72 protein-coding genes and 1 pseudogene are annotated in these 95,458 nt (G+C 69.1%); 37 read left to right on the top strand and 36 right to left on the bottom strand.

The genetic code is table 11. The annotated features are described in order from the left end of the window. Window positions 1-925 (top strand): annotated as a pseudogene (locus tag QMG61_RS01405) (NAD-glutamate dehydrogenase domain-containing protein); the annotation flags it as partial. 58 nt (window positions 926-983) lie between these two features. On the opposite strand, the gene QMG61_RS01410 reads toward QMG61_RS01405, so the two are convergent. From QMG61_RS01410 to QMG61_RS01420, 3 genes are all read right to left on the bottom strand, one after another. Then, window positions 984-1,613: an MBL fold metallo-hydrolase gene (locus QMG61_RS01410; RefSeq protein WP_283492538.1), complete on the bottom strand. Its 630-nt coding sequence runs from the start codon at window positions 1,611-1,613 to the stop codon at window positions 984-986. Then, window positions 1,613-2,707, bottom strand: a complete 1,095-nt coding sequence (locus QMG61_RS01415; protein WP_283492539.1) for an S-(hydroxymethyl)mycothiol dehydrogenase — start codon at window positions 2,705-2,707, stop codon at window positions 1,613-1,615. Before QMG61_RS01415 ends, QMG61_RS01410 begins: the two co-directional genes overlap by 1 nt. Window positions 2,708-3,017: 310 nt before the next feature. Further along, window positions 3,018-3,800, bottom strand: coding sequence for a potassium channel family protein (locus QMG61_RS01420; protein WP_283492540.1), 783 nt, complete (start codon window positions 3,798-3,800; stop codon window positions 3,018-3,020). A gap of 191 nt (window positions 3,801-3,991) precedes the next feature. On the opposite strand from QMG61_RS01420, the gene QMG61_RS01425 reads away from it, so the two are divergent. Beyond that, entirely contained in the window at window positions 3,992-4,891 is a 900-nt protein-coding gene (locus QMG61_RS01425) for a DarT ssDNA thymidine ADP-ribosyltransferase family protein (RefSeq protein ID WP_283492541.1), read from the top strand. Between the two features lie 4 nt (window positions 4,892-4,895). On the opposite strand, the gene QMG61_RS01430 is transcribed toward QMG61_RS01425, so the two are convergent. The 6 genes from QMG61_RS01430 to QMG61_RS01455 all read right to left on the bottom strand — a co-directional run bounded on the left by QMG61_RS01430 (window position 4,896) and on the right by QMG61_RS01455 (window position 16,418). Next, a complete protein-coding gene (locus tag QMG61_RS01430) occupies window positions 4,896-7,166 on the bottom strand; it encodes a putative bifunctional diguanylate cyclase/phosphodiesterase (protein ID WP_283492542.1) in 2,271 nt (756 codons plus the stop codon). Window positions 7,167-7,306: 140 nt separating this feature from the next. Further along, window positions 7,307-7,861, bottom strand: a complete 555-nt coding sequence (locus QMG61_RS01435; protein ID WP_283492543.1) for an MOSC domain-containing protein — start codon at window positions 7,859-7,861, stop codon at window positions 7,307-7,309. Window positions 7,862-8,053: 192 nt separating this feature from the next. Beyond that, window positions 8,054-10,888 carry a cation-translocating P-type ATPase gene (locus QMG61_RS01440; RefSeq protein ID WP_283492544.1) on the bottom strand — a complete coding sequence of 945 codons (2,835 nt, stop codon included), beginning with the start codon at window positions 10,886-10,888 and terminating at the stop codon, window positions 8,054-8,056. A 36-nt stretch (window positions 10,889-10,924) separates the two neighbouring features. Further along, window positions 10,925-11,716, bottom strand: a complete 792-nt coding sequence (locus tag QMG61_RS01445) for an AMIN-like domain-containing (lipo)protein (protein WP_283492545.1) — start codon at window positions 11,714-11,716, stop codon at window positions 10,925-10,927. Window positions 11,717-11,862: 146 nt separating this feature from the next. Continuing rightward, window positions 11,863-14,163 (bottom strand): putative bifunctional diguanylate cyclase/phosphodiesterase, encoded by a 2,301-nt coding sequence (locus QMG61_RS01450; RefSeq protein ID WP_283492546.1) that lies wholly within the window; start codon window positions 14,161-14,163, stop codon window positions 11,863-11,865. Beyond that, window positions 14,160-16,418, bottom strand: coding sequence for a putative bifunctional diguanylate cyclase/phosphodiesterase (locus QMG61_RS01455; protein ID WP_283492547.1), 2,259 nt, complete (start codon window positions 16,416-16,418; stop codon window positions 14,160-14,162). Before QMG61_RS01455 ends, QMG61_RS01450 begins: the two co-directional genes overlap by 4 nt. A 211-nt stretch (window positions 16,419-16,629) precedes the next feature. Between QMG61_RS01455 and QMG61_RS01460 the strand changes: the two genes are divergently transcribed. Then, on the top strand, window positions 16,630-17,154 hold the full coding sequence (locus QMG61_RS01460) for a flavodoxin domain-containing protein (RefSeq protein ID WP_283492548.1): 525 nt from the start codon (window positions 16,630-16,632) through the stop codon (window positions 17,152-17,154). An 8-nt stretch (window positions 17,155-17,162) separates the two neighbouring features. On the opposite strand, the gene QMG61_RS01465 is transcribed toward QMG61_RS01460, so the two are convergent. Both QMG61_RS01465 and QMG61_RS01470 read right to left on the bottom strand, forming a co-directional pair. Then, window positions 17,163-20,204 (bottom strand): DEAD/DEAH box helicase, encoded by a 3,042-nt coding sequence (locus tag QMG61_RS01465; RefSeq protein ID WP_283492549.1) that lies wholly within the window; start codon window positions 20,202-20,204, stop codon window positions 17,163-17,165. 12 nt (window positions 20,205-20,216) lie between these two features. Beyond that, window positions 20,217-22,346 (bottom strand): S9 family peptidase, encoded by a 2,130-nt coding sequence (locus QMG61_RS01470; RefSeq protein ID WP_283492550.1) that lies wholly within the window; start codon window positions 22,344-22,346, stop codon window positions 20,217-20,219. A 104-nt stretch (window positions 22,347-22,450) separates the two neighbouring features. On the opposite strand from QMG61_RS01470, the gene QMG61_RS01475 reads away from it, so the two are divergent. Continuing rightward, window positions 22,451-23,158 carry an HAD family hydrolase gene (locus tag QMG61_RS01475; protein WP_283492551.1) on the top strand — a complete coding sequence of 236 codons (708 nt, stop codon included), beginning with the start codon at window positions 22,451-22,453 and terminating at the stop codon, window positions 23,156-23,158. Window positions 23,159-23,183: 25 nt separating this feature from the next. Here QMG61_RS01475 and QMG61_RS01480 read toward each other — a convergent pair whose 3' ends face one another. Then, the gene (locus QMG61_RS01480; RefSeq protein WP_283492552.1) at window positions 23,184-23,570 is read right to left on the bottom strand and encodes a VOC family protein; all 387 of its coding nucleotides are present in this window, start codon (window positions 23,568-23,570) and stop codon (window positions 23,184-23,186) included. A gap of 127 nt (window positions 23,571-23,697) precedes the next feature. Here QMG61_RS01480 and QMG61_RS01485 point away from each other — a divergent pair, with 127 nt between their 5' ends. The 3 genes from QMG61_RS01485 to QMG61_RS01495 all read left to right on the top strand — a co-directional run bounded on the left by QMG61_RS01485 (window position 23,698) and on the right by QMG61_RS01495 (window position 27,610). Beyond that, window positions 23,698-24,990: an LCP family protein gene (locus QMG61_RS01485; RefSeq protein ID WP_283492553.1), complete on the top strand. Its 1,293-nt coding sequence runs from the start codon at window positions 23,698-23,700 to the stop codon at window positions 24,988-24,990. Between the two features lie 107 nt (window positions 24,991-25,097). Continuing rightward, window positions 25,098-25,904 carry a TspO-related membrane protein gene (locus tag QMG61_RS01490; RefSeq protein WP_283492554.1) on the top strand — a complete coding sequence of 269 codons (807 nt, stop codon included), beginning with the start codon at window positions 25,098-25,100 and terminating at the stop codon, window positions 25,902-25,904. Next, window positions 25,901-27,610 carry a DHA2 family efflux MFS transporter permease subunit gene (locus QMG61_RS01495; protein ID WP_283492555.1) on the top strand — a complete coding sequence of 570 codons (1,710 nt, stop codon included), beginning with the start codon at window positions 25,901-25,903 and terminating at the stop codon, window positions 27,608-27,610. The genes QMG61_RS01490 and QMG61_RS01495 overlap by 4 nt, the downstream gene beginning before the upstream one ends. A 4-nt stretch (window positions 27,611-27,614) precedes the next feature. Here the strand turns inward: QMG61_RS01495 and QMG61_RS01500 are convergent, their stop codons facing one another. After that, window positions 27,615-28,592, bottom strand: a complete 978-nt coding sequence (locus QMG61_RS01500) for an FHA domain-containing protein (protein WP_283492556.1) — start codon at window positions 28,590-28,592, stop codon at window positions 27,615-27,617. A 2-nt stretch (window positions 28,593-28,594) separates the two neighbouring features. Next, the gene (locus QMG61_RS01505; protein WP_283492557.1) at window positions 28,595-28,858 is read right to left on the bottom strand and encodes a hypothetical protein; all 264 of its coding nucleotides are present in this window, start codon (window positions 28,856-28,858) and stop codon (window positions 28,595-28,597) included. Between the two features lie 198 nt (window positions 28,859-29,056). Here QMG61_RS01505 and QMG61_RS01510 point away from each other — a divergent pair, with 198 nt between their 5' ends. After that, on the top strand, window positions 29,057-32,536 hold the full coding sequence (locus QMG61_RS01510) for a TM0106 family RecB-like putative nuclease (RefSeq protein WP_283492558.1): 3,480 nt from the start codon (window positions 29,057-29,059) through the stop codon (window positions 32,534-32,536). A 76-nt stretch (window positions 32,537-32,612) separates the two neighbouring features. Here the strand turns inward: QMG61_RS01510 and QMG61_RS01515 are convergent, their stop codons facing one another. From QMG61_RS01515 to QMG61_RS01535, 5 genes are all read right to left on the bottom strand, one after another. Next, window positions 32,613-32,891: an HPr family phosphocarrier protein gene (locus tag QMG61_RS01515; protein WP_283492559.1), complete on the bottom strand. Its 279-nt coding sequence runs from the start codon at window positions 32,889-32,891 to the stop codon at window positions 32,613-32,615. An 80-nt stretch (window positions 32,892-32,971) separates the two neighbouring features. After that, a complete protein-coding gene (ptsP, locus tag QMG61_RS01520; protein ID WP_283492560.1) occupies window positions 32,972-34,657 on the bottom strand; it encodes a phosphoenolpyruvate--protein phosphotransferase in 1,686 nt (561 codons plus the stop codon). 93 nt (window positions 34,658-34,750) lie between these two features. After that, window positions 34,751-36,754, bottom strand: a complete 2,004-nt coding sequence (locus tag QMG61_RS01525; RefSeq protein WP_283492561.1) for a PTS fructose transporter subunit IIABC — start codon at window positions 36,752-36,754, stop codon at window positions 34,751-34,753. Continuing rightward, window positions 36,751-37,722, bottom strand: a complete 972-nt coding sequence (locus QMG61_RS01530; protein ID WP_283492562.1) for a 1-phosphofructokinase family hexose kinase — start codon at window positions 37,720-37,722, stop codon at window positions 36,751-36,753. Before QMG61_RS01530 ends, QMG61_RS01525 begins: the two co-directional genes overlap by 4 nt. Beyond that, the gene (locus QMG61_RS01535; RefSeq protein ID WP_283492563.1) at window positions 37,719-38,507 is read right to left on the bottom strand and encodes a DeoR/GlpR family DNA-binding transcription regulator; all 789 of its coding nucleotides are present in this window, start codon (window positions 38,505-38,507) and stop codon (window positions 37,719-37,721) included. Before QMG61_RS01535 ends, QMG61_RS01530 begins: the two co-directional genes overlap by 4 nt. A 171-nt stretch (window positions 38,508-38,678) precedes the next feature. Between QMG61_RS01535 and QMG61_RS01540 the strand changes: the two genes are divergently transcribed. The 5 genes from QMG61_RS01540 (at window position 38,679) to QMG61_RS01560 (ending at window position 44,877) form a co-directional block, all read left to right on the top strand. Continuing rightward, window positions 38,679-39,896, top strand: coding sequence for an exonuclease SbcCD subunit D (locus QMG61_RS01540; protein ID WP_283492564.1), 1,218 nt, complete (start codon window positions 38,679-38,681; stop codon window positions 39,894-39,896). Beyond that, window positions 39,893-42,967: an AAA family ATPase gene (locus tag QMG61_RS01545; protein WP_283492565.1), complete on the top strand. Its 3,075-nt coding sequence runs from the start codon at window positions 39,893-39,895 to the stop codon at window positions 42,965-42,967. Before QMG61_RS01540 ends, QMG61_RS01545 begins: the two co-directional genes overlap by 4 nt. Then, the gene (locus QMG61_RS01550; protein ID WP_283492566.1) at window positions 42,964-43,320 is read left to right on the top strand and encodes a DUF2834 domain-containing protein; all 357 of its coding nucleotides are present in this window, start codon (window positions 42,964-42,966) and stop codon (window positions 43,318-43,320) included. The genes QMG61_RS01545 and QMG61_RS01550 overlap by 4 nt, the downstream gene beginning before the upstream one ends. A 142-nt stretch (window positions 43,321-43,462) precedes the next feature. Further along, window positions 43,463-44,533 (top strand): TerC family protein, encoded by a 1,071-nt coding sequence (locus QMG61_RS01555; protein WP_283492567.1) that lies wholly within the window; start codon window positions 43,463-43,465, stop codon window positions 44,531-44,533. Further along, a complete protein-coding gene (locus QMG61_RS01560; RefSeq protein WP_283492568.1) occupies window positions 44,530-44,877 on the top strand; it encodes a winged helix-turn-helix domain-containing protein in 348 nt (115 codons plus the stop codon). Before QMG61_RS01555 ends, QMG61_RS01560 begins: the two co-directional genes overlap by 4 nt. Before the next feature lie 12 nt (window positions 44,878-44,889). Here the strand turns inward: QMG61_RS01560 and QMG61_RS01565 are convergent, their stop codons facing one another. Next, the gene (locus QMG61_RS01565; RefSeq protein ID WP_283492569.1) at window positions 44,890-45,582 is read right to left on the bottom strand and encodes a Pr6Pr family membrane protein; all 693 of its coding nucleotides are present in this window, start codon (window positions 45,580-45,582) and stop codon (window positions 44,890-44,892) included. 152 nt (window positions 45,583-45,734) lie between these two features. Between QMG61_RS01565 and QMG61_RS01570 the strand changes: the two genes are divergently transcribed. Beyond that, window positions 45,735-46,757, top strand: a complete 1,023-nt coding sequence (locus QMG61_RS01570) for a TerC/Alx family metal homeostasis membrane protein (RefSeq protein WP_283492570.1) — start codon at window positions 45,735-45,737, stop codon at window positions 46,755-46,757. On the opposite strand, the gene QMG61_RS01575 is transcribed toward QMG61_RS01570, so the two are convergent. From QMG61_RS01575 to QMG61_RS01595, 5 genes are all read right to left on the bottom strand, one after another. Further along, on the bottom strand, window positions 46,754-47,569 hold the full coding sequence (locus QMG61_RS01575) for an amino acid ABC transporter ATP-binding protein (protein WP_283492571.1): 816 nt from the start codon (window positions 47,567-47,569) through the stop codon (window positions 46,754-46,756). The two genes, QMG61_RS01570 and QMG61_RS01575, sit on opposite strands and share 4 nt — an antisense overlap. Further along, window positions 47,556-48,224, bottom strand: coding sequence for an amino acid ABC transporter permease (locus QMG61_RS01580; RefSeq protein ID WP_283492572.1), 669 nt, complete (start codon window positions 48,222-48,224; stop codon window positions 47,556-47,558). The genes QMG61_RS01575 and QMG61_RS01580 overlap by 14 nt, the downstream gene beginning before the upstream one ends. A 54-nt stretch (window positions 48,225-48,278) precedes the next feature. Further along, the gene (locus QMG61_RS01585) at window positions 48,279-49,094 is read right to left on the bottom strand and encodes an amino acid ABC transporter substrate-binding protein (RefSeq protein ID WP_283492573.1); all 816 of its coding nucleotides are present in this window, start codon (window positions 49,092-49,094) and stop codon (window positions 48,279-48,281) included. A gap of 251 nt (window positions 49,095-49,345) precedes the next feature. Next, complete coding sequence (speB, locus tag QMG61_RS01590) at window positions 49,346-50,314, bottom strand: agmatinase (protein ID WP_283492574.1); 969 nt, start codon at window positions 50,312-50,314, stop codon at window positions 49,346-49,348. A 129-nt stretch (window positions 50,315-50,443) separates the two neighbouring features. After that, window positions 50,444-52,642, bottom strand: a complete 2,199-nt coding sequence (locus tag QMG61_RS01595) for a RecQ family ATP-dependent DNA helicase (RefSeq protein WP_283492575.1) — start codon at window positions 52,640-52,642, stop codon at window positions 50,444-50,446. 408 nt (window positions 52,643-53,050) lie between these two features. On the opposite strand from QMG61_RS01595, the gene QMG61_RS01600 reads away from it, so the two are divergent. Then, window positions 53,051-53,293, top strand: coding sequence for a hypothetical protein (locus tag QMG61_RS01600; RefSeq protein WP_283492576.1), 243 nt, complete (start codon window positions 53,051-53,053; stop codon window positions 53,291-53,293). Between the two features lie 15 nt (window positions 53,294-53,308). Here the strand turns inward: QMG61_RS01600 and QMG61_RS01605 are convergent, their stop codons facing one another. After that, window positions 53,309-53,788, bottom strand: a complete 480-nt coding sequence (locus QMG61_RS01605) for a PPOX class F420-dependent oxidoreductase (protein ID WP_283492577.1) — start codon at window positions 53,786-53,788, stop codon at window positions 53,309-53,311. A gap of 79 nt (window positions 53,789-53,867) precedes the next feature. On the opposite strand from QMG61_RS01605, the gene QMG61_RS01610 reads away from it, so the two are divergent. Next, window positions 53,868-54,608, top strand: coding sequence for a hypothetical protein (locus tag QMG61_RS01610; RefSeq protein ID WP_283492578.1), 741 nt, complete (start codon window positions 53,868-53,870; stop codon window positions 54,606-54,608). Window positions 54,609-54,611: 3 nt separating this feature from the next. Here QMG61_RS01610 and QMG61_RS01615 read toward each other — a convergent pair whose 3' ends face one another. After that, window positions 54,612-57,059, bottom strand: a complete 2,448-nt coding sequence (locus QMG61_RS01615; RefSeq protein ID WP_283492579.1) for a glycoside hydrolase family 65 protein — start codon at window positions 57,057-57,059, stop codon at window positions 54,612-54,614. 60 nt (window positions 57,060-57,119) lie between these two features. Between QMG61_RS01615 and QMG61_RS01620 the strand changes: the two genes are divergently transcribed. The 3 genes from QMG61_RS01620 to QMG61_RS01630 all read left to right on the top strand — a co-directional run bounded on the left by QMG61_RS01620 (window position 57,120) and on the right by QMG61_RS01630 (window position 60,142). After that, window positions 57,120-58,403 (top strand): M18 family aminopeptidase, encoded by a 1,284-nt coding sequence (locus QMG61_RS01620; protein WP_283492580.1) that lies wholly within the window; start codon window positions 57,120-57,122, stop codon window positions 58,401-58,403. 72 nt (window positions 58,404-58,475) lie between these two features. Continuing rightward, a complete protein-coding gene (locus tag QMG61_RS01625) occupies window positions 58,476-59,129 on the top strand; it encodes a MerR family transcriptional regulator (protein ID WP_283492581.1) in 654 nt (217 codons plus the stop codon). Window positions 59,130-59,131: 2 nt separating this feature from the next. Next, window positions 59,132-60,142 carry a hypothetical protein gene (locus QMG61_RS01630; protein WP_283492582.1) on the top strand — a complete coding sequence of 337 codons (1,011 nt, stop codon included), beginning with the start codon at window positions 59,132-59,134 and terminating at the stop codon, window positions 60,140-60,142. On the opposite strand, the gene QMG61_RS01635 is transcribed toward QMG61_RS01630, so the two are convergent. Both QMG61_RS01635 and QMG61_RS01640 read right to left on the bottom strand, forming a co-directional pair. Continuing rightward, window positions 60,139-61,038 carry an oxygenase MpaB family protein gene (locus QMG61_RS01635; protein WP_283492583.1) on the bottom strand — a complete coding sequence of 300 codons (900 nt, stop codon included), beginning with the start codon at window positions 61,036-61,038 and terminating at the stop codon, window positions 60,139-60,141. The genes QMG61_RS01630 and QMG61_RS01635 overlap by 4 nt on opposite strands. Window positions 61,039-61,091: 53 nt before the next feature. Continuing rightward, a complete protein-coding gene (locus tag QMG61_RS01640; RefSeq protein WP_283492584.1) occupies window positions 61,092-61,496 on the bottom strand; it encodes a type II toxin-antitoxin system Phd/YefM family antitoxin in 405 nt (134 codons plus the stop codon). Window positions 61,497-61,653: 157 nt separating this feature from the next. On the opposite strand from QMG61_RS01640, the gene QMG61_RS01645 reads away from it, so the two are divergent. Together QMG61_RS01645 and QMG61_RS01650 are read left to right on the top strand one after the other, a co-directional pair. Beyond that, window positions 61,654-62,607, top strand: a complete 954-nt coding sequence (locus QMG61_RS01645; protein ID WP_283492585.1) for an AAA family ATPase — start codon at window positions 61,654-61,656, stop codon at window positions 62,605-62,607. Between the two features lie 15 nt (window positions 62,608-62,622). Next, window positions 62,623-62,913, top strand: coding sequence for a hypothetical protein (locus QMG61_RS01650; RefSeq protein ID WP_283492586.1), 291 nt, complete (start codon window positions 62,623-62,625; stop codon window positions 62,911-62,913). A 20-nt stretch (window positions 62,914-62,933) separates the two neighbouring features. Here QMG61_RS01650 and QMG61_RS01655 read toward each other — a convergent pair whose 3' ends face one another. Continuing rightward, complete coding sequence (locus tag QMG61_RS01655) at window positions 62,934-63,761, bottom strand: DUF429 domain-containing protein (RefSeq protein WP_283492587.1); 828 nt, start codon at window positions 63,759-63,761, stop codon at window positions 62,934-62,936. Window positions 63,762-63,866: 105 nt separating this feature from the next. Next, on the bottom strand, window positions 63,867-64,616 hold the full coding sequence (locus tag QMG61_RS01660) for an RNase H family protein (RefSeq protein ID WP_283492588.1): 750 nt from the start codon (window positions 64,614-64,616) through the stop codon (window positions 63,867-63,869). 85 nt (window positions 64,617-64,701) lie between these two features. Here QMG61_RS01660 and QMG61_RS01665 point away from each other — a divergent pair, with 85 nt between their 5' ends. Then, window positions 64,702-65,190: an NUDIX hydrolase gene (locus tag QMG61_RS01665; protein ID WP_283492589.1), complete on the top strand. Its 489-nt coding sequence runs from the start codon at window positions 64,702-64,704 to the stop codon at window positions 65,188-65,190. A 239-nt stretch (window positions 65,191-65,429) separates the two neighbouring features. Here the strand turns inward: QMG61_RS01665 and QMG61_RS01670 are convergent, their stop codons facing one another. After that, on the bottom strand, window positions 65,430-66,611 hold the full coding sequence (locus QMG61_RS01670; protein ID WP_283492590.1) for a MarP family serine protease: 1,182 nt from the start codon (window positions 66,609-66,611) through the stop codon (window positions 65,430-65,432). 187 nt (window positions 66,612-66,798) lie between these two features. Between QMG61_RS01670 and QMG61_RS01675 the strand changes: the two genes are divergently transcribed. After that, complete coding sequence (locus QMG61_RS01675; RefSeq protein ID WP_283492591.1) at window positions 66,799-68,028, top strand: DUF4192 domain-containing protein; 1,230 nt, start codon at window positions 66,799-66,801, stop codon at window positions 68,026-68,028. An 18-nt stretch (window positions 68,029-68,046) separates the two neighbouring features. Here the strand turns inward: QMG61_RS01675 and QMG61_RS01680 are convergent, their stop codons facing one another. Together QMG61_RS01680 and QMG61_RS01685 are read right to left on the bottom strand one after the other, a co-directional pair. Beyond that, on the bottom strand, window positions 68,047-69,510 hold the full coding sequence (locus tag QMG61_RS01680; RefSeq protein ID WP_283492592.1) for an aspartate aminotransferase family protein: 1,464 nt from the start codon (window positions 69,508-69,510) through the stop codon (window positions 68,047-68,049). A 3-nt stretch (window positions 69,511-69,513) separates the two neighbouring features. Further along, the gene (locus tag QMG61_RS01685) at window positions 69,514-69,996 is read right to left on the bottom strand and encodes an Lrp/AsnC family transcriptional regulator (protein WP_283492593.1); all 483 of its coding nucleotides are present in this window, start codon (window positions 69,994-69,996) and stop codon (window positions 69,514-69,516) included. Window positions 69,997-70,207: 211 nt separating this feature from the next. On the opposite strand from QMG61_RS01685, the gene QMG61_RS01690 reads away from it, so the two are divergent. The 13 genes from QMG61_RS01690 to QMG61_RS01750 all read left to right on the top strand — a co-directional run bounded on the left by QMG61_RS01690 (window position 70,208) and on the right by QMG61_RS01750 (window position 92,423). Continuing rightward, on the top strand, window positions 70,208-71,251 hold the full coding sequence (locus QMG61_RS01690) for an FHA domain-containing protein (RefSeq protein WP_283492594.1): 1,044 nt from the start codon (window positions 70,208-70,210) through the stop codon (window positions 71,249-71,251). 40 nt (window positions 71,252-71,291) lie between these two features. Next, window positions 71,292-72,086: a PP2C family protein-serine/threonine phosphatase gene (locus QMG61_RS01695; RefSeq protein ID WP_283492595.1), complete on the top strand. Its 795-nt coding sequence runs from the start codon at window positions 71,292-71,294 to the stop codon at window positions 72,084-72,086. Window positions 72,087-72,227: 141 nt separating this feature from the next. Beyond that, on the top strand, window positions 72,228-73,649 hold the full coding sequence (locus QMG61_RS01700) for a serine/threonine-protein kinase (protein ID WP_283492596.1): 1,422 nt from the start codon (window positions 72,228-72,230) through the stop codon (window positions 73,647-73,649). Next, the gene (locus QMG61_RS01705; protein WP_283492597.1) at window positions 73,646-79,555 is read left to right on the top strand and encodes an Ig-like domain-containing protein; all 5,910 of its coding nucleotides are present in this window, start codon (window positions 73,646-73,648) and stop codon (window positions 79,553-79,555) included. The genes QMG61_RS01700 and QMG61_RS01705 overlap by 4 nt, the downstream gene beginning before the upstream one ends. A 37-nt stretch (window positions 79,556-79,592) precedes the next feature. After that, the gene (locus tag QMG61_RS01710; protein ID WP_283492598.1) at window positions 79,593-80,564 is read left to right on the top strand and encodes an AAA family ATPase; all 972 of its coding nucleotides are present in this window, start codon (window positions 79,593-79,595) and stop codon (window positions 80,562-80,564) included. Beyond that, complete coding sequence (locus tag QMG61_RS01715; RefSeq protein ID WP_283492599.1) at window positions 80,561-82,021, top strand: DUF58 domain-containing protein; 1,461 nt, start codon at window positions 80,561-80,563, stop codon at window positions 82,019-82,021. Before QMG61_RS01710 ends, QMG61_RS01715 begins: the two co-directional genes overlap by 4 nt. Beyond that, window positions 82,018-84,372: a transglutaminaseTgpA domain-containing protein gene (locus QMG61_RS01720; protein ID WP_283492600.1), complete on the top strand. Its 2,355-nt coding sequence runs from the start codon at window positions 82,018-82,020 to the stop codon at window positions 84,370-84,372. Before QMG61_RS01715 ends, QMG61_RS01720 begins: the two co-directional genes overlap by 4 nt. Then, window positions 84,369-85,043 (top strand): FHA domain-containing protein, encoded by a 675-nt coding sequence (locus tag QMG61_RS01725; protein ID WP_283492601.1) that lies wholly within the window; start codon window positions 84,369-84,371, stop codon window positions 85,041-85,043. Before QMG61_RS01720 ends, QMG61_RS01725 begins: the two co-directional genes overlap by 4 nt. 91 nt (window positions 85,044-85,134) lie before the next feature. After that, on the top strand, window positions 85,135-88,140 hold the full coding sequence (locus tag QMG61_RS01730) for an FtsK/SpoIIIE domain-containing protein (RefSeq protein ID WP_283492602.1): 3,006 nt from the start codon (window positions 85,135-85,137) through the stop codon (window positions 88,138-88,140). Between the two features lie 151 nt (window positions 88,141-88,291). Next, window positions 88,292-89,503 carry an ABC transporter substrate-binding protein gene (locus QMG61_RS01735; protein ID WP_283492603.1) on the top strand — a complete coding sequence of 404 codons (1,212 nt, stop codon included), beginning with the start codon at window positions 88,292-88,294 and terminating at the stop codon, window positions 89,501-89,503. Between the two features lie 3 nt (window positions 89,504-89,506). Further along, complete coding sequence (locus QMG61_RS01740; protein WP_283492604.1) at window positions 89,507-90,706, top strand: ABC transporter ATP-binding protein; 1,200 nt, start codon at window positions 89,507-89,509, stop codon at window positions 90,704-90,706. A gap of 2 nt (window positions 90,707-90,708) precedes the next feature. Beyond that, the gene (locus tag QMG61_RS01745) at window positions 90,709-91,623 is read left to right on the top strand and encodes an ABC transporter permease (protein ID WP_283492605.1); all 915 of its coding nucleotides are present in this window, start codon (window positions 90,709-90,711) and stop codon (window positions 91,621-91,623) included. Beyond that, on the top strand, window positions 91,620-92,423 hold the full coding sequence (locus QMG61_RS01750) for an ABC transporter permease (protein WP_283492606.1): 804 nt from the start codon (window positions 91,620-91,622) through the stop codon (window positions 92,421-92,423). The genes QMG61_RS01745 and QMG61_RS01750 overlap by 4 nt, the downstream gene beginning before the upstream one ends. A gap of 7 nt (window positions 92,424-92,430) precedes the next feature. Here the strand turns inward: QMG61_RS01750 and QMG61_RS01755 are convergent, their stop codons facing one another. Continuing rightward, the gene (locus QMG61_RS01755) at window positions 92,431-93,453 is read right to left on the bottom strand and encodes an asparaginase (RefSeq protein WP_283492607.1); all 1,023 of its coding nucleotides are present in this window, start codon (window positions 93,451-93,453) and stop codon (window positions 92,431-92,433) included. 14 nt (window positions 93,454-93,467) lie between these two features. Beyond that, window positions 93,468-94,850: a 4-aminobutyrate--2-oxoglutarate transaminase gene (gabT, locus tag QMG61_RS01760; protein WP_283492608.1), complete on the bottom strand. Its 1,383-nt coding sequence runs from the start codon at window positions 94,848-94,850 to the stop codon at window positions 93,468-93,470. A 92-nt stretch (window positions 94,851-94,942) separates the two neighbouring features. Here gabT and QMG61_RS01765 point away from each other — a divergent pair, with 92 nt between their 5' ends. Beyond that, a complete protein-coding gene (locus tag QMG61_RS01765) occupies window positions 94,943-95,410 on the top strand; it encodes an OsmC family protein (RefSeq protein WP_283492609.1) in 468 nt (155 codons plus the stop codon). Window positions 95,411-95,458 lie beyond the last annotated feature (48 nt).

Genomic DNA, 95,458 nt, shown 5'->3' on the forward strand with positions numbered 1-95,458 from the left:
GTTCGGCGGCACCCTGCGCCGGTACTTCCCGAAGCAGCTGGCCGAGAGATTCGACGCCGAGCTCGACACGCATCCGCTGCGCCGGGAGATCATCGCGACCGTGGTGGCGAACGACATGATCAACCTCGGCGGGGTGACGTTCGCGTTCCGCGCGATGGAGGAGACCTCGGCCAACCCGGCCGCGATCGCCCGGGCGTTTGTCGCCCTGCGGGAGATCTTCGAGCTCGACGTGATGGTCGACGAGCTCAACGCCCTGCCGTCCTCGTTCCCGACCGAGCGGTGGACCGCGATCCACCTGGACATTCGCCGGCTGCTCGACCGGGCCGTGCGCTGGCACGTCAACCACGGCAGCACCCAAACGGTGGCCGAGGTCGTCGCACAGTACAAGCCGCAAATCGACCTGATCCGCGCCAACCTGGGTGACTACGTGCAGGGCGGCGACCTGAAACGCCTGCACTCGATGCTGGTGAAGTCGCACGAGTGGGGCCTCCCCGAGGACCTCGGTCACCGCTGGACCGAACTGTTCGAAGCCTTCGCGCTGCTCGACGTGGCGAAGATCGCCGCTCAGGAGGACGCCCCGATGACGGATGTCGCGGGGGTGTACTACGCGGCGTACGACCGGTTCGGCGTCGACAACCTGCTCGAGCGCATCACCGCCCTGCCGCGCAAGGACCGGTGGCAGGCCCTGGCCCGCGCCGCCCTCCGCGACGACCTCTATTCAACGGTGGCCGACATGACCGTGGCCGTGCTGGCCGCCACGGATGCCGGCGGCGCGGAGGAGCGCGTGCTCGCCTGGGAGGCCCTCAACGCGGAAAAGCTCGCCAGGGCCCGGAGCGTGTTCGAGGAAGTCAATGCGCTCGGGCAGGACGACATGGCGTCACTGTCGGTGGCGCTGCGGCTCCTGCGCTCGATCGTGCGGCAGTAGGCCGGGCGCCGCGGTCGAGCGTCCGCGGCCAAGCGTCCGCGGCCCTGCCCGCACCGGGTTAGTGGCCGCGGGCGATCCACTCGGCGAGGTGCTCGGCCTCGGCGCCGATCGTCGTCGATTCGCCGTGCCCGGTGAGCACGACGGTCTCCGGCGGCAGCGTCAGCAGGCGGTCCCTTATCGACTCGATGATCGTGGGGAAGTCGCTGAATGAGCGGCCGGTGGCCCCCGGACCGCCGTGGAAGAGCGTGTCCCCGGTGAACACCGTGCCCAGCTCCTGGGCGTAGAAGCAGACCGCTCCGGGGGAGTGGCCCGGGGTGTGCAGCACTTCCAGGTCGATCCCGGCCACCGTGATGCGCTGCCCGTGCTCGAGCGGGCGGGTCGGCGGGGCATCCGGGTAGACCCGGTCCCAGAGCATCATGTCGCCCGGCTGGAGGTAGGTGGGCGCGTCGCGCGCCGCCAACACCGCGCCGAGCGCGCCGATGTGGTCATCGTGGGCGTGGGTGGAGAGCACCCCCATCAGCATCCGGTCGCCGACCGCGGTCAGGATGGCGTCGGCGTCGTGGGCCGCGTCGATGATCACGCACTCGGCGTCGTCGCCGACGATCCACACGTTGTTGTCCACATTCCAGATGCCGCCGTCGAGGCTGAAGGTGCCCGAGGTGACGAGGTGATCGATCCGGGCGACCATCAGAGCACCACGACCGAGCGCAACACATCGCCGCGGGCCATCTTCTCGAAGGCCTCCTCGATGTGGCCGATGCCGATGCGCTCGCTGACGAACTGGTCGAGCGGCAGCCGGCCCTGCAGGTAGAGGTCGGTGAGCATCGGGAAGTCACGTTCGGGCAGGCAGTCGCCGTACCAGGAAGACTTGAGCGACCCGCCGCGGCCGAACACATCGAGCAGCGGGATCTCGAGCATCATCTCGGGTGTCGGCACCCCGACCAGCACCACGGTTCCGGCCAGGTCGCGGGCGTAGAAGGCCTGGCGCCAGGTCTCGGGGCGACCGACCGCGTCAATGGCGACGTCGGCGCCGAAGCCGCCGGTCAGCGCCTGCACGGCCGCGACCACGCCGTCCTCGTCGAGGTCCGACGAGTCGATGGTGTGGGTGGCGCCGAGCTGCTGCGCCTTGGCGAGCTTCTTCGCGTCCCGGTCGACCGCGATGATGACGGATGCCCCGGCCAGCCGGGACCCGACGATCGCCGCGTTGCCGACGCCGCCGCATCCGATCACGGCGACCGAGTCGCCGTGGCTCACGTTGCCCGTGTTCATGGCGGCACCGATTCCGGCCATGATGCCGCAGCCGAGGAGGCCGACCGCGGCGGGGTCGGCCGCCGGGTTCACCTTGGTGCACTGCTTGGCGTGCACGAGGGTCTTCTCGGCGAACGCGCCGATGCCGAGCGCGGGGCTGAGTTCGGTGCCATCGGTGAGGGTCATCTTCTGGGTGGCATTGAACGTGTTGAAGCAGTACCAGGGCTCGGCCCGCTTGCAGGCCCGGCACTCGCCGCACACGGCGCGCCAGTTGAGCACGACGAAGTCGCCGACCTCCAGATTGGTCACCCCGGTGCCGATCACGCTGACCCGGCCGGCGGCCTCGTGGCCGAGCAGGAAGGGGAAGTCGTCGTTGATGCCGCCCTCCTTGTAGTGGAAGTCGGTGTGGCAGACGCCGCAGGTTTCGATGTCGACGATGACCTCACCGGGGCCGGGGTCGGGAATCACGATGTCGACGAGCTCAACGGGGGCGCCCTTCGACCGAGCGATGACGCCGTGAACGGTTGTCGACATGGAACTCCAAATCTCGCCTGGGCAGACGATCGGGGAATCCTCCAGACTACCCAACAAGCTCTCGCTCACGCCCAGGCGGATCTCCGAGTCAGGCGGCGAACTCCTCGCAGCGGTCGCACCACCAATGACCGGCAAGGGGCTCCATGATGTTGAAACAGGAGATGCAGGTCGGTCTCGGCAGGAACTCATCGGGGTGCATCGTGGATCTCAATTCCGATGTCGAAGCGACTCCCCAGACCAGATCGGACTTTCGCTCACCTTTTATCCTAAGCTGGTTAGCGACCTGGTGTCCAGAGCGGATTCTGCCAACTCACTCCGGATCGTCGCCGCCCGCGTCGCCGCCCCTCCGCGCGGCGAGCCGGGCGACCATGGCCTTGAGCTCGGCGATCTCGTTCGCGAGCAGATCGAGTTTGTCCTCGCTGACGTCGAGTTCGGCCTTGATCTCCTCCTCCGCCTCCCGGTTGGCCGAGGCGAACCACGCGGCGATGAACGCGGTCAGCGTTCCGATCAGGGCGATCCCGGTGGCGACGAGACCCACCGTGACGAGCCGTCCCTCGGCCGTCACCGGGTAGAGGTCGCCGAAGCCCACGGTCGCCATCGTGACGAACGACCACCACCAGCCTTCCCAGACCGAGTGGATGTTCGCCCCGACCGCGCCGCGCTCAGCATCCGTGACCGCGAGCCCGGCGATGAACCAGACCGAAACCGCAGTCACGGCCGCGTAGGTCATCACCCGGTTCTTGAGCTTCTTGCTCACCCGTCGGGCGGAGAGGATGACGATCGAGAGCACGCGCAGCGCCCGCAGCGGACGGAACAGCGGCAGAACGACCACGACCAGATCGAGCAGGTGAGTGCGCACGAACCGCAGCCGGTCGTGCGCGAGCGACAGACGCACGATGAAGTCGACGGCGAAGGCCGCCCAGGTGCCGATCTCGATCCACTCGAGCAGTATCCGCCAGCCCGGGCCGATCCCGGGAGTGATGATCGGCGCGGCATAGGCCACCAGAAAGGCGAAGCCCAGCACCAGGAGTGGCTTGTCGGTCAACTGTTCCCAGCGCGCACTCCGGGTCAGCGCCACCTCGTCTGCGGCCACCCGATGCCTCCCGACCTGTTGATCCCATCGTATTCCGCGCCGAGCCGCCCATCCGCGAGTAAACCCCAAGCGCCGCCAATTGCCCCGATCGGTCACCATTCGGGCCCAAACCCCCGTACCGTTGATATGTGGTCTTCGAGCATGGGTCTTGAAGCGGTGGGGGCCACAAAACACGAAAGGTTTTTCTCAGCTTGAGCGACGAATGTATCCACGGACTTGAAGGCGGGCTCTGCGCCCTGTGTTTCCCGAAGGCCGCTCCTGAAATCGCGGCGACCGTGCCGGCGCCCCGAGCCAGCCGTGCCAAGGCTGCGCGTGCCCCGTCGCTGCGCAGCTCGCCGTCACCGCGAACGGTGACGCTCGGCGGGCCCGCTCCAGTCCGCACCGCGCCGGTGGTCAGCCGCACCAAGACCCCAACCGACAACGTCGGTGAGCAGCGGATTTACCACGTCACTCACATTCGCAACCTCGCCGGCATCCTCGAGAGCGGTGCCCTGCTGGCCGACACGAACGAGGCCTGGACGACGCGCCCGACCGTGGACATTTCCTCGGCCCCGAACCGGGACGCTCGTCGCACCGCGCTGGTCGCGGGCGATGGCAGCGCCAGCGTCGCCGGCTATGTCCCGTTCTTCCTGTCGCCGAACGCCAGGCTCTGGGACGGGCTCCTCACCGGAACGGCGGATCCCCGCCTCTCCTCCGACGCGCACAGCGCCGAGGTCTTCGATTTCGTCATCCTGGTCAGCACGGTCAAGAAGCTGCGTGACGCCCGGGCTGCGGCCGACGACGCGGCCGCCGCCGCGGTTGCGGTGACCGACGGCGATGCCGCGGGTGCCCTGACCCGCATCGGTGCCACGCCGGATGCCTCGGACTCCCTGCTTCGCCGCCTTCGGGCGGATGCGGATTCCGACGCGATCCTGCGCGCCGAACTGCTCGTCGCCGAAACATTCCCGTTCGAGCTGATCACCCTCGTCGGCGTAGCCAACGACAAGGTGCGCGATGAGGTGCGGGGCATCCTCGCCGGCTCGACCCACAAGCCGAAGGTCGCCGTGTACCCGCCGTGGTTCCATGCCGCGGAGACCACGACCGCGCCGTAGGGCGTCAGTTGGTGGCGTGTGCGCCTTCCTCGGCGAGGAAGGACGCACCGCGGGTCGTGAGCCACGTCACCAGCTCGGCCGCGGGCACCGGGCGGGAGATGAAGTAGCCCTGCGCCTGGTCGCAGCCGTAGAGGGACAACTCGGCCAGTGCATCGGCGGTCTCGACTCCCTCGGCCACCATCCGCAGATCGAGGCTGTGGGCGAGGTCGATCGTGGACGCCACCAGGGCGGCCGCCCGCGGGTCGTCCTGCATCGGGGTCAGGAACGAGCGGTCGAGCTTGAGCTCGTCGATGGGCAGGTCGCGCAGGTAGGCCAGGGAACTGTACCCGGTTCCGAAGTCGTCGATCGAGATGCGCACGCCGATATCGCGCAACCGGGTCAGGCTGGCCCGGGCGAGGGCGTAATCCTGCATCAGGTACTCCTCGGTGATTTCGAGGATGAGCGCGGAGGCCGGCAGACCGCGAGCGTCGAGCATCGCGGCGATCCGCTCGGGCAGTGCCGCGTCGAGCAGGGAGCTGGGGGACAGGTTGACGGAAATCGTGAGTCGGATCTCGCGCAGCATCCACACCGCCGCCTGGTCGAGGGCCTGGGCGAGCAGAATCCGGGTCATCTCCTGCATCAGCCCGGCCTCCTCGACCAGTGGCAGGAATTCCCCTGGCTGGAGCAGCCCGCGGCAGGGATGGTTCCAGCGCACGAGGGCCTCCACGTTGTGCACCTCACCGGTGGTCAGATCCAGTTTCGGCTGGTAGTGGAGCACCAGCTGGTCGGACACCAGGGCCACGCGCAGTTCGTGCAGGGTGCGAAGCCGGGTGCCGAAGTCGCTGTCGTCGGCGTTTGTGTACACGTGGTAGCCGACGCGGGACGTCTTGGCCTTGTACATCGCCATGTCCGCTTTGCGGAGCAGCCCGTTGAAATCGGTGCCCTGCTCCGGATAGCAGGCGATTCCGATACTCACATTGGTGTGCAGGGCAATGCCCTCCAGGGTGAACGTTTCGGCGATGGCCGCGCGCAGGACGATCGCCTTGACGATCGCGTCGTGCGGGTCGGCCTTCGCGAGGAGAACGGCGAATTCGTCGCCGCCGAGCCGGGCGAGCAGGTCGCCGGGTCCGAGTTGGCGGGTCAGCCGGAGCCCGACCTGGATGAGCAGGCGGTCGCCGACGTCATGGCCGAGGCTGTCGTTGACCTCCTTGAACCGGTCGAGGTCCATCAAGAGCAGGGCGGTTCCGGTCTGCTCGGCGCAGGCCAGCCGTGGGGAGGCCTCGGCGTAGAGCGCCCGCCGGTTGGGAAGTCCGGTGAGCTGGTCGGTGCGGGCCTGGTGGCTCAGCACCCGCTGCCGGAAAGCGAGCGGCGCGGTGGCCAGGGTCATCGTCAGTGCGGCCATCACGACGGCGAGCGTCGACACGTGCGTGCGGGTGCCGGCGATCAGCACGGCCAGCCCGGCGATCGTGGCGATCCCCGGCACCAGCAGGGCGGAGCCGGGGACGCGTTTGCGGCCTCGCGAACTTTCGGGCCCTGAGGAGGCGAACACCCAGAGCGCGATCAGCGCCAGCCCGCCGGCCCAGCCGACTTCGAGGGGGGCGCGGGAGAGGGAGATGGCGCCAGAATCGCTGAGGAAGAACGCGAGGTCGGCGCTGGTGAAGAAGGCCAGACCCGCGACCAGAAGTATCCATCGACGCCCGATGAAGAGGCCGCGGGAGGTGGCCAGGCCGGCGAGGGTGGCCGCGAGCAGGATGTCCAGCACGGAGTAGGCGGTGATCACCGTGCTGGCGAGGGTCTCGGGGCCCGCGGTCGCGGAACTCGTGATGCGGGTGAGGATCACGACCAGGATCGTGGCCGTGCCGGAAGCGCCGACGGCCGAATCGAGCAGAACCGAACGCGAGAGCCCTTGGAGCTGCCGGTGCACCAACACTCCGAGCGCGCAGAGCATCAGCGTGTAGAAGACGAGGTAGCCCGCGTCGGCGGCTGTCGGGAACGGTCGGACGGCGGTGTTGTGTACGACGAAGTAGAAGTAGCTGTCGGCGATGGCGTTCACCGTGATGCCGATGGTGACCAGGACGGCCTCCGCGCGAGGCCGATCAACCTTCAGGAGCGCCAGCAGGCAGATGATGGCCGGCAGCCAACGGGTCAGGGTCGCGAACACATTGTCGAACACCGCGCTGTCTGCTTCGCCCTTCAGCACCAGGCCCACCGCGTACACCGAGATCAGGGACCCGAGCAGCCAGGCAGGCCAGCTGGCGTGCCAGCGGAAGGCGGCGGCCAGGGCGGATCTCGTCATCTCTTGCACTTTCGCTCGCACGTGGTTCCCCCTGATCACCTTAGCGGCGCGGGGGCGCTGAGGTGGGTGTTTGCGTCGGTGTCGGGCGGGCGCCGGGTCAGGCACGCGCGTCGGTGAGGCGGGTGGGTCGGACTGGGCGGTCAGACGACGCCGAGCGGCAGCTGTTCCCCGGCCGGCAGCTCGACCCGGATCGCGTCGCCGGGGGTCACGGTGCCGCCGCGAACGACGATGCCCATTACGCCGGCCTTGCGCACGACCTGGCCGGCGGCATCCGTGCCGATCAGCGTCTTCATCAGGCCCTTTTGATAGCCGTTGATCTCGGAACACGGGCTGCGGAGCCCGGTGATCTGCACCACGGCGTCGTCGCCGAGGTGGAGGCGGGTGCCCAGAGCCAGATGGATCAGGTCGATTCCACGGGTCGTGACGTTCTCGCCGAGCTCGCCCGGATCGACCTGGTAGCCGAGCGTGGCCAGCTCGGCGAAAAGTTCGGCCGGGATGAAGTGCACCTGGGTGAGGTTGGCGGCGGTCGGGTCCTTGGCGACGAGATAGCGGTGCTGCACCGTTGCGCCGGCGTGGGCGTCACCCTCCACACCGAAACCCTCGATCAGGCGGATGCCGGCGGTGACGGGCTTGCTGAACCGATGCCGCTCGTCTCGGCTCACCGACACCACCGCGCTCTGCCCACTCGGATTCATGCGCTCGAGTCTGCCATACCGGCGGCGAGGTCGGCGCGTGCCGCGGGCCGCCCGTCGCGGCCCACCTTAGGGAAGCGGGCGCGCCGAGGAACGCGCGCCCGCTTCCCTAATACGTGCCGCGAGTGAGCACAGGGGCGAGCGGGCACAGGGGCGACGGGCACAGGCGACGGGGGCGGACGGGGTCGGGTGGGGTCAGCGGCGGGCGAGTGCGCGCAGGAGCAGCTTGCGCAGTTCCTCCGCCCACAGCACGACGGATGCCATCCCCACGCAGATCGCCCATTGTCCGGCATCGAGCGAGGCCGTTCCGAACGCGGTCTGGAGCAGGGGCAGCTCGACCACGACCAACTGCAACAGCACCGCGAGGCCGAGTGACGCCCAGAGCCACGGGTTCACGAACAGGTGGTGGAACGCGCTGGTCGATGCCGAACGGGCGTTCAGGGTGTTGAACAGCTGGGCGAAGACGAGCGTGGTGAAGCCGGCGGTGCGAGCGACGGCCAGGCTGTCCTGGCCGCCGGGGAGCAGTCCACCGGGCAGGAACAGGTCGATGGTGGCGAGGGTGACCACGGCCATGACGAGGCCGGTGTAGAGGATGCCCACCCACATCCTCAGATCGATCGCCCGAGCGTTCGGGTCGCGCGGCGCCCGGGCCATCACGTCGTCGATTTCGGGGTCGACCCCCATGGCCAGGGCCGGTCCCGAATCGGTGACCAGGTTGATCCAGAGGATCTGGGTGACCAGCAGCGGCAGCACCACGGCCTCGGTGCTCGCCCCGGCCAGGCCGAGGGCGCCGGCGAAGAGCACTCCGAGGAACACGGTGAGCACCTCGCCCATGTTCGAGGAGAGCAGGTAGCGAAGGAACTTCTTGATGTTGTCGAGGATGACCCGGCCCGCTCGAACCGCGGCGACGATGGTGGCGAAGTTGTCGTCGAGGAGGATCATCTTCGCCGCCTCCCGGGTCACCTCCGTGCCCGTGATGCCCATCGCCACGCCGATGTCCGCGGACTTCAGGGCGGGTGCGTCGTTGACGCCGTCGCCGGTCATCGCGACGATGTCCCCGTTGGCCTGCAGCGCGTCGACGATGCGCAGCTTGTGGTGGGGGGAGACCCGGGCGAAGACCGACGTGGTGCGCACGGCGGCCCGCATCCCGGCTTCGTCGAGCCGGTCGAGTTCGAGGCCGGAGAGGGCCGTCGCGTCCGGCCCGACCAGGCCGAGGTCGCCGGCGATCCTGGCGGCGGTGACCGGGTGGTCGCCGGTGATCATGACCACCCGCACTCCGGCCCGGTGCGCCTCTGCGATCGCCGTCCTGACCTCGGCCCGCGGCGGGTCGATGATCCCGGCCACGCCGGCGTAGACGAGGTCGTGTTCGTCGTCTTCGCCGAGCGGCGTGGTGGTCCCGTCGGCGCGGCTGTAGGCGACGCCCAGCGTGCGGTAGGCCTGCTCGGTCAGCTCCTGCACGTCGGCGAGGGCCTGACTGCGCAGCTGGTCGGTCATCGGAACCACGACGTCGCCGACCTGCATCTCCGAGCAGAGCCGCAGCAGCACATCGGGCGCACCCTTGCTGAAGATGCGCAGGGTTCCGTCGTTTCGTTCCTGATGCAGGGTGGACATCATCTTGCGGTCGGAGGTGAAGGGCATCTCATCGATCCGCTTGAAGCGGGCCATGTTGCCGTGGGTGCCGTCGAGTTTGCCGGCGGCGACGAGGAAGGCCGCCTCGGTGGGGTCGCCCTGAATCTGCCAGTCGCCGTCCTGCTCGGTCAGTTGAGCGTTGTTGGCCAGGGCCCCGGCACCGAGCACGAGTTGCACCTCGGCCAGGACTGCCGGGTCGGTGAGCGGTTCGCCGCCCAGCAGCACGTCGCCGTGCGGCCGGTAGCCGACCCCCGTGAGGTCCACTCGTCCCGACGCGGTCAGCACCCGCTGGATGGTCATTTCGTTCCGGGTCAGGGTGCCGGTCTTGTCGCAGCAGATGACGGATGCCGACCCCAGCGTCTCCACGGACTTCAGGTTCTTGACGACCGCGTTCCGGGTGGCCATCCGCTGCACCCCGATCGAGAGGATCACCGACAGGATCGCCGGCAGCCCTTCGGGCACCGCGGCGACGGCGAGCGACACACCGAGCAGGAACACGGTGACGAAACCGGCCGGGGTGGAGACCCCCTGCACGAGCACGATGGTGAGCATCACGACGATCGCGATCGCGATCACGACCCTGCTCAGCATCCGGCCGATGGCGCTGATCTCGATTTGCAGGGGAGTCGGGTTGGCCACGGTGGACTCGAGCATGGTCGCAATGGCGCCGACCTCCGTGTGCATGCCGGTGCTCGTGACGACGGCCCGGCCCACGCCCTGGCTGACGGCGGTGCCCTTGAAGACCATATCTCGGCGCTCGCCGAGGGCTGCGGGCTCGGTCAGGGTGTGCGCGTCCTTGCTGACGGTGCCGCTCTCCCCGGTGAGCGAGGCCTCTTCGACGCGGAGGGACTTCGCCGAGACCAGCCGGGCATCCGCGCCGATGCGCTCGCCCTCGCCGAGCACCAGCAGATCGCCGCGCACGAGGCTGCGGCTCGGAACGCTGAGTAACTCGCCTCCGCGCAGCACGGTGGAGGATGCCGCGGTCAGGCCGGCCAGGGCGGCAACGGCATTGTCTGCCCTGGCCTCCTGCACGAACCCGAGCACCGCGTTGAGCACCACGATCGCGGCGATGACGATGGCGTCGACGGGCAGGCCGGGCGCGCCTTCGATCAGCCAGGCCCCGACCGACACCGCGGTCGCGGCCAGCAGCAGATAGATCAGCGGGTCCTGGAACTGCGCGAGCACCTTGCGCCACGTCCGCGTCGTCGGGGCGGCGTCGAGTTCGTTCGGGCCATCGGCGGCCAGACGCTCGGCGGCATCCTCCGGCGTCAGGCCGAGTGTGACATCCGTGCCGAGCAGGCGCACGATCTCCTCCACGTCGACGACGGAGGGATCGGGTATCGACGAATTCAGCGGTGCATCAGCGAGCGCTGCCGGGTCGAGCGGTGCCTGATCGTCCATGGAGTGGAGGGCCTCATCTCTGGCGACAACGGTTGCCTACTTCCAGTGTCTCGCATCGATCTGGATGGCCACGACGTACAGGTGACGGCCCTGCTCGATCTTCTCCACCTCGTAGACCCGAACCGGGGTAAGCGCCCTCGCTTCCATCGGGCGGCCGATGCCGATGCCGTAGCTGACGTAGCCCTCGAAATCGCCGGCGGGCGTGTACCGCTTGATTGCCGTGAAGCCGACGAAGGGCGGCGGGGAGGCGACGATGCTCGACCGGCCGTCCTCGGTGTGGGCCTGCGCGGAGTGGAAGACGACCCGAAGCACCGTGTTCGTGCCGGGCATCGGGATCGGCAGGCCGCTGGCGTCGCCGACGAGCCGGGGCACGAATTCCAGCTCGTAGCCGGGGAAACCCCCCGCGAAGCGGAAGCTCATCTGGTCGAAGGCGGGGGTGTCCGACGGATGCGCGCCCACCCCGATCGAGTAGAGGTAGGGCAAGGGAGGCTCGGGCGGCGGCGCGATCGGGATGGCGTTGTCGTGCAGCACCGTGATCGGCCGGCCGGGGCCGGGCCAGATCCAGTCCTGGGACAGTCGCGACGAGATCACCCTGTCGCCGGTCAGCGGCGGCTCGGTCTCATCCGGCGGCGGGGTGCCGGGCGGGGTGCCGGGCGTCGTGTCGGTCGGCGACGGGACAGCGGTCCCCGGCGCCGTGCTCGACGGCGGTTCGGTTCCGCTGACAAGCGGCTGCCATGGCGCGCAGCCGGTCAGCGCGACGACCACGGACAGACCCAGCAGGAGGCCGACCCTGCGGCGGATCCGACCCGGAGGGCACCGAGAGTCCATCATCATCCCCAATCGGCCGTCACCGAATCGCGGCGAACGCCACCAGCGGAAACCGGTCTAATCGTTGTCTACTCCCCGGCGGGACGGCAGGCAAGGTCGAGCGCCCCGGCTCTGGGATTGACGGGCCGGGGCGGCGGGATCGACGCTCAGCTGCCGCCGATGATCGCCGTGAGCTTGCGGTCTGCGAGCCAGCCGGTCAGCTCCTCGGCGGGAACCGGCCGGGAAACCAGATAACCCTGCGCGTAGTCGCAGCCGAAGCTCACCAGGTCGGCGTAGGCGACGCTGTTCTCGACTCCCTCGGCCACCATCTGCAACCCCAGGCTGTGTGCCAGGGCGATCGCGGAGGAAACAAGCGTGGCGGCCCGCTCGTTGTCGATCATCGGAAAGACGAAGGACTGGTCGAGCTTGAGCTCGTCGATGGGAAGGTCGCGCAGGTAGGCCAGGGAACTGTAGCCGGTGCCGAAGTCGTCCACGGAGATGCGCACGCCGAGGGCTCGCAGCCGGGTGAGGATGTCCCTGGCTCGCTCCCGGTCGTTCAGCAGGAACTCCTCGGTGACCTCGAGGGTCAGCACGGATGCCGCGAGGCCGCGTGAGGCGATCATGGCGCCGACCCGATCGGGCAGGTCGCGGTCGACCAGGGAGCTGGCCGAGAGATTCACGGCCATCGTCAGCGATTCGCCAGAAGCCCGCCAGAGTGCCGCCTGGTCGAGTGCCTTCTCCAACACGATCCGGGTGAGGGTCGGCATGAGGCCGGCTTCCTCGACGAGGTCGAGGAAGTGCTCCGGCAGAAGCAGACCACGGGTTGGGTGATTCCAGCGAACGAGAGCTTCGACGCCCCGCACATCGCCCGTGGCCAGGTCGACCTTGGGCTGGTAGTGCAGCTCCAGCTGGTCGGCCTGGACGGCAAATCGCAGCTCTTCCAGGGTGCGCAGGCGAACGTCGCCGTGGCTGTCGTCGTCGCTCTGGTAGACGTGGTGACCGGTGCGCGCGGACTTGGCCTTGTACATGGCCATATCGGCCTTGCGCATCAGGGAGGTCAGATCAGCGCCGTTGTCGGGGTGCACCGCGATGCCCATGCTGGAGCTGGAATGCAGCGTGATGCCTTCGAGAAGGAAGGGTTCGGCCAGTGCCACCCGAAGCTTCCGTGCGACGACGACGGCTTCGTCGCTGCCCGAGTTTGCGAGCAGGATGGCGAATTCATCGCCGCCGAGCCGGGCCAGTAGATCGGCGGCCCGGAGTTGGCTCGCCAGGCGTGCGCCCACCTGCACCAGCAGCCGGTCGCCCACGTGGTGGCCGAGGCTGTCGTTGATCTCCTTGAACCGGTCGAGGTCGAGCAGCAACAGGGCGCTCTGCCGGCCGCTTTCGACGGAGCCGAGTCGGCCCGGCGCGTCGGCGTAGAAGGATCGCCGGTTCGGTAAGCCGGTGAGCTCGTCCGTGCGGGAGAGCATTCGGAGCGCCCGTTGCCTGCCGATGAGCGGGATCGTCGCCACGCCCATCGTGAGTGCGGCCAGCACCACGGCGAGGTTGGACACCGGAACCTGGCTGGCCAGAATGAGCACGCCCAGGCCGGCCAGGATGGAGACGGTCGGAACGGCGACGGCCGAGACGCTCCCCGCCGGGCGGGGGGAGGTCGACTGGGGCGTGCCGGATCGAACGATCCACAGGGTGATCATGGCGATCGCGATGGTCCAGAGGGCGTCAAGGGGAGTGCCGATGACATAGGCCTGCGGGGCGAGCGCGAACACCACATCGGCGCCCGTGAACAGCAGCAGTCCGGAAACGAGCAAAATCCAGCGGCGGCCGGTCTCCGCCCCGTGGGACGCGATGATCCCGGCGATGGCCGCGAGCAACAGCAAATCGAGCAGGGGGTAGGCGAGGGCGACCGCGGTGCCGAGGGACGGCGGCGCGGCGGCGGCCTCGTCGAGCACGGGGGTAAGGACGACCGCGAGTAGCGAGGCGGCGCCGAGTGACCCCACGACGCTGTCCAGGACCATCGATCTGGTGGAGCCGCGCAGCTGGCGCCGAACGAGCACGCCGAGGGATGCCAGGAACAGGACGTAGAAGAGCAGGTACCCGGCGTCCGACGGCGCGGGGTAGGTGGCCACACCCGTCCCCTGCTGGATCAGTTCCTGGGTATCGGCGAGCGTGTTCGCGGTCACCGCGGCGGCGGCGAGGAGCAACTCCGGGCGTCCGTAACCTTCCCGGCCTCCGCGGCCCACGCTTCGGCCGACCCGACGGCCACGACCTGCCCCGTAGGCGGCGAACCAGCTCACTGCGACGCAGGTCCACACCGAGGCCATCGCCAGGAACCCGTCGACGAATGGGTTGAACCCCGAGTCCGGGATCATCAGGCCCACCGTGTAGGCAAGGACCAGGCCGCCCATGACCCAGAGCGACCAGTGGATCCGCGCCGAGGTCACGCCGGCGGCAATGTTTCGCAGGCTCACGCGGTGCCCGCCGAAATCTCACGCTGGGCGAGCCACAGGTCCAGGTCTGCCGCCGCAACGGGTCGGCAGATGAAATAGCCCTGCGCGTAGTCGCAGCCGTAACGCACCAGCTCGTCGTAGGCGACTTCGTTCTCGACGCCTTCGGCCACCATCCGCAATCCCAGGCCGTGGGCCAGGTCGATGGTGGACGCGACGAGGGCCGCGGCCCTGGCGTCCTCCGCCATCGGGAAGACGAAGGACTGATCGAGTTTGAGCTCGTCGATGGGAAGGTCTCGCAGGTAGGCGAGCGAGCTGTAACCGGTGCCGAAGTCGTCGACGGAGATCCGGATGCCGCCGCCGCGCAGCCGGGCCAGGACGTCCTTGGCGCGTTCCCGGTCTGCCATCAGGAACTCCTCGGTGATTTCCAAGGTGAGGGCGGATGCGGGCAGTTCGCGGCTCTCGATCATCTCGGCGACCCGCTCGGGCAGTTGGGCGTCGACCAGGGAGCTGGCCGAGAGATTGACCGCGACGGTGAATGAGCGCCCGGCGGCCAGCCAGACGACCGCCTGGTCCAGGGCCTGGCACAGCACCACCTGGGTCAGGGAATGCATCAGGCCGGATTCCTCGGCCAGGGCGAGGAACTGGTCGGGGAAGAGCAGCCCCCTGGTGGGGTGGTTCCAGCGCACGAGGGCCTCGACCCCGTTCACCGTGCCGGTCTTGAGCTCGATCTTGGGCTGATAGTGAAGCACGAGCTGGTCGCCGGCCAGCCCCGTTCGCAGTTCCTGCAGGGTGCGGAGCCGGGTCGAGCCGTGCTTATTGTCCGCGCTGCGGTAGAGGTGGTGCCCGCTGTGGCTCGATTTGGCCTTGTACATGGCCATGTCGGCCCGTCGCAGCAGCCCGGTCAGGTCGTCGCCGTGCTCGGGGTAGAGCGCGATGCCGATGCTCGCGCTGGTCTGCAGGGCGATGCCCTCGAGGGTGAATGGCGCGGCGAGTGCGGCGCGGAGGCGCAGCGCGGCGGACTCGGCCTCGAGCTGCCCGGAATCGTTGAGCAGGATGGCGAATTCGTCACCGCCCAGTCGGGCGAGAAAGTCGCCCGGAGCCAACTCTGATGCCAGGCGGGAGCCGACCTGGATGAGCAGCCGGTCACCGGCATCGTGGCCGAGGCTGTCGTTGACCTCTTTGAACCGGTCGAGGTCGAGCAGGAGCAGCGAACGCGGTCGCTCGCGGTCGGCCGCAAGCTGCCCGTCCACGGCGGCGTACAGGGCCCGGCGGTTGGGCAGGCCGGTGAGGTCATCGGTGCGCAGCTGGCGGCGGAGGGCCCGCTGCCGGGAGATGAGCGGGAGCGTGGCGAGGGCCAGCGTCGTCGCCGCCAGCGCGATCGCGAACGGACTGACCGTCACCTGGCTCGAGAGCACGAGCACGCAGAGCGCCGCAATGGTCGACACCGCGGGAAGCACGAGCGCGGCCGCGTTTCGGGCTGCGTGGCCCGGAGCGGCATCCGGCCGCGTCGACGCGTCGAGCCAGACGACGACGAGGGCAAGGCCGATCATCCAGCCCGCATCCAGGGGAGTGCCGACGACGTAGCGGCCGCCCATGATCCCGAAGACGATGTCCGTGGACGCGAAGATCATCAGTCCGAGGACCAGCAGGATCCAGCGGCGGTCGGGTGCGGAACTCTGCGACGCGGCGACTCCGCCGACGGCCAGGGCGAGCACCAGACTGAACAACGGGTAGGCAACCGCGATGCTGCCGGAGGCGTCAGGCGAGGCCCCGCCGACGGAGTCGAGGAACGGGGTGAGGAACGCCGCCAGCACGGACGCCGCACCCAGCGCGCCGACGGCCCCGTCCAGGAGTACGGACCAGTCCAGCCCCCGGGCCCTGCGGCGCACCCGGAACCCGATCACGATGGTCATCAGCACGTAGAACAGAAGGTAGCCGACGTTGGTCGGAGAGGGAAAGGTCAGCACTTCGCCGCGACCGAGAGCGGACAGCTCGTAGACGTTGGCGGCGACGACGCCAGACACGGCGACCGCGGTCAGCACCAGCTCCGGATGGCCGCGCCCGGCGCGGCCGATCGCCATCCAGCACACCGTGAGCAGCACCAGCTGGGTGAGCATCGACAGCACACCGTCGATGAGCAGGTCGAAGCCGTTTCCGTCCAGGAGCAGGGTACCCGTGTAGGCGAAAACGAGGAGGCCCATGACCCACGACAGCCACATGGCTGACCGGCGGAAGTACCCGAGTACCGGACCCCGATAAAGTGCGAATTTATTCACGTGCAATGGAGCTCCCGGACTGGCGTGTGTTCAGAGTAGCAGCGTGATGCCGGATCGATGGGGCAGAAAGTCGCGAGTCGGGCGCCGTGTCGGGCCGCGTGCCGAGAAAAACCCAGGGAAACGAACGACGGCGACTCCGACCGGCAGAGCCGCCGGTCGGTCATTACGATTGAAGCAAAGTCGAGGCAGGACAAGCAGGAGGCAGACAATCATGACGGTACTCGTGGGGTTCTCGAGTAAGTACGGGGCAACGGAGGGGATTGCCGAGCGAATCGCCCGGAAGCTGCGTGAGGCCGGCCGGGATGCGCTCGCCCGGCCGCTGGCATCCGTCGACAGCCCGGCGGACTTCGAGGCTTGTGTGCTCGGCAGTGCCGTCTACATGGGGGCCTGGCGCAAGGACGCGACGCGGTTCGTGCGGGCGCACCTGGCCGTACTGGCCGACAAGCCGGTCTGGCTGTTCAGCAGCGGACCGCTCGGCTTCGACAAGTTGGACGCCCAGGGGCGCGACAAGCTGAAGGAGTCCGAACCGAAGCAGTTCGATGAGTTCGACGAGGCGCTGAGTCCGCGCGGGCGGCAGGTGTTCTTCGGGGCGCTGGACCCGAGCGTCCTCGGACGTCGGGACAGGCTGGTGCGACGCATCCCGTCTGGCCACGAACTGTTGCCCGAGGGGGATTTCCGCAATTGGGCGGCGATCGACGCCTGGGCGGCGGGAATCGCCGAGGAACTCGCGGACTGAGCAGGAACTCAGGGTTCGAGCAGGCCGCGGATGTCGTCGGCCGTGAGTGCGTCGCTGAACCCGGCGTCGCCGGCCAACCCGCCCCCGTCGAGCACCGAACCGGTGAGCGCCGCCTTGTGCTCCTTCAGCGCCATCACCTTCTCCTCGATCGTGTCCGTGGCGACCATCCGGTAGACCATCACGCTCTTCGTCTGCCCGATTCGGTGGCTGCGGTCGACGGCCTGTGTCTCGGTGGCGGGATTCCACCACGGGTCGAGCAGGAAGACGTAGTCGGCCTCGGTGAGGTTGAGGCCAAACCCGCCCGCCTTCAGGCTGATCAGGAAGACGGGGGCGGTGCCCTGCTTGAACCGGTCGATCACCGCCGAACGCTGCAGGGTCGACCCATCGAGGTAGCAGTAGGCGATGCCCGCGGCATCGAGCCTGGCCGCCGCCTTGCGAAGGAATGAGGTGAACTGGCTGAAGACCAGCGCCCGGTGCCCCTCGGCGACGACGTCCACCAGCTGCTCGAACAGGGCATCGAGTTTGCTCGACGGCACCCCGGCGTACTTTTCGTCGACCAGGGAGGGATCCAGGCTGAGCATGCGCAGCAGGGTCAGCGACCGGAAGACGATGAACCGGTTCTGGTCCAGGTCTTCGATCAGGCCGAACAGCTTCTGCCGTTCCCGCTGCAGGAAGGTGTCGTAGAGCCGGCGGTGCCGCGGGTTCAGCTCGATCTGGAGGGTCTGCTCCTGTTTGGGCGGCAGCTCGGTCGCGACGACGTCCTTGGTGCGGCGCAACATGAGTGGCCGGATCCGGCGGCGCAGCCGGGCGACCAGAGCGGGGTTGGTGCCGGCCTCGACCGGGCGAAGGTAGTCCTCGGCGAACCGGCGGGCGGAGGGGAAGAGCCCGGGGGCGACGATTGCGAACAGGGCCCAGAGTTCGAGCAGGTTGTTCTCCATCGGCGTGCCGGTGACGGCCAGCTTGAATGGGGTGTCCAGATTCCTGGCGCAGAGGTGCACCTTCGAGGCCCGGTTCTTGACGAACTGGGCCTCGTCGAGGATCAGCCCGGCCCAGCCCGCGGCCTGGTAGGCCGCGAAATCGAGTCGGAAGAGTGTGTACGAGGTCACGACGGCGTCGACGCCGGCCGCGGCATCCGCGATCGGCGTCCCACCCCCCGCCTCGGTCGCGGTGATACCGCGCACGGTCAGTCCCGGCGTGAACCGGGCGGCCTCGGCGAGCCAGTTCGAGACCACGGAGGTGGGCGCGACAACCAGGAACGGTCGGCGGCCCGGCTCACGCGGCTGCGCGCTGGCGTGGGCGATCAGCGCGAGGGTCTGCAGGGTCTTGCCGAGCCCCATATCGTCGGCGAGGATGCCGCCGAGCCGGTGCTCCCAGAGGAAGGCCAGCCAGGCGAAACCGTGCAACTGGTAGGGGCGCAAGGTGGCCTGGAGCCCGGCGGGCAGCGCAACGGACCCCGGTTCGGCGAGGGCGCCAGGGGTGGTGAGGGCGAGCAGCCCCGATACCGCGGATCGCCAGGCCACGGCCTGCACCGTCTCGTCGGCGAGGTCTTCGAACTCGGACCACAGGGCCGCCTGGTGACGGCTGATCCGCAGCCCGGTGTCCCACTCCTGCAGGGCGCGGGCCTCGTCGATGAGCTCGTGCAACCGCTCGAACACCGGCTGGCGCAATGAGAGGTAGCTGTTGTCGACGAGCAGCAGCATGGTCTTGCCCTTGGCCAGAGCTGTGAAGAGGGGACCGAACGGAACGCTCCGACCGTCTACCGTGACCAGGACGCCGAGGTCGAACCAGTCACGCTGGGTCGACTCGACCGTGGTGACGGTGAGGCCTGGCACCGCGGTCAGTTCGTGGTAGTCGGGCTGGTCGCCGACGATGTCGACGCGCACGCCCGGCACCTGGCGAAGCCTCGGCAGGGTCTGCCCGGCGAACTCGGCCGTGTCGATACCGTGCAGCACGCGGGGCGCCGGCCCCGGGTGCGGCTGGCCATTCTGGCCGAGCGCCTGTTCGGCGGCGGCGAGGATCGTCGACTCGGGGTCGGGACCGGGGGCGGGGCCGGGGGAGGGGGACGCGTTCCGAAGCGGACTCCGGATAACCGAGGAACCCTCCCGGTGGTCCCAGTGCCACTCGAGCTCGAGGACCTGTTTCGGTCGAAAGCGTGCGGTGAGCACGAGCACGGGCGGATCGGCCTCGGGAAAATGCACGGAGGCATCCGTGCTCGTCACGGGAACGGAGTGCCGCAGCACTGGATAGAACTCGTTCAGGAACTCGGCCAGGTCGGACTCCGGCACATCGACCGTGCCGGGCTGGCCGAGAAGCCGGAGCTGTTCGGCGCTGAGTGCACCGTCCGTCGGGGCGAGCGTGACCCCCGGCCGGTCGCCGAGCGCCCAGGCGTAGACGCCGTGGCTGCCGATATTCCCCGCATGCTCGGCGGGGAAGGCCTCACCGTCGATCCGGAGCCGGGTGGCCAGGCGCAGGCCCGTGTCGACGCCGTCGGTGCTCGCGTCCAGGCCGAGGGTGGCGGCGCGGCCCAGAGCGACGCCGGCATCCTTCTTGTTGCCGACCAGGCGCAGGCCGATCCGTGCGGCCTCGTCGAATAGGTTCCAGAGCAGGGGGCTGGTGAAGTCGTCGAGGTAGAGCCAGTCGGCCTCCTGGCTGGTGTAGACGCCGCGCACGGCCCGGTGCAGGGCGAGCAGCTGGCTGAGCCAACGGTGGTGCTCCGGGTTGAGGTTCAGCCGGTTGAGGTGGAATCCGAGCTGGTTCCAGGCCACGTTGGTGCGCACCCAGCTGCCGTGTGCGCTGAGGATGACCGGGCGAACCCCGAGCCGGAACTGGCCGTGGCCGGGGTGCACCGTCGTGACCGTGCGGGCCGTCGGCCCACGCCAGCGCTCATTCGTGCGCGGGGTTTGCTCGCGCAATTCGAACTGCAGGCCCATCGACACGGGCACTGTGGTGCCGGCTGCGGGATGCCCGGCCGCCTCGGCAGCCGGGCCGGCCGGCGGTCCGGCGAGGCGTTTCCAGTCGGGGGATGCCGCTGGAGGCCCGGAGCGCGACATGGCTCCATGTTCTCACGCGGGGTGCTGCTCGCGCGCGCCGGCCGCGTCGATCAGCCAGGCGAAGTCGAACGCTCGCTCGTGCCAGGCCGCGTAACGTCCGGACACCCCGCCGTGGCCGGCCGACATCTCGGTCTTGAGCAGGGCATCCGCCCCGACCTCGCGCAGCCGGGCCACCCATTTGGCCGGTTCGACGTAGAGCACCCGGGTGTCGTTCAGGCTGGTCACGGCGAGGATGCGCGGGTAGTGCGTTTCACGCACGTTCTCCAGCGGGGAGTACCCCTTCAGGTACGCGTAAACCTCCGGGTCGTGCAGCGGGTCGCCCCACTCATCCCACTCGATCACCGTGAGCGGGAGCGACGGGTCGAGGATCGAGGTGAGCGGATCGACGAAGGGCACGGCGGCGTGGATGCCGGCGAACAGCTCGGGCGCGAGGTTCGCGACCGCGCCCATCAACAGCCCGCCGGCGCTGCCGCCGTCGGCGACGAGCCGGTCCGGTGACGAGTAGCCCTGGTCGATCAGGTGCCTGGCGCAGTCGATGAAATCCGTGAAGCTATTGCGCTTGTGCAGCTTCTTTCCCGCGTCATACCAGGTGCGGCCCAGCTCACCGCCGCCTCGCACATGGGCGATCGCGAAGACCATGCCTCGGTCGAGCAGGCTCAGCCGCGGGATGCTGAAGCCCGGGTCGATGCTGTGTTCGTAGGCTCCGTAGCCGTAGAGCACGGTCGGTGCCGGCACCCCGGGGGTGACCAGATCGCGCCGGTAGACCAGGGAGATCGGAACCCGGGTGCCGTCACCGGCCACCGCCCACTCGCGGCGCTGTTCGAACAGGCTCGCGTCGAAGGTGCCCAGCACCGGCTGCTGCTTGAGCAGGCGGCGCTCGCCGGTGGCGACGACGTGGTCGAACACGGTCGACGGGGTGACCAGGCTCGTGTAACCGAGCCGCACGGTGGGCTGGTCCCACTCCGGGTTGGCGCCGGTGCCCACGGTGAAGAGCGGCTCGTCGAAGGAAAGCTCCGTGAAATCGAGTTCGTTCGTGCCCGCTCCGGTGCGGGCGACGGCGACGCGGGTGAGCCCGTCCCTGCGGTACTCGGCGGTGACGAAGTCGCGGAAGGCGTCGACGCCCTCCAACCGCACGGCTTCGTTGTGCGGCAGCAGCATCCGCTGCTCGCCCTCGGGGTCGGCCGCGGCAACACTGACCAGCTCGAAGTTGACCGCGTGGTCGTTGTGCACGATCAGCAGGCGGTCTTCGCCATTGATCACGGCGTGGTCAACGTCGTATTCGACTTCGTCGCGGCGCGGCCAGACCAGGGCGAACTCGCCGGTCGGGTCGTCTGCGTCGAGCAGGCGGGTTTCGGTGGTCACGCTCGACCCGGCCTCGATCAGCAGGTATTTGCGGCTGCGGGTGACGCCGACGCCCACCCAGAACCGTTCGTCGGGTTCATGGAACACCTCGCTGTCGACGGTTGCCGCCCCGCCGACCTCGTGCCGCCAGACGGTGTCGGGCCGCCAGGCGTCGTCGACGGTGGTGTAGAAAAGGAAGCGGCCGCTCGGGTCGAACAGGGCGCCCTCCGCCGTGTCCTCGATCACGTCGGGCAGGTTCTGCCCCGTCGCCAGGTCGCGCACCCGGATTGTGTACCGCTCGTCGCCCTCCGTATCGGCCGCGTAGAGCAGGCGGGTGCCGTCAGCGCTGACATCGAAGCTCCCGAGCGAGTAGAACTCGTGCCCGGCCGCCTCGACGTTATCGTCGAGCAGCAGTTGCTCGCCGGGGAGGCCCACCGGTGCCTGCTCGCTCGCCGGTGCAATCACCGGGGGTGCCCAGTCGTCCGGCCCCGAGATCGGCGCCCGGCAGTGGATGCCGTACTCCTGCCCCTCGACCGTGCGGGTGTAGTACCACCATCGGCCCTCACGCACCGGAACACTGAGGTCAGTCTCCTGGGTGCGGCCCGTGAACTCCTCGAAGAGCTGCTCCCGCAGCAGCCCGAGGTGAGCGGTGCGGGCATCCGTGTAGGCGTTTTCGGCCGCGAGGTGGGCGAGGACCTCCGGGTTGTCCTTGTCGCGCAGCCACTCGTAGTCGTCGATGTACACGTCGTCGTGGTGCACGCGCCGGGTCGGCTTCTTCGCGGCGAGAGGGGGAATCGTCATCCGTCCAGCCTAGTTTGGCGCGCACCGGCAGGGCCCCCGGCCATGGTGCGAGAGAATCGAATGGTGACCGGAGCCGACAATCGCGGCCCCGGGGAAGGACACCCATGACGAACACCCCGACCGACCTGACCGCACCTCGAGAGTCTCCCGACACCTCGAATACCCTCCTCGGCCGGGTGTTCGAGGCCGTGCTCTTCGACATGGACGGCACCCTCGTCGACTCGACGGACGCCGTCAGTCGGTCGTGGCGGCGCTGGGCGGACGAGGCCGGTCTGGGGGAGTCCTTCCGCGGCGCAGAGCACGGGGTGCCGGCCAGGCAGATGATCGCGACGCTGGTGCCCGCCGATCAGGTCGATCAGGCCGTCGCGCGGGTGACCGCGCTCGAGCTGGCGGACACCAGTGACATCACGGTTCTCCCGGGAGCCGCGGAACTGCTCACGAGCATCCCGGAGCACCGGCGGGCGATCGTCACCTCCTGCACGCGCACTCTGTGCCTGCTGCGCCTGACCTCGTCGGGTTTCCCGATCCCGGCGACGGTCGTGACCATCGAGGACACCGATCGGGGCAAGCCGTTCCCCGAGCCGTTCCTCGAGGCTGCCAAGCGCCTCGGCGTCGACCCGGCACGCTGCCTGGTCGTCGAAGACGCCCCGGCCGGCCTGGAGGCGGCTCGTGCCGCCGGATGCGCGACCATCGGCGTCGAGGGCACCCATGCGGCGGCCGACCTGGTTGCCGACCTCGTGGTGCCGAGCCTGGACCGGCTCCGCATCGCGGTGCAGGACGACGGCGTCAGCTTCGAGCTGCTGCCGGCTTAGCGCCGGCGTCAGCGCGGCGGGGGACTCAGCTCTGGTAGATCTCCAACGGGAGGCCATCGGGGTCACGGAAGAAGAACATGGCCTTTCCGTTGTTCGGGTCAACCCGGAGTTCTTCGCACTCGACCCCCTTCGCCTCCAGCTCGGCGTGCGCCGACGGAACGTCGTCGACCTCGAAGGCCAGATGGCGCAGGCCGAGCGCCTCGGGGCCGCTCCGTCTGGGCGGGGTGTCCGGGAACGAGAACAGCTCGATCAGGTAGTGCCCGTTCAGCGCGAGCTTGCCCATCCACGAGTCCCGTTCGGCCCGGAAATACTCGGCCTCGAGGGTGGCGCCGAGCACGTCCTGATAGAACCGCTTGGACACTTCATAGTCGCTGGCAATGATGGCGATGTGGTGCACTCCGTTTATGCGCATCCCGGCAGTTTCGCACGTGCCGGGGTCCCATTCTGTGAGGCATCCCCAGCAATCCTCAGGTCTCGCACGGACACGGACTATATGGTGGATCTTTGATTCTAAAATAGGGAGTTTTGTGGTTAATCGGGTGCAGCAGCCGACCGGGCGCGGAGACGCTCGTCGCCAGGCCAAAGCCACCGGTCTCGTGCGTCACCAGCGCCATTCCCGGTGGCGCCAGTTCTGGGCGCCCTCGCTCAAGGTCGTCGCGATCGCGCTGGCCGTGGCCCTGGTGAGTGGGGCATCCGTCGCCGCGATCGCCGTGAGCCAGTTCGCCACCAAGGTCGCCGCGAACTCGGTGGACATCTCCAATGGCAAGAAGCCCGCGAAGGCCCCGGCCGCCACCTCCTTCGACGGGGGCTTCAACGTTCTGGTCGTCGGTGTGGACAATTCCACCGCCCAGGGCGAGTCCTACGGTGAGCGGGACGCGACCCTCAATGACGTCAACATCCTCCTGCACGTCTCCGCCGACCACAAGAGCGCCGCTGTGGTCAGCATTCCGCGTGACCTGGTCATCGCCCAGCCGGAGTGCACCGATCCGGCCACCGGCAATGTCGCATCCGCGGTGAGTGCTGAGGCGGTCAACGGTGCCTATGGGCGAGGGGGACTGGGCTGCGTCGTCTCGACGGTCGCCGAGCTCACCGGTCTGGACATTCCCTACGCCGGGTTGATCTCCTTCTCGGGAACCGTGGCGATGGCGGATGCCGTCGGCGGAGTCCCGATCTGCCTCAACGCCGCCATCGACGACCCCTATTCCGGCCTCAACCTGCCCGCAGGCACCAGCGTGGTCTCCGGCCAGACGGCACTGTCCTACCTGCGCAGTCGCCACGGCGTGGGTGACGGCAGCGACCTCTCCCGAATCTCCTCGCAGCAGGCCTACATGTCCTCGCTGATGCGGGTGATGAAGAGCAACTCGACGCTCACCGACGTGTCCAAGCTGACCGGCCTGGCCAACGCCGCCGGCACGAACCTCAAGCTGTCGACCTCCCTGGCGAACATTCCGACCATGGTGAGCATGGCGCTGGCCCTCAAGGACATCGACCTGGCCAAGCTCGTCTTTGTGCAATACCCGGCGGTGGACGACCCCGACGACGCGGCCAAGCTCGTGCCGTCCGAGACGCTCGCCACGGAGCTGTTCACCAGGCTCAAGACCGACCAGCCGTTCACCCTCGACGACAAGTCCCTCGGCAGCGGCGCCCAGGCCGACCCGGCCGCCCCCGCAGCCCCCGACCCGGCGGCCACACCGGACCCCGCCGCGCCGGTCGACCCCGCCGCGCCGGTCGACCCCGCCGCGACGCCGGACCCGACGGCGCAGGAGACCATCGCCGGCCTGCGCGGCCAGACCGCCGATCAGCAGACCTGTTCGATCGCCTACGACTACTGATCCACCTGCGCGGCTGAGGCCGGGCCAGGGTCCGGCGCGCCCTTTTCCTGAACCGCATCCGGTGCTATCGTCAACTAGCTAAGCTAATTGACTATCAGGAGGATGAGATGAAGCAGGGCAATGACCTTCTCCGCCAGGGGATCGTGCTGGCCAGTGCGATCCTGGCCATTATCGGCTCCTTCATCGGGTCCGGTGCGGCCGGCGGAACACCGATCCAGAACGCCTCCGGCGGTGCGCTCTCCGCCGACGCGACCCCGATCGCACCCGCGGTGCCGGCCTTCGGCATCTGGACCCCGATCTACATCGGGCTGATCGTCTATGCGATCTGGCAGTTTCTTCCCGCGCAGAAGACGGATCCCCGCCAGCGGCGCCTCGGTTACCCCGTGGCCGGGTCGCTCATCCTCAACGCCGCCTGGATCCTCAGCGTGCAGTTCGACCAGCTCTGGTTGAGCGTGCCGGTGATCGTGCTCCTGCTCGCCGTGCTCGTGATCGCCTTCCGGATCACCCTGGTCTCCCGGCCGAAAAACCTGGTGGAAACAATCGTCGCCGACGGCACGATCGGCCTCTACCTCGGCTGGGTCTGCGTCGCCACCGCCGCGAACGTGACCGCGGCACTGGTCGCGGCCGGCTTCGCCGGTTTCGGCGTCTCGGCCGATCTGTGGGCGGTGGGTGTGGTCGCCGTCGCCGGACTGGTCGGTGTACTGATTGCCGTCGCCGGCCGGGGGCGGCTGGCGCCCGCGGCAGCCCTGTCCTGGGGGCTGGCCTGGCTGGCCGTCGCGAGGCTCACCGGCAGCCCGCTCTCCACCCCCACCGCAGTCGCCGCCCTCGCCGCCGTCGCGGTGATCGTCGTGCTCACCCTGTCCCTCCGGCTGCGGAGTACGACGTCCGTCGCACCGCGGTTGGTCGCGGCATGACCGCCGCCACGTCGGACCGGGGTTCTCTCCCGGCCGGCAGTGCCGACTCCCCGCGCCGCCGGTGGGTAGGCCTCGTCTTCATCAGCATCGCGGTCGCCTTGATCATCGTGGATTCCACGATCATCAACGTGGCCATCCCGTCGATCGTCGACGACCTCGCCATCACCTCCACCCAGGTGCAATGGGTGCAGGAGAGCTACACCCTCGTCTTCGCCGCGCTGCTGCTCGTCTTCGGCACACTGGCGGACCGTTACGGGCGCCGGAGGCTCCTGTTGCTCGGCGTGGGCGTGTTCGCCGCGGCATCCGTGCTCGCCGCCCTGGCGGGATCGGGCGACCTGCTCATCGGCGCGCGCCTGATCCAGGGTGTCGGTGGCGCCATGGTGCTGCCCACCACCCTGTCGCTGATCAACGCCACCTTCCGCGGTCGCGACCGCGGCATCGCGTTCGCCATCTGGGGGTCCACCATCGGCGGCATGGTCGCCGTCGGCCCGCTGCTCGGCGGCTGGCTCACCACCTATTACTCCTGGCGCTGGGCGTTCGGTATCAACATTCCGCTCGGCATCATCATCGTCGTCGGGGTGCTCGCCTTCGTGGTGGAATCCCGGGATGCCGGCGAGCCCCGCCGGGTGGACTCGATCGGCGCGGTGCTCTCCGTGCTCACCAGCGCGTCGCTGGTCTTCGGCCTGATCGAGGGTCGCAGCTATGGCTGGTGGCTGACCAACAAGGCGATGGTGGTCGGCGACTGGACCTGGCCGTTCGAACTATCCCCGATTCCCTTCTCGTTCGCTCTCACCCTCCTCTCGGGCGTGGCCTTCGTCGCCTGGGGGTTGCACCGTCAGCGCACGGGCCGCACCACGCTGCTCGCCTTCTCTCTGTTCCGGATTGCCTCCTTCCGCAACGGCAACATCGCGGCGATGATCGTCTCGCTCGGCGAGTTCGGCATCATCCTCTCCCTCCCGCTCTGGCTCCAGAACGTGCTCGGCTACGACGCGCTACAGACCGGTTTCGTGCTGCTCGCCCTGGCCGGCGGCTCGTTCGTCGCGAGCGGAGTGTCCGGCGCGTTCGGTAACAAACTCTCGCGGGAGTCCATCGTGCGGCTCGGCATTCTCGCGGAGATCATCGGTGTCACGGGGCTCGGGGTGGTCATCTCGAAGGATGCGACCTGGCTGTCGGTCGTGCCGTTCCTCTTCATTTACGGCATCGGCGTCGGCCTCGCGACGGCACAGCTCACCGGGGTCGTCCTCAAGGACGTGCCGGTCGAGAAGAGCGGCCAGGGTTCCGGCACCTCGAGCACCGCCAGGCAGATCGGCTCGGCGCTCGGCATCGCCGTGCTCGGCACCGTGCTGTTCACCTCGGTCGGTGCGTCCCTCGACGCGAAACTGGCCGAGATCCCCGGCATCCCGGTGACCGTCCAGGCGCAGGTCGTCGACGCCGTCGTTGACAGCGCCGGCGCGGCCATCCCCTCACTCGAGGCCCGCAGCCCGGCCCTGGCGGATGCCGCGCGCGACGCGTTCAGCGAGGGCACCCGGAATTCGGCGTTCGCCGCCGCAGGCTTCCTCGTGCTCGGCTTCCTCGCCACGCTCCGCCTGTCCGCCACCGCTGCGGCGCCCCGAGGGGTCCGCGAGGCCGAGACCGGGACCGAGGCCGAGGCCGAGACCGAGACCGAGGCCGGGCCCGACGGCGCCAAGGCGGCCCAGACCTCGTGAAAACCTAGATCTCGGAATCGTCCAGGGGTGCGGGATCGGTCCCCGTCGCGGCGGTTCCCGCCGGAGGGGCGGTCTTCGGCGGGCTCTCGCCGCGACGGCGGGGCTGCGGCCTCTGGTAGGAGAGCTCACCACCGAGTCGACCGCCGTACGGGCGGCCATGGTCGGCGTACTCCTCGCGGAAGAATCCCATCCGCCATTGCCCCATCTCGATCCGGGCGCCCGTGCGCAGCACCTGACCGCCCTCCTTCTGGCCGGGGAACGGCATCGCCCCACCCGCCACCGGGCCCAGTGGGTAGAGCACATACTCGTCCTGGGCATCGTGGCGGATCTCGGCGTGCAGAGGCTGCAAACCCTGGAGCTGCAGATCCGCCGTCGGGGAGGACCCGATCGTGGTCACGCCCGGCAGCAGATTGAACTCGCGCGGCATCTGCCCGTTCCAGTTCTCTGAACCCACGACGAAGATGAGCCGAGGCCGACCGGCCCCGGCCGCGTAGTGCGTCGTGGTGATCCGGCGCCGAATCCGGCGGTCGAAGGTCGGTACCAGCGGGAACAGGGTCGGCGGGGGCAGTGGCAGGGAGGGCGCCTTCCCGGTTGCGGCACTGCGGCGTCGCAGTAGCGGAGCCAGGGCGGTCCTGCTGCCGAGGTCGATGTGCGGGGAGCCGGTGAGCAGGCGCTTGATCACGGGTGCCCGCACGGCGCCGAGTCGAATGATCACGCCGTCCGGGCCGGACAACGATACGGTCAGACCCCGCTCGGCCAGGTCCGCGGCCAAACCGCGGATGTCCTTGAGTTTGATCTTCCGGGCCCGCACGAAGAGTTCGGGCTTGCTGGAGTAGACCTCCACGTCCAGGCCGCTGGCGGTGATCGTGCCCGTCATCTGCTGGGCGGTGGAGGGGTCGGCGCCGGCCCCGGCGGGAACCTTCCCGCCCGGCTCCTCGAGCGAGAACGCCAGGTCGATGTCCAGGCGGGTGGAGGGACTCATCGCTACGGGGCGAGCGGTTCGGTGCTGGAACCCTCGCTCGTGGTGACCCGCAGGGTGCCGTTCAGCTTCCAGGTGGCGCGCGGGGCGTCCGGCCCGATGTCACGCGGCACCTCGACGGTCATGTCGATGAAGCTGTAGTTGATGACGGCGCTCTTGCCCGTGAGATACGACCACATCTCCTTGCCGAGGTCGGTCCAGTCCTTGATGTTGTGTGCTTCCGGGCCGGCTGCGTTTGTGGCGCCTGTGGTGTTCTGGCTGTCAGTCACGGTGGTTCCTTCTTGCTCGTTGGAAGGGAATCGGGCGGCGGCTGAGGGTGACATACGCCGAATGTAGGTCAACCATAGCGGGCGGCGGCGGCCGGGGAAAGGCCCGTTTGCGGGATCCATGGCGCTTCCACAGCTGGGGTGTCGTCCTCGTTGTCGGAGGGGTCGGTTAGCCTCGGGGGAGCACCATTGGAGGCCACCGTGTTCCTGCTTGATCCCGGCACCATCGTCTACTCGGCGAGCGACCTCAGCGCCGCCGCCGGTTGCGAATGGGCGGTGATGCGCCGGCTCGACGCGAAGCTCGGGCGAATCGAACCGATTGCGGAGACCGCAGACGCCATGCTCGCCCGCACAGCCGTGCTCGGCGACGCGCACGAACTGCGGATGCTCACCCGTCTCAAGCAGACCCGCCAGGTCGTCGAGATCGAACGCCCTGCCCTCGCCGAGATCGGAATCGCTGTGCAGGCGAGCGAAGCGGCGCTCACCGGCGGCGCCGAGGTCGTCTTCCAGGCCGCGTTCTTCGACGGACGGTTCCTCGGCTACGCCGACTTCATCATCCGGTCCGACGACGGCACCGCCTACGAGGTGTACGACACCAAGCTGGCGCGCAAAGCGAAGATCACCGCGCTGCTTCAACTGGCCGCCTACAGCGACCAGCTCGAGCGAATGGGGATCCGCACGGGGGAACGGGTGTACCTGCTCCTCGGCGACGGCCGCACGAGCTCGCACCGGTTGGCGGACATCCTGCCCGTCTACCGCGTCAGGCGGGCCCGTCTGGAACGTCTCGTTGACGAACGACTCGCCGACGCCGACCCGACCGAGTGGGGCGACCCGCGGTACACCGCCTGCGGGCGATGCGACGTCTGCGACGAGCAGGTGCAGCGGCACCGCGACGTGCTGCTGGTCGCCAACCTCAGGCTCAGCCAGCGTGCCAGGCTCCGGGCCGCCGGGGTGGCGACGATCGACGAGCTGGCCGTGACGACCGACCAGGTTCCCGGCCTCTCCGACGCGACACTGCACACCCTGCGCGAGCAGGCGAGGCTGCAGATCGCGCCGGCCGGCGCCGATCGGCCGGTGAACTGGGAGGTGATCAACCCGCTCGCGCTGGCCGCGCTTCCCGCTCCCGATCCGGGGGACATCTTCTTCGATTTCGAGGGTGACCCGCTGTATCAGGAGGGCACGGCCTGGGGGCTGGACTACCTCTTCGGCCTGGTCGAACCCGACGACACGTTCCGCTCGTTCTGGGCGCACAACCACGCCGAGGAACGCCGGGCCCTGGTCGACTTCCTCGAGTATCTGCGGGAACGGCGGGAGCGGCATCCGGGGATGCACATCTACCATTACGCGCCCTACGAACGCACCCACCTGCTCACTCTCGCGGCCCGGCACGGGGTGGGCGAGGACGCCGTCGACGGCCTGCTCCGCGACCACGTGCTCGTCGACCTCTACCCGGTCGTGCGCCAGGGCCTGCGCATCGGCAGTCGCAGCTATTCGCTGAAGAAGCTCGAGCCGCTCTACATGGGCGACGACGAGCGCGAGGGCGTCGCCAACGCCGCCGACTCGATCACCGAGTATGTGCGGTCCAGGGAACTGCTCGCCGACGGTGACACGGGTGCCGCGGCGGCCGTTCTCGCCGACATCGCGCGGTACAACGCCTATGACTGCCGGTCGACCAGGCGGCTGCGAGACTGGTTGCGGGGCCGCGCCGCGGAGAACGCGGTGCCGCTCGCGTCGGACGCCGAACCGGCCTTCGACCTGCCGGTGCGCGAACCTGATCCGGTCTACCTGGAGCTCGCCGCGATCCTGGCGCCGGTGCCGCCCGCCGACCGCAACCCGGACCAGACCGCGCTGGCTCTGGCCTCCGCCGCGATCGACTATCACCGGCGCGAGCAGAAATCGTTCTGGTGGGACCACTACTCGCGACTGGGGTCGCCCGTCGACGACTGGGCCGACACCCGCGATGTGCTCGTCGTCGACCTGGCCACCGCCACCGTGCAGACCGGCTGGCACCGGGAGGGCCGGCAGTCGCTCGACCGGCGCGTACTTCGCCTCTCGGGGTCCATCGCGCCCGGCAGCTCGCTCAAGGTCGGGCAGCAGCCCTTTCTGCTCTACGACCCGCCCTACCCGCCGATTCGGCCCAGCCCCGAACCGGGTGCGCGCACCGCACACAACAAGGCCACCATCGTGGAGGTGATCGACGAGTCGGTCTTCCTCGTCGAGGAGATCCTCGAGCGCGATGCGCCCCCGCACGACGCACTGCCGATCGCGTTGACCCCGGGCACGCCGCCGCCGGCCGGCAGTCAGATCGGCGCCATCTCCGGCTGGGGCCGGGCGGTGCTGGACGCCTGGCCCCAGCCACTGCCGGATGCCGCCTTCGACCTGCTCCGCCGTCGACCGCCCCGGCTGCTGGCCTCCACCGGCACAGCGTCGGAAGCGGGCCTCGATCGTTCGTCGGAGGGCGATGTGACGAATGCGATCCTGGCGAGCCTGCTGCGCCTTGACCGGTCCTACCTCGCGGTGCAGGGGCCGCCCGGCACGGGCAAGACCTACGTCGGGTCACGCGTGATCGCCGACCTCGTCGTCAACCACGGCTGGACCATCGGTGTCGTGGCCCAGTCCCACGCGGCGGTCGAAAACATGCTCCGCGCCGTGCTCACCGCCGGGGCCGAGGTCGGGCTCCTCCGCGACCGGGTCGGCAAGAAGTCGAAGAAGGGCGAGGAGCGTCGCACCGTTCCGTGGACGACGCTCGACCCCCAGACCTTCGGAACATTCACCGGCCGGTCCGGCGGTTGGGTGGTCGGCGGCACCGCCTGGGATTTCAGCAACGCCGACCGGCTGCCGCGTGCTTCCCTCGACCTCCTCGTCGTCGACGAGGCCGGTCAGTTCTCGCTGGCGAGCACGATCGCGTCGGCCGTCTCGGCGCGCCGCCTGCTGTTGCTCGGCGATCCGCAGCAGCTGCCGCAGGTCAGTCAGGGCACGCATCCGGAGCCAGTGGATGAGTCAGCCCTCGGCTGGTTGAGCGCCGGGCACCGGGTGCTCCCGCCCGAATTCGGCTACTTCCTCGCCACCAGCTGGCGGATGCATCCGGCCGTCTGTGCTCCCGTCTCGGCGTTGTCCTACGAGGGCAAGCTTCTCTCGCACGAGTCGGACCGCACACTGGCCGGCGTCGAGCCGGGATTGCACCCGCTTGCAGTGGCGCACACGGCGAACTCCACCTCCTCGGTCGAGGAGGCGGACGTGGTGGTGGGGCTGGTGGCCGATCTGCTCGGGCGGGCCTGGACGTCGGCGGGAGCGACGATGCCGCTCGAACAGCACGGTGTCATCGTCGTGGCGCCGTACAACGCGCAGGTCGAGCTCATCCGCTCCCGGCTGCGCACGGCCGGCTTCGGGATGGTGCCGGTCGGCACCGTCGACAAGTTCCAGGGCCGGGAGGCCGCGGTGGCGATCGTGTCGCTGGCGGCGTCGGCCGCGGCGGACGTGCCGCGGGGCCTGGAATTCCTGCTCCTGGCGAACCGGCTCAACGTGGCGATCTCCCGGGCCCAGTGGGCCGCGTGGTTGGTCCATTCACCGGCTCTGACGCAATCCCTGCCGACCAGTGTGGAGGCGCTCACCCAATTGAGCGCATTCATCACCCTCGTCACGCCAGACGGGGGCAGCGCCGACCAACCCGCAGCGAGATAAGCGAAGCACCGTCGTTGGGACAACGACGGTGCTTCGCTTCCCGGTCGGCCTGGGCCGGCCGGGTGTGACTGCGGCGCTACTCGGCGTCGAGGTCGGTTTCGAGGATCTTGACGAGGGCTTCGAGGGCCTCGTCGGCCCCTTCGCCCTCGGCGCGGAGAACGACGACGTCGCCATTGGCTGCGCCGAGGCTCATCAGGCTCAGGATGCTGGAGGCATCCATGGCGTCCTCGACCGGGGCGCCCTCCATGCCGATCGTCACCTCGATCGGCAGCTCGCCGACGGCGGCGGCGAAGATGGACGCGGGGCGGGCGTGCAGGCCAACCCGGCTGGCGATGGTTGCTTTACGTTCTGACATTATTTCTCCTCAATGATGCTCGTCGGGCAGCGCTCGGCGAATGTGGTGCGCCGCGACGCGACGCAAGGGGTTCGTCGGGCCTACAGGCCCAGCTTGGCCAGGATCGGCAGTTCGGCGCGCACGCTGGTGCGCGCTTCGTCCGCGTTGCGGGCGGAGAGCGCGAGCTCGGCGAGGCGCTTGGCCTCGTCGAGGGTGACGGTCTTCAGCACTGCACCGACGGCGGCGAGGGAACGGGCGGTCATCGACAGGGTCGCGACGCCGAGGCCGACGAGGACCACGGCGAGCACGGGGTCGGCCGCGGCCTCCCCGCAGACGCCGACGGGCTTGTTCTTGCCCTGGGCGATCGAGCCGGCCACGGTCAGCTTGATCAGGTGCAGCACGGCGGGCTGCCAGGGCGAGTTCAGCGCGGCAAGGGTGCCGAGCTGGCGGTCGGCGGCCATCGTGTACTGGGTGAGGTCGTTCGTGCCGAGGCTGACGAAATCGACCTCGCCGAGAATCCGGTCGGCGAGCAGCGCCGCGGACGGCACCTCGACCATGACGCCCGGAATCTTCAGTCCGGCGACCCGGCACATCGCCGCGAAGTCGGCAGCCTCGTCGACGGTGGCGATCATCGGCGCCATCACCCACACGTCGGCGGGAGAATCGGCGGCGGCGGTGGCGATCGCCGTGAGCTGGCGCTTGAGGACACCGGGGGTGGTCAGGTCGGTGCGGTAGCCGCGCACGCCCAGGGACGGGTTGGGCTCGGTGCTGTCGGTCAGGAACGGCAGGGGCTTGTCGGCGCCGGCGTCGAGGGTGCGCACGACGACCTTCTTGCCGGGGAACGCGTCGAACACGCCGCGATAGGCCACGACCTGCTCGTCGATGGTGGGCTCGGTCTCGCGTTCGAGGAAGCAGAACTCGGTGCGGAGCAGGCCGACGCCCTGGGCGCCGAGCTCGGCGGCCTTGACGGCGTCCGTCGCGCCGCCCACGTTCGCCAGCAGGGGCACGAGGTGCCCGTCGGAGGTGGTGCCGGTGCCGTCGAAGACGGACAGCGTCTCCGCGGCGAGCAGCCAGGCCGCGACGAGTTCCTGCTCGTCGGCGCCCGGGTCGACACTGAGAGTGCCGGCCGCGCCATCGACGTAGACCACGGTGCCGTCAGCGAGGTCGTCGACGCCGGCGGCGGCGACGACGGCCGGCAGGCCGAGGGCCCGGGCGATGATGGCGGTGTGCGACTGCGGACCGCCGCCGGAGGTGACCAGAGCCAGGACCTTCGCCGGGTCCAGGGTTGCGGTGTCGGCGGGGGCCAGGTCCTCGGCAACGAGGATGAACGGTTCGGTGGACTGCGGAATTCCCGGGGCGGGCACGCCGCGGAGTTCGGCGACGATGCGCGCACGAACGTCGAGGACGTCCGTGGCCCGGTCGGCCATGTAGCCGCCCAGGTTGTAGAGCATTTCGGCGACGGACGCGCCGGATTCCCAGATTGCCCGTTCCGCCGAGGTGCCGGCAGCCACGAGTTTCACTGCCGCCTTGATCAGCATCGGGTCGGCCGCCATCAGGGCGGTGGCTTCTAATACGGCCTGGCTGGCTCCGGTCGCGGCTTTCGCGCGGCCCTGGAGCTCGGCCTGCACGACCTTCGACGCGGCGCGGAGGCTGGCCGTTGCGTCGTCCACTGTCGTCGACGACGCCAGACGTTCCCCGGCAGGGGGTTCACTGACCGGTTTCGGCATCTGTCGTACTGCACCGATGATCCGACCTGGGCTGACGCCAACTCCAGAGAAATTCTGCACGGGATAACCTCTATTTCTTGCGCAGGGCCTCTGCCCGCACTATTGATAGCTAATGTCGGCCGCCGCGCTCGTGACACGGCGGCCGATACCAGTTTACGCGCTGACGAGTGCGGGGTTTTCCGCGTCGACGCTGGGCTTCCTGACGGCGTAGCGCTTGAGCGCGATCACGACGATGGCCGCGACGACGGTGCCGATGGCGATCGCGAGGGCGAACAGCGCGAAGCTGTCGATGGCGAAGAAGACGAAGATTCCACCGTGTGGTGCCTTCGACGTCACGCCCCAGGCCATCGACAGTGCGCCGGTGATACCGGCACCGATCATGCCGGCGGGGATGACGCGGAACACGTCCGCCGCAGCGAACGGGATGGCGCCCTCGGAGATGAAGGATGCCCCCAGCAGCCAGGCTGCCTTGCCGTTCTCACGCTCGGCGAGGCTGAACAGCTTCTTGTCCAGCGCCGTGGCCAGGGCCATGGCGAGCGGCGGAACCATGCCGGCGGCCATGACCGCGGCCATGATCTGCCACGGAGCCTGGTTGGCGATGGTTGCGGTGCCGAGACCGGCGACGGCGAAGGAGTAGGCAACCTTGTTGACCGGGCCGCCGAGGTCGAAGCCCATCATCAGGCCGAGGATCAGGCCGAGGACGATTGCCGCGGCGCCGGTCATGCCGGTGAGCCAGTCGTTCAGTGCCGAAGTGAGCAGGGCGATCGGTCCGCCGAGCACCAGGAACATCAGCCCTGAGGCGACGATCGAGGCGACGAGAGGAATGATGACGACGGGCATCAGGCTGCGGAGCCAGCGCGGAACGCTGAGACGCTCGAAGCTTGCTGCCGCGACACCGGCGAGGAGACCACCGGCGATACCACCGAGGAACCCGGCGCCCATGAAACCGGCGACGGCACCGGCGACGAAGCCGGGAGCGATGCCGGGACGGTCGGCGATGGCGTAGGCGATGTAACCGCCGAGCGCCGGAACCAGGAAGCCCATCGACAGTGCGCCGATCTTGAAGAAGACCGCGCCGAGGTAGATCAGCAGGCCGCCCTCGGGGAGGTTGAACAGGCTGTTCCCCAGCACGACGTCGTCGGCGACCTTGGTGATCTCGTAGCCGCCGAGCAGGAAGCCCAGGGCGATGAGGAGGCCTCCACCGGCGACGAACGGGATCATGTAGCTGACACCGGTGAGCAGCGCGCGCTTGACCTTCTGGCCGAGGTGCTCGTTCTTGCTGTCAGTTTCGACGACGCCGACATTGCCGCCGACGCGACGCGAATTCGGGTTCTTGGCCGCGGCCAGCGCCTCCTGGATCAGCTTGGCCGGTTCATCGATTCCGCGCTTGACGGGTGCCTGGATGACGGGCTTGCCGGCGAAGCGCTCGCGTCCCCGTACGTCGACGTCAACGGCGAAGATGACGGCGTCGGCGGCGGCGATGACGGCCGGGTCGAGCATGGTGAGGCCGGCGGAGCCCTGGGTTTCGACCTGCAGGTCGACCCCGGCCGCCTTGGCCGCCGCGACGAGGGAGTCGGCTGCCATGTAGGTGTGCGCGATACCGGTGGGGCAGGCGGTCACGGCGACGATGCGCTTGACCGACGAGGAGGTGGAGCTGGTGCCGGCGTTGGCGTTGTCCGAGGCAGCCGAGCCCGCACCGACGGTGACGGGGGCGACCACGTTGTTGACGAGGTCGACGATTTCGTCGGGCGTCTTCGCGGCGCGCAGGGCGGCGGTGAAGTCGCTCTTCATCAGCGAGCGGGCGAGCTTCGCGAGGATCTTCAGGTGTTCCTGGTCGGCGCCCTCCGGTGCGGCGATGAGGAAGACCAGGTCGGCGGGGCCGTCCTTGGCTCCGAAGTCGACGGGCGATGTCAGTCGGGCCAACGCCAGCGTCGGCTGGGCGACCGCCGAGGAACGGCAATGCGGGATGGCGAGGCCGCCCGGGATGCCGGTGGCCGTCTTGGCTTCACGGGCGAGGGCATCCGCGTAGAGACCCTCGATCTCGGTGGCCCGGCCGGCGCCGACGACGAGTTCGGCAAGGTGTCGGATGACGCTCGACGGAGCGCCTCCGAGATTTTTATCCAGAGCGACAAGCTCCGGGGTGATCAGTGCACTCACTGGACATCCTCCTTTGGATGGTTGACGAGCGGCGTCACGGTGACGTCGCCCGGTCTTGTTTGGTTCAGTGCCGGCACGGTTGAGCCTGGCAAGGACGCGGCTGCTGCCCCATGGGCGGCGGCCTGACGAAGGGAGTCGGGGGCGGATGCCCCGGCGATGGTACTGAGCAGGAATCCGGCCAGCGACGAATCGCCCGCGCCGACCGTGCTGGCCGCGATCATCGGCGGCGTCTGGGCGAGCCAGGCGCCGGCGTCGGTCACCAGCACGGCACCCTTGGCGCCGAGGGTGGCCAGCACGGCGCCGACCCCGGAGGCGACGAGGCGTCCGGAGGCCCTGGCGACCAGAGCCGGGTCGCCCTCGAGGGCGTCAGCGTCGGGGAGGCCCGTGAGTTCGGCCAGTTCCTCCCCATTGGGCTTGATCAGATCGGGGGCCGCTGTGACCGCGGCGGCAAGGGGCGGGCCGGACGAGTCAACGGCGACTTTGGGGGCCGCGGCGCCGTAGCGGGCCCGAAGCTGCCGGATGATGTCGGCGTAGAAGTCCACCGGGACGCCGGGCGGGAGCGATCCGGCCAGGACGAGCCAGTCGGCTCCCTCGGCCTTGTCCAGCACCAGTGCGATCAAGGCGAGCTGCTGTTCGGCGCTCAGCACCGGGCCGGGGACGTTTACCTTCGTGGTGGTGCCGTCGGGTTCCGTGATCGCGACGTTGCTGCGGATGGGGGCGCCGATAGGCATGCCCAAGTGCGGGATCCCGGCCGTGCGCAGACCCTGCAAGACCGGGTCAAGTTCGTCGCCGGGCAGGATCGCGAGGCTGGGCAGGCCGGAGGCCGCCAGGGCGCGGCAGATGTTGACGCCCTTCCCACCCGGTTCTTCGCGGGAGGAGACCGCACGCTGCACCTCCCCGCGGGTGAGCGGCTCTCTCAGCCCGATCGTGCGATCCAGGCTTGGATTGGGGGTAAACGTGATGATCACGCGATCACAACCTCGACGTCGGCCGCGGCCAGGGCCGCGGCAAGTTCCGCTGATGGGGGAGCGTCCGTGATCAGCACGTCAATGTCGCCGAGCGCCGCGAAGCGGATCAGGGTTTCCTTGTCGAGCTTGGAGGAATCGGCCAGTGCGACGACGCGCCGGGCCGAACGGACGATGGCACTCTTCACGCCTGATTCGACGGCATCCGGGGTGCTGAAACCGAACTCGGCATGCACGCCGTTCGCGCCGATGAAACCGATGTCCGGCCGCAGTGCGTCGAGCTGGGCGATGGTGCTCGGCCCGACGATGGCGCGGGTGAGGCCACGCACGCGACCGCCGAGGATGTACAGCTGGAGCTCGTCGTTGCCGGCCAGCTTCGCGGCGATCGGAACGGCGTTGGTGATGACGAGGAGCTCATCGCCGGGTTCGGCGGGGGCCCAGTCGACCAGGAGATCGGCGAGCAGTTCGGTGGTCGTGCCCGAATCGAGCAGGATCGACCCGGTCTGGCTGGCGGGGATCAGAGTGAAGGCGGCGGCGGCGATCCGCGCCTTCTCGTCGTGACGCTGGGTCTGGCGTTCCTCGAGGCTCTGCTCGGACATGCTCAGACGGTCGAGGCCCACCGCGCCGCCGTGCACCCGGCGTAGCAGCCGTGCGCCTTCGAGGGCGTCAAGGTCGCGACGCACGGTCTCCGGGGTGATGTCGAAACGGGCGGCCAGGTCGCTGACCGTGACCCGACTCGAGCTGGAGACCAGATCGATGATCAGGGCCTGACGTTCTTCGGCGAACATGAGACCTCCTCGACGTTGAGTGACCGGGGCCACTGGGTGAATAATCTTCACGCTACCTGTGAATTCCTTTGTTTGTCAACTAAAACAAAGATAAACAAAGATTCGTGCCGTTCGCGCCCGAGCCGAAGGGGTTGTCCCGGGATGTCGGCGGTGCCAAGTAGCGTGAGGACCATGAAAATCCTGCACACCTCGGACTGGCACATCGGGCGCAGCTTCCACACGCACTCGACCCTGGGCCACCTGCGTGAGGTGCTCGCGGCGCTCGTCCTGGTGGTGCGGGACCGTGAGGTGCAGGTCGTCGTCGTGGCCGGTGACGTCTTCGATTCCGCGATGCCGTCGGCCGACGCCTACTCGCTCCTGGCCTGGGCGCTGCGGGAAATCCGGCAGGCCGGTGCCTCGGTCGTGCTGACCAGCGGCAATCACGACTCGGCGACCCGGCTCGGCTTCCAGGCCGAGTGGGCGGGCCAAGCCGGCATTCACGTGATCACCCGGCCGGAGCAATTCCTCGAACCGGTCACCATCAACGACGCTCACGGCCCCGTGCACTTCTACGGGATCCCCTACCTCGAACCGGCGATGATCCGGCACCTCTTTCCCGAGGAGACCCTGCGCAACCACGAACAGGTACTGACCTTCGCGATGAGGCGGATCCGCGAGGACCTGGCGGTGCGCGGCGGGCGCTCCGTCGTGCTGGCGCACTGCTTCGCGGCCGGGGTGACCCCGGCCGCCGAGGCAACCGAGGTCGAACGCGACATCACCGCCGGCGGACTGGACCTGGTGCCGGTCGCGGTCTTCGGCCGGGCCGACGCCCCGCAGATCACCGCCCCACAGGCCGACGCCCCGCAAACCAGCTACCCGGACTACGTGGCCCTCGGGCACATTCACGGCCGGGCCACCCTCACCGACCGGGTGCGCTACTCCGGCGCGCCCCTGCACTATTCCTTTTCCGAGGCCGACAAACCGCGCGGGGCATGGCTCGTCGACCTTCAGGCCGGTGACACCGCCGCGATCGAGTGGGTCGGGCTTCCCGTGCCCCGAAGGCTCTCCGTGCTGACCGGGGAAATCGGCGAACTGCTCACCGGCGACGATTACGAGGAGTTCGAGCACGACTGGGTGTCGGCCGTGCTCACCGACCAGGTGCGCCCGCTCGACGGAATGCGCCGACTGCAGAAGAGGTTCCCGCACTGCGTCACGCTCGAGCACCGGCCGAAAGTCACCGTTGACACGGATGCCGCCAGCTACGGCGAACGCCTTCATCTGAAAGACGACCACGAAATCGTCGCCGAATTCCTCCAGTTCGTGCGCAACGGGGTCGGCCAGACCGAGTTCGAACGAGAGCTGGTCGCCGAACTGATGGCGGCGAACGATTTGCGGGAGATCACGGCATGAAGATCAAACGGCTGCGGATGGCGGGGTTCGGACCCTACAAGAATGAGCAGGTCGTCGACTTCGAACGGTTCGACGACGACGGGATCTTCCTGATCACGGGCAAGACCGGCGCGGGCAAGTCCAGCATCCTGGACGCCGTCTGTTTTGCGCTCTACGGCAACGTTCCCCGCTACGAGGGCACGGAATCCCAGCTCCGCAGCGACTATTGCGAGCCGGAGGACCCCACTTTCGTCGAACTCGACTTCGGGCTCGGGGAGCGGGACTACCGGATCTACCGCACCCCACGCTACGAGAAGGCGAAGAAACGTGGGACCGGCACGACCATGGCTCAGCCGGACGCCCGGTTGGATCTTCACGAGAGCGAGGGCTGGCGCACCATTGCCACCCGCCCGGTCGACGTCGGGCACGAGCTCACCCGCGTCCTCCCGCTCAAGCAGGACCAATTCCTCCAGGTGATCCTGCTCGCCCAGAACCGATTCCAGAAATTCCTGCTGGCCAAGACCGACGACCGCAGGGCGGTCTTGCGTACCCTGTTCGGCACCATCCGGTTCGAACAGCTGGAGACCGAACTGATCAACCGGCGCAAGGCCCTCGACGAGCAACTGGCCGCCGCGGGCGGGCGCCTCGGCGATCTGGCGTCGGCCGTCGCCGGCCAGGCGCAGCTCGACGAGGCGCACGGGAACTCCGACATCGACTGGTTCGAAACGGTCCAGCGGGGGATCGACGTGCAGTTCGGGCTCGCCTGCGACGCCGCGCAACTGGCGGATGCGGCCCTGGCCGTCGCGACGGAGAACTCCCGGTCGCAGGAAGACCTCCGACGGCGTCAGGACCGTCGCGACGCCGCGGCGGCCGACGCGGCCATCCTGGCCGGGCGCACCGATTCCGTCGATGCAGACCGGGCGGCCGTGCAGGCCGCGAATCGGGCCGCGCGGGTCTGGCCGCTCGTCACGGCACGCCAGGACGCCGAATCGGTCCTGGCCGCATCGCTGGTCGGCGAAGCAGAAGCCCGATCCGGCTGGCGCAACTTCGCCGCGACAGCGCCCGGACCGGCGGAGCCACGACAGGCCGGCTCGCTGGCCTCAACCACGGGAACCTCAACACCGGGAACCGCAGCCTCGGAAATGGCGGGCGCGGAAACGGACTCGCCAGGGGCCATCGGCGCCGTCATCGACGCGCTGGTCGGCCGGCTCGGCTCCCTGGCCGATCTGCTCGTGGCGGAGAACACACTGCCAGGGCTCGACCGCGACCTCGCCGAAATCGCGGCCAGGCTCGCCAGGCACGGCGCGGCGTTCGAGGTCGCCGAGGCGCGCCTCGCTGCCCTGCCCGACCGGCTCGACACCATCGACCGGGAACAATCCGTGGCCGCCCTTGCCGCGGCCCGTGAGCCGGAGGCCAGCGCCACCCTGGCCAGGGCGGAGGCCGCCAGATCGGCCGCGGGCGAGGCAGCCGCCCTCGAGCTGGAGCTCCACGGGGCCTACCAGGCCGACATCGCCGCCGCCGCCGCGAACACCTCGGCCGCCGTGCACTTCCAGACCCTGGTCGACCGCAGGCTTGCCGGACATGCGGTGGAACTGGCCGACCAGCTCGTCGACGGACAGGCCTGCGAGGTGTGCGGCTCCACCGTGCACCCGGCCAGGGCAGTCGGAGACGCCGAACCCGTCACCGAGAGAGACATCGAGGCGGCCAGAGTCGGGATGACGGCGGCCCAGACGGCTCTCGAGCAGACCCGCGCCCTGATCCAGGCGATCACCGTGGGCCTGGCGGAGGCTCGCGCCCGGTCGGGTGACCGCGGAACCGACGAACTGGAGACGGCCGCGGCCACCGCCGAGGTCGCACTCGGCGTGGCCCGTGATGCCGCCGTGACCGAGGCCGAACTCGGGGTGGAAAAGCTGCGGCTCCGCGACGAACTGGATGCGGCCGGCCGGGCGCTGGCCGAGGCGAGGGAGGCCAGGGACGTCGACACGACCCGGCTCGCCGAACGAGGAAGCCAACGCGCGGGGATCGTCGACCGGGTCGATGCCCAGCGCGGCGAGTGCGCATCCGTCACCGAACTCGCGGGCCGGTTGCGGGACGAGCTCGAGGCGGCGCGCGCCCTCGGCGCCGCCATCGATCGCAGCCGGGAGCACCGCGGGGTGCGTGCGGCGGCCGCCGCCGCGGCGGAGACCCAACTGGCCGCGGAGGGCTTCGCCGACGAGGCTGCCGCTGCCGCGGCTCGCCTCGCCGTAGCCGCCCTGCTCGAGGTGGAGGCGAGGATCCGTCGCCATGACGACGAGACCGCCGCCGCGCGTGCCGTGCTTGCGGAGCCCGACCTGGCCGGCCTGGCCGCCCTGCCCGTGGATCCGGCACCGGCGCGCGAGGCCCTGGCCGTCGCGGCCGCTCTGCGCGATGCGGCCATCGCCGACCGCGCCTCACTGGCCGAGCGGGTGGCCGTGACCACCCGTCTGCTCGACGAGGCCAGGGCCTTGTTCGAGGTCTCGGCCGACGTGCTGGCCACCCAGACCCAGGTGCGCGATCTCGCCGCCGTCGTGCACGGCGAGGATCCGAACACCAAACGGATGCGATTGGAAACCTTCGTGCTCGCCGCGCAACTCGAGCAGATCATCGCCGCCGCGAACGGCCGGCTGCGCACCATGACGGGCGGCCGGTACGCACTCGAACACGATGATTCGGTGCAATACCGGGGCAACCAGTCCGGGCTGGGTCTGGCCATCCGCGACGAGCACACCGGGCGGGCCCGCCCGACTCACTCCCTCTCCGGCGGTGAGACCTTCCTCGCCTCCCTCGCCCTGGCCCTCGGGCTTGCCGAGGTGGTCTCGAACCAGGCCGGCGGTGTCGCCCTCGACACCCTGTTCGTCGACGAGGGCTTCGGGTCGCTCGACGGCGCAACGCTGGAGACCGCGATGAGCACCCTCGACGGGCTGCGGGCCGGCGGCCGCACCATCGGGCTGATCAGCCACGTCGACTCGATGAAGGAACAGATTCCCGCCAAGCTCTCCATCATCGTGACCGACCAGGGCTACAGCGAGATCGAGCCGCAGCCCACCCGGCCCGCGGCCATACTGGCCTCATGACCAAACACTGGACTCCGCTCGCGCTCCTCTACCTGGGCCTGAGCCTCGCCGGGCTCATCGGAACCTGGACCTTCAACCTGCTCGCCATCGTCTCGCTGCGGGACTTCGTCGGCGACTGGGTGGGCAGCGGTCCGGCGGTGTCGTCGCTGACCGTGGATCTCCTGGTGGTGGCGGTGGCCGGCAGCATCCTGATCATCGTCGAGGCCAGGCGGCTGGGGATGAAGGGGGGCTGGCTCTACGTGCTGCTCTCCGGCCTGACGGCGTTCGCCTTCACCTTCCCGCTGTTCCTCGCGATGCGGGAACGCACCCTGCAGGCTCAGCGGGAGCGGAAGTCGGCTTGCCCCAAAGGGTGAAGTATGCTTCACTTGTTTTTGGAGGGGAGTAATCCCCAGCGTGTGGTCGTCAATCCGGTTTCGTCATCGAAGCCCGGCCGCAGGAACCCGATCCGGGTTGGACCAGACCTCCAGTCGCAACACTGACTGGAAGGCATGACCCATGAACGTTCCCCTCTACGCCTGGCTGCTGGTGTTCGGCGTGATCGCCGTGATGCTCGCCGTCGACCTGTTCGCCCATCGCAGCGCCCATTTGATCGGGGTGCGCGAGGCCGCGCTCTGGTCGGTGGTCTGGGTGCTCATCGGCGTCGGCTTCGGGGCCGTGATCTGGAACACGGCCGGAGCCGAGTTTGGGCAGCAGTACTACGCCGGCTACCTGATCGAGAAGTCTCTCGCGGTGGACAACGTCTTCGTCTGGGCGATCATCTTCGCCGCCTTCGCGGTGCCGCGCGAGTACCAGCATCGGGTGCTGTTCCTCGGCGTTCTGGGTGCGCTCGTGCTGCGCGGCGGCTTCATCGCCGCGGGCGCCGTGCTGATCGAGAACTTCTCCTGGATCCTCTACGTCTTCGCCGCGTTCCTGATCTATACGGGCTACCGCATGATCCGGACTCGCAACGAACACGCGCACCCCGAGAAGTCGCCGGTGCTGCGACTCTTCCGCCGCTTCATCCCGATGACCGAGGCGTTCCACGGCCAGCGGTTCCTCGTGCGCAAGAACGGCGTCCTGCTGGCCACGCCGTTGCTGGCGGTCCTCGTGCTCGTCGAGGTGACCGATGTCGTCTTCGCCGTGGACTCCATCCCGGCGATCTTCGCCGTCACCAGCGAGCCGTTCATCGTCTTCACCGCCAACGCCTTCGCGATCCTGGGTCTCCGGGCGATGTATTTTCTGCTCGCCGACCTCATGCACCGGTTCGTCTACCTCAAGATCGGCCTTTCGCTGGTGCTGGTCTGGGTGGGCATCAAGATGCTGCTGCTCGACGTCCTCTACATTCCGACGAACGTCTCCCTGGCTGTCATCGCGCTGATCATCGCGGTGTCGGTCGTGCTCAGCCTCCGGGCCACGCGAGGCCAGGGCCGCCGCGAGATCGAGGCCGTTCCCGCCGGCTCGTTCCGCGAAGCCACCCCCGACGAACTCGCCGAGATGGAGCCGGTCTGGCGCCGCCCGGCCCGCAGATCTGGCACGACGGCCGAGCAGAAGGCCGGACCGAAAAGGGAGAACGAGAACCAGCGATGACCGATTCGATCACCGAGCCGCCGACGCCGGAGACGGATGCCCCCGTCAAACCGTGGACGTTCCTCACCCACCACGCGCATCTGCTCCTCGCCATCGCGGAAAACCCCGATGCGCGGGTGCAGGAGCTCGCCGACACGGTGGGGGTGTCGCCCCGGGCGGCGCTGAGCATCATCGCGGACCTGGTCGAGGCCGGGTACATCCGCCGCGAACGGGTGGGGCGGCGCAACCACTACAGCATCGAGCGGAACCGGCCGTTCCGGCATCCGTCGACCGCGGCGCACAGCGTCGACGAGATGATCGCCGTGTTCGGCACGTTCGCGCCCGTGCCGCCGGGCAAGGACTGAGTGCGGCGCAGGTCAGGCCGCGGGCTCGGTTGCGAGGACACGCGGTCGGAAGCGGCTTGTGGCGATCGCGGCGGCGGCGAGGCCGCTGATGAAGGCAGCGATGCCGAGCACGTAGAGGGCCACGGCTGTCGCGCCGCCGGGCTGGGCAGGGTCGAGGAACGGGTAGGTGTAGAAGCCGGTCAGCGTTCCTCGCAGCAGCGCGTAGACCACCCAGAGAACCGGGTAGATCAGGGTGTATCCGAAACGCTTCCAGGCCAGGGCCGGTCGCCCCGGCGAGAGGATCCAGTCCAGGGTGAGGAAGATCGGCGCCCACACGTGGAGTACCTCGTTGGGCCAGCCGACCCCGATGAACCCGTCGGAGACGACATTGCGCAGCAGCGCGTTGTAGACCACTCCGGTGACGACCGCGTAGGTGAGCACCGACATCCGTACCCCGGTGAGGAGTTGGGGATCGAGGGGACGCCGCAGGGCGAGGGAACCGCCCACGAGCAGCACGACCACGTTCATCAGGCTCGACTGGATCGTGAAGTAGCCGAAGTACTCGGTGGCCACGAAGGCGTCGTTCCAGAGCTGGTCGGTGATCTGCGTGGCGATGCTCGCGAACAGCAGCAGACCCATGCCAATCCGCAGCAGCCCGGAGAGGCGTCGGAGGGTGGAAGGCGATGGTGAGTCGGAGGCCACCGTAGGAATCGCTGTTGAAGTCACTGGAAAAGAATAGTGCTGCCGAACTGGGGAATCAGCGGGGCAGGCCGCTCGCTTCAACGCCCCTGAAGTAAAGTCACCGAAGCACCTACGTGATCCCCATCAGCGGGGCCACGCCGATAATCCTCACTGAGGACACGACAGGAAGGTCACCGTTGCTGGACGTAACTGCGCTCCGCTGGACGCTCACGATTGCACTCATTCTGGGTCTGCTCGCGCTAGACCTGGGCCTGGCCATCGCCCGGCCGCACGTTGTCAGGTTTCGCGAGGCCGCACTCTCGTCGGTGCTGTACATCATGGTCGCGATCCTGTTCGGCCTCGTTTTCGCGGCACAGGTGGGCTGGGGCTTCGGCGCGGAATACTTCGCCGGCTACATCGTTGAGAAGAGCCTGTCCATCGACAACCTTTTCGTCTTCGTGATCATCATGTCAACCTTCGCCGTTCCGGAAAAATACCAGCAGAAGGTCCTCATCTTCGGGATCCTGCTGGCACTCGTTCTTCGGGCGATTTTCATCGCGCTGGGTGCAGCCCTGCTCTCGCTGTTCTCATTCATGTTCCTGATCTTCGGGCTGGTGCTAATCTTCACGGCCGTCCAGCTGTACCGGCACCGCAACGTCGACCCCGACGTACAGGACAACGTGCTGGTCCGGGTGGCCCGTCGTGGGCTGAGAGTCACCGACGACTATGTCGGCGGGCGGATGTTCACGCGAAGCGCCGGCCGCCGCGCGGTGACACCGCTTTTCATCGTGCTGATCGCGATCGGCAGCACCGATCTTCTGTTCGCACTCGACTCGATCCCGGCGATCTTCGGAATCACCGACCAGGCGTACATCGTCTTCACGGCCAACGCCTTCGCGCTGCTCGGGCTCAGGGCTCTGTTCTTTCTCGTCAAGGGGCTCCTCGACCGGCTGGTCTACCTGTCAACCGGGCTGTCCCTGATTCTGGCCTTCATCGGCGTGAAACTTGTTCTGCACTGGGGACACGGCCTTGACGACCGAGTGCCGGAGATCAGCACCAATCTCAGCCTCATCGTCATCGGTGTGGTCTTGACCGTGACCACGATTGCCAGCCTGATCAAGACCCGCCGGGATCCCGCGGCACGAGCTCATGCCGGCTCGCTGCGAGCAGCGGATCGGCCGGATTCTGAACCGACGAAGCGGCCCGGCTCAGAAGCCTAGAAGGGGAAGAGCAGCCGGTGCAGGAACTGGCGGGTGCGTTCCTGTTTCGGGTCGCGCAGAACCTGCTTCGGATCGCCGTGCTCGACGATCCTGCCGCCGTCGACGAACGCGATCTCAGTTGCCACTTCCCGGGCAAATTCAAGTTCGTGGGTGACGATCACCATGCTCCAGCCCTCCACGGCCAGTTCCTTGATCAGGCGCAGCACGTCGCCGACGAGTTCCGGGTCGAGCGACGAGGTGGGCTCGTCGAAGAGCAGCAGTTGCGGCCGCAGGGCGAGCGCGCGCACGATGCCCACGCGCTGCTGCTGGCCGCCGGAGAGCTCGAACGGGTAACTGTCCTTCTTGGCGGTGAGGCCCACCCTCTCGAGCAGCGCGAGCGCCTCCGCCTCGACCTCGGCCTTCGGGCGCCGCTGCACGATCACGGGTCCCTCCACAACGTTCTCCAGCACGGTCTTGTGCGGGAACAGATTGTAGTGCTGGAAGACCATCGCCGATCGGTCGCGCAGGGCCGAGAGATGATTCCTCGTCGGTGCGGTGGCGAAGTCGACGGACAACTCGCCGGCCAGGTCGATCGTGCCGCCGTCGGCCAGCTCCAGGCCGTTCAGGCAACGCAGAATGGTGGTCTTGCCCGAACCCGAGGGTCCGATCAGGGCAAGTACCTGGCCGCGGGCCACCGTGAGGTCGATGGACTGCAGAACCTGGTTCGGACCGAAACTCTTCTGCAGTCCCCGCACGCGGAGCAGGGCTTCGGCGGCCGGCGCACCACCCGGGGCGGTCGAGTCAGTGCCCTCAGGCCGGTCAGTGGGCGACATAACGGTCCAATCGCTTCTCGAGCACGCCCTGCACCGAGGAGAGGGCAAGGCAGATCACCCAGTAGACCAGGGCGGCCTCGAGGTAGAGCAGCATGAACTCCTGGCTGAACGCGGCCACCTGCTGCGCCTGGCGGAAGAGCTCGGTGACCAGGATCAGCGAGGCGAGAGAGGTGTCCTTGACCAGGCTGATGAAGGTATTCGAGAGGGGAGGGACGGAAACCCTGGCGGCCTGGGGCAGGATGATCCGGGTCAGAGCCCGCCGGTGGGACATGCCGATCATGTACGCCGCCTCCCATTGCCCCTTGGGCACGGAGAGGATCGCGGCGCGGATCACCTCGGCGGCATACCCGCCGACGTTGATCGAGAATGCGAACACCGCGCTCGGCCACGGGTCGATCACCACCCCGAGTGACGGCAGCCCGTAGAAGATCACGAAGAGCTGAACCAGGAGCGGGGTACCCCGCACGATCGAGATGTACACCCGGGCCGTCCAGGAGAGCCACCGTCTCCGGGACAGCCGCATCAGGGCCAGGAGGAGGGCCAGCACGAGACCCACCGCGAACGACACCAGGGCGAGCGGGATCGTCCCGGTCAGGGCGCCGAGCACGATCGGTCCGAGGGAACTCAGAAACAGGTCCCACGTGGCTTGGTTCATACGGAGTAGTCCGGTATCTCGGTCGAGGCTGACTGGTGTCGGCGCAAACTCAGGCTACTGGGAGACGTCCGCCCCGAAGTACGTGTCGGAGATGCTCGCCAGGGTGCCGTCGGTGCGGAGTTCCTCGAGCGCCTTGTCGACGGCGTCCGCGAGTGCGGTGCTGCCCTTCGCGAAGGCGAACGCGCTCTCGGACTGGTCCGTGGTGGTCGCGGCAACCTTGAGCCCGGCCGCGCCGGTCTGCTTCTTGTAGTCGAGGTAGGTGAGCTTGTCGTTCACCGTGGCATCCACCCGTCCCTGCTCGACGAGGGCGACCGACTGGGCCCAGCCCTCGACCGCCTGCACGTTCGCGCCGCTCTCGGTGGCGAGGGCGTTCCAGTTGCTGGTCAGCGACTGCGCGCTGGTCTTGCCGGCCAGGGTCGCGAAAGAGGTGATCGCGGTGTTGTCGCTCTTCACGACGATGACCCCGGAGGAGTAGGTGTACGGGGTCGAGAAGGTGTACTTCGCGGTGCGCTCCGGGGTGATCGACACCTGGTTGGCGATGACGTCGAACCGGCCGGCCTCGAGACCGGCGAAGATGCCGTCCCACTGGGTCTCCTCGAACTTGGCCTTGACGCCCAGCTTCGCGGCGACCGCCTCGGCGACCTCGACGTCGTAGCCGGTCAGGGGGCCGGAGCCCTCGCTGTGGAAGGAGAACGGGCGGTAGGTGCCCTCGGTGCCGATGGTGAGCGTGCCGGACTCCTTCACCGAGGAGAGCGAGGTGTCGCCGCCGGTCGAGGCCGTCTGATCCTGTCCGGACCCGCCGGCCGAGCAGCCGGCCAGTGCGATCGCCGTCGCTGTGAAGAGAACCGCCGAGATGATCTTGAGCTTCATTTTTTCTGGCCTAACCGGGATGCGGGTGGGAACGTCAGGATGGCGACGGTCCGTTGTGACGAGATCACAGGATGCTGGATCTCCAGGGCGCTCGAAGGCGACGCCCGAAGACTAACAAGGGCGCGGCGGTCCCTGGTATTCCCGTGACGCGAGGTTACTCGCACGGATCCCGTCAACGGTCAACGCCCCGTCGGGGTTGCGGACCCCGATGCAGGGTTCGGCCCCGGGGCGTTCCCGCTGCACGTCGTCCGTTAGGCCGACGGCACCGCTTCCGCCGACGGCGTCATGGCCGAGATGATCTCGTAGGCGACGTGGGAGGCGGCGACGGCCGTGATCTGCGCGTGGTCGTAGGCCGGGGCGACCTCGACGACGTCGGCGCCGACGAGGTTCACGCCGCGCAGGGCGCGGATCATCGCGAGCAGCTCCCGGCTGGTCATGCCGCCGGCCTCCGGTGTACCGGTGCCCGGCGCGTGCGCGGGGTCGAGCACGTCGATGTCGATCGAGAGGTAGACGGGCCGGTCGCCGAGGCGGGCGAGCATCCGTTCGATCGCGCGGGGGAGACCCTCGGTCTCGAACTCGTGGCTGGCGATGATCGCGAAGCCGAGGCGCTCGTCGTCGCGGAGGTCGTTCCGGGAGTAGAGCGGGCCGCGGATGCCGACGTGCAGGCTCGCCGTGAGGTCGATCAGGCCCTCCTCCGACGCCCGGCGGAACGGCGTGCCGTGGGTGACCGGGGCGCCGAAGTAGGTGTCCCAGGTGTCGAGGTGTGCGTCGAAGTGCAGCACCGCCACCGGGCCGTGCCGTTCGGCGACGACCCGCAACAGCGGAAGGGCGATCGTGTGGTCGCCGCCGATGACGACGAGGCGCTTGCCGTCCGCCGAAAGCTCGGTCGCTGCCGCCTGGATCTGGGCGACGGCCTCGGTGAGGTTGAACGGGTTGGCCGCGATGTCCCCGGCGTCGACGACCTGCTGGCTGGAGAACGGCTCGACGTCCTGCACCGGGTTGTACGGGCGCAGCAGGCGGGAGGCCTCGCGCACGTGCGCCGGGCCGAAGCGGGCGCCCGGACGGTAGCTGACCCCGGAGTCGAACGGAACGCCGACCACGGCGATGTCGGCGCGCTTCACGTCTTCGAGGCGGGGGAGCCGGGCGAAGGTGGCGATCCCGGCGTAGCGCGGGACGAGGCTGGCGTCGACCGGACCGATGGGCGTGTCTCCATTGACCATGGGGGTTCCTTGCTTGTCAGACGGACGGTGTAGCACTCTGGCGCAATTAAAAGTGTCTCAGAGGCAATATGGGGTGTGGATCGAGTCTGTGGGCCGAACCGGCCGTTGTCAAGGTCGTGCGGGCGACGGTCAGGACCGGAGGGCCAGCGCGAACGGCAGCACCGAGGCCACGCCCTGCCGGCGGAGCAGGCGCCCGGCCACGGTGAGGGTCCAGCGACTGTCGGCGAGGTCGTCGACGAGCAGCACGGGCCGTCCGGCGAACGCGGCCAGCGCGTCCGCGAGTTCCGGCCCGACCGCGAACCGGTCCCAGACCGACGACAACCGGTAGGCGCTGTTGCCGCCGGGGGTGCCGACCGGGCCCCCGCCGACGAGGTCGAGCGAGCCCAGCAGGGGGAGGCGACCGGCGTCGGCGAACGCGCGCGCGACCGACTCGACCAATAGCGGATGCCGCCGTGACGGAATGCTGACCACCGCGGCCGGCCGTTCGTCCCAGTCCCAGTCGGCCAACACCCGGAAACACGCGGCCGTCATGGCCGCGCTCGCCGGGGCATCCGGGGCGTCCGACGCGAACACGTCGCGCAACGGTCCGCCCCAACCGAGGTCGGTCAGTCGGGCGAGGGCGCGGCCGCTGGACAGGCGTTCACCCGGGGGGATGTTGCCACGCACGTCCACGCCGAGGCTCGCCACCCCGGTGGGCCACTGCGCCCGTGGTTCGAGGGCGACGCCGACCCGGTCGAGCGATGCGGCGGCCGCGGCGGCGGCCTCGTCGGCGACCCCGGACGGGTACCAGGCCGCCGTGCAGTTGTCGCATCTCCCGCAGGGAACGGCGGTCTCATCGTCGAGGGCCCGCTGCAGGAACTCCATCCGGCAGGCGGTGGTGCGTTCGTAGTCGATCATCGCCTGCTGTTCGCTCAGCCTGGCCGCGGCGATTCGCTCGTACCGCTCCTCGTCGTAGACCCAGGGCCGGCCGGTCGCGACCCAGCCGCCCTTGACCCGGCGCACGGCTCCGTCAACGTCGAGCACCTTGAGCAGCAGTTCGAGCGGGGAGCGTTTGAGATCGACCCGTGCCTCGAGGGCAGGGGTGGAGAGCGGTGCGCCGCCGTGGACGGCGAGGGCGCCGAGCACGGCCTCCGCCTTGTTCCGGCTCGGCATCGACGAGGTGGCGAAGTACTGCCAGATGGCCTCGTCCTCGACCCCGGGCAGCAGGAGCACATCGGCGTTCGCGGTGGCGCGCCCGGCGCGGCCGACCTGCTGGTAGTAGGCGACGGGGGAGCTGGGTGCGCCGAGGTGCACCACGAAACCGAGGTCGGGTTTGTCGAAGCCCATCCCGAGCGCGCTCGTGGCGACGAGGGCCTTGACCTCGTTGCGCTTGAGCATTCCCTCCGATTCCTCTCGTTCGGCGGTGTCGGTCTGCCCGGTGTACGCCCGCACCGGATGCCCGGCCTCGCGCAGCATCCGGGCGGTGTCCTCGGCCGCGGAGACGGTGAGCGCGTAGATGATGCCGCTGCCGGGCAGCTCGGCCAGGTGGCTGAGCAGCCAGGCCAGCCTGGCCCGGGAATCCGGGAGTCGGAGCACGCCGAGGCGCAGCGAGGCCCTGGCCAGTGGTCCGCGGATGGTGATGACCTCCGCGGCCCCGCCGCCCCCGCCCCCGTCGGTGGTCGAGTTGCCGGTGGTCGAGCCTGTCGAGACCAACCCGCGCGACTCCCCACCGCCCGCCCCGACCCCGACCTGCTCGGCGACATCCGTGACGACCCGACTGTTGGCGGTCGCAGTGGTGGCCAGCACCGGCACTCCGGCCGGCATCTCGGCGATCAGGTCGCGCAGGCGCCGGTAGTCGGGGCGGAAGTCGTGGCCCCAGTCGGAGATGCAGTGCGCCTCATCGACAACGAGCAGGCCGACCCTGGCGATCAAGGCGGGGAGCTGCTCGTCACGGAACGAGGGGTTGTTCAGCCGTTCCGGGGAGACCAGCAGCACGTCGACCTCGTCGTCCCTGAGCTTCTGCAGCACCTCGGTCCACTCGTGGGCGTTGGAGGAGTTGATCGACACCGCGCGCACCCCGGCGCGGGCGGCGGCGGCCACCTGGTCGCGCATCAGGGCGAGCAGCGGCGAGACCAGGATGGTCGGTCCCGCGCCCTGGCGGCGCAGCAGCAGGGTCGCCACGAAGTACACGGCGGACTTGCCCCAGCCGGTGCGCTGCACCACGAGCGCACGTTTGCGCGCGTCGACCAGGGTCTCGATGGCCTCGAACTGACCCTCGTGGAAGTCGGCGTCATCGCGCCCGACCAGGCTGCGCAGAATCTCACGGGCGGCGGCGCGGGTATCGGTCATCCGCCCAGCCTTGCAGACGCGGGTGACAGTGCGCCGGGCGCCGTGCCGATTGCCGAGTTGAGCATCCGTCGCGGCGCACCTTCCGGAAGCGGGCGCGCGGTGGACCGCGCGCCGCCTTCCGCGCCGCGGGCCGCGAGCGAGTGCGGCGCGGGCGGCGAATGCGGCGCGGGCGGCGAGGCGCGAGGCGAGGCGCGAGGCGGCGGAGGTCGCGCCTGCCCCCAACACTGCGGGCGCCCGAACTGGGATTGGCGACGACGGAAACGCTCGACGTAGATTGGAGCAAGCTCAGAATCGGCTGGCTGACACATTCGGGGGGATGGTGCGTTTGATGAGGACCGCCACGCCACGGACAAGCTCGACCGCACCAGCTTCGGCCGCGACGGTCCGTCCGAGCGGAGCGCGCCCGGCATGACGCTTCGACGGGTGCTCACGCCGAACACGATCACGGTCATCTACTCGACTCCGCGTCGCGGAACGCTCAGCTACGTGGGCCTGCTCATCTACATCGCCGCAACGACGGTCTGTTGGGATCGTCTCGCCTTCTGGCCCTGGCTCGCGATGACTTTCGCGGCCGCCGTCGTGCTCTTCATCATGGGTACCCTGTGGCTCGCCCAGGACGATCGGGCGGAACCGGCGCCAGCGCGCAGGTAGATCCGGCTGGGGTCGTCAGAGAGCGTCGAGCCGGGCGGCGACGTCGGCCGGGAAGCCGCCGGTGCCGATCGGGCTCCACCGGGTGGGCGTGATCAGGATCAGCGACTTGTTCTGGAGCGCCATGGCCGCACGGTACTCGTCCCAATCGGAGTGCTCTCCCGCGATGCAACGGAAATATTCGACAAGACCGTCTGCCGCCTCCGGCATGTGCAGAACCTCGGCGTCCCCGTCGACCTGGATCCACCCGCCGTCCCAATCGTCCGAGAGCACGAGAACGGAGGCGTGCACGTCACGTTCGGCGTTGCGGGTCTTCGCCCTGGCCGGGTAGGAGGAGATCACTATTCGTCCGGCCGGATCGACCCCGCCGGACACGGGCGAGATCTGCGGGCGACCGTCGGCCCGGGTGGTGGCCAGCAGCATCCGGTGCCGGGGTCGAACGAACTCGAGCATGCCGTCCAGATCGACGACGGTGCTGGATGCGATACTTCTGGCCATGCGCCAAGGTTACGGCAGGAACGGCCACGCCGCCGCGGAGTTGCGCCGTCGCCCGGCCAACCGTGGCTAGGCTCGCAGCGTGAAGGTGATTCAGCAACTCGAGACCCGGATGCACCCGGATGCGATCGCCGGCTTTCGCCTGGTGATCGCCGAGGCGCGGGTCACCGACTCGATCCTTCTCCCCGAACGGGCGATGACGCGGATGCTCGGACCGGTGCTGTGGATCCTGCGCCGGGTCGGGCCCGCGGGCATCCGCCTCACCCAGGCCGGCTATCTGCCCCCGGCCGTCGTGGTCGCCGCGTCGGCCGAGGTCGACTGGGACTGGCCGGCCGGCGCGAACCGGGAGTCCAACCTGCTTCCGCTGGCCGAACTGCGGGCGCACCTCACCGCGGCCGGCCTGCTCCGGGTCAGAAAGGGCACGCTGCTGCTGACCAGCCGGGGCCGGGCGCTCGCCACAGCGCCGCGAGAGCTCTGGTGGCATCTCGCACGCACCATTCAGGTCAGTCGCGAGCCCGCCGAGAGCGACGCAATCACTCTGCTGCTCGTGCTGATCGCTCGACGCGGTTTCGACGAGGCCGACCTGTTCACCCAGATGCTCGCCCTCGGCCTGGAGACCCTGGGCTGGGTGGCGCCCGACGGCTCCAGGCTCTCGAGCGACGTTGCCACGACGCTGGTCGCGCCCAAGTGGCGCCTGCTCAACCATCTGGGCGTCTTCGCCCGAACTCCGAACGACCACACGCACTGGACGATCACGCCCGGTGGGGCGGCGTTCGCCCGTGCCGCACTGCAAACCGACGTGGAGACTCCCGTCAACGACTGAGAGTCAGCGCTCGAGCGCGAATTCCCGGGTTTCGCCCGGCGAGAGCCGGACCTCCCGTCCCTCCACCCGCACCGCGATGGGTGCGGCGCCGCCCGCCCGCAGCCGGAGCCGCAGCAGGGTCGGCGTGAGTTCGAGCCGGATCGGCTGGTCGCGGTAGTTGATGCTGAAGGCGACCTCGTTCAGCTCGGTGGGAAGCACCGGGTGGAGCCAGAGCACATTGTCCCTGATCTCGAGGCCGCTGTAGCAGCGGAGCATCATGTCGACCGAGCCGGCCATCGCCCCGAGGTGGATGCCCTCCCGAGTGGTGCCGCCCTGGATGTCGGCCAGGTCGCTCGCCAACGCCCTGCCCAGAAAAAGCCAGGACCGTTCCCGGTCGCGACGCGCCTCCACCCAGGAGTGCACCACGTTGCTCAGCGTCGAGCCGTGGCTGGAGCGGGCCCGATAGAAGTCCACGGTGCGCACCACCGCCGCGGGGGACAGCGCGTAGCCCATCGCCTCGAGCTGCTCGCGCAGTTCCTCCGCGGAGAACAGGTAGAGCAGCATCAGCACGTCTGCCTGCTTCGACAGACGGTAGTTGTTCGGGCTGTCACCCTCGGCCTCCAGAATGAGGTCGAGTCGCCCGATGTCACCGTAGCGTTCACGGTAGCCGTCCCAGTCGAATTCGGGGAGGTCCTCGTAGCCCTCGAACTGGCTGGGCACCCCGTCCGCGTGGAAGACCACCCGCATCCGGCGGCTGATCCGCTCCCAGCCCTCCACCTCGTCCGGCCGCAGCCGGAGCCGGTTCCAGAGCGGGCGGCAGTTGCGCCCGGCCAGCAGCGCCACCGTTTCGACGGCCTGGCCGAGCACCCAGGCGGTCATCACATTCGTGTAGCTGTTGTTGCGTAGTCCCGCGCCGGGGGCGCCAGGTGGGCCGTCGTGGAACTCGTCCGGACCCATCACCCCCTCGATGTCGTAGCGGTCGGCGGCCAGATCGTGGGTGGCCAGGGACGCGAAGTAGCGCGCGATCTCGAGGATGAGCTCGGCGCCCTGGTGCACCATGAAATCGGCATCGTGGGTGGCCTCGTAGTACTTCCAGACGCTGTACGCGATGGCGAGGCCGACGTGGCGTTGCTTGAACGAGTTGTCCGGCAGCCAGCGTCCGGAGCGCGGGTTGAAGAGTTCGCCCGGGGTCACCTCCCGTCCGTCGATGCCGCTCTGCCAGGGGAACATCGCCCCGGTGAATCCGGCGGCCCGCGCGGCGGCTTTGGCCTCGTTCAGCCGGCGGTAGCGGTAGCCGAGCAGGGCCCGGCTCAGGTCGGGCCGGCGGAGGGTGAGCATGGGGTAGACGAACGCCTCGTCCCAGAACACATGCCCGCGGTAGCCCTCGCCGCTGAGTCCCCTCGCCGGTACCCCGGCATCAAGGTCGGCATCGACGCCCGCGAGGGTCTGCAGCACGTGAAAGGTATTGAGGTTGAGCGCGAGGGACTGGTGGTCGATGCTTTTCAGGCGCACCCCGAACTCGTCCCACAGTCCCTGCCACTCGCGTTCGTGCGAGGCGAGCAGCTCGGCGGGGTCGGCCACCCGCTCCAGCCAGGTCAGGACGGCGGCGGGGGCGGAAATCACGGCCCGATCGCGGGACGTGCTCACGGCCACGGTCTTCTCGACCCGCACCGGATGCCCCGGTTCCAGCCGGAGCTCGAATTCATGGGCGACCCAGCCCGCCGCATCGCTCTCGAACCGGCGGTCGGGGTGGAGCAGGCGGCGGCCCGCGAAGGCGCGGGTGCGGGCGGCCATCGCGATGTGCACGCCGGAGCGGGTGGTCTCCATCTGAAGCAGCACGGTCTCGACGCCGACCTGCTCGGTGGTGCGCGGCACGAGGTGACCGGAGGCCAGTTGCGCATCGGCGGCGACATTGCGGTTGGCGACCCTCCCGTCGATCCCGGAGCGCACGGTGACGTGGCCGGTCCAGTCCTCGGCTTCGAAGGTCGTCTCAAGCACCGCGATGTGCGGCGCGGCCTGGGAGACGAAGCGGACCGTGGTGACCGTGCTGGTGCGCCCGGCCCGATCCCGCACCCGTACGACGCGGGTGAGCACCCCGCGCCGCAGGTCGAGTTGCTGCCGGTACTCCACCAGGTCGGGGCTGCCCGGCCGGAACCACTCTTCGTCGGCAAGCCGGAACTCGAGTGGGAGCCAGTTCGGTGCGTTGACCATGTGCTCGTCGTCACGAGAGTGCTCGCCCAGATCGGTGTACAGCGGGTTGTAGACGCCGGCGAGGTAGGTGCCGGGGTAGTGCACGGCATCCGCCGCGCACTCCGGCGCCGCGCCGCGCGTTCCCCAATAGCCGTTGCCGAGCGTGCAGAGGGCTTCACGGCGACCCTCCGTGGCCGGGTCGAAGCCATCGAAGCTGAGCAGCCAGGGGCTCGCGGTCTCGCCCGGGTCCGGCGAGCGGGCCTCGCCCTGTGTCGAGTCCATGCCGGTCCCCTTCGCTCGCTGGCGGACGCCCTGCCTGCCCGCGGGTGGTTGGATTGACCCATGACCTTCACAGCAGCCTCGACCACAGCGTACATCGACGACTTCGCCGACTTCATCGCCGCGTCGCCGTCGTCCTACCACGCGGCGGCGGAGGCGGCCAGGCGCCTCGACGAGGGCGGCTTCACCCGGCTGAGTGAATCGGACGAGTGGCCGTCGGAGCCCGGCCGGCGGTACATCCTGCGCGACGGCGCGGTGGTCGCGTGGGTGCAACCGGAGGGTGCCGGTGCGACGACGCCGTTTCGCATCCTCGGGGCCCACACCGATTCGCCCGGGTTCAAACTCAAGCCGAAGCCCACGATCGATTCGCACGGCTGGCTGCAGGCCGGCGTCGAGGTCTACGGCGGTCCGCTGCTGAACTCCTGGCTCGACCGCGAGCTGGAGCTCGCCGGCCGGCTCGTCACCCGTGACGGCACGGAGCACCTCGTGCGCACGGGCCCGTTCCTGCGAATCCCGCAGCTCGCGATCCATCTCGACCGGGACGCCAATACCGGCCTCACCCTCGACCGCCAGCGCCACCTGACCCCGGTTTTCGGCGTCGGCGAGCCCGGCACGGCCGACCTGCTCGAGCACCTGGCCGGCCTGGCCGGCCTGGCCGGGACGGATGTCGCCGGTTACGACCTGCTCACGGTCGACAGTCAGGCTCCCACCCGCTTCGGTCTGGACCTGGCCCTGTTCGCCGCGGGGCGGATGGACAACCTGTCCTCTGTGCACGCCGGTTTGGTCGCCATTCTGGCGGCCGGGGAGTCGGATCAGATCAGTGTGCTGGCCGCGTTCGACCATGAGGAACTCGGCTCGGAGACCCGGTCGGGCGCGAGCGGGCCGCTCCTCGACGACATCCTCACCCGGATCGGGGCTGGCCTGGGGGCATCCGTCAGCCAGCGGTTGCGGGCGTACGCCGAGTCCTGGTGTGTGTCGGCGGATGCCGGCCATTCCGTGCATCCCAACTACCCGGAGAAGCACGACCCGGCCAACCGGCCCGTCGCCGGGGGCGGGCCGCTGCTCAAGATCAACGCGAGCCAGCGCTACGCCACGGATGCCGGCGGCGCTGCGCTCTGGGCCCGCACCTGCGCGCAGGCCGAGGTGGAGTACCAGGAGTTCGTGTCGAACAACACGGTGCCCTGCGGCTCGACCATCGGCCCACTGACCGCGACCCGGCTCGGCATTCGCACCGTGGATGTCGGCATCCCGCTGCTCTCGATGCACTCGGCCCGAGAACTGTGCCACGTGAACGACCCGATCGCCCTGTCGGCGGCGATCGCGGCGTTCTTCGTGCCGTCCGCCTAGGCGGCCCGCCGCGGCGGAAACGGGCGACGCTGGTATAGACAGTAAAGCTATCCGATAGCTACACTATCAACCATGAAGATGGCTCAGCTCAGCGCGGTCAGCGACACCCCGATCGCGACGATCAAGTTCTACCAGCGGGAGAACCTGCTGCCGGTCGGGGAACGCACCGGCCCCAACCAGGCGCGGTACGACTCGACGCATCTGCGACGCATCCGGCTGGTGCGGGGCCTGATCGACGTCGGCGGGCTCAGCGTTGCCGCGGCCCGCGCGGTGATCGAGGCCATCGACTCCGAACTTCCCCTGTCCGAGACCTTCGGCGTCGCCCAGCGCTCGGTCTCTGACCTGCTCGACCCCGCCGGGATCGACGCGGGAGCCCTCGCCAGGGTCGATGCGATCATGGCCGGTTGGTGCGTGTCGGCGGACAACCCGGGACGGTTGGCCGCCGCGAGTGTGCTTGAGACCTTCGACGAGATCGGGCACGTCGACCACCGGGGCTGGTTCGCCGCCTATGCCTCCGCGGCGCTCCTCGTGGCGGAGGCCGACCTCGACGAGGTCGACGCGTTGCCCGACCGCGAGGCCAAGGCTGAGACGGTCGTGGTGGGCACAGTGCTCGGCGACGCTCTGTTCTCCGGCCTCCGTCGAGCCGCCCAGGAACACGTCTCCGCGCTGCGCTACCCCGCAACACACCCCAACCCCGCACGAGTCACCGAACCGCCCGAGGAGTGAGAATGTCCCGTCAGCCGACCGAAGCATCCTGGCCGGATCTCCGCGCCGTCAGTTGGCATCTCCCATTGCTGTGGCTTGCCGTGGGCATGGCGGGGGTCACCCTGCTGGCCGTGGTCGGCCTCCTGGTCGACCCGCGCACCGTCACGGGAGCACCGCTCTGGGCCAAACCGCTGAAGTTCGCGATCTCGATCCTGATCTATTCGCTCACGCTGTCCTGGCTGCTCGGCCTGGCGAGGCGTGGTCGGCGCCTGGTCTGGTGGGCCGGAACGATCAGCGCGGTGTTCCTGGTGGTGGAGATGGTCGTGATCGTCGGCGCCGCCGCGGTCGGAGTGACCAGTCATTTCAACGTGGCGACTCCGTTCCACGCCGCACTCTGGAGCGTGATGGCCATCTCCATCGTGCTGGTCTGGGCGATGGCACTGCTCGTCGCGGTGTTGCTCATCCGGGCCGATCTGGGTGACCAGGCTCGTTCGCTGGCCATCCGGGCCGGCGCACTGATCGCCGTGGTCGGGATGGGGCTCGCGTTCCTGATGACGGGACCGACGGCGACCCAGCTCGACAACTTCACCGGCATCGCCGGCGCCCACACCGTCGGCCTGCCCGATGGCGGGCCCGGGCTGCCTCTGCTCGGTTGGAGCACAGTGGCCGGCGACCTGCGCATTCCCCACTTCGTCGGGATGCACGCTCTGCAGATCATCCCGCTGGCGGCGCTGCTGCTCGAGGTCCTGGCCCGCCGCATCCCGGCCGTGGCGGGGCCGCGCACCCGGTTCCGGCTGCTCTGGGTCGTGATCGGACTCTACCTCGGAGTGCTGGCGCTTCTGACCGGCCAGGCGGTCGCCGGGCAGTCCATCGTGCGACCGGACCCGTTCGTCACCGTGATCGCTGCCCTCCTGTTCGGCGGTGCCGTGGTCGCCGCCGCGGCCATCCTCTGGGGTGCTTCCCGGGACCGGGACCAGGACCGGGACCAGTCCGTGCGGCCCCGGATCGCGGATCGCTCCACCCCGTTCGCTTAAGCGGCGGTGGCGGTGAGCCGGGCGATCCGGGCGCGGGCGGCATCCTCGGATGTGGAGGAGCGGCCGAGCAGGAACCGCACCATGCGGAGCACGGCGCCGGTGGCCCAGACGACCGGGAGCATCGACCGACGCAGGCCCAACAGGTCGCGGTACTCGCGGGGGATCGAGGCCACGGCTCCGGCGAACATGATCCGGTAGAAGGGCATCATCGTCGGTCGCAGCGGCGGGTTGCGGATGAATCGCACGGCCTCGGCGACACGTTCGTCGCTCTTGAGGGTCCCGGCATCCCGGAATGCGTCGAGTTGCTGCTGCAGCTCCAGGCGGGACAGGGGAGGGTTGCGCACCCCGACGAGCTCGCCGGCCTTGGCCCATTCACAGACGTAGCCGTCGGCGCCGCCGGGGATCGCGCCGCCCCAGATGGTGTGTGACTGGAGGAACGCGTCGGTGAAGACGAGGTGTACCCAGGCGAGGAGGTCGGGGTCGCCGGCGGAGTAGGGGCGTTCGATGCCCTGGGAGTCGCGGTAGGTGCCGGTGACCTTGTCGTGGAACCGGCCGACCCGCGATGACTCGCGCTCGGCCAGGGCCCTGTCCCCGAAGGTGACCGTGACGAGCCACTGGATGGTGCCCGAGAGCCGCCCGAGGGGATCTTCCTTGTAGCGGGACCAGTCGTGCACGCCCGCCATCGCTCCGGGATGCAGGGTCTGCATGAGCAGGGCCCGAATGCCGGCGACCATCGTCGCCATGCCACCGTGCACGGCCCAGGCGGCGGAGTCGGGACCGAAGTAGCCTGCGTCATCGCCGAGCTCGATCTTGTCGACCCACTGAGGGTGGCCGTCGGCGTTTCCGGAGAGGGTCGCCAGGAGGTGTGATCGCCAGCTGCTTACGAACCTTCCCATGAGAATAAGGCTAACCCGGGCTTGCTGGGCATCGCCCGCGAACCTGCCCGCAATCAGGTGGGTTCGTGCGCCGTCCGCCGCGCGAGTCCCGGCCGGGTCGCGCGCCCGGGATCGTCGACCGGCACCAGCCGGGCGACCTGCCTTCCGCGCCGGGTGAGCACGATCTCCTCGCCCGCCTCGACCCGGTCCAGCAGCACGCCCAGGTGCCACTTCGCATCTTGTGCCGACACGGTCAGGGGCAGGAGCCGGCCGGTGTCGGAGTGCAGCAACGGGTACGGGTCGTAGTCGGGATCCTGGTCGACGCCGTGGCGACCGTCGCGGGGACCGGGGTCGGGTAGCTCGGGTAGCTGGTCGAGATCGTCCGGGTAGAACATGGTCGGCTCCTCTCCATTGATGGATGCCTGGGCGCGCATGCCCGATCCGGTGACGGACGCCTGAGCACGGATGCCTGGATTCACGCTACTTCGATCGGCATTCCTCCGCTACCCGGAGACCTCGCCCGTCGCCCCGCTCGCCCCCTCGCGCTCGCTCGGCCGTTGAGGCTCGACCTCGACCGCTCGCCGGAGTAGCGTGAAACCGGATGCGGGCTCACCGCGGCCAGAAGACGGAGTCGTCATGTCGTCCCTGACAAACTACGGCCAGGCGATCGCCTCGACCACGATCGCGCTCCAGCAGTTGTTGACGTCGCCTCCGGTCGGCCTGCAGGCCACCGCGCGGGCGCCGGGCGAGGCCCGGACGGGCGTGACCGGGGCGTCGGTGAACCTGTTCCTCTACAGCGACAGCCTGATCAGCTACCGGGAAGCGAGCGCCCAGCACGGGCCGAGCCGGGTCATCGCCGAGTTGCACTATCTCGTCAACGCCTTCCCCGACGACGAGAGCGACCTGGATTCCGGCAGCCACCGGGCCTTCGGCGCCGCCAGGGCCGCCATCGAACGCCACCCCGTGCTCACCGTGCCCGTCGGCGCGGCGGACAGCATCCAGGTCTGGCTCACCCCGTCACCCCTGACCACGGAGGTGCTCACCGCGCTCTGGCTCGCCAGCCGGGAGCCGTTGCGCCTCTCCTTCGGGGTGATGGCGTCCTTCACCCTCGACGCGGCCGAACGGGTTGCCCTGGTCGGCACCGTGCACGACGTCGTGCAACTCGCCGGGGCGGGCGCGATCGCCGTGTTCAGTGGGTCGGATGCGGCGGCGAAGGCGGTCGCGGCGGAATCCGTGGCGCACGAGCTCGGCAAGCCGCTCGTGACCGTGCCGCTCGACTCGATCGTCGGTCGCGACATGGGCGAGACCGAGCGCAACCTGAGCGGATTGTTCGACCAGGCCGAGCATCGGGGGGCGGTCCTGCTCATCGACGAGGCGGAAGCGCTCTTCGGCGTGCGCCCCGAGGTGCTCGACGTCGAAGATCCCTATGCCGAGATCGATGTCGCCCAGTTGCTCGACCGGCTGGGCACGGCGCCCAGCGTCGTGATCATCGCCCTGCGGGATTCGGCGGGTGACGAACTCGCCGACCGCACCAGAGTCGAGGTTCGGTTCCCCTCCACCGACGGGGCGGAGTCGGCCGAGGTCGGCTGAGCCTACGCTGGCTGAATGCCCTCATTCCGCATCGAAATGTCCATCGGGGTGCTCAGGCCCGGCATCAGGCCGGATTCGGTGCTGCCCGCCGCGGCCGCCGCAGCCGCGGAACTGACCACGGTCGAGGCATCCGACCTCGCCGTCGTCGCGGGTTCGGCCTGGGCCACGGTGCGGTTCAGTGCCGACGACCCGGCCGACGCGCTCCGGATCGGCCGGGCCGTGCTCGAGGCCACCCAGGCTGTCGCCGAGCCGCTGTCCTGGCGGGTGACCGAGCGGGTGAAGTCACGCTGGCTTCCCGTGCGCTGAAACCGGCTGCCGGGTGCCGGTCAACGCACCCGCTCCCGGCGCTGTTCCGGCCGGGCCGGCGCGATGATCGTGGCCCGGTGCCCGTCGGGGGAGGCCGGGTCGTCGGCGCCGAGCACCTGGCTGCGCTCGGTGCCGTGGTGCCACCACAGTGACGCGGTCCAGGCGCTGACCAGCGCGTCGATGAGGTCTTCACGGTGTTTGTAGTCGCGGTCGAGAACCGGCGAGTGGGTGGTGACCAGGGCATCCGTGACCGGGTGGGAGGACAGGTCGAGCGGCGGCGTCGCGGTGCCCAGGCGCCAGAGCCGCTGGATGAGGTCGTCGCACACGAGCGCCCGGGCCGCGCGGCGCTGGTCGGGCGGCAGGGACACCCCCATCCGCTTGTACCGCGGCCGCTTGTCGTCGTAGCCGAATTCCTCGGCGCCGACCAGGGTCGTGTACGGGTAGCACTCGAAGAAACTGGCCGCGGCCGGGTCGACCGGTGACAGTCCGTCGGTATACGTCCAGCCGGATGCCTCGAGCCGGCGGCGAATCGACACGCCGCCCTGCCACGGGCGAGCGAGATTGGAGGCGTTCGCGGAGACGTACCAGCGGCCGTACCGGCTGCCGGTCTCGCGCTCGCACAGTCGCATCCCCGTGGCGTTGTTGACCACGAGAGGGGCATCGACCGCGAGCACGGCGCCCGGTTGCCACATCGTATCGATCCAGGCCAGCACCGCCGCGGTGCCCCTGGCCCAGCCCGCGTCGAGCACTCGGCCGTCCTCGTCGATGCAGGCAAGACCGGATTCGTTCGCCGGCCGCGTGGCCGTGCCTTCGGCCCAGGCCAGGTCAACCCCGAGGAATCGTGTCATGCGTCATGAATAGCACGAACGGGTGTCACCCGAAGTGGGCGTTCCGCCCCGTTTCCCCCTCCGGTTGTATCCGCATCGACGTCGGCGGGACCGCCTTCGGCCGGGTCAGATCAGGCCGCGCAGCAGCTCCTCCGAGCTGACCCCCAGGAGGTCGGCCCGTTCGGCCAGACGGGCGTGCTCGTCGACGGAGAGCGTCAGCGAGATGGTACGGCCGGGTGCGGCATCCGTCCGGTCCGCCGCGGACTCGAAGGAGAACAGCTCGGGATGCGCCGAGCCGGCCGCCGGCTTCGACGCCGGGGGTGCGGCGGGCGGGGACGCCTGCTTCGCGGGGCGCGAGGGCTTCTCGCGCACCAGAGCGGACGAGGTGTCGGGGGCCGGCACGAGATCGCCGGTGCGCACCCAGCCCGGTCCGGCCTTGAACGGGACCTTGCGCGCGAACGCTTCGGAGACGGCGCGGGCGCGCGCGTCCGCGGCCTCATTGAGTGGGTGGTTCGCGTGCCCCTTGACCCATTCGAACCGGTAGCGGCGGCCGATGAGGGCGGCGTCGATCTCCTGGAGCAGGTCGAGGTTCATCACGGGCTTCCCGTCGGCCTTGCGCCAGCCCTTGGCCTTCCAGCCCCGCATCCATTTCGTCACCGAGTTGATCACGTACTGGCTGTCGCAGAGCACCAGCAGGTCGTCCTCGAGGTGCGCGGTGGCGCGGAACAATTCCAGCACCGCCTTGAGCTCGCCCTGGTTGTTGGTGGCGTGTTCCCAGCCGCCGGCCCCCCAACAGAAGTCGTTGACGTACCACGCCCAGCCGGCCGGGCCGGGGTTGCCGAGGGCCGAACCGTCGGCGGCGGCGATGATGGTCATTGCTGGCCTTTCGTCTGGTCCCGTGAACCGGGACCCGTCCATTTTGTCACCGGCCCGGCCGAGAACCCGCCGCTAGGCTCATTTCATGGCCACTCCCGACTTCATCCTCGACCTCCGCGAGAGCATCGGACATGCCCCGCTCTGGCTGAGCGGCGTCACCGCGGTCGTCGTGCGGGGTTCGGAGGTGCTCCTCGTGCGTCGCGTCGACACCGGCCACTGGTCGTCCGTCGCCGGAGTCATCGACCCCGGCGAGGAACCGGCGGATGCGGCAGCCCGAGAGATCCTCGAGGAGGCCGGCATCGTCGCCGAGGTCGAAACCCTGGTCGGCGTCTTCGCCCGCGAGCCGCTCCGTTACGCCAATGGTGACCAGGCCCAGTATCTCGACCTCGTCTTCCGCTGCCGCTGGGTGAGCGGAGAGCCCACCCCCGCAGACGGGGAGAACACGGATGCGGCCTGGTGGCCCCTCGACGCGCTCCCGGCGCTGCCGGACACCCACGCCGAGCGGCTGCGGCTGGCGCTCTCCCACCAGGGCCCCGCGGCATTCCGCCGGGGTGCGGCCTGGGTCAGCCCCTGATGCAGTCCTCGGGGGCATTCCGCCGGGGTGCGGCCTGGGTCAGCCCCTGATGCAGTCCTCGGGGGCATTCCGCCGGGGCGCGGCCTGGGTCAGCCCCTGATGCAGTCCCCGGGGGCATTCCGCCGGGGTGCGGCCTGGGTCAGCCCCTGATGCGGTCCTCGGGGGCATTCCGCCGGGGCGCGGCCTGGGTCAGCCCCTGATGCAGTCCCCGGGGGCATTCCGCCGGGGTGCGGCCTGGGTCAGCCCCTGATGCAGTCCCCGGAGGAGACCGGGGCTGCCAGCGCAGCCGCCTGGGCGGCGACCGGGTCGACTTCTTCCATCGCGAGCGCGTAACCGACATTCTTGGTGACCGTGGACTTGGCGAAGATGACCCCGGCGACCTGGCCGGCCTCGCTCAGGAGGGGACCGCCGGACTCGCCGTGCTGCACGTCGGCCGCGAGGGTGTAGATCTGCCGCTGGGCCGGTTCCTTGCCGTAGATGTCCGCGACGAGCGCCGGGGCGACCGCGACCACCTGTGCCGGCGCGGAGTCGAACGGCCCGCCATACGGGTAGCCGTCGCTGACGGCCCGGCTCCCGACGGCCAGGTTGGGGCCGAGGTCGAGGGCGGGGGCGGCGAGCCCGGTCACGGCGATGACTGCCAGGTCGACGACCGGGTCGAAGTAGACGACCTGACCCGGCCTGGCGCTGCCGCCCGGCGTCACGACCATCGGCTCGGTCACGCCGGCGACGACGTGGGCGTTGGTGAGCACGCGATCCTCCGCGATGACGAAACCGCTGCCGGACTGGTTCTGCCCGCAGGCGTAGGCGGTTCCGGTGATCTTCATCACGGACTGCCGGGCCGCCAGGAGTGCGTCGCTGTCGGCGGTGACGGCGGGGATCGTCGGGACGGGACCGTTGAAGGCCTCGACCACCCGGGGAAGTCCTTCGCTGACGACGACCGAACGCAATTGCGCGAGGAACGCCTTGAGCGGGTCTGGCGTCAGCGAATCGATCGACCTGATCACGCCGGACGAGGCGATGGCGGGGGACAGCAGCGGCACGCCCAGCCCGCCGATACTGAACGCGAGCATCGACACGACGAGCGCGGATGCGACGACGGCAGCGCCGGAGCCGAGCATCCGGTCGGCCAGCCGCAGCTTGGTGCGGGCACCGCGCGGGCGCAGGGCCCGGCCGATCGAACCGCCCAGGGAAAGTCCGCCGACGAGGAGCACCCCCGCGGTCGCGAGCGTGGCAACCGTGCGCCATTCGGCGGCGGGAACCCAGGTGCCGACGAGCGGAACGAGGAAGTAGGCGGCGATGCCGCCCGCGATGAGCCCGACGATGCTGCTCAGGCTGCCGATCAGCCCGCTGCGGAACCCAGAGGCGAGATAGCTGACGAGCAGCAGAATCAGGAGGAGGTCAACAATCGTTGAACCCGGCATTCGTTGTCCTGCGCTTTCGTCGGTGTCGTGCGCTTCCCCACCGGCCGCATCTCTGTGATCAAGCGTACGGTGCCGCCATGGATGGGCGCCAGCCAGAGGCCTTATCCACAGGCACTCGGCAGGTCGAGTTGTCCACCGGATCGGCGTCGGCGCGCCGCCGGATCGACGGGCGGATGAGGGTTGCCGCATGAATAAGACAATCGTCAAGACCAGGCAAGCGCACGATTTCCTCGCGCTCGTACCCCAGCTCGTCGGATTCCTCCCGGAACGCAGCATGGTGCTCGTCGCCTTTCGCGGCAACCGCACCTGCGGGGCGATGCGGTTCAACCTGCCACCGGCCGGCGCCTCCCGTACCCTTCGGCAGGCAATCGCCTCCACGCTCGTCGGTACGCTGTGTCGGATCCCCGGGGTGGATGCCGTCGTGCCGGTGGTCTACACCGAGCAGACCTTCGCGTCGGTGCCCGGCCTGCCCGCGGAGCGATTCGCGGAGACCGTGTGTGCGCGGGCCGAACTCTCCGGCTTTCTGGTGCGCGACGCGCTGTGCGTCGCGCCGGACGGCTGGGGCTCCTACCTCGATCCGTCCTGCCCGGCCGGCGGGCACCCGTTGGCGGACATCTCCGGGTCGGAGGTGCACAGGGCCGTCCCCGCTGACGCACGTCGGGACCTGGCCAGCCTGCGCAGCAGGGCCGACCTTCCCCGGGTCGACGTCGCGGCCAGGGAGAAGGTCGGCCGCCGCCTGGCTCGCTACCAGAGGCTGGGCCGGAGCACGGAGACCGTGCCGGAGCTTCTCGACATGATCGGCGACGTCCTCGACCCCGTGGCCACCGCGGAGGCGACCCTGGGCTGGGATCCAGACGCCCTCGACCCAGACGACGTCGCGGTGCTGCTCTTCCTCGTGCAGGGGCCGGCCTGTCGTGACCAGATGATGCTGCAGTTCGCGTTCGGGGAGGCGGTCGGCGGCGCCACCCACAACCTCAACCTGCGCTACGCGGCCCTGCAGCGTGCAACGGGGCGGAGCATGGACGACATCGTTCGCGCCGAGCGCGAGCGGAACGGTGACGACGAGCCGGACGCGAAACAGGCCAGCGACCTCATGCTCGGGCTCACGGGAGTGCGTCCCGACCCGGACCGGATCGAACGGGCGGTGCGGCTGCTGCTGACCGTGGTCGCCCTGGCGCCCCGCCGGGCCAGGCCTGCCCCGTACTGCATGCTGGCCTGGTTGTCGTGGGCGATGGGTCGCGGTTCGGTGGCCGGCATCTTCATCGACCGGGCGCTGGCGGTCGACCCCCGCTATGGCATGGCGGGACTGCTCGACACGCTGGTTTCCTCCGGGTACCTGCCGGACTGGGCGTTCGCCGTTCCGTTCGACGAGGAACGGGAAACGGGGAACGCCCAGTCCGGCAAGAGCCGGGCTTAGACCGGTCGGTGGGCCGGGTTAGAGGTACTTCGGTGCCTCCGACAGCACCCCGTGCAGGATCTCACCGATCTCACGGAACTCGGCAGGGCCGATGGTGAGCGGGGGAGCGAGCTGCACCACCGGGTCGCCTCTGTCGTCCGCCCGGCAGTAGAGTCCGGCCTCGTACAGCGCCTTGGACAGGTAGCCGCGCAGGAGCCGCTCCGACTCGTCGTCGGTGAAGGTCTCCTTGGTCGCCTTGTCCTTGACCAGCTCGATTCCGAAGAAGTAGCCCTCGCCACGAACATCGCCCACGATCGGCAGATCGAGCAATTTCTCCAGCTCGGCGCGGAACAGCGGCGAGTTCTCCCGCACGTGCTCGTTGAGCTTTTCCTCCTCGAATATGTCGAGGTTGGCCAGCGCCACCGCCGACGAAACCGGGTGGCCGCCGAAGGTGTAGCCGTGGTAGAACGTCGTGTCCCCGTGCTTGAACGGCTCGTAGATGCGGTCGCTCACGATGGTGGCGCCGATCGGCGAGTAGCCACTGGTCATACCCTTCGCGCAGGTGATCATGTCCGGCTCGATCCCGAACGTGGTGGAGGCGAACATGTTGCCGATCCTGCCGAATGCGGTGATGACCTCGTCGGCGACCAGGAGTACGTCGTACTGGTCGCAGATTTCGCGGACGCGCTTGAAATAGCCAGGGGGCGGGGGGAAACATCCGCCGGAGTTCTGCACCGGCTCCAGGAACACCGCGGCGACGGTTTCCGGCCCTTCGAACTGGATCATCTCCTCGATCCTGTTCGCGGCCCAGAGGCCGAACTTCTCCACGTCGTCGCCGAGGCCGGAGCCCATCTCGTCCGCACGGTAGAAATTGGTGTTCGGCACCCGGAAACCGCCGGGGGTGACCGGCTCGAACATTTCCTTCATGGCCGGGATGCCGGTGATCGCCAGGGCGCCCTGGGGCGTGCCGTGATAGGCGACGTTGCGGGAGATGACCTTGTGCTTGGTCGGCCGGCCCTGCAGCTTCCAGTAGTACTTGGCCAGTTTGAAGGCCGTCTCGACGGCTTCACCGCCGCCGGTGGAATAGAAGACGCGGTTGAGGTCGCCGGGGGCGTAGGACGCCAGTCGGTCGGCCAGTTCGATCGCGTTCGGATGCGCGTAGGACCAGACCGGGAAGAAGGCCAGTTCTTCGGCCTGCTTGGCCGCGACCTCGGCGAGGCGTTTGCGGCCATGGCCGACGTTGACGGTGAACAGGCCGCTGAGCCCGTCGATGTATTTCTTGCCGTGAGAGTCCCAGATGTGGTGGCCGAGGCCCTTGGTGATGATCGGGACTCCGGCACCGGACTCCAGAACCGACTGGCGGGAGAAATGCATCCAGAGGTGGTCTTTCGCCTTCTGTTGCATCGCCGCGTTCTCGGCGTCGGTGTACACGGTGGGTGTTGCCTCGGTGGGTGTGGCCTCGGTGGGTGTTGACTCGGTGGTGTCAGGCGCTGTCAGTGTCATTTTTTATCGTGTTCCCCAGTTGTAGAGTTGCTTATGGAGCTTGAGATAGACGAAGGTCTCGGTGGAATTGACGCCCGCCAGGCTGCGGATCTGCGAGTTGAGCAGGGCGATGAGTTCGTCGTCGTCCTCACAGACCACCTCGACGAGCACATCGAAGGAGCCGGCGGTGAGCACGACGTAATCGACGGCCGGAATGGCCGCCAGCTGGTCGGCAAGGATACGGGCGTCGCCGCTGGCACGAATGCCGATCATGGCCTGGCGGTAGAAGCCGAGCTGCATCGGATCGGTCACCGCGACCACCTGCATGACGCCGGCCTCGGTGAGCTTCTGCACCCGCTGGCGCACCGCGGCTTCGCTCAGTCCGACCGCCTTGCCGATTTCGGCGTACGAGCGTCGTCCGTCGACCTGTAGCTGCTCGATGATCTTTTTGGAGACCTCGTCCAGTTGGGCCGGCTTCCCTGCCGTGCCGCGTCCGTTTCCGCTCATCCAGCGATTATGCCAGTGAGAATGCACTTCGGCAAGGGATTCCGTAGCGAAACGCTTGAAAAGCTGCGGATTCCAAGGTTCACTCCGGTTCGATCGGTACTTTGACGTGGCCGCCTCGATTCGGAAATAGGCGAGGCCGGACGAGACGCCGGATAATGAAGGAGTCGGGCGCGGAGAGGTTCGGTCGGACACTGGGCGGAAGGTCGGTTCCATGGCACGCGTTGGCTATCTGCTGGCCCCCGGGGAAGAAGCCGAGTGGACCTTCGTCGTCGGACGGGCATTCCTGGCGGCGATTCCGGCGAACGCGCCGGCCGAGGTGGCGAACGCGCTCGGCGCGCTGGCGGGCGAGGCGACTGTCGAGGCCGAGGTCGTCGTGGCACTCCTGCCGCTCGGCGGAGAGCTCGAGGTCGAGAGCTTCGCCGTCATCGTCCAGCGCGACGCCACCGATGACGACGGCGTGCCGGTTTCGGTGATCGTTCGAGGCGAGATCACCGTCGACGTCTTCTCGGTCGGCGGGTCACGGCGCTTCTCGGCCGGCGACATCCGTCCCTGGCTGCTCTCCGACTTCCGATCGGTGACCGGGCTCGTGATCGGCAGTCCGGGCCGTGCCGTCCTGCCCGCGGGGTTGCTCGACTCCGGGCGGCCCTTCCCGGGCGGCACGGTCACGGCGAGCCGACTGTTCTGGAGTTTCGTGGACCGGCCGGAGAGTATGGAGGCCACGATAATCCGGTCGCCGCGCCCTCCCGCCGTTGACGCCGACACGGTGCTCCGGGTGCCGCGCGTGCAGGCGGACACCGTCATCCTCACGCCGGGCGGTCTCAGGGCGGGGCGTGCGGCGGTCGCGGAGACCACGCTCGGCCGACCTGCCCCGTCCGGTTCGCCGGCCGGGCCGGACCTGCCCGCCCGTCCGCGCTACGGCCTCCGGCTGACGGACGGTACCGAGTTGCGCCTCGATACGGCGTGCCGGCTGGGCCGTCACCCCCGCCATGCCCGTGTCGCCGAGAGCCCAGTCCCGCGACTGATCGAGGTGGCCTCGCCGACCTCCGCCGTGTCCGGTACCCACCTGGATATCCGGCAGGTGGGTGACTCCGTGGTGGTCACCGATCTGGGCTCCACGAACGGCACCGTCGTCATCCTGCCTCGCCGGCGTCCGCAACGATTAGGGTCAGGTCAGTCGCAGACGGTGCTCGCCGGTACGAGAGTGGACATCGGGGACGGTAATATCATCGAGATCCTCCCTGCGAGCGGCGCCTAGCCGCCTCGGCATCCATGCGCCAATTTTGGAAGGCACAATCGTGACCCAGATTGGTCAGAGCTCAACCGGCTTCACGCTCGCGTTGCCCTCGGTGCACAAGAGCGTCACGCTGGCCTGGGCGGCACTGACCGATACCGGTCACCGGCGCGAGGTCAACGAGGACAGTCTGCTCTCCGAGCCCCCGATCTTCGCGGTCGCCGACGGCATGGGTGGGCACTCGGCCGGCGACGTCGCCAGCGCAGCCGTCGTCACCCGGCTGGCCGAATACGCCGGGCGCGCCTACCTCGACCCTGAAGCCATCAACGCGGCTCTCAGCCTGGCGGTCGAGGACATGGCCGCAGGCAAGGGCGTCACGGATCTGGGAACCGGAACGACGGTGACGGGTGCCACGGTCGCGGTCGTCTCGGGAGTGCCGCAGTGGATCGTCTTCAACATCGGTGATTCCCGCGTCTACCAACTCACCTCCGGCGTGCTCGAGCAGGTCACCACCGACCACTCGGTGGTGCAGGAACTCGTCGACGCCGGGCGCATCACCCGTGATGAGGCCGACGTGCACCCCCACGGCAACATCATCACCCGCGCGGTCGGGTTTCACGAACCGCCGGTTCCCGACTACCGGGTTCTCCCCATCCAGCCGGGCATGCGCCTGCTGGTCTGTTCTGACGGGCTCACCAAGGAACTCACGGCCTACGGAATCCGCCACTTTCTGATTTCGAACCCCAGATCGGCCGATGCCGCGAAGGCGCTCGTCGACGCCGCGCTCGAGAACGGCGGTCGTGACAACGTCACGGTGATCGTGCTCGATGTCGTCGATGTCGTCGACGTCGCGCCCTAGTTCTCCCCCCCAAAGTTGGGGTAGTCGCTTCCGCTCTCCGGCGGAGTCGTTGCTTAGACTTACCAGAGGCGCTCGTCGATTTACCCGTTCGACCTGCGTTCACAGCACGCTCGATACGCACCGTGAAACGGGGAGGCGCACATGGCACGACGATTGCCTTCAACGCCCCCGAACCTTCCGGGGTTCTCCTACCTCAGGGTGCTCGGGTCCGGCGGCTTCGCCGACGTGTTCCTCTACGAGCAGAACATGCCCCGGCGTCAGGTCGCCGTCAAGGTGCTTCTGGCCGAAATCGTGAACGATCACGTGCGCCAGCTTTTCCAGGCCGAGGCCAACCTGATGGCGCAGCTCAGCTCGCACCCGTCGATCCTGACCGTGTTCCAGGCGAGCGTCTCCGCGGACGGTCGGCCGTACCTGGTGATGGAGTACTGCTCATCCACCCTCAGCCAGCGCTACCGCGTCGAAGCGCTGTCGGTGCCCGAGGTGCTCAGGATCGGCATCAAGATCGCCAGTGCCGTGGAGACCGCCCACCAGAACGGTGTGCTGCACCGTGACCTCAAGCCGTCGAACATTCTTGTCACCGCCTACGGGCATCCGGTGCTCTCGGACTTCGGGATCGCGGCCACCCTCGGCGAGGTGGAGAGCTCCGATGCGATCGGGCTGTCGATCCCGTGGTCGGCCCCCGAGGTGCTCCTTGACGAAACGTCCGGGTCGATCGCCTCCGAGGTGTGGTCGCTGGGCGCGACGCTGTATTCGCTGCTGGCCGGACGATCCCCGTTCGAACTGCCCGGCGAGGAAAATGGTTCGGCCCAGATCATCGCCAGGATCAACAAGGCCAGGCTGACGGCCCTCAACCGGGCGGATGTCCCGGCCCGGCTCGAACTCATCCTCGCGAAGAGCATGTCCAGGCGTCCCGAGCTGCGCCAGCGCAGCGTGCTCGAACTGATCCGGGAGCTGCAATCGGTCGAGGCGGAACTGGGCCTGGCCCAAACTTCCCTCGAGGTCGTGATGGACGGGTGGGCGACGGACACCGTTGCCGACCAGACGGACAGGACCCGGATCACCGGGCTCAACTCGGTCGACGCCTATGCCGGCCGCCGCCGGCGCCGGAAGCCGCCGGCGGCACAGGGCGTGTCGCGCTCGGGTACCCGGTCTCCCGGCCTGACCAGCGGTGAATCCGTGACCCGGGCACATCGGCCCGGCCGGCGAACCGTCACCGTCTGGGCGCTTCTCGCGGCCGCCGTGCTCATCGTCGGACTGGCTGTCACCGCGGCGACGTTCCTGGTGCGTCAAGTCGGCTCGGGAATCCCGACGGTCAGCGATGTGTCCGGCGAGTTCCGGCAGGGCACCGTGTTGTTCAGCTGGGCCGACCCCGGCGTGCGCGACAGCGACAGCTATGTCGTGGCTCTGCGTACCGGCGAGAGCAGCATCCAGCGCGGCACCGAATTCAGCGTCGACCCCAAGGGGGAGCCGCGGGTCTGCGTCACGGTGACCGTCAACCGCGACGGCAAGGCCGGAACACCCAGCGGGGAGAAGTGCGTCGACACCGCTGGTGACGGCCCATGATCCGCAGATGGCTCGCCGCCCATCGGTCGCTGTTCGTGACGACGCTGAGCGGCACGGTCATTGTGGCCGTCATTGCCACCGTGGCGATCGTGTCGGGCGGCTACACCGCCCAGCGGCTTGATCTCGGCGACGCCGCCGTCTGGGTGACCAACGAGTCCCGTCAGGTGGTCGGCCGGGCGAACACGGCCGTGTTCGAACTCAACACCGTTGTCGCAGCGGGCAGTTCCCGACTCGACGTCGTGCAGCAGGGAGCGACGGTGCTGGTGCTCGACCGCGGCAACAACTCCGTCGACATCCTCGACCCGGCAACGGCGAAGGTCGCGGAGAGCGTTGCCCTGCCGCCGAAGGCGCCGGAGATCTACCTCGCCGGCGACCGGGCCGTCGTCGTCTCCAACGGCGACATCTGGAACCTCGCGGCGAACCGGCTCTCCACCTTCGACAGCATGGCCGAACCCGCCCTGTCCCTGGGTACCGGTTCCCTGGTGGCCGTGGACTCCGACGGGGTGACCTACGCCTTCACCCCGGCGACCGGAACGCTGTCCCGCCTCGACCCGTACGGCTCGGACGCGATACTTTCCACGGTCACCGTCGACGGCGGGCGCCAGGAGGACAGCTACCAGTTGACCAGCGTGGCCGGCCAGTGGGCGCTGTTCAACGCCTCGACCAGGCACCTCCTCCTGTCCGGCGCCGACGTCGACCTCTCCGGGGACATCCCCGCGGGTGACGGTGCTCTCCTGCAGGAGCCGAGCGTGCGCGGCGACCAGGTGCTGATCGCCCACCGTGGGGGCCTCGAGGCCGTCGACCTCGCCGGCGGGAGCGCTTCGATAGTGGTCTCCGGTCGGGCAGGCGCGCCGGTCGCCCCGGCCTCGGATGCCCGCTGTTCCTATGCGGCCTGGGGTGACGGCTCGGTGTGGCGGGACTGCGCCGGAGACCCGGCGGGCGACCGCACAAGCGCCCTCAGCGGTCTCGCGGGCGACGCCCGGCTTGCCTTCCGCCGGAACGGCACCGGGATGGTGCTCAACGATGCCCACAACGGAGCGACCTGGGCGGTGCAGCGAGGCAACGAACGCATCGACAACTGGGCCGAGCTGATCGAGACCAACCAGAACCAGCAACGGGTGGTCGAGAACAATGACGACACCCCGCCCGAGTTCGAGAAGGCCCAGGTTCCGCCGGTCGCCGTCGACGACGACTTCGGCGCGCGGCCCGGCCGCACCGTGACCCTGCCGGTGCTCCTGAACGATTTCGACCCGAACGGCGACGTGCTGGTGATCGACTCCCTCACGAACCTGCCGGCCGAGACCGGGCGGCTCGATCTGGTCGGGAACACGCAGCAGGTACAGCTGACGCTGGAACCGACGGCGACCGGCACGCTCAGTTTCGGCTACACCATCAATGACGGTCGTGGCGGCAAGGCCACGGCGACGGTCACCGTCGCCATCCGGGCCGACGCGGAGAACTCCGCCCCGGTGCAGAAGCGCGGCACCCACACCACCGTGCGGGCCGGGGGCCGGGTGACCAGCCAGGTGCTCGGCGACTGGGTCGATCCGGATGGGGACCCGATCTACCTCTCCGCGGCCACGGCCGTCGCACCGGACCAGATCAGTTCCACTCCGGCCGGAGCAGTGGTCTTCACCGAGGCCGGCACCGGCACCGGGACGGAGGCGAAGTCGATCGGCCTGGTCGTCTCGGACGGCCGAATGGACGGCGCCGGCACGCTCTCGGTGGCGGTCCGCCCGTCCGGGGCGGTGCCCATCGTCGCGGAGTCCTTCGTCGTCCTGGCCACGGCCGGCGCCGAGGTGACGGTGTCGCCGCTCGAGCATGTGCGCGGCGGGTCGGCGCCGTTACGGCTGAGCAGCGTGCCCGCAAAACCGGACGTGACCATCACCGCCGACTTCGACGGCGGCAGCTTCCGGTTCCTGAGCAAAGTGCTCGGCGTGCACGAGATCGAATACGCGATCACGGATGGCGCGCTCACGGCGACCGGGCGCATCCGGGTTGATGTGTCGGCCCCGCCCGACGCCAACAGCACTCCTATTACCGTGCCTCACACGGCATTCGTGCGCGGTCAGAAGGCCACAGTCATCGATGTCCTCGCCAGCGACATCGACCCGGCCGGTGGCGTGCTCCTGGTCACCGGCACGATGGACGTACCGGTCGAGAGCGGGCTGCGGATCGAGATCCTCGACCAGCGCATCCTCCGGGTCACACTGACGAAACCACTCGACGCCGGTTCGGCCGTGTTCGGATACCGGATCAGCAACGGCCTGGCCGAGGCCGAGGGCACCGTGACGGTGATCGAAATTCCGCCGCCGGCCCGGAAGCAGGCGCCCCTCGCCGTTCCGGACAGCGTTTCGGTGCGGGTCGGCGATGCAATCGACGTGCCCGTGCTGGCGAACGACGAACACCCCGACGGCGATGTCCTCACGCTCGACCCCACCCTGGCGACGCCCCTGCCGGCCGGGGCCGGCCTGCTCTTCGCCTCCGGCACGGTATTGCGCTACCTGGCCCCGAACACGACGGGCAACTTCACCGCCGTCTACCGGGTGAACGCGCCAGACGGCCAGTACGCCAATGCCGAGGTGCGCATCTCGGTCCGGGAAGCGGATCCGAACTCGAACAACCCTCCGGTGCCGAAAACCGTGACGGCCCGGGTGTTGGCCGGCGAGACCGTGCACATCCCCATCCCGCTGTCCGGCATCGATTCCGACGGCGACTCCGTGCAACTCGTTGGCCAGGAAACCAATCCCGACAAGGGCTCGGTCACCATCGGAGGCTCCGACTCGATCGACTACTCGGCCGGCGACTACTCGGCCGGCACCGACACCTTCACCTACTCGGTCGTCGACGCGCTCGGCGCCCGCGCCGTCGGCACCGTGCGGGTGGGGATCAGCCCGCGGCTGGACGGCGCCCGCAACCCGGTCGCCGCGCCGGACGAGGTGACCGTGCGCCCCGGCAGCAGAGTGGCCGTGCGTGTACTCGGCAATGACTCCGACCCGGACGGCGGAGCGCTGACCATCACCGGCGTCGAACCCACCGGCACCGGCGACGCCCAGGGAAAGGCCGTGATCGACGCCGACACCATCACCGTGCGCGCGCCGTCGACCGAGGGCCGGTACGGGTTCATCTACGAAATTCAGAACGCCCGCGGCGGCTCGAGCTCGACCTTCCTCACCGTCGTCGTGCGCGCGGATGCCCCGCGCTCCCGGCCGGACGCAAACGACACCCACCTGACGCTCACCGACGTTCTCGACCGGAGCACGATCACCGTCGACGTGCTCGCCAACGTCTTCTTCGCCGACGGCCCGGCCCGCAGCCTTCGACTGAGCGTGCCGGCCGGTTTCTCGAGCGTCGCCGAGGTGACGAGCAACGACCTCGTGAAGGTCAGGGTCGGTGAATCCAGCCAGATCATTCCGTTCGAGGTCGCCAACCCCGACGACCCGAGCATCCTCTCCTACGCGTTCATCTGGGTTCCCGGCTCGAACGACGCCCTGCCTCAGCTGCGGAAGGGGATGCCCCCGCTCACGGTGCGGAGTGAATCAACCCTCACGATCAACATCAACGACTACGTCGTCGCGGTCGGCGGCCGTCGGGTACGCCTGAACGACCGAAGCCTGGTGCAGGCGACTCGCTCGGACGGCGCCGATCTGGTTTCCTCCGACACCCGTCTGGTGTTCACCAGCAGTGACAAGTACTACGGACCGGCGTCGATCTCCTTCGAGGTGACGGACGGCACCAGAGCCCAGGATCCGGACGGCCGCACCGCGACGATCGTGCTGCCCATCGAGGTCGCCCCACGCGAGAACCAGCCGCCCGACTTCGCGGGGGCCGTGCTCGATTTCGAGCCTGACCAGACGAAGGTGATCGACCTGACCAAGCTCACCGCGTACCCGTACCCGAAGGACCTGGCCGAACTGACCTATACCGTGCTTGAGCCTCGTCCCGTCGGGTTCAGCTACACCCTCGACGGGCAGCAGCTCACCCTGCACGCCGCCGAGTCCACGCCCAAGGGCGGCCGCGGCGCGATCACAATCGGGGTGCGGGACGGCGTCAACGCCGGAAAGGCGGGCCGGATCGAGATGAGTGTCGTCGCGTCGACCCGCCCGGTCGCGATCCCGGCCGCCGACGCCGTCGTGGCCCTGCGCGGCCAGAGCACCGTCGTCGACGTGCTCGCGAACGACGGGGCCACTAACCCATTCCCGGCGGTGCCGCTTCGCGTCCTGGCGGTGCGCGGCGCTGACGGGGCGGGGGTTCCCGCGGGGGTGACGATCACGCCCAATGCCGACAACAGTCGACTGACCGTCAAGGTGGCGGCGAGTGCCGCCCCGACGGACACGAACCTGCAGTACCAGGTGGCGGACGCCACCGGCGACCCTGCCCGGTTCGCCTGGGGCTCCGTGCGCATCTCTGTGCAGGACAAGCCGGACCCGGTGTCCAGCCTGCGGGTGACAGCATTCGCGGACCGTCGGGTTTCGGTCGCGTTCAACGCGGGATCATCGAATAACTCCGCCATCTCCGGCTACCAGATCTCCCTGGTCAGCGTCGCGACGGGTGCCGTGGTCGGCAGCTCCATCTGCCAGGCCACCGCCTGCGAACTGGCGACCCCCGGCAACGGCCAGGGAAACGCGGTGCGGGTCTCCGTTGCGGCCCAAAACGGCATCGGGCTCTCCCCGGCCACGGTCCTCGACGCCCCGGTCTGGTCCGACGTCGTTCCGCCGGCCCCGACCGGTCTGGCCGCCGCGCCCCTCGATTCGGGGCTGCGTCTGAGCTGGAGGGCTGTCGCGCCGACCGGAGGCGGCACGGCGATGCGAGGATACGTCGTGACGGTCGGCGGGGTCGCACAGGATGAGGTGAGCGCATCCGGTGCGTCCTGCACTGCCACGACCTGCTCGATCGACGTCGCCGGTCTCGCCAACGGAACCGATGTCCCCTTCACCGTCAGTGCGCGCAACGACGCCTACCCGGCGCTGTCGACCTGGAACTCCTCGACCGCGAGCGGACGCCCGTTCGGTGCGGCCCGCGCCGGCGCGATCACCGCGAATGCCGTGAACGCGAGCGGTTCGGTCACCGTGAGTTGGGATCCGTTCGATGGCCGCGGTGACGCCATCGGCGGGTACTTCGTGCAACGCGTCAGTGCCGACCAGCTGCCCACCGACGCCCAGGCCTGTTCGGTGACCAGCCCGGCCCCCGGCAGCCTGGAAGCTCCGGTCCGGGGCGGTCTCGTCGCCGAGCAGAAGACCGTCGACGCCGGCAGCACCTCCGTCGTCTTTGACAAGTTGCTGGCCGACAACGGGCGCTATTACTTCGTCGTCTGGGGGTACAACCGGGCGGGATGCGCTCCGACCGCCGTGGCGACCGTGCTCGTGCGCCAGGCGCCGGGCGAGATCGGCTCCGTGACCAGTCCGATGGCCATGAATGGTGATTCCTGGGACCTCCGCATCGACGGGGCCAGTCCCAGCGCGGGTGTCGACCATTACAACATCCGTGGCGTCGACGCAGCCGGCAACCCCATGCCGTGGACCGATGTCACCTTCCCGTCGACGCAGTGGCCGCGGGCGCCCCTGGGCTTCAGCTTCGGTGAGGTCGTCCGCTTCCAGGTCCAGGCCTGTAGCGCCTGGGGCTCTTGCGGCACCTGGTCAGGGACGTACCCGGCGACGCCGGAGCCCTCGCTGAGCTTCACCGTGGATGGACTGGTTTACACTCCGGAGAGCGGTGTCTTTGCCTGGACGAACGGCCCGGGCAACAAGGGGCTCCCGGCGAGCTACGAGTGCCTCGTGCCCGGCGACCCGTCGGTGACCCCGGTGGCCGGCCAGGCGACCACCTGCATCCTGCCGTCGCCGCAGCCGGCCGGCACGGTACGGCTGACCGTCACGGTCAACGGCCACAGTTTTTCCTACGACAAATGAGCCGGATTTCCATGCACCGAACGAAAGTGACCACCCCATGACGATGACCGCGGAGCAGGCCACCCAGTTCGCCGACGTGTTCGACCGGCTCGTGAACGGGGTGGAAGGGGTGCTGCTCGGCAAGCACCACGTGATCCGGATGTCGTTCACCGCGCTGCTCAGCGGCGGCCACCTGCTGCTGGAGGACGTGCCGGGAACGGGCAAGACCTCCCTCGCGCGCGCCATCGCGCAGAGCGTGCGCGGCAGCAGCAACCGGATACAGTTCACCCCTGACCTCCTGCCTGGCGACATCACCGGGGTGAGCATCTACGACCAGCGCAGCGGGGCCTTCGAGTTTCACCGTGGCCCGATCTTCGCCAACATCGTGCTCGCCGACGAAATCAACCGGGCCAGCCCGAAGACCCAGTCGGCGCTGCTCGAGGTGATGGAAGAAGAACAGATCACCGCGGACGGCGTGACCCACCCGGTCGCGGCACCGTTCATGGTGATCGCCACCCAGAACCCGATCGAGCAGGCGGGTACCTATCGGTTGCCGGAGGCCCAGCTCGACCGGTTCATCATGAAGGCATCGATCGGTTACCCGGACCACTCCTCGACGATCCGGATTCTCGAGGGGGCCGGGCTGCGCGCGCACGAGACGGTGGTGCCGCCGATTGTCTCCTCGGAGACCGTTGTCGAGCTCGCGGCCCTCGCCCGCACGGTTTTCGTGGACGCGACCATCAACGATTACGTCGCCCGGCTGATCGAGGCAACGCGCACCAGCATCGAGGTGCGGCTGGGCGTGAGCGTGCGTGGCGCCCTGGCCCTGATCCGCACCGCCAAGACCCTGGCGGCCGCAAACGGCCGCCACTACGTCATCCCGGACGATGTGAAGGAGCTGGCGGAGACCGTGCTGGCCCACCGGCTGGTGCTCGACCCTGAGGCCGAGTTCGACGGCGTCACGCCGTCGAGCGTGATCGCGCGGATCCTGATCGAGACCCCGCCGCCCAGCGACAGGCCAATTGTGTGAGCCGGATCAGTGACGCCAGGATCGGTGACGCCAGGATCGGTGACGCCAGGATCGGTGACGCCAGGATCGGTGACGCCAGGATCGGTGACGCCAGGATCGGTGACGCCAGGATCGGTGACGCCCGGATCGGTGACGCCCGAACCCCGGTGAGCCGGCCCGGCCGGGTCGATGCCTCCGCGGTGCAGGGCCGACTGGCCGGCGCGATCTCGCGCGCGGTGCGAGCCTGGCGAGCCATCGGCGCACTCGGCGAGACCGCAGGCGGCTTCGTCGCCTCGGTCGTGACCCCACTCGGCTGGAGCATCCTGGCCGTCGTGTTCGCCTCGTTCCTCTTCGGCTACGGCGTCGGCTGGACCGAGCTCGTCGTGATCGCCTGGTCGGGGCTCGTCCTCGTCATCGCGGCCTTCTGCTTCCTGATCGGACGCAACTCCTACGAGATCCACCTCTCCCTGCCGGTCGACCGGGTCGTCGTCGGCACGCAGGTCCCCGGGGAGGTGTCCGTGGTGAACCCGACCAGGCAACGGCTCCCCGGAGTCGCCGTCGAGGTGCCGGTCGGCGCCGGTCTGGCCGAATTCGCCATGCCGGGCCTGGCCCGCGGCGGCAGCTTCGACGACGTCTTCATCGTGCCGACAACGCGTCGCGGCGTGATCCCGATCGGCCCGGTGCGCACGGTGCGCGGTGACCCGATCGGGCTGCTGAGACGGGAGATCGTCTGGGCCGAACGAGTCGACCTGTTCGTGCACCCGCGCACCATCCCGATCCCGAGTATGAGCACGGGATTCATTCGAGACCTTGAGGGCAACCCGACCAGGGACCTGACCAACAGCGACGTCTCCTTCCACGCCCTGCGCGAGTACGTGGCCGGTGACGAGCGACGCAGCATCCACTGGAAGAGCACGGCCAAGACCGGCCGCTACATGGTTCGGCAATACGAGGAGTCGCGGCGGAGCCACCTGATGGTAGCCCTGAGTCTGGCTGAGTCCGATTACGAGACCGACGACCAGTTCGAGATGGCCGTCAGCGTCGCCGGGTCGCTCGGCGTCCGGGCGATCCGCGATGCGCGAACGGTGTCTGTGGTGGCCAGTGAGGTGACGGCGGGGAGCAGTCGGCGCCGGGCATCCGCCGTGCGCACCCTGAGCACGCTCACCCGCACCCGCCTGCTCGATGACCTGAGCCGGATCGAGCTTTCCGGCGCGGCCCTGCCGGTCAGTGACCTGGCGAAGGCCGCGGCCGACAAGGTCGCCGGGATCTCCGTGGCCTTCCTGGTGACCGGGTCGTCGTCGAGCCTGACCGACCTGCGCGCGGCCGCACATCGCTTCCCGGCCGGGGTGGAGGTGGTCGCCGTCGTCTGCGACCCGGAGACCGTTCCCAGCCTCAGGCGCGTTGCCGAGCTCAGCGTGCTCACCATCGGCTACCTGGACGATCTCCAGCAGAGCCTGGCCAGGGCGGCCACCAGATGAGCGAGCGCAGGGAGGCCAGGCAGGCCCGCGGGCCCCGCACCGGCTGGAGCTTCATCCTCGGGAACACGATCGGCCTGATGGTCGGCATCTTCATCGCGGCGACCGCGCTGTGGCCGGTTTACCAGAGTGTGGACTTCGTCGTGCTCGTCGTCGTCGCGTTCGCCCTGGGCGCCCTGGTCGCGGTGGCCGGAGCGGTCTTCCGTTGGCCGGCCTGGCTGGTCGGCCTGGCGCTGATTGCGGTGTACCTGCTCGTCGGCGTCCAACTGGCGATCCCCGGCGAGGCGGTGAACCGATTCCTGCCCTCTCTCCAGGGGATGCGCGACCTCGTCGGCGCCACCGCCCTGAGCTGGAAGCAGCTCGTGACGATCGTTCTCCCGGTCGGCTCCTATCAGGCGCTGCTCGTGCCCGCTTTCATCCTCGTCCTGCTCAGCACCGTGGTGGGCCTGTCGATTGCGCTGCGCTCACGGATCGGCGAGCTCGCCGTGCTCGCGCCCGCGGCGCTCTTCATCGCCGGAATCGCCCTCGGCCCGACACGGGCGGCCACCCCGATCGAATCCGGCCTGGGACTCTTCGTGGCGCTGCTCTTCTGGCTGCTCTGGCTGCGGTGGGTTCGTCGGCAGGCGATCGTGCGCCTCGTGGCCCAGCAATCCCGTCGCACGGTCGAATCCTCCGCCGACCGGCGTCTCGGCGCGGCCAGGCGGTTGGTCAGCGCCGCCCTGATCATCGCCGTGGCCATCGCGGCCGGCACGGTCGCGGCGATCGCCCTTCCCGCGGGCGTTCCCCGCGACGTGGTGCGCGCCCGGGTGCAGCAACCGTTCGATCCGCGCAGCTATCCCAGCCCGCTCAGCGCATTCCGCGGCTACCTGCAACCGGGGGCGGCCGACGAAGTCCTGCTCGAGGTGCAGGGGCTCCCGGCCGGCGCGCGCCTTCGGCTCGCGGCGCTGGACAGCTACGACGGCATCGTCTACTCCGTGGGGAGCGCGGAGGTGAGTAGCGCGTCCGGCTCCTTCACCCGTCTGCCGGACCGCCTGGACCAGTCGGCGCTCGGCGGGCAGCAGGTTACCCTCGAGGTGAGAGTCGACGGGTACGACGGCATCTGGGTTCCCGGAGCCGGGCGGCTCGAACGGATCACCTTCGCCGGTTCGACGGCGGTGACCCGCTCCGACGCGTTCTTCTACAACGACAACAGCGGGACGGCCGCCGTGCTCACCGGTCTGGCCAGGGGCGACCGCTACCAGAGCGTGGCCGTGTTGCCCCGGGAACCGGAGGCCCTGGCCTCCCTCCGTCCGGGAACGGCCGTCCTGCCGCCGATCGGCGTTGTTCCGGACGATCTGGAACAGGCTTTCACCCGATACGTGCGGCCGGGGGACCCTCCCGGAGTCCAGTTAAAGGCCATGCTAGACGGCCTGAAAGTGGAAGGCTACGTCAGTCACGGCGTTGGCGCAGACGAGCCGTCCAGCCGCTCCGGACACGGTGCCGACCGGATCAGTCAGCTCTTCACCGACCAGCCGATGCTGGGCGATGCCGAACAGTATTCCGTGGCGGCGGCGCTCCTGGCCAGGCGGCTCGGATTCCCGGCCAGGGTCGTGGTCGGTTTCGCACCCCTGTCCTCGGGCGGGACGGTGAGCGTCACGGGCGCCGACATTTCGGCCTGGATCGAGGTCCAGTCTTCCGACGGACGGTGGGTCACGATCGACCCGAACCCCCCGGTTCGAGAGATCCCGGCGAAGCAGCCGGACAAACCGATTGTCGTATCACGCCCCCAATCGGTCGTTCCCCCGGCCATCCCCGACGTCGCCGAGCAGCGCGACCTGACCCCGCCCGAGAGCACGATCGAGGACCCGCCGGCACCGCTCGACCCCTTCCTGGCCTTCCTGCTCGCCGCGGCCACCGTGGCTGGCTGGACCATCCTCGGTCTGGGGGTTCTCGCCGCCCCGTTCCTGCTCATCGTCGCGGCCAAGGTCAGACGCCGGCGGCTGCGCCGAACCCTGGCGGCGCCCCTGGACCGGATCCGCGGCGGTTGGCGGGAATTCGCCGACACGGTCCTCGACTACGGCATCGACGTTCCCTCCGGTGCGACCCGGAACGAGGTCGCCGAGACCGTGGGCGGTCAGGGGCCGCGCGCCTTCGCCGCTGCCGTCGACCGGGCGGTATTCGCGCCGGACCGGCCAGGGACCACGGACGCCGACACCGTCTGGGCGGCCGTCGCAAAGCTTCGGGCGGGGCTGTCAGCCGGGAAGAAGCGCCGGGACCGGCTCGCCGCCCTCGTCTCGCTTCGCTCGCTTGGTCGGTACGCTGGAGGGGCAACCGGTAATCGGTCGACGCGGGGCAAGGGAGGATCGGCGACGTGAACTGCCTGATCTGTGGTGCCCGGCTGCCGACCGGTGCCATGTTCTGCGGCGAATGCGGCAGTTCGAGCACCGCGACGCCGAAAACCCGCAAGCGTCCCGACCCTCGCCCCAGCGACACCACGATCATCCAGCCGCTTCCGCGCCAGCCCGTCGTCATCTCGGTTCCCCTCGGCGCCGACGGCCGGGTCCAGCAACCGACGCCCGTTGTCGCCGCCCAGCCGGCTCCGACCGAGCCTCCACCCGCCGCGCCGGCCGCCCCGCGGCCCCCCGCGCCGCCGGTCGCCCCGCCGCTTGCCCCTCCGGTCATGCGGGCCGCCGCGCCGCCGGACATTGCGCCGCCGCGCGCGTCGCTCTTCGTCCTGCAGTTCAGCACGGGGGAGACGGTGTCGACCCAGGGAACCGGGCTGATCGGCCGTCGCCCGCTGCCCCAACCGACCGAGCGTTTCGACACCCTGGTGCAGGTCAACGACCTGGGCATGTCCGTGTCGAAGAGCCACCTCGAGTTCGGCCAGCATGAGGGCGAGTTCTGGGTCAGCGACCGGTTCTCCGGAAACGGCACCATCGTGCGTCGCCCCGACTCGACCTCGATGCGCTGCGAGCCGGGTCGCCGCTATCTCGTGCCTCGTGGTTCGAGGGTGGAGATCGCCGACCAGTTCTTCATGGTCAACTAGCGCAATCCCTCCCCATTCCGGCCAGGTGCCGCTCCCGCACGGATGCCTGACCCTGCCCGTCCGGCCCGGAAGGCCGTGGTCTCCTTGACCGGTGATCCAACCCGACGAGTCCCTCATTCTCCCGGCACGACCGGTCGACCCGGCCCCGCCCGGGTTCCCGCTTGTCGCCAGCGTCGCCCCACTGATCGTCGCGGCCCTGATCTGGATGTTCACCGGGTCGGCGTTCGTGCTGCTGTTCGCGGTGCTGGGCCCGGTCATCGCCCTAGGAAGCATGTTCGACGGGCGCCGCACCGTTCGCCGTGCCCGGGCGACGGCCGAGGAGGCCCACCTGGAGGCCCTGGCGGTGCTCCGCAAGTCGGTGGCCCGGCAGAGAGACGCCCTCGTTGGGGCGGCCTGGCAACGGACGCCGTCGGCGACCAGCATCCTCCGCGATCCAGTGGGCGCCGTGCGCTGGAGCACGAACGCGGGCGACGACGCTCCCGTGCTGACGAGCCTGGGCAGCGGCGACGTGCCGAGCGGGCTGCGACTGGAGGGCGGTTCCTCCGGGCGGGACGACGAACCGTCAATTCGCGGGCTGGCCGCCAGCCTGACCGACGCCCCGATCACCGCAGACCCACGCTGGGGCATCGGGATCGTGGCGTCGTCGGCCCTCGGCCAGGCAATGGCCAGGGGGCTGCTCCTGCAATTGGCCGTTGCCCTGCCACCCGGTCCCGTCGGCCTTGACGCCCCTCGACGACAGCCGTGGGACTGGGCGACGGCCCTCCCGCACGCCGTCGCACGGTCCCCGAGCCGCCGGATCGCCGTCTCCGACGCGGGCCACGTACCCACTGCCCCGGCCGGTGCCAGGCTGCTGATCGCGCTCGCCCGCAGCCTGGAGGAGCTCCCGACGGACTGCGACACCATCGTGCGGCTGCACGGTCCTGCGCAGGCGGAAATCGTCCGATCGGCCAGCCAGCCCGCTGGACTCCGGTTCCGCCCCGAGTTGGTGACGCTCGACCAGGCGGCCGGCCTTGCCGCGGCGCTACGGGAGCGAGCGCGCACGGCCGGACTGGCAGACCTGGCCGGACCGTACGGGCCGATTCCCACCGCCGTCGCCCTGGCCGACCTGTCTGACCCGGCAGACTTGGCCGACCCGGCGGACCAGGTCGACCCGGCAGCCTCCGGGGCGGCAGGTCTGACCTGTGCCGTCGGAGTGGGACACCGGGGAGTGGTGACCGTTGACCTGGTCACGGCCGGCCCGCACGCCGTGGTCGGCGGCACAACCGGGAGCGGCAAGAGCGAGTTCCTCGTGACCTGGGTCGTGGCGATGGCCGCCGCTCACTCGCACGACGCGGTGACCTTTCTCCTGATCGATTTCAAGGGAGGAGCGACGTTCCGCCCGCTGCTCGGGTTGCCGCACTGCGTCGGGCTGATCACCGATCTCGACGCACGGGAGGCCGGCCGGGCGCTGGCCAGCCTGGCGGCCGAGCTCCGGCACCGCGAGCGGGCCATCCGCGCCGCCGGGGTGCGCGACATCGACGAACTCCGCAGCCGAGACGCCCGGTCGGGGCCGCTTCCGCGACTGGTGATCGTGGTCGACGAATTCGCCACCATGCTCACGACGTTCCCCGAACTGCACGCCCTCTTCGTCGACATCGCGGCGCGCGGTCGTTCGCTCGGAGTTCACCTCATCCTCTGCACCCAGCGCCCGAACGGCGTCGTGCGCGATGCCCTGCTCGCCAACTGCAGCCTGCGGGTGTCGCTACGGGTGAACAACAGGGCCGACAGCCGTGCCGTGCTCGGAACGGATGCGGCCGCCGCCCTGTCGGCCGCACTTCCGGGGCGCTGCCTCATTTCCGCCGGAGACGGGGACCCGGTGCTGACCCAGGTTGCCACCGTCACGGAAGGCCATCTCCGGGCGATCATCGACCGCCGCCGGGCTGGGCCGGCCCCCCGGCGACCCTGGCTCGACCCGTTGCCCGCCAGGGTGACCCGGGCGGACCTGGCCGCGGTGGAGAAGGCCGGCCAGCCTGGTGAAACGTTGCCCGGCATCCCCATCGGTCTGTTCGACGAACCGGAGCACCAGCGGTACCGGGTCGCGCGCTACCAGCCGGCGCGGCACGGCCACGTCCTGGTCGTCGGAGCCGGCCGATCGGGTAAGAGCTCCGCCCTGAGTGTCGTCGCCGACGGGCACGGCACCGACCGGGTCCTGGCGCCCCGACCCGACGTCGAATCCGTCTGGGACGCACTCGCAGCGGTGCGCGCCGATCTCGACGCGGGCGTGCCCGCGGCTCACGACGCGGGCACGAGGGGTGTTCGAATCCTTCTGCTGGACGACTTCGATTCCGTCTACGCCCGCTGGGGCGACGAGCACCGCGCGGCCGCGTTCGAGCTGCTCGCCGGCCTCCTTCGGGACGGTCCGACGGGCGGCCTGACCATCGTCCTTGCCGTGCAGCACCTCGCCGGCCCGCTCCAGGGGGTGCCGGCCTTCTTCCCCTGCCGTCTGGTGCTGCGGCTGCCCGATGACTCGACGCGTGCGGCCGCGGAGACACTCGTCGGAGGGTTCGAGACGGCCCTGCCGCCGGGCGGCGGCTCCTGGAACGGCACTCGAATCCAGTTGCTCCAGCCGAAGGCCCAGGCGGCACGCGCCGCGGCGGCGGCCCAGACCGGCCTAGGGGGCCCGACCGGCACGGGAACCAGCGTCGATGATGCCGCCCTGCGTGGCCCTCTGCTCGTCGTCGCGGGCTCACCGACCCGCACCATGGCGGCGATCACAGCCGGCCAGGGAGGCGCAGTGGTCGACCTCACGGCGGCCGCGAGTGCGGAGGCCGGCCGGCTCCGGTTGATGGCCGACAACGGTGCCATCCTGGTCGGCGACGCGGACACCTGGCAGGCCAATTGGTCCCTGCTGGGGATGCTCCGCCCGCGAACGCCGATCGTGTTCGACGGCTGCGGTCTGGCGGACTTCCGTGCCATCAGCCGGCGCAGGGAGCTTCCGCCGCCGCTTGCCCCCGGCCGGAACCGGGTCTGGGTGCTCCATCCGGACGGCACCGTCAACAGGGCCACCATCCCCGACCCACTGCCGGTTTCGCGTGCGGATGCCGCCATTCAGCACTGATTTCGTGCGTATGCGCGGTTTCTATTAACGATTTGGTCACTCTTCGGTGCCAAAACGGTTCTGCTGTGCGAGTATCTACCCACTCGCAAAGTTGCGGGTGAGAGTTCGCCCGCTGAAGTTCGCCCGCTGAAGAACGCAAGGAGATCCACAGATGACGCCCAAGCCGTTGCCCGCAGACCCGATGATCCAGCAGCTCATTCGTCAGGCCCAGCAGTCTCGGATGGGCCGACGCACTCTCCTCACCGGAGCCGGAGCAGGGGCGGCGACACTCGCACTCGCCGCGTGCTCGACCGGGGGCGCGACCAAGCCGACGGCGGCAACGGACAAGTCCGGCACCGAAAAGACCGTCCGCTGGGATAACTGGGCCCTGTACATCGACGTGGACGATTCGGGCAACTACCCGACACTCGACGCGTTCACCGCGGACACCGGCATCAAGGTCAAGTACACCGAGGCCGTCGATGACAACAACACCTACTACGGCAAGGTGAAGGACCAGCTGGCCCTCGGCAAGGACATCGGCGCCGACACCGTCTGCCTCACCGACTGGATGGCCGGCCGGCTGATCCGGCTCGGCTACACCCAGGAACTCGACCACGCCAAAATCCCGAACCTGGCCAACCTGCTGCCGTCGCTCAAGGATGTCGGCTTCGACAAGGGCCGCAAGATGAGCGTGCCGTGGCAGGGCGGTTTCGCGGGGATCTGCTGGAACAAGGAAAAGCTCCCGAACGGGATCAGCTCGGTCGAGGAACTCTGGGACGCCAAGCTCAAGGGGCGCGTCGGTGTGCTCTCTGAGATGCGCGACACCATGGGCCTGTTGATGCAGGATGCCGGCGTCGACATCGCGGGGGACTGGGGTGACGACGAGTTCAACGCCGCCATCGACGTGCTCAAGAAGCAGGTCTCCGATGGTCAGGTGCGCAACATCAAGGGCAACTCCTACAAGGAAGACCTGATCAACGGGGATACCCTCGCGGCCATCGTCTGGTCGGGCGACATTGTGCAGCTGAACGCCGAGAACGGCGACAAGTGGGAGTTCATCGTGCCGGAAAAGGGCGGCACCCTGTGGAACGACAACTTCGTCGTTCCGATCGGCTCGACCCACAAGGCGAACGTCGAAGAAATGATCAACTACTACTACGACCCCGCCGTCGCGGCTGAGGTCGCGGCGTACGTGAACTACATCACCCCGGTCGCCGGGGCCAAGGAAGCGGCCATGGCGATCGACCCGGAGCTCGCCAACAACCAGCTGATCTTCCCCGACGACGCCACCCTGGCCAAGGCACACGTTTTCCGCCCCTTGAGCGGCGCGGAGGAACAAAAGTACGACGCGGCATTCCAGAGCATCCTGCTTGGGTCCTAAACGATGAGCACAGGCGCGTTCGCGGCGCAGGGGGCCGACCTCGAATTGGTCGGCATTCAGAAGCGGTTCCCCGGCTTCACGGCAATTGAACACCTGGACCTGAAGATTCCGGCTGGGTCCTTCTTCGCCCTGCTCGGGCCGTCCGGGTGCGGTAAGACCACCACCCTCCGGCTGGTGGCGGGCCTCGAAGCGCCGACAGCGGGCCGGATCCTGATCGGCGGGACGGACGTCACCGATCAGAAATCGTTCCAGCGCCCGGTCAACACCGTCTTTCAGAGCTACGCGCTCTTCCCGCACATGACCGTGCTCGAAAACGTGGCGTTCGGCCTCCGGCGCCGCCGGATCGATGAGCCCGTCGCCAAGGCCCACGAGGCCCTCCGGCTGGTCGAATTGGACCACCTTGCCGCGCGCAAACCGCAGCAGCTCTCCGGCGGCCAACAGCAGCGCGTGGCGCTGGCGCGGGCGATCGTCAACCGGCCGGCCCTGCTGCTGCTCGACGAGCCGCTCGGCGCCCTCGACCTCAAGCTTCGCCGGCAGATGCAGCTGGAGCTCAAGGCCATCCAGGAGGAAGTGGGCCTGACCTTCCTGCACGTGACCCACGACCAGGAGGAGGCCATGACCATGGCCGACACCGTCGCGGTGATGAACAAGGGTCGGATCGAGCAGATGGGCGCGCCCGAAGAGCTCTACGAGCTGCCGAAGACCGCATTCGTGGCGAACTTCCTCGGCCAGTCGAACCTGTTCACCGGCCCGGTCGTCGGCAGTACCCGTGATGCCATCTCGGTGGGCGTTGCGGGGCACAACATCGTCGTCCCGGCTGCGCGGGCCCACCGTCACATCGGCGAGGTCACCATCGGGATCCGTCCCGAGAAGCTCAGCCTGCACCTGTCGGCCCCCGCTGACGACGCGGCCCGCAACACCCTGGGTCCGGGCCGGGTGATCGACGTCTCGTTCAGCGGCGTGAGCACGCAGTACCTGATCGACGTTCCGCACCTCGGTAACCTGGTCGTCTTCGCCCAGAATATGGGGTTCGGTCCCGTTGCCGACGAGCACGCGGAGGTCTGGGTCAGCTGGGCGATCGAGCACGGCTTCGGTCTTGAGGACGAACCCGGCGACACGCCCAAGTTCGAGTCCGACACCACCACGAGGAGCATCGCGGCGCAGAGGCGGGCTTCTCTGGTCACGGAGCTCGAGGAGATCTGACGATGGCGTTCGCCGCGTTCGCCACCACAACCAGCGATGCCGACCAGGCTCCCCGGCGCAAGAGCCCGGTCGCACTCTTGTTGCTGCTCCCCGGCATCCTCTACCTGGTGCTGTTCTTCCTCACTCCGCTGGTTTCCCTGCTGCTGACCTCGTTCCAGACTCCGATCGAGGGCGGCGACATCGGCCAGTACGCCTATGCCTTCCGCTGGGAGAACTACGTCGAGGTTGTCACCGCCTACCTGCCGCACATCCTGCGCTCGTTCGCCTTCGCGCTCACCGCCACGGTGCTCGCCCTGATCTTCAGCTATCCACTCGCCTACTTCATCGGTGTCACGGCCAGGCGCTGGCCCCTGGTCCAGAGCCTGATGCTCGTGCTCGTCATCGCCCCGTTCTTCATCAGTTTCCTGTTGCGCACGCTGGCCTGGAAGCAGATCCTCTCCGACGAGTCGTTCATCATCACCTCGCTGAAGGCCGTTGCCCTGATGGCTCCGGATGCCCACTTCACCGGAACATCTGCGGCCGTCATCTTCGGGTTGACCTACAACTTCATCCCGTTCATGACCCTGCCGCTGTACACCACGCTCGAGCGGCTCGACACGCGCTACCTCGAGGCCGGCAGCGACCTCTACGCTCACCCGGTGGAGGTGTTCCGCAAGGTGACCATCCCGCTCTCGATGCCGGGGATCGTGGCGGGTACCCTGCTGACCTTCATCCCCGCGGCCGGCGACTATGTGAACGCCAGCCGGGACTTCCTCGGCGGGCCCGACAGCCAGATGATCGGAAACGTGATCGAGGCGAACTTCCTTGTCCTGCAGAATTACCCTGCCGCGGCGGCCCTCTCGATCATTCTGATGACCGTCATCCTGGTCATCGTGATGGTCTACGTCAAGCGTGCCGGAACGGAGGAGCTGCTGTGAAAATCTCGCTCGGGCGGTGGCTGCTTCCCGTCTACTCCGTGCTCGCCCTCGTGTTCCTGATGGTGCCGATCGTGTACACCTTCATCTTTTCCTTCAACGATTCCCAGAAGTCGAACATCACCTGGCGCGGCTTCACGTTCGACAAGTGGTTGAACGTCTGCAACGTTCAGAACGGTGCGGTCTGCCAGGCGTTCAGCAACAGCCTGATCATCGGCGCGGTCGCGACCGTGGCTGCGACCACCCTCGGCACCATGATCGCGATTGCCATCGTGCGGTATCGGTTCCGGTTCCGCTCCGCCACAAGTCTGCTGCTGTTCCTGCCGATGGCCACCCCTGAGGTCGTGCTCGGCGCCGGTCTGGCCGCGCAGTTCCTCTCGGTCGGCGTGCCCAAGGACATGCTGACGATCATCCTGGCGCACACCATGTTCTGCATCAGCTTCGTGGTGGTCACGGTCAAGGCGCGGGTTGCGAGCCTCGACCCCGCGCTCGAGGAGGCCGGCCGCGACCTCTACGGTTCCCCAGGCCAGGTCTTCCTGCGGATCACGTTCCCGTTGCTGTTGCCGGGTATCCTCGCCGCCGCGTTGCTCTCGTTCGCGCTGAGCTTCGACGACTTCATCATCACCAACTTCAACTCCGGGGCGGTGACGACCTTCCCGAAGTACATCTACATTTCGGCGGCGCGCGGCATCCCGGCGGAGGCGAATGTGGTGGCCTCGGCGGTCTTCATCCTCGCGCTGGTGATCGTCGTCAGCGCGCAGGTGTCAGCCTCGGCCAGGGCGAAACGGCTCGCGAAGGACTGACCCCGGCTCAGACGTAGCTGGCGTGGATCTGGCCGACCTGGCGACCGCCGCCGTAGACGGCGAGGCCCAGGTCGGGCAGCAGCGCCTCGACGTCGGTGTGCGCGATGGCCCCGGCATCCGCCAGAAGTCGAAGCCCGACGATGGTCGCGGCCCGCAGGTTGCCGTCGAGGATCTTCAGCGCGACGGTGGTCCCGTTTGCGGCGGAGGCCACCATGATGCCCTCCGCTCCGGTCTTGATGAACAGGCCGAGCCGTTCGATCACGATGGTGTCCGACATGCCGGGGCCGGCGATGACCCAGCCGTTCTGGCGAACGGCCTCGGCGAGGAAGCCCGCCTCGCGGTAAATCGCGAACGGCGAGTTCGACTTGGACGTGGCGATCCGGGCGATGCCGCGGGCCAGGGCCGTCAACGACAGGGCGTGCACGGGGGCGCCGCAGCCGTCGATCCCGCTCGCGGACGGGCGCTCGCCGGTGAACCGTTCGACGACGTCGAGGATGCGCTTCTGCAACGGATGCTCGGGGTCGAGGTATCCGGTGAGGGCCCAGCCGTTCTGCTTGCAGGCCACGAGCATCGCCGAGTGCTTGCCGGAACAGTTCATGTAGATCGGGGCCTTGCCGGCCCCGAGCCGCACGAGCGCGTCCCGGGTGGCAGAGTCGTCCGGCCACGCCGCGGGGCAGGCGAGTGCGGACTCGGGAATTCCCGCCCGCGCCAGCAGCCCGCGCACGAGGTCGGCGTGCCGTTGGGTGCCGGTGTGGCTGGCCGTGGCGATCGCCGCGTCCTCGCCGCGCAGCGTGACGCCGCTGGCCATCACGGCGATGGCCTGGAATGGTTTCATCGATGACCGGGGGAAGATCGGCGTGGTCACGTCGCCGAGGGCACGGAGGACCGCGCCCTCGCTGGTGAGCACGACCGCGGAGCCCGCGTGCCTCGATTCGATGAAGCCGCTGCGTTCGACGACGGCGAGTTCGACCGAGTCGGCGACCGAGAAGGTGTGCGCACCGTTGACGGTCGCAGTGTAGGGAGAGGGCACTGGCTTGCGCGGGCTTAGAGCGCGGCGATCGCGTCGTCGATGACCGAGAGGGCATCGACGAGCAGGGCGTCGGTCACGGCGAGGCTCGGCAGGAAACGAAGCACGTTGCCGTAGGTTCCGGCGGTGAGCAGGAGCACACCGTGCTGGGCCGCGTAGGCGGCGATCGACGAGACGGCGCCGGCGTTGGCCTCCTTGGTGGTGTCCCCGGTGCCGGGCTGCACGAGCTCGATCGCGATCATGGCGCCGCGTCCGCGGATTTCGCCGATGATGTCGTACTTCGCCTTGAGTGCCTCGAGACCGGTGCGCAGGGTCTTCTCGATCCGGGCCCCCTCCGCGAGGAGGTTGTTGTTCTCGATCGATTCGAAGACCGCGATCGCTGCGGCGCAGGAGACGGGGTTGCCGCCGAAGGTGCCGCCCAGGCCGCCGGGCTGGGACGCATCCATGATCTCGGCGCGCCCCGTGACCGCAGCCAGCGGCATCCCGCCGGCGATGCCCTTGGCGGTGAGCACGAGGTCAGGGGTCCAGCCGAAGTGTTCGCTGGCGTAGTACTTGCCGGTGCGGGCCATGCCGCTCTGGATCTCATCGGCGATCATGACGACGCCGTTGGCCGTGCACCATTCCTGCAGTGCGGTGAAGTAGCCGTCGGCCGGAACCATGAAGCCACCCTCACCCTGGATGGGCTCGACGACGAGGCAGGCGAGGTCGGTCGCGCCGACGACCTTCTCGAGGTAGCCGATGGTGCGCTTGGCGGCATCCGCACCGCTGAGGCCGTCGTGGTACGGGTAGGAGCTGGGGGCGTGGTAGACATCGCTGGCGAGCGGGCCGTAGCCGGTCGCATACGGCATCGCCTTGTAGTTCATCGCCATGGTGAGCACGGTGCGGCCGTGGTACGCGTGGTCGAGCACGGCGACGGCGCGGCGGCCGGTGTACTTGCGGGCGATCTTCACGCCGTTCTCCACGGCCTCGGCGCCCGAGTTGATCAGGACCGACTTCTTCGGCCAGGAGCCGGGGGTGTGCGCCGCGAGCAGCTCGCAGACGCGCACGTACTCCTCGTAGGGCGTGATCGTGAAGAGGGTGTGGATGAAGTCCTGGGTCTGGGCGACTGCGGCCGCGACGACGCTCGTCTCGGTGTGGCCGATCGTGGTCACGCCGATGCCCGCACCGAGGTCGATGAACTGGTTGCCGTCGACGTCGACGATGATCGCCCCGTTCGCCTTGGCGATGTAGACCGGAAGCGCGCTGCTCACGCCGCCGGAGACCGTGGCCAGGCGTCGCTCCTGCAACTCGGTCGAGCGCGGCCCGGGGATCGCGGTCACGATCCTGCGCTCCTGCGACACGGTGTAGACCGGTGCGGCGGGGGTGGACGGGGTGGTCGAGGGCGTCAGCGTGTCTGTCATGATGTGATCCAGTTTACCGACCGGCCCGGCCCGTGCGGCAGCGTTTTGCTGCGAGAATCGGTTCCTGCAGACCGCACCGAGGAGGAGACGCCGTGAATGGTGATCATCGCTACGCCGTCAAGGTCGCCTGGACGGGAAATCGGGGCACCGGCACCAGTGGCTACCGGGAGTATGGCAGGGAACATTCGATCAGTGCGGCGGGCAAGCCCCCGATCGAGGCGTCGGCCGATCGCAGCTTCCACGGCAACGCCGACCGGTGGAACCCAGAGGAACTGCTGCTGGCCGCGCTGAGCGAGTGCCACCTGATGTCGTACCTGCACGTCGCCGTCCGGCACGGGGTCGTCGTCGTCGACTACACCGACGACGCGACCGGAACCATGGTGCAGACGAAGGATGGCGGCGGTCACTTCACCGAGGCAACCCTCCGGCCCCGGGTCACGGTGGCCGACCCCGGACAGATCGCCTTGGCCGAGTCCCTGCACGCGGAGGCCGCCGGGCTCTGCTTCATCGCGGCATCCGTCAACTTCCCGGTCCACCACGCCCCGCAAACCACCGCCTAACCCAACCTCACCGCCCACTCCCCGCGAAAGTGCAGTTTTGGCCCCCTC

Source organism: Cryobacterium sp. PH31-AA6, assembly GCF_030063195.1.
GTDB lineage: Bacteria > Actinomycetota > Actinomycetes > Actinomycetales > Microbacteriaceae > Cryobacterium.

Excerpts from the sequence above, each read along its gene's own strand:
- QMG61_RS01410 (WP_283492538.1), bottom strand. The coding sequence starts at position 1,613 with ATGGTCGCCCGGATCGATCACCTCGTCACCTCGGGCACCTTCAGCCTC.
- QMG61_RS01585 (WP_283492573.1), bottom strand. The coding sequence starts at position 49,094 with ATGAAGCTCAAGATCATCTCGGCGGTTCTCTTCACAGCGACGGCGATC.
- speB (WP_283492574.1), bottom strand. The coding sequence starts at position 50,314 with ATGGTCAATGGAGACACGCCCATCGGTCCGGTCGACGCCAGCCTCGTC.
- QMG61_RS01545 (WP_283492565.1), top strand. The coding sequence starts at position 39,893 with ATGAAGATCAAACGGCTGCGGATGGCGGGGTTCGGACCCTACAAGAAT.
- QMG61_RS01645 (WP_283492585.1), top strand. The coding sequence starts at position 61,654 with ATGTCGTCCCTGACAAACTACGGCCAGGCGATCGCCTCGACCACGATC.
- QMG61_RS01465 (WP_283492549.1), bottom strand. The coding sequence starts at position 20,204 with ATGTCGCGCTCCGGGCCTCCAGCGGCATCCCCCGACTGGAAACGCCTC.
- QMG61_RS01680 (WP_283492592.1), bottom strand. The coding sequence starts at position 69,510 with ATGACACTGACAGCGCCTGACACCACCGAGTCAACACCCACCGAGGCC.
- QMG61_RS01560 (WP_283492568.1), top strand. The coding sequence starts at position 44,530 with ATGACCGATTCGATCACCGAGCCGCCGACGCCGGAGACGGATGCCCCC.
- QMG61_RS01460 (WP_283492548.1), top strand. The coding sequence starts at position 16,630 with ATGACGGTACTCGTGGGGTTCTCGAGTAAGTACGGGGCAACGGAGGGG.
- QMG61_RS01500 (WP_283492556.1), bottom strand. The coding sequence starts at position 28,592 with ATGAGTCCCTCCACCCGCCTGGACATCGACCTGGCGTTCTCGCTCGAG.
- QMG61_RS01615 (WP_283492579.1), bottom strand. The coding sequence starts at position 57,059 with ATGGACTCGACACAGGGCGAGGCCCGCTCGCCGGACCCGGGCGAGACC.
- QMG61_RS01595 (WP_283492575.1), bottom strand. The coding sequence starts at position 52,642 with ATGACCGATACCCGCGCCGCCGCCCGTGAGATTCTGCGCAGCCTGGTC.
- QMG61_RS01515 (WP_283492559.1), bottom strand. The coding sequence starts at position 32,891 with ATGTCAGAACGTAAAGCAACCATCGCCAGCCGGGTTGGCCTGCACGCC.
- QMG61_RS01630 (WP_283492582.1), top strand. The coding sequence starts at position 59,132 with ATGTCCCGTCAGCCGACCGAAGCATCCTGGCCGGATCTCCGCGCCGTC.
- QMG61_RS01635 (WP_283492583.1), bottom strand. The coding sequence starts at position 61,038 with ATGGGAAGGTTCGTAAGCAGCTGGCGATCACACCTCCTGGCGACCCTC.
- QMG61_RS01720 (WP_283492600.1), top strand. The coding sequence starts at position 82,018 with ATGAGCGAGCGCAGGGAGGCCAGGCAGGCCCGCGGGCCCCGCACCGGC.
- QMG61_RS01535 (WP_283492563.1), bottom strand. The coding sequence starts at position 38,507 with ATGTTCGCCGAAGAACGTCAGGCCCTGATCATCGATCTGGTCTCCAGC.
- QMG61_RS01440 (WP_283492544.1), bottom strand. The coding sequence starts at position 10,888 with ATGGACGATCAGGCACCGCTCGACCCGGCAGCGCTCGCTGATGCACCG.
- QMG61_RS01555 (WP_283492567.1), top strand. The coding sequence starts at position 43,463 with ATGAACGTTCCCCTCTACGCCTGGCTGCTGGTGTTCGGCGTGATCGCC.
- QMG61_RS01700 (WP_283492596.1), top strand. The coding sequence starts at position 72,228 with ATGGCACGACGATTGCCTTCAACGCCCCCGAACCTTCCGGGGTTCTCC.
- QMG61_RS01580 (WP_283492572.1), bottom strand. The coding sequence starts at position 48,224 with ATGAACCAAGCCACGTGGGACCTGTTTCTGAGTTCCCTCGGACCGATC.
- QMG61_RS01480 (WP_283492552.1), bottom strand. The coding sequence starts at position 23,570 with ATGCGCATAAACGGAGTGCACCACATCGCCATCATTGCCAGCGACTAT.
- QMG61_RS01710 (WP_283492598.1), top strand. The coding sequence starts at position 79,593 with ATGACGATGACCGCGGAGCAGGCCACCCAGTTCGCCGACGTGTTCGAC.
- QMG61_RS01415 (WP_283492539.1), bottom strand. The coding sequence starts at position 2,707 with ATGTCGACAACCGTTCACGGCGTCATCGCTCGGTCGAAGGGCGCCCCC.
- QMG61_RS01650 (WP_283492586.1), top strand. The coding sequence starts at position 62,623 with ATGCCCTCATTCCGCATCGAAATGTCCATCGGGGTGCTCAGGCCCGGC.
- QMG61_RS01445 (WP_283492545.1), bottom strand. The coding sequence starts at position 11,716 with ATGGACTCTCGGTGCCCTCCGGGTCGGATCCGCCGCAGGGTCGGCCTC.
- QMG61_RS01495 (WP_283492555.1), top strand. The coding sequence starts at position 25,901 with ATGACCGCCGCCACGTCGGACCGGGGTTCTCTCCCGGCCGGCAGTGCC.
- QMG61_RS01685 (WP_283492593.1), bottom strand. The coding sequence starts at position 69,996 with ATGAGCGGAAACGGACGCGGCACGGCAGGGAAGCCGGCCCAACTGGAC.
- QMG61_RS01660 (WP_283492588.1), bottom strand. The coding sequence starts at position 64,616 with ATGACCATCATCGCCGCCGCCGACGGTTCGGCCCTCGGCAACCCCGGC.
- QMG61_RS01575 (WP_283492571.1), bottom strand. The coding sequence starts at position 47,569 with ATGTCGCCCACTGACCGGCCTGAGGGCACTGACTCGACCGCCCCGGGT.
- QMG61_RS01690 (WP_283492594.1), top strand. The coding sequence starts at position 70,208 with ATGGCACGCGTTGGCTATCTGCTGGCCCCCGGGGAAGAAGCCGAGTGG.
- QMG61_RS01675 (WP_283492591.1), top strand. The coding sequence starts at position 66,799 with ATGAATAAGACAATCGTCAAGACCAGGCAAGCGCACGATTTCCTCGCG.
- QMG61_RS01430 (WP_283492542.1), bottom strand. The coding sequence starts at position 7,166 with ATGACGAGATCCGCCCTGGCCGCCGCCTTCCGCTGGCACGCCAGCTGG.
- QMG61_RS01620 (WP_283492580.1), top strand. The coding sequence starts at position 57,120 with ATGACCTTCACAGCAGCCTCGACCACAGCGTACATCGACGACTTCGCC.
- QMG61_RS01705 (WP_283492597.1), top strand. The coding sequence starts at position 73,646 with ATGATCCGCAGATGGCTCGCCGCCCATCGGTCGCTGTTCGTGACGACG.
- QMG61_RS01745 (WP_283492605.1), top strand. The coding sequence starts at position 90,709 with ATGGCGTTCGCCGCGTTCGCCACCACAACCAGCGATGCCGACCAGGCT.
- QMG61_RS01735 (WP_283492603.1), top strand. The coding sequence starts at position 88,292 with ATGACGCCCAAGCCGTTGCCCGCAGACCCGATGATCCAGCAGCTCATT.
- QMG61_RS01655 (WP_283492587.1), bottom strand. The coding sequence starts at position 63,761 with ATGACACGATTCCTCGGGGTTGACCTGGCCTGGGCCGAAGGCACGGCC.
- QMG61_RS01540 (WP_283492564.1), top strand. The coding sequence starts at position 38,679 with ATGAAAATCCTGCACACCTCGGACTGGCACATCGGGCGCAGCTTCCAC.
- QMG61_RS01600 (WP_283492576.1), top strand. The coding sequence starts at position 53,051 with ATGACGCTTCGACGGGTGCTCACGCCGAACACGATCACGGTCATCTAC.
- QMG61_RS01475 (WP_283492551.1), top strand. The coding sequence starts at position 22,451 with ATGACGAACACCCCGACCGACCTGACCGCACCTCGAGAGTCTCCCGAC.
- QMG61_RS01670 (WP_283492590.1), bottom strand. The coding sequence starts at position 66,611 with ATGCCGGGTTCAACGATTGTTGACCTCCTCCTGATTCTGCTGCTCGTC.
- QMG61_RS01550 (WP_283492566.1), top strand. The coding sequence starts at position 42,964 with ATGACCAAACACTGGACTCCGCTCGCGCTCCTCTACCTGGGCCTGAGC.
- gabT (WP_283492608.1), bottom strand. The coding sequence starts at position 94,850 with ATGACAGACACGCTGACGCCCTCGACCACCCCGTCCACCCCCGCCGCA.
- QMG61_RS01470 (WP_283492550.1), bottom strand. The coding sequence starts at position 22,346 with ATGACGATTCCCCCTCTCGCCGCGAAGAAGCCGACCCGGCGCGTGCAC.
- QMG61_RS01435 (WP_283492543.1), bottom strand. The coding sequence starts at position 7,861 with ATGAATCCGAGTGGGCAGAGCGCGGTGGTGTCGGTGAGCCGAGACGAG.
- QMG61_RS01605 (WP_283492577.1), bottom strand. The coding sequence starts at position 53,788 with ATGGCCAGAAGTATCGCATCCAGCACCGTCGTCGATCTGGACGGCATG.
- QMG61_RS01625 (WP_283492581.1), top strand. The coding sequence starts at position 58,476 with ATGAAGATGGCTCAGCTCAGCGCGGTCAGCGACACCCCGATCGCGACG.
- QMG61_RS01665 (WP_283492589.1), top strand. The coding sequence starts at position 64,702 with ATGGCCACTCCCGACTTCATCCTCGACCTCCGCGAGAGCATCGGACAT.
- QMG61_RS01490 (WP_283492554.1), top strand. The coding sequence starts at position 25,098 with ATGAAGCAGGGCAATGACCTTCTCCGCCAGGGGATCGTGCTGGCCAGT.
- QMG61_RS01740 (WP_283492604.1), top strand. The coding sequence starts at position 89,507 with ATGAGCACAGGCGCGTTCGCGGCGCAGGGGGCCGACCTCGAATTGGTC.